At 65.6% G+C, this 111794-nt stretch carries 105 protein-coding genes, 1 other RNA gene, 2 pseudogenes and 1 riboswitch (1 of these 109 only partly in view); of the genes and pseudogenes, 52 read left to right on the forward strand and 56 right to left on the reverse strand.

All coding sequences use genetic code 11. The features are described 5' to 3' along the window. Positions 1–327 precede the first annotated feature (327 nt). The 7 genes from murD to rsmH form a co-directional block, all read right to left on the reverse strand. Positions 328–1728 carry a UDP-N-acetylmuramoyl-L-alanine--D-glutamate ligase gene (gene murD, locus ACVMB0_RS34770; RefSeq protein WP_461349079.1) on the reverse strand — a complete coding sequence of 467 codons (1401 nt, stop codon included), beginning with the start codon at positions 1726–1728 and terminating at the stop codon, positions 328–330. Positions 1729–1736: 8 nt separating this feature from the next. After that, positions 1737–2843, reverse strand: a complete 1107-nt coding sequence (gene mraY, locus ACVMB0_RS34775) for a phospho-N-acetylmuramoyl-pentapeptide-transferase (protein ID WP_456753355.1) — start codon at positions 2841–2843, stop codon at positions 1737–1739. A 10-nt stretch (positions 2844–2853) separates the two neighbouring features. After that, positions 2854–4287 (reverse strand): UDP-N-acetylmuramoylalanyl-D-glutamyl-2,6-diaminopimelate--D-alanyl-D-alanine ligase, encoded by a 1434-nt coding sequence (locus tag ACVMB0_RS34780; RefSeq protein WP_461349080.1) that lies wholly within the window; start codon positions 4285–4287, stop codon positions 2854–2856. Next, positions 4284–5753 carry a UDP-N-acetylmuramoyl-L-alanyl-D-glutamate--2,6-diaminopimelate ligase gene (locus ACVMB0_RS34785; protein WP_461349081.1) on the reverse strand — a complete coding sequence of 490 codons (1470 nt, stop codon included), beginning with the start codon at positions 5751–5753 and terminating at the stop codon, positions 4284–4286. The genes ACVMB0_RS34780 and ACVMB0_RS34785 overlap by 4 nt, the downstream gene beginning before the upstream one ends. A 123-nt stretch (positions 5754–5876) precedes the next feature. Next, complete coding sequence (locus ACVMB0_RS34790) at positions 5877–7634, reverse strand: peptidoglycan D,D-transpeptidase FtsI family protein (RefSeq protein ID WP_456756475.1); 1758 nt, start codon at positions 7632–7634, stop codon at positions 5877–5879. 11 nt (positions 7635–7645) lie between these two features. Further along, positions 7646–8083 carry a cell division protein FtsL gene (gene ftsL, locus ACVMB0_RS34795; protein WP_461349082.1) on the reverse strand — a complete coding sequence of 146 codons (438 nt, stop codon included), beginning with the start codon at positions 8081–8083 and terminating at the stop codon, positions 7646–7648. A 2-nt stretch (positions 8084–8085) separates the two neighbouring features. Beyond that, positions 8086–9081 carry a 16S rRNA (cytosine(1402)-N(4))-methyltransferase RsmH gene (gene rsmH / locus ACVMB0_RS34800; protein ID WP_461349083.1) on the reverse strand — a complete coding sequence of 332 codons (996 nt, stop codon included), beginning with the start codon at positions 9079–9081 and terminating at the stop codon, positions 8086–8088. A gap of 444 nt (positions 9082–9525) precedes the next feature. On the opposite strand from rsmH, the gene ACVMB0_RS34805 reads away from it, so the two are divergent. Together ACVMB0_RS34805 and ACVMB0_RS34810 are read left to right on the forward strand one after the other, a co-directional pair. Then, on the forward strand, positions 9526–10377 hold the full coding sequence (locus ACVMB0_RS34805; RefSeq protein ID WP_461349084.1) for an N-acetylmuramoyl-L-alanine amidase: 852 nt from the start codon (positions 9526–9528) through the stop codon (positions 10375–10377). 245 nt (positions 10378–10622) lie between these two features. Beyond that, positions 10623–10841 (forward strand): hypothetical protein, encoded by a 219-nt coding sequence (locus ACVMB0_RS34810; RefSeq protein ID WP_456753349.1) that lies wholly within the window; start codon positions 10623–10625, stop codon positions 10839–10841. An 82-nt stretch (positions 10842–10923) separates the two neighbouring features. Here ACVMB0_RS34810 and ACVMB0_RS34815 read toward each other — a convergent pair whose 3' ends face one another. Both ACVMB0_RS34815 and ACVMB0_RS34820 read right to left on the reverse strand, forming a co-directional pair. After that, positions 10924–12159, reverse strand: coding sequence for an RNA polymerase sigma factor (locus tag ACVMB0_RS34815; RefSeq protein WP_461349085.1), 1236 nt, complete (start codon positions 12157–12159; stop codon positions 10924–10926). A 114-nt stretch (positions 12160–12273) separates the two neighbouring features. Next, positions 12274–12628 (reverse strand): annotated as a pseudogene (locus ACVMB0_RS34820) (YciI family protein). Between the two features lie 147 nt (positions 12629–12775). Between ACVMB0_RS34820 and rnpB the strand changes: the two are divergent. Further along, an RNA gene (rnpB, locus tag ACVMB0_RS34825) (RNase P RNA component class A) lies at positions 12776–13190 on the forward strand. 101 nt (positions 13191–13291) lie between these two features. Further along, on the forward strand, positions 13292–13471 hold the full coding sequence (locus tag ACVMB0_RS34830) for a hypothetical protein (protein WP_456753346.1): 180 nt from the start codon (positions 13292–13294) through the stop codon (positions 13469–13471). A gap of 22 nt (positions 13472–13493) precedes the next feature. On the opposite strand, the gene ACVMB0_RS34835 is transcribed toward ACVMB0_RS34830, so the two are convergent. Further along, entirely contained in the window at positions 13494–14210 is a 717-nt protein-coding gene (locus ACVMB0_RS34835; RefSeq protein ID WP_461349086.1) for an alpha/beta fold hydrolase, read from the reverse strand. A 207-nt stretch (positions 14211–14417) separates the two neighbouring features. On the opposite strand from ACVMB0_RS34835, the gene ACVMB0_RS34840 reads away from it, so the two are divergent. After that, positions 14418–15167 carry a sulfite exporter TauE/SafE family protein gene (locus ACVMB0_RS34840; RefSeq protein WP_456753344.1) on the forward strand — a complete coding sequence of 250 codons (750 nt, stop codon included), beginning with the start codon at positions 14418–14420 and terminating at the stop codon, positions 15165–15167. 30 nt (positions 15168–15197) lie between these two features. On the opposite strand, the gene ACVMB0_RS34845 is transcribed toward ACVMB0_RS34840, so the two are convergent. The 4 genes from ACVMB0_RS34845 to ACVMB0_RS34860 all read right to left on the reverse strand — a co-directional run bounded on the left by ACVMB0_RS34845 (position 15198) and on the right by ACVMB0_RS34860 (position 21750). Then, positions 15198–16583 carry an MATE family efflux transporter gene (locus ACVMB0_RS34845; RefSeq protein ID WP_461349087.1) on the reverse strand — a complete coding sequence of 462 codons (1386 nt, stop codon included), beginning with the start codon at positions 16581–16583 and terminating at the stop codon, positions 15198–15200. 84 nt (positions 16584–16667) lie between these two features. Beyond that, positions 16668–18467, reverse strand: a complete 1800-nt coding sequence (locus ACVMB0_RS34850; protein WP_461349088.1) for an ABC transporter ATP-binding protein — start codon at positions 18465–18467, stop codon at positions 16668–16670. Between the two features lie 361 nt (positions 18468–18828). Then, the gene (locus tag ACVMB0_RS34855; RefSeq protein ID WP_461349089.1) at positions 18829–20418 is read right to left on the reverse strand and encodes a DHA2 family efflux MFS transporter permease subunit; all 1590 of its coding nucleotides are present in this window, start codon (positions 20416–20418) and stop codon (positions 18829–18831) included. 48 nt (positions 20419–20466) lie between these two features. Further along, positions 20467–21750 carry an HlyD family secretion protein gene (locus ACVMB0_RS34860; protein ID WP_461349090.1) on the reverse strand — a complete coding sequence of 428 codons (1284 nt, stop codon included), beginning with the start codon at positions 21748–21750 and terminating at the stop codon, positions 20467–20469. A gap of 190 nt (positions 21751–21940) precedes the next feature. Between ACVMB0_RS34860 and ACVMB0_RS34865 the strand changes: the two genes are divergently transcribed. Both ACVMB0_RS34865 and ACVMB0_RS34870 read left to right on the forward strand, forming a co-directional pair. Next, positions 21941–22582, forward strand: coding sequence for a TetR/AcrR family transcriptional regulator (locus ACVMB0_RS34865; RefSeq protein WP_461349091.1), 642 nt, complete (start codon positions 21941–21943; stop codon positions 22580–22582). Positions 22583–22902: 320 nt separating this feature from the next. Then, complete coding sequence (locus ACVMB0_RS34870) at positions 22903–23745, forward strand: GNAT family N-acetyltransferase (protein WP_461349092.1); 843 nt, start codon at positions 22903–22905, stop codon at positions 23743–23745. A 44-nt stretch (positions 23746–23789) separates the two neighbouring features. On the opposite strand, the gene ACVMB0_RS34875 is transcribed toward ACVMB0_RS34870, so the two are convergent. From ACVMB0_RS34875 to ACVMB0_RS34895, 5 genes are all read right to left on the reverse strand, one after another. After that, on the reverse strand, positions 23790–26462 hold the full coding sequence (locus tag ACVMB0_RS34875; RefSeq protein WP_461349093.1) for a flavin-containing monooxygenase: 2673 nt from the start codon (positions 26460–26462) through the stop codon (positions 23790–23792). A gap of 326 nt (positions 26463–26788) precedes the next feature. Then, positions 26789–27493, reverse strand: a complete 705-nt coding sequence (locus ACVMB0_RS34880; protein WP_461349094.1) for an SDR family oxidoreductase — start codon at positions 27491–27493, stop codon at positions 26789–26791. Between the two features lie 67 nt (positions 27494–27560). Beyond that, on the reverse strand, positions 27561–27944 hold the full coding sequence (locus tag ACVMB0_RS34885) for a response regulator (protein WP_456753335.1): 384 nt from the start codon (positions 27942–27944) through the stop codon (positions 27561–27563). A gap of 114 nt (positions 27945–28058) precedes the next feature. Then, a complete protein-coding gene (locus tag ACVMB0_RS34890) occupies positions 28059–29267 on the reverse strand; it encodes an extensin-like domain-containing protein (protein WP_461349095.1) in 1209 nt (402 codons plus the stop codon). Between the two features lie 921 nt (positions 29268–30188). Continuing rightward, positions 30189–30323: a hypothetical protein gene (locus ACVMB0_RS34895; RefSeq protein ID WP_456753333.1), complete on the reverse strand. Its 135-nt coding sequence runs from the start codon at positions 30321–30323 to the stop codon at positions 30189–30191. 142 nt (positions 30324–30465) lie between these two features. Between ACVMB0_RS34895 and ACVMB0_RS34900 the strand changes: the two genes are divergently transcribed. The 5 genes from ACVMB0_RS34900 to ACVMB0_RS34920 all read left to right on the forward strand — a co-directional run bounded on the left by ACVMB0_RS34900 (position 30466) and on the right by ACVMB0_RS34920 (position 35506). After that, positions 30466–31209 carry a DUF2147 domain-containing protein gene (locus ACVMB0_RS34900; protein ID WP_461349096.1) on the forward strand — a complete coding sequence of 248 codons (744 nt, stop codon included), beginning with the start codon at positions 30466–30468 and terminating at the stop codon, positions 31207–31209. A gap of 323 nt (positions 31210–31532) precedes the next feature. Then, positions 31533–32603, forward strand: a complete 1071-nt coding sequence (locus tag ACVMB0_RS34905; RefSeq protein ID WP_461349097.1) for an AraC family transcriptional regulator — start codon at positions 31533–31535, stop codon at positions 32601–32603. Positions 32604–32716: 113 nt separating this feature from the next. After that, positions 32717–33361: an inner membrane-spanning protein YciB gene (locus tag ACVMB0_RS34910; protein ID WP_461349098.1), complete on the forward strand. Its 645-nt coding sequence runs from the start codon at positions 32717–32719 to the stop codon at positions 33359–33361. A gap of 121 nt (positions 33362–33482) precedes the next feature. Next, positions 33483–33809, forward strand: a complete 327-nt coding sequence (locus ACVMB0_RS34915; RefSeq protein ID WP_461349099.1) for a hypothetical protein — start codon at positions 33483–33485, stop codon at positions 33807–33809. 206 nt (positions 33810–34015) lie between these two features. Further along, positions 34016–35506, forward strand: coding sequence for a FecR family protein (locus tag ACVMB0_RS34920; RefSeq protein WP_461349100.1), 1491 nt, complete (start codon positions 34016–34018; stop codon positions 35504–35506). Between the two features lie 75 nt (positions 35507–35581). Here the strand turns inward: ACVMB0_RS34920 and ACVMB0_RS34925 are convergent, their stop codons facing one another. The 3 genes from ACVMB0_RS34925 to ACVMB0_RS34935 form a co-directional block, all read right to left on the reverse strand. Further along, positions 35582–36409 carry a class I SAM-dependent methyltransferase gene (locus ACVMB0_RS34925; protein ID WP_461349101.1) on the reverse strand — a complete coding sequence of 276 codons (828 nt, stop codon included), beginning with the start codon at positions 36407–36409 and terminating at the stop codon, positions 35582–35584. Between the two features lie 105 nt (positions 36410–36514). Beyond that, positions 36515–36925, reverse strand: coding sequence for a hypothetical protein (locus tag ACVMB0_RS34930; protein ID WP_461349102.1), 411 nt, complete (start codon positions 36923–36925; stop codon positions 36515–36517). A gap of 81 nt (positions 36926–37006) precedes the next feature. After that, complete coding sequence (locus ACVMB0_RS34935) at positions 37007–37312, reverse strand: nickel-binding protein (protein WP_456753325.1); 306 nt, start codon at positions 37310–37312, stop codon at positions 37007–37009. Between the two features lie 155 nt (positions 37313–37467). Between ACVMB0_RS34935 and ACVMB0_RS34940 the strand changes: the two genes are divergently transcribed. After that, entirely contained in the window at positions 37468–39282 is a 1815-nt protein-coding gene (locus ACVMB0_RS34940; RefSeq protein ID WP_461349103.1) for a winged helix-turn-helix domain-containing protein, read from the forward strand. Here the strand turns inward: ACVMB0_RS34940 and ACVMB0_RS34945 are convergent, their stop codons facing one another. Beyond that, a complete protein-coding gene (locus tag ACVMB0_RS34945; protein ID WP_461349104.1) occupies positions 39283–40122 on the reverse strand; it encodes an NUDIX hydrolase in 840 nt (279 codons plus the stop codon). It lies immediately after the preceding gene. A gap of 123 nt (positions 40123–40245) precedes the next feature. Further along, complete coding sequence (gene asd, locus ACVMB0_RS34950) at positions 40246–41115, reverse strand: archaetidylserine decarboxylase (protein WP_461349105.1); 870 nt, start codon at positions 41113–41115, stop codon at positions 40246–40248. Positions 41116–41149: 34 nt separating this feature from the next. On the opposite strand from asd, the gene ACVMB0_RS34955 reads away from it, so the two are divergent. Then, positions 41150–42814, forward strand: coding sequence for an aminotransferase class III-fold pyridoxal phosphate-dependent enzyme (locus tag ACVMB0_RS34955; RefSeq protein WP_461349106.1), 1665 nt, complete (start codon positions 41150–41152; stop codon positions 42812–42814). A 382-nt stretch (positions 42815–43196) separates the two neighbouring features. On the opposite strand, the gene ACVMB0_RS34960 is transcribed toward ACVMB0_RS34955, so the two are convergent. From ACVMB0_RS34960 to ACVMB0_RS34970, 3 genes are all read right to left on the reverse strand, one after another. Beyond that, entirely contained in the window at positions 43197–43814 is a 618-nt protein-coding gene (locus ACVMB0_RS34960; RefSeq protein ID WP_057014961.1) for a hypothetical protein, read from the reverse strand. 234 nt (positions 43815–44048) lie between these two features. Further along, complete coding sequence (locus tag ACVMB0_RS34965; RefSeq protein WP_461349107.1) at positions 44049–44738, reverse strand: class I SAM-dependent methyltransferase; 690 nt, start codon at positions 44736–44738, stop codon at positions 44049–44051. Positions 44739–44771: 33 nt separating this feature from the next. Then, positions 44772–45827 carry a glycosyltransferase family 4 protein gene (locus tag ACVMB0_RS34970; RefSeq protein ID WP_461349108.1) on the reverse strand — a complete coding sequence of 352 codons (1056 nt, stop codon included), beginning with the start codon at positions 45825–45827 and terminating at the stop codon, positions 44772–44774. Positions 45828–45965: 138 nt separating this feature from the next. Here ACVMB0_RS34970 and ACVMB0_RS34975 point away from each other — a divergent pair, with 138 nt between their 5' ends. The 6 genes from ACVMB0_RS34975 (at position 45966) to ACVMB0_RS35000 (ending at position 54101) form a co-directional block, all read left to right on the forward strand. Next, complete coding sequence (locus ACVMB0_RS34975; protein ID WP_461349109.1) at positions 45966–47348, forward strand: TAXI family TRAP transporter solute-binding subunit; 1383 nt, start codon at positions 45966–45968, stop codon at positions 47346–47348. A 114-nt stretch (positions 47349–47462) separates the two neighbouring features. Next, positions 47463–48245, forward strand: coding sequence for a sulfite exporter TauE/SafE family protein (locus tag ACVMB0_RS34980; protein WP_456756474.1), 783 nt, complete (start codon positions 47463–47465; stop codon positions 48243–48245). Between the two features lie 186 nt (positions 48246–48431). After that, complete coding sequence (locus ACVMB0_RS34985; protein ID WP_456753317.1) at positions 48432–49121, forward strand: L,D-transpeptidase; 690 nt, start codon at positions 48432–48434, stop codon at positions 49119–49121. 210 nt (positions 49122–49331) lie between these two features. After that, positions 49332–50900 carry a DUF4403 family protein gene (locus ACVMB0_RS34990; RefSeq protein ID WP_461349110.1) on the forward strand — a complete coding sequence of 523 codons (1569 nt, stop codon included), beginning with the start codon at positions 49332–49334 and terminating at the stop codon, positions 50898–50900. A 162-nt stretch (positions 50901–51062) separates the two neighbouring features. After that, positions 51063–52277 carry an ABC transporter substrate-binding protein gene (locus ACVMB0_RS34995; protein ID WP_461349111.1) on the forward strand — a complete coding sequence of 405 codons (1215 nt, stop codon included), beginning with the start codon at positions 51063–51065 and terminating at the stop codon, positions 52275–52277. A 426-nt stretch (positions 52278–52703) separates the two neighbouring features. After that, positions 52704–54101, forward strand: coding sequence for a glycerophosphodiester phosphodiesterase family protein (locus tag ACVMB0_RS35000; RefSeq protein WP_461349112.1), 1398 nt, complete (start codon positions 52704–52706; stop codon positions 54099–54101). A gap of 67 nt (positions 54102–54168) precedes the next feature. Here ACVMB0_RS35000 and ACVMB0_RS35005 read toward each other — a convergent pair whose 3' ends face one another. Next, the gene (locus ACVMB0_RS35005; RefSeq protein ID WP_456753313.1) at positions 54169–54687 is read right to left on the reverse strand and encodes a PRC-barrel domain-containing protein; all 519 of its coding nucleotides are present in this window, start codon (positions 54685–54687) and stop codon (positions 54169–54171) included. A gap of 352 nt (positions 54688–55039) precedes the next feature. Next, positions 55040–55417 carry a PRC-barrel domain-containing protein gene (locus ACVMB0_RS35010; protein WP_021079972.1) on the reverse strand — a complete coding sequence of 126 codons (378 nt, stop codon included), beginning with the start codon at positions 55415–55417 and terminating at the stop codon, positions 55040–55042. A gap of 346 nt (positions 55418–55763) precedes the next feature. Between ACVMB0_RS35010 and ACVMB0_RS35015 the strand changes: the two genes are divergently transcribed. Together ACVMB0_RS35015 and ACVMB0_RS35020 are read left to right on the forward strand one after the other, a co-directional pair. Then, positions 55764–56501, forward strand: coding sequence for a response regulator (locus ACVMB0_RS35015; RefSeq protein WP_409902747.1), 738 nt, complete (start codon positions 55764–55766; stop codon positions 56499–56501). Between the two features lie 2 nt (positions 56502–56503). Continuing rightward, entirely contained in the window at positions 56504–57862 is a 1359-nt protein-coding gene (locus tag ACVMB0_RS35020) for an ATP-binding protein (protein ID WP_456753312.1), read from the forward strand. 20 nt (positions 57863–57882) lie between these two features. Here the strand turns inward: ACVMB0_RS35020 and ACVMB0_RS35025 are convergent, their stop codons facing one another. After that, positions 57883–58092, reverse strand: a complete 210-nt coding sequence (locus tag ACVMB0_RS35025; protein ID WP_456756473.1) for a hypothetical protein — start codon at positions 58090–58092, stop codon at positions 57883–57885. Positions 58093–58458: 366 nt separating this feature from the next. Between ACVMB0_RS35025 and ACVMB0_RS35030 the strand changes: the two genes are divergently transcribed. From ACVMB0_RS35030 to thiC, 6 genes are all read left to right on the forward strand, one after another. Beyond that, on the forward strand, positions 58459–59013 hold the full coding sequence (locus ACVMB0_RS35030; RefSeq protein WP_456753311.1) for a transglycosylase SLT domain-containing protein: 555 nt from the start codon (positions 58459–58461) through the stop codon (positions 59011–59013). A gap of 158 nt (positions 59014–59171) precedes the next feature. Next, positions 59172–59314: riboswitch (TPP riboswitch) on the forward strand. Further along, positions 59302–60315, forward strand: coding sequence for an FAD-dependent oxidoreductase (locus ACVMB0_RS35035; protein WP_456753310.1), 1014 nt, complete (start codon positions 59302–59304; stop codon positions 60313–60315). (Overlaps the previous riboswitch by 13 nt.) A 7-nt stretch (positions 60316–60322) precedes the next feature. Beyond that, positions 60323–60520 (forward strand): sulfur carrier protein ThiS, encoded by a 198-nt coding sequence (thiS, locus tag ACVMB0_RS35040; protein WP_456753309.1) that lies wholly within the window; start codon positions 60323–60325, stop codon positions 60518–60520. A 156-nt stretch (positions 60521–60676) separates the two neighbouring features. Next, positions 60677–61459, forward strand: coding sequence for a thiazole synthase (locus ACVMB0_RS35045; protein WP_461349113.1), 783 nt, complete (start codon positions 60677–60679; stop codon positions 61457–61459). Then, positions 61446–62054 carry a thiamine phosphate synthase gene (thiE, locus tag ACVMB0_RS35050; RefSeq protein WP_456753307.1) on the forward strand — a complete coding sequence of 203 codons (609 nt, stop codon included), beginning with the start codon at positions 61446–61448 and terminating at the stop codon, positions 62052–62054. The genes ACVMB0_RS35045 and thiE overlap by 14 nt, the downstream gene beginning before the upstream one ends. A 180-nt stretch (positions 62055–62234) precedes the next feature. After that, on the forward strand, positions 62235–64163 hold the full coding sequence (gene thiC, locus ACVMB0_RS35055) for a phosphomethylpyrimidine synthase ThiC (protein WP_461349114.1): 1929 nt from the start codon (positions 62235–62237) through the stop codon (positions 64161–64163). Between the two features lie 841 nt (positions 64164–65004). On the opposite strand, the gene ACVMB0_RS35060 is transcribed toward thiC, so the two are convergent. After that, entirely contained in the window at positions 65005–66672 is a 1668-nt protein-coding gene (locus ACVMB0_RS35060; protein WP_461349115.1) for a flavin-containing monooxygenase, read from the reverse strand. A gap of 154 nt (positions 66673–66826) precedes the next feature. Between ACVMB0_RS35060 and ACVMB0_RS35065 the strand changes: the two genes are divergently transcribed. From ACVMB0_RS35065 to ACVMB0_RS35075, 3 genes are all read left to right on the forward strand, one after another. Next, entirely contained in the window at positions 66827–67222 is a 396-nt protein-coding gene (locus tag ACVMB0_RS35065) for a hypothetical protein (RefSeq protein ID WP_461349116.1), read from the forward strand. A 129-nt stretch (positions 67223–67351) separates the two neighbouring features. Beyond that, positions 67352–67828, forward strand: coding sequence for an NUDIX domain-containing protein (locus tag ACVMB0_RS35070; RefSeq protein ID WP_461349117.1), 477 nt, complete (start codon positions 67352–67354; stop codon positions 67826–67828). Between the two features lie 25 nt (positions 67829–67853). Continuing rightward, positions 67854–68363: a mismatch-specific DNA-glycosylase gene (locus ACVMB0_RS35075; protein ID WP_456753302.1), complete on the forward strand. Its 510-nt coding sequence runs from the start codon at positions 67854–67856 to the stop codon at positions 68361–68363. A gap of 174 nt (positions 68364–68537) precedes the next feature. On the opposite strand, the gene ACVMB0_RS35080 is transcribed toward ACVMB0_RS35075, so the two are convergent. Next, on the reverse strand, positions 68538–68972 hold the full coding sequence (locus ACVMB0_RS35080) for a hypothetical protein (protein WP_456753301.1): 435 nt from the start codon (positions 68970–68972) through the stop codon (positions 68538–68540). Positions 68973–69169: 197 nt separating this feature from the next. Between ACVMB0_RS35080 and ACVMB0_RS35085 the strand changes: the two genes are divergently transcribed. The 3 genes from ACVMB0_RS35085 to ACVMB0_RS35095 are packed head-to-tail and all read left to right on the forward strand — an operon-like array spanning position 69170 to position 70453. Then, a complete protein-coding gene (locus tag ACVMB0_RS35085; RefSeq protein WP_461349118.1) occupies positions 69170–69595 on the forward strand; it encodes a YeeE/YedE family protein in 426 nt (141 codons plus the stop codon). A gap of 2 nt (positions 69596–69597) precedes the next feature. After that, entirely contained in the window at positions 69598–70062 is a 465-nt protein-coding gene (locus tag ACVMB0_RS35090) for a DUF6691 family protein (protein ID WP_461349119.1), read from the forward strand. A 4-nt stretch (positions 70063–70066) separates the two neighbouring features. After that, positions 70067–70453 (forward strand): RidA family protein, encoded by a 387-nt coding sequence (locus tag ACVMB0_RS35095; protein ID WP_461349120.1) that lies wholly within the window; start codon positions 70067–70069, stop codon positions 70451–70453. Positions 70454–70599: 146 nt separating this feature from the next. Here the strand turns inward: ACVMB0_RS35095 and ACVMB0_RS35100 are convergent, their stop codons facing one another. Next, a complete protein-coding gene (locus ACVMB0_RS35100; RefSeq protein ID WP_461349121.1) occupies positions 70600–71361 on the reverse strand; it encodes an SOS response-associated peptidase in 762 nt (253 codons plus the stop codon). A gap of 62 nt (positions 71362–71423) precedes the next feature. Between ACVMB0_RS35100 and ACVMB0_RS35105 the strand changes: the two genes are divergently transcribed. The 5 genes from ACVMB0_RS35105 (at position 71424) to ACVMB0_RS35125 (ending at position 73934) form a co-directional block, all read left to right on the forward strand. After that, the gene (locus ACVMB0_RS35105; RefSeq protein WP_461349122.1) at positions 71424–71924 is read left to right on the forward strand and encodes a hypothetical protein; all 501 of its coding nucleotides are present in this window, start codon (positions 71424–71426) and stop codon (positions 71922–71924) included. Positions 71925–71980: 56 nt separating this feature from the next. Then, a complete protein-coding gene (locus ACVMB0_RS35110; protein ID WP_461349123.1) occupies positions 71981–72400 on the forward strand; it encodes an NUDIX hydrolase in 420 nt (139 codons plus the stop codon). Positions 72401–72485: 85 nt separating this feature from the next. Next, the gene (locus tag ACVMB0_RS35115) at positions 72486–72863 is read left to right on the forward strand and encodes a TIGR02301 family protein (RefSeq protein ID WP_461349124.1); all 378 of its coding nucleotides are present in this window, start codon (positions 72486–72488) and stop codon (positions 72861–72863) included. Next, positions 72853–73509, forward strand: a complete 657-nt coding sequence (locus ACVMB0_RS35120) for an HAD family hydrolase (RefSeq protein WP_461349125.1) — start codon at positions 72853–72855, stop codon at positions 73507–73509. Before ACVMB0_RS35115 ends, ACVMB0_RS35120 begins: the two co-directional genes overlap by 11 nt. A gap of 155 nt (positions 73510–73664) precedes the next feature. Next, complete coding sequence (locus tag ACVMB0_RS35125; protein WP_456753292.1) at positions 73665–73934, forward strand: hypothetical protein; 270 nt, start codon at positions 73665–73667, stop codon at positions 73932–73934. 6 nt (positions 73935–73940) lie between these two features. Here the strand turns inward: ACVMB0_RS35125 and ACVMB0_RS35130 are convergent, their stop codons facing one another. Next, positions 73941–75275: a dihydroorotase gene (locus tag ACVMB0_RS35130; RefSeq protein WP_461349126.1), complete on the reverse strand. Its 1335-nt coding sequence runs from the start codon at positions 75273–75275 to the stop codon at positions 73941–73943. Positions 75276–75404: 129 nt separating this feature from the next. Here ACVMB0_RS35130 and ygfZ point away from each other — a divergent pair, with 129 nt between their 5' ends. The 5 genes and pseudogenes from ygfZ to ACVMB0_RS35155 all read left to right on the forward strand — a co-directional run bounded on the left by ygfZ (position 75405) and on the right by ACVMB0_RS35155 (position 81018). Next, positions 75405–76286: a CAF17-like 4Fe-4S cluster assembly/insertion protein YgfZ gene (gene ygfZ, locus ACVMB0_RS35135; protein WP_461349127.1), complete on the forward strand. Its 882-nt coding sequence runs from the start codon at positions 75405–75407 to the stop codon at positions 76284–76286. After that, positions 76283–76909, forward strand: a complete 627-nt coding sequence (locus ACVMB0_RS35140) for a DNA-3-methyladenine glycosylase I (RefSeq protein WP_461349128.1) — start codon at positions 76283–76285, stop codon at positions 76907–76909. Before ygfZ ends, ACVMB0_RS35140 begins: the two co-directional genes overlap by 4 nt. After that, positions 76906–77517 (forward strand): YfbR-like 5'-deoxynucleotidase, encoded by a 612-nt coding sequence (locus tag ACVMB0_RS35145; protein ID WP_461349129.1) that lies wholly within the window; start codon positions 76906–76908, stop codon positions 77515–77517. Before ACVMB0_RS35140 ends, ACVMB0_RS35145 begins: the two co-directional genes overlap by 4 nt. A 166-nt stretch (positions 77518–77683) precedes the next feature. Further along, complete coding sequence (locus ACVMB0_RS35150; protein ID WP_456797787.1) at positions 77684–78190, forward strand: tyrosine phosphatase family protein; 507 nt, start codon at positions 77684–77686, stop codon at positions 78188–78190. A gap of 105 nt (positions 78191–78295) precedes the next feature. After that, positions 78296–81018, forward strand: a pseudogene (locus ACVMB0_RS35155) (DUF2339 domain-containing protein). A 12-nt stretch (positions 81019–81030) separates the two neighbouring features. Here ACVMB0_RS35155 and ACVMB0_RS35160 read toward each other — a convergent pair. The 7 genes from ACVMB0_RS35160 to ACVMB0_RS35190 form a co-directional block, all read right to left on the reverse strand. Next, the gene (locus ACVMB0_RS35160; RefSeq protein ID WP_050403167.1) at positions 81031–81264 is read right to left on the reverse strand and encodes a DUF6894 family protein; all 234 of its coding nucleotides are present in this window, start codon (positions 81262–81264) and stop codon (positions 81031–81033) included. A gap of 136 nt (positions 81265–81400) precedes the next feature. Then, positions 81401–81979 (reverse strand): hypothetical protein, encoded by a 579-nt coding sequence (locus tag ACVMB0_RS35165; protein ID WP_456753286.1) that lies wholly within the window; start codon positions 81977–81979, stop codon positions 81401–81403. A 186-nt stretch (positions 81980–82165) separates the two neighbouring features. Then, positions 82166–83152, reverse strand: a complete 987-nt coding sequence (gene acuI / locus ACVMB0_RS35170) for an acrylyl-CoA reductase (NADPH) (protein ID WP_461349130.1) — start codon at positions 83150–83152, stop codon at positions 82166–82168. 46 nt (positions 83153–83198) lie between these two features. After that, the gene (locus ACVMB0_RS35175; protein ID WP_461349131.1) at positions 83199–84443 is read right to left on the reverse strand and encodes an MFS transporter; all 1245 of its coding nucleotides are present in this window, start codon (positions 84441–84443) and stop codon (positions 83199–83201) included. Between the two features lie 191 nt (positions 84444–84634). Next, the gene (locus ACVMB0_RS35180; protein WP_461349132.1) at positions 84635–86128 is read right to left on the reverse strand and encodes a cell wall hydrolase; all 1494 of its coding nucleotides are present in this window, start codon (positions 86126–86128) and stop codon (positions 84635–84637) included. A gap of 413 nt (positions 86129–86541) precedes the next feature. After that, positions 86542–89457 carry a pyruvate, phosphate dikinase gene (gene ppdK / locus ACVMB0_RS35185; protein WP_461349133.1) on the reverse strand — a complete coding sequence of 972 codons (2916 nt, stop codon included), beginning with the start codon at positions 89455–89457 and terminating at the stop codon, positions 86542–86544. Positions 89458–89548: 91 nt separating this feature from the next. Next, positions 89549–89704: a DUF3096 domain-containing protein gene (locus ACVMB0_RS35190; RefSeq protein ID WP_076865695.1), complete on the reverse strand. Its 156-nt coding sequence runs from the start codon at positions 89702–89704 to the stop codon at positions 89549–89551. Positions 89705–89936: 232 nt separating this feature from the next. Here ACVMB0_RS35190 and ACVMB0_RS35195 point away from each other — a divergent pair, with 232 nt between their 5' ends. Then, entirely contained in the window at positions 89937–90296 is a 360-nt protein-coding gene (locus tag ACVMB0_RS35195) for a DUF1236 domain-containing protein (RefSeq protein WP_456753281.1), read from the forward strand. Positions 90297–90439: 143 nt separating this feature from the next. Here the strand turns inward: ACVMB0_RS35195 and ACVMB0_RS35200 are convergent, their stop codons facing one another. The 9 genes from ACVMB0_RS35200 to ACVMB0_RS35240 form a co-directional block, all read right to left on the reverse strand. Next, positions 90440–91540, reverse strand: coding sequence for a hypothetical protein (locus ACVMB0_RS35200; RefSeq protein ID WP_456753280.1), 1101 nt, complete (start codon positions 91538–91540; stop codon positions 90440–90442). A 136-nt stretch (positions 91541–91676) separates the two neighbouring features. Then, positions 91677–92045, reverse strand: a complete 369-nt coding sequence (locus tag ACVMB0_RS35205) for a GFA family protein (protein WP_456753279.1) — start codon at positions 92043–92045, stop codon at positions 91677–91679. Next, positions 92045–92641, reverse strand: coding sequence for a class I SAM-dependent methyltransferase (locus tag ACVMB0_RS35210; protein WP_456753278.1), 597 nt, complete (start codon positions 92639–92641; stop codon positions 92045–92047). Before ACVMB0_RS35210 ends, ACVMB0_RS35205 begins: the two co-directional genes overlap by 1 nt. Before the next feature lie 3 nt (positions 92642–92644). Next, entirely contained in the window at positions 92645–94741 is a 2097-nt protein-coding gene (gene glyS / locus ACVMB0_RS35215) for a glycine--tRNA ligase subunit beta (protein ID WP_461349134.1), read from the reverse strand. Beyond that, on the reverse strand, positions 94741–95676 hold the full coding sequence (locus ACVMB0_RS35220; RefSeq protein WP_461349135.1) for a glycine--tRNA ligase subunit alpha: 936 nt from the start codon (positions 95674–95676) through the stop codon (positions 94741–94743). Before ACVMB0_RS35220 ends, glyS begins: the two co-directional genes overlap by 1 nt. A gap of 202 nt (positions 95677–95878) precedes the next feature. After that, complete coding sequence (locus ACVMB0_RS35225) at positions 95879–96070, reverse strand: hypothetical protein (protein WP_456756472.1); 192 nt, start codon at positions 96068–96070, stop codon at positions 95879–95881. Positions 96071–96186: 116 nt separating this feature from the next. Continuing rightward, a complete protein-coding gene (locus tag ACVMB0_RS35230) occupies positions 96187–97122 on the reverse strand; it encodes a S49 family peptidase (RefSeq protein WP_461349136.1) in 936 nt (311 codons plus the stop codon). Positions 97123–97365: 243 nt separating this feature from the next. Beyond that, positions 97366–98133: a tRNA1(Val) (adenine(37)-N6)-methyltransferase gene (locus tag ACVMB0_RS35235; protein WP_456753274.1), complete on the reverse strand. Its 768-nt coding sequence runs from the start codon at positions 98131–98133 to the stop codon at positions 97366–97368. Beyond that, positions 98126–98353 carry a putative signal transducing protein gene (locus tag ACVMB0_RS35240; protein WP_456753273.1) on the reverse strand — a complete coding sequence of 76 codons (228 nt, stop codon included), beginning with the start codon at positions 98351–98353 and terminating at the stop codon, positions 98126–98128. The genes ACVMB0_RS35235 and ACVMB0_RS35240 overlap by 8 nt, the downstream gene beginning before the upstream one ends. Before the next feature lie 135 nt (positions 98354–98488). Here ACVMB0_RS35240 and ACVMB0_RS35245 point away from each other — a divergent pair, with 135 nt between their 5' ends. After that, on the forward strand, positions 98489–99499 hold the full coding sequence (locus tag ACVMB0_RS35245) for a polyprenyl synthetase family protein (protein ID WP_461349137.1): 1011 nt from the start codon (positions 98489–98491) through the stop codon (positions 99497–99499). A gap of 49 nt (positions 99500–99548) precedes the next feature. Here ACVMB0_RS35245 and ACVMB0_RS35250 read toward each other — a convergent pair whose 3' ends face one another. Next, entirely contained in the window at positions 99549–100913 is a 1365-nt protein-coding gene (locus ACVMB0_RS35250; RefSeq protein WP_456753271.1) for a class-II fumarase/aspartase family protein, read from the reverse strand. On the opposite strand from ACVMB0_RS35250, the gene ACVMB0_RS35255 reads away from it, so the two are divergent. Then, complete coding sequence (locus ACVMB0_RS35255; protein ID WP_456753270.1) at positions 100912–101085, forward strand: hypothetical protein; 174 nt, start codon at positions 100912–100914, stop codon at positions 101083–101085. The two genes, ACVMB0_RS35250 and ACVMB0_RS35255, sit on opposite strands and share 2 nt — an antisense overlap. Before the next feature lie 270 nt (positions 101086–101355). Here the strand turns inward: ACVMB0_RS35255 and ACVMB0_RS35260 are convergent, their stop codons facing one another. Beyond that, positions 101356–102195 (reverse strand): AraC family transcriptional regulator, encoded by an 840-nt coding sequence (locus ACVMB0_RS35260; RefSeq protein ID WP_456753269.1) that lies wholly within the window; start codon positions 102193–102195, stop codon positions 101356–101358. Positions 102196–102431: 236 nt separating this feature from the next. Here ACVMB0_RS35260 and ACVMB0_RS35265 point away from each other — a divergent pair, with 236 nt between their 5' ends. Together ACVMB0_RS35265 and ACVMB0_RS35270 are read left to right on the forward strand one after the other, a co-directional pair. Next, positions 102432–103673 (forward strand): ABC transporter substrate-binding protein, encoded by a 1242-nt coding sequence (locus ACVMB0_RS35265; RefSeq protein ID WP_456753268.1) that lies wholly within the window; start codon positions 102432–102434, stop codon positions 103671–103673. Positions 103674–103978: 305 nt separating this feature from the next. Further along, the gene (locus ACVMB0_RS35270; protein ID WP_456753267.1) at positions 103979–105082 is read left to right on the forward strand and encodes a mandelate racemase/muconate lactonizing enzyme family protein; all 1104 of its coding nucleotides are present in this window, start codon (positions 103979–103981) and stop codon (positions 105080–105082) included. Positions 105083–105228: 146 nt separating this feature from the next. Here ACVMB0_RS35270 and ACVMB0_RS35275 read toward each other — a convergent pair whose 3' ends face one another. Then, the gene (locus tag ACVMB0_RS35275) at positions 105229–105600 is read right to left on the reverse strand and encodes a hypothetical protein (RefSeq protein WP_456756471.1); all 372 of its coding nucleotides are present in this window, start codon (positions 105598–105600) and stop codon (positions 105229–105231) included. A gap of 197 nt (positions 105601–105797) precedes the next feature. On the opposite strand from ACVMB0_RS35275, the gene ACVMB0_RS35280 reads away from it, so the two are divergent. After that, positions 105798–106019, forward strand: a complete 222-nt coding sequence (locus tag ACVMB0_RS35280; protein ID WP_456753266.1) for a hypothetical protein — start codon at positions 105798–105800, stop codon at positions 106017–106019. Positions 106020–106306: 287 nt separating this feature from the next. On the opposite strand, the gene ACVMB0_RS35285 is transcribed toward ACVMB0_RS35280, so the two are convergent. Continuing rightward, on the reverse strand, positions 106307–106741 hold the full coding sequence (locus ACVMB0_RS35285) for a cupin domain-containing protein (protein ID WP_456753265.1): 435 nt from the start codon (positions 106739–106741) through the stop codon (positions 106307–106309). Positions 106742–107060: 319 nt separating this feature from the next. After that, positions 107061–107717, reverse strand: a complete 657-nt coding sequence (locus tag ACVMB0_RS35290; protein ID WP_461349138.1) for a glutathione S-transferase — start codon at positions 107715–107717, stop codon at positions 107061–107063. Between the two features lie 175 nt (positions 107718–107892). Between ACVMB0_RS35290 and ACVMB0_RS35295 the strand changes: the two genes are divergently transcribed. Both ACVMB0_RS35295 and ACVMB0_RS35300 read left to right on the forward strand, forming a co-directional pair. Then, positions 107893–109116: a polyhydroxyalkanoate depolymerase gene (locus ACVMB0_RS35295; RefSeq protein WP_461349139.1), complete on the forward strand. Its 1224-nt coding sequence runs from the start codon at positions 107893–107895 to the stop codon at positions 109114–109116. A 193-nt stretch (positions 109117–109309) separates the two neighbouring features. Continuing rightward, positions 109310–110104, forward strand: a complete 795-nt coding sequence (locus ACVMB0_RS35300; RefSeq protein ID WP_461349140.1) for a substrate-binding domain-containing protein — start codon at positions 109310–109312, stop codon at positions 110102–110104. 147 nt (positions 110105–110251) lie between these two features. Here ACVMB0_RS35300 and ACVMB0_RS35305 read toward each other — a convergent pair whose 3' ends face one another. Beyond that, positions 110252–111794: the 3' portion of a protein kinase domain-containing protein gene (locus ACVMB0_RS35305; RefSeq protein WP_461349141.1), read on the reverse strand. Its footprint extends 194 nt past the window's final position; the window shows 1543 of its 1737 coding nt (coding positions 195–1737); the start codon falls outside the window, past its right edge — the gene reads right to left on this strand; the stop codon is at positions 110252–110254.

The raw sequence follows: 111794 nt of genomic DNA on the forward strand, positions 1-111794 counted from the left end.
ATTCGTCGACTGCACAATCGGCGTCCACCGCATCTCGACCCGCGTTCGTGACGACCGCGAAGCGCCCCTCGTGTCGGGCGAGACGGGTGCGCTTATACACTGAGTTGCTCTTCGGATAAAGCGAAATATTTTCGTCGCGGGGGCTTGCGCCGTCGGGCAACTCAGATGTAAGGGCGCCCCTCTCTCCTTCGTCATTCCGGGGCTCGCGAAGCGAGAGCCCGGAATCCATTTCACCACACGTGATGCGGCCAGATGGATTCCGGGCTCGCGCTTCGCGCGCCCTCAGATGCGCAATTGCGCATCGGGGAATGACGAGGGAAATAGTGGCTACACCACCGGCTTCACGCCCGGCAGGGCCTGGACGATGTCGCGGAACGCCGTGCCGCGGATTTCGAAATTGCGGTACTGGTCGAACGACGCGCAGGCCGGCGACAGCAGCACGACGGCTTCCGCGAGTCCCGACGCCTCGGCATCGCGCGCGGCGCTGGCGATCGCGACGTCGAGCGTGCCGGACATATCATGCGGGACGCGATCGCCGAGCGTGCCGGAGAATTCCGCCGCCGCCTCACCGATCAGATAGGCCTTGCGGATGCGCGGGAAATATTCCGTCAGGCTGGTGATGCCGCCGGCCTTCGGCTTGCCGCCGGCGATCCAGTAGATGTCGGCGAACGACGACAGCGCATGCGCGGCGGCATCCGCATTGGTGCCCTTGGAGTCGTTGACGAACAGCACGTTGCCGCGGCGGCCGACCTGCTCCATGCGGTGCGCGAGGCCCGGAAAGCTGCGCAAGCCATTCTGCAACACGTCGGTGGCGATGCCCATCGCCAGCGCGCAGGCCGCGGCGCAGGCTGCGTTCTGCGCGTTGTGCAGGCCGCGCAGCGAGCCGATGCCGCCGAGGCGCGCGACCTCGCTGCGCGCCGCGCCAGACGCGCGCACAATGGTCTCGTGCTCGACGTAGAGGCCGTCCGGCAGCGGGTTCTTCACCGAGATGCGCACCACGCGCTTGCCGGCGCGATCGAGCCGGTCGGCGATGTTGCGGCACCAGATGTCATCGACGCCTGTGATCGCGGTGCCGCCTTGTTGGACGCCGGCGACCAGCCGCTCCTTCACCGCCGCATAATGCTCCAGCGTGCCGTGGCGATCGATGTGATCCTCGCTGATGTTGATCAGGATGCCGACCGAGGGATCGAGCGACGGCGCAAGGTCGATCTGGTAGGACGACATCTCGATGACATGGACGCGGCCCATCCGCGGCGGCTCCAGCGACAGGATCGCGGTGCCGATATTGCCGCCCATCTGGGTGTCGTACCCCGCGACCTTCATGAGATGCGCGATCAGCGCCGTGGTGGTCGACTTGCCGTTGGTGCCGGTGATGGCGACGAACGGCGCGTTCGGCGCATGACGGCGCCGCTCGCGGCAGAACAGTTCGACGTCGCCGATCACCTCGACACCGGCCTCGCGCGCCTTCAGCACGCTCCAGTGCGGCGCCGGATGGGTCAGCGGCGCGCCGGGGGTCAGGATCAGCGCGGCGAAATTCGCCCACGACAGGTTACGCAGATCCGCGGTGGTGAAGCCGGCCTGCGCCGCCCTGGCGACGTTGTCGGCATTGTCGTCGGCCGCGATCACCTCCGCGCCCCCAGCCTTCAGCGCGTGGCAGCTCGCAAGCCCGGAGCCGCCGAGCCCGAACACCGCGACCGTCTTGCCGGAGAAGGAGGTGACCGGGATCATGGTGGCGCTCAGCGCAGCTTGAGGGTGGATAGGCCGGCGAGCGCGAGCATCACCGAGATGATCCAGAACCGGATCACGATCTGCGGCTCGGTCCAGCCCTTCTGCTCGAAATGATGGTGCAGCGGCGCCATCCGGAACACGCGCTTGCCGGTCAGCTTGAACGAGGTGACCTGGACGATGACGGAAACCGCCTCCAGCACGAACAGGCCGCCGATCACGGCGAGCACGATCTCGTGCTTCACCGCAACCGCGGTTGCGCCCAGCATGCCGCCGAGCGCGAGCGAGCCGGTGTCGCCCATGAAGATCGAAGCCGGCGGCGCGTTGAACCAGAGGAAGCCGAGGCCTGCGCCGAGCACCGCGCCGCACAGCACCGCCAGTTCGCCGGTGCCGGCGACGTAGTTGATCTGCAGATAGTCCGAGAACACCGCGTTGCCGGTGAGATAGGAGATCATGCCGAAGCTCGCGGCGGCGATCATGACCGGCACGATCGCAAGCCCGTCGAGGCCGTCGGTGAGATTCACCGCATTGCCGGCGCCGACCATCACGAAGGCGCCGAAGATCACGAAGAACCAGCCGAAATTGATCACCAGGTCCTTGAAGAACGGAATCACGAGCGAGGTCGAGGAGACGTCGCGGCCGAGTCGAACCAGCGCGTAGCAGGCGGCCAGCCCGATCACCGCCTCGATCAAGAGCCGCAGCTTGCCGGCGAAGCCGGAGTGCGACTGCTTTGTCACCTTCAAATAATCGTCATAGAAGCCGACGAAACCGAAGCCGAGCGTCACCGCCAGCACGATCCAGACATAGGGATTGAGCGGATTGGCCCAGAGCAGCGTCGACACCACGAGCCCGGACAGGATCATCAGCCCGCCCATGGTGGGCGTGCCCTTCTTGGAGATCAGATGCGACTGCGGACCGTCGGTGCGGATCGGCTGACCCTTACCCTGCCGCAGCCGCAAATGATCGATGATCCAGGGCCCGAACAGGAACACGAACAGTGCGCCGGTCACCATCGCACCGCCGGTGCGGAAGGTGATGTAGCGGAACACGTTCAGTGCGCTGCGGAATGCCCCAAACCCCGGAACGGTGTTGGACAGTTCGATCAACCAGTAGAACATTCAAGGAGTCCTATACCGCTTCTTCGTGCGCGGCCTTGTCGGGGAAGCGTTTTTCCAGCGCGCTGACAATGAGCTTCATCTTCGATCCGAGCGAGCCCTTCACCATGATCACGTCACCGGCACGGACCGCGGCGACCGCCTGCGCTTCGAGCGCCGCCGAGCTCTCGGCATAGCCTCCCCGCTTGCCGGTGGAAAGGGCATCCCACAGATTCCGCATCAGCGGACCACAACAATATACGAGATCGATGCGGTTGGCGGTCACGGCCTCATTAAGGCCGCGGTGCAATTCGGGCCCGGTCGGCCCGAGCTCGAGCATGTCGCCGAGCACGGCGATGCGGCGGCCGTGCGGCCCGGTCTTGGCCTGGCCGAGCACGTTGAGGGCTGCGCCCATCGAGGCCGGGTTGGCGTTGTAGCTCTCGTCGATCAGCGTCGCTTCGCCATGGCCGACCTCGAGCGTGCGGCGGAGACCGCGGCCGGTCGGCGCCTCGAGTTGCGACAGCGACAGCGCCGCGCGCGCGACATCGGCGCCGAGCAGCGCGGCCCCGGCGAGCACCGCGAGCGAGTTCATCGCCATGTGGCGGCCGGGCATCCCGATCTTGTAGGTGATGTCGTGGTCGAGAATATCGGCATGCACCGCCGAGCAGGTCGCGTGCAGCGAGAGGTCGAGCAGCCGCGCCTCGGCGCGCTTGTCGGTGCCGAACGAGACGATCCGCGCGATGCCGGCGTTCTCGGCCTGCTGCTGCAACCGCGCGAACTGGCCGTTGTCGCGGTTGAGCACGACGGCGCCATTGGGCTCGACGCCGGAGAAGATCTCCGCCTTGGCGTCGGCGATCGCCTCGATGCCGGCGAAGAACTCCAGATGCACCGGCTCGACCGTGGTGATCACGGCGACATGCGGCCGCACCAGCTTGACCAGCGGCGTGATCTCGCCGGCATGGTTCATGCCGATCTCGAACACCGCAAAGCGCGCACTCGCCGGACAGCGCGCCAGCGACAGCGGCACGCCCCAATGATTGTTGAAGGAGGCGACCGAGGCATGGGTCTCGCCCTGCGCCGACAGCACGCGGCGCAGCGCCTCCTTGGTCGAGGTCTTGCCGACCGAACCGGTCACCGCGATGATCTGCGCGTTGAGCCGCGCGCGCGAGGCATGGGCGAGCTCGACGAGACCGGCGAGCACGTCGTCGACCACCAAGAGCGGCGCATCAGCGGGAAATTTTTCGCGCTGCGCGGCCTCGACCACGGCGAGCCCGGCGCCGGCCTTCAGCGCCGCCTCGACGAAGGCATGGCCGTCATGGACGTCGCCCTTGATCGCGAAATACGCATCGCCCTTTGCAATGGTGCGGCTGTCGATCGAGAGGCCGGTGACGCCCTCCGGCAGCGCGCCCTGCGTCGCCGCACGCATCGCCGCCGCCATCGCATCCGAGGTCCACAACATCGTGCTCATGTTCTCTCCGCTGCGAGCGCGGCGGCAACCGCCTCATGATCGCTGAACGGCAGCGTCGTGTTGCCGACGATCTGCCCGACCTCGTGGCCCTTGCCGGCGACCACCAGCGCATCGCCCGGCTCGAGGCCGGCAATGCCGGCGCGGATCGCCGCAGCGCGATCGCCGATCTCGCGCGCGCCCTTTGCGGCCGCCATGATCGCGGCGCGGATCGCCTCGGGCTTCTCGCTGCGCGGGTTGTCGTCGGTGACGATGATGTGATCGGCGTTCTCGGCGGCGATCGCGCCCATGATCGGACGCTTGCCGGCGTCGCGGTCGCCACCGGCGCCGAAGATCACGACCAGCTTGCGGCGAGCGTAAGGCCGCAGCGCCTGCAGCGCCTTGGCGAGTGCATCGGGCTTGTGGGCGTAATCGACGAAGATCGGCGCGCCATTGTGCTCGCCGACGAATTCGAGCCGGCCCTTTGCGCCCTCGAGATGTTCGAGGCTGCCGAACACGTCTTCCGCCGCGCTGCCGGTGCCGATCGCAAGACCGGCGGCGACCAGCGCGTTCTCGATCTGGAATTCGCCGACCAGCGGCAGCCGGATCGCGTAGGTGCGGCCGCGATGCGCGATCGCGAGCTTCTGCGCAAAACCCTCGATCGCGGCCTCGGTGAGCTTGATGCCATCCGTGGCATCGGCGTTGCGGCCGACCGCGATGATGCGCAAGCCGCGCCCGCGCGCCGCGCCGATCACCTCCGGCGAGCAATCATGATCGGCCGAGATCACAGCCGCGCCGCCATCGACGACGAGGTCGCGGAACAGCCGGAGTTTTGCGTTCAGGTAGTGCGCGACATCGGGATGATAATCCATGTGGTCGCGCGACAGATTGGTGAAGCCGCCGGCGGCGATCCGCACGCCGTCGAGGCGATACTGGTCGAGGCCGTGCGAGGAGGCCTCGAACGCCAGATGCGTGACGCCGTCGCCGGCGATCTCGTCGAGCTGGCGATGCAGCGCGATCGGATCCGGCGTGGTCAGCGAGCCGTAGACGGTGCGCTTGTCGGAGACGAGACCGATGGTGCCGATGCTCGCGGAGGAATGACCGAGCCGCTGCCAGATCTGGCGCGTGAACGCGGCGACCGAGGTCTTGCCGCTGGTGCCGGTCACCGCCGCGATCGTCGCGGGCTGGCGCGGATAGAATGTCGCGGCGGCGAGCGCCAGCGCGCGGCGCGGATTGGGCGTCGTCACAAACGGCACGCGGAGCGCCGCCTGCGGCGGATGCTCGCCGGCAATAACGACCGCGCCGGCGGCGATCGCCGCATCGACGAAGCGCGCGCCGTCGGTCTTGCTGCCGGCCAGCGCGAAGAACAGGTCGCCCGGCTTCACCGCGCGGCTATCGACCGCAAGCCCGCCGACGACAACGGCATCGGCACTTCGATCGCCCTTTGGATCGATCCTGGCATCGGCGCTGAAGAGGTCGCGAAGTCTCATGATCTTCCAGTCTGGCCGGCGCCGTTCTGGCGCCGCTATCTGAGCATGATCGATCCGGAACACCGCTTCGCAATTTGCGCTAACGCAGCCGTTCCGGTCCGGATCATGCTGTCACACTACGCCTTACTGGGTTGCTCTCGATGCCGCAAGAATAAGGCGGTCGGACGGCGGCAGGTCGAATCGCGGTTCGACGCCCAAAAGCGGCGCAATTCGGGCGATCACGTTGCCGCCGGTCGGCACCGCATTCCAGCCCGAGGTAATGAAACCATAGGTCTCCTTCAGGGGCTGCGGCTCGTCGAGCATGATCAGGAGCTGGTATTTCGGATTGTCGGCGGGCAGGATCGCGGTGAAGGCGTTGAGCACGCGCTTCTTGGCGTAGCGGCCGTTGATGACCTTCTCGGCGGTGCCGGTCTTGCCGCCGATATAGTAGCCCTTGACGTCGGCCTTCTTGGCGGTGCCGACCTCGGCATTGAGCCGCATCAGATAGCGCATCTTGTCCGAGGTCTCCGGCTTGATGACGCGCTTGGCCAGCGCCATCGCCTCCTGCTCGGTGCGCTTCAGGAAGGTCGGCGGGATCAGATAGCCGCCATTGACCAGCGCGTCGATGCCCATCACCGCCTGCAGCGGCGCCACCGCGATGCCGTGGCCGAACGAGATGGTGACGGTGTTCAATTCGCCCCACTTCTTCGGCACGATCGGCGAGGCGCTCTCCGGCAGTTCGGTGCGCAGCCGCTCGAGCTGTCCCATCTTGCGCAGGAACGCCTTGTGCGCGTCGACGCCCATCGCGAGCGCAATGCGGCCGGCGCCGATGTTGGAGGAATAGTAGAACACCTCCTTCATGTTGATCATGCGGCCCATGTTGTGATCGTCATGGATCGCGAACTTGCCGTAGTGCAGCGGGCCGCGCGCATCCCACATCGAGTTGAGGTCGAACCGGCCGCTATCCAGCGCCATCGCCAGCGTGAACGCCTTGAAGGTCGAGCCCATCTCGTAGACGCCCGTGGTCAGGCGGTTGATGCGGTCGGGATCGTGCGCTTCCTTCGGATTGTTCGGATCGAAATCCGGCAGCGACACCATCGCCACGATCTCGCCGGTGCGCACGTTGGAGACGAGGCCGGAGGCCGCCTTGGCCTTGAACTTCTCCTTGGCCTTGATCAGTTCGTCGCGCAGCGCGTGCTCGACGCGCAGATCGACGGACAGCTCCACCGGCTTCTGCAGCCGGTCGGTGGCGAAGCCGGCGCGATGCAGATCGGCCAGACCGTTGTTGTCCAGCCACTTCTCCATGCCGGCGATGCCCTGGTTGTCGATGTTGACCAGGCCGATCAGGTGGGCGACCTCGTTGCCGGTCGGATAGACGCGCTTGTTCTCGCGCAGGAAGCCGACGCCGGGAAGGCCGAGGCGATGGATGTCGAGCTGCTGCTTCGGCGTGATCTCGCGCTTCAGCCAGACGAAACCCTTGCGCGACGACAGGCGGTCGCGCACCTCGCCGGTGTCGAGATCGGGCAGCGCCCCGGTCAGAAGCTCGATCGCCTCGTCCTTGTCGATCAGACGGCGCGGCTCGGCGAACAGGCTCGGCGCCTTGACGTCGGTCGCGAGAATGGCGCCGTTGCGGTCGGTGATGTCGGGCCGCGCCGTTGCGATCGCGTCCTGCGAGGCGGCGCGCCGCGCGCTATGGCTGTCGGCGCCGACGGCGAACAGCACGAGACGTCCGGCCAGCACGCAATAGACCGCCGCAAAGGCGATGATCGCAAGGCCGACGCGCGCGCGCGCTTTCGCGGCACGGTCGACATTGCTGCCGTACAGCAGCGTGCGGATCAGCCGCTGGCTCCAGGGCTCGGCGGATTTCGCGGCCGATTTGCTGGCGGGGGCCGGATCGGTCATGGCTGGTCCCGTCATTGCTGGTCTCCCCCGCCCTGCTCGGTGTCCTCGGTGGGGGCGGGCTGGTCGGTCGCCGGCTTGTCGATCGATCCGGTGGTGCTATCGGGCGCGGCGGCGGCCTCGATGGTGTCGATCATGGCGCCGATCGGATCGCGCGAACCGGGCCGCGTGAAGCTCGGCGGCCGTTCCGGCAGGTTCTTCAGGGAATCATACTGGTTGGCGTTGATCGGCTTCAGCGGCAGATGGCGCTCGGCAAGCCCCTGCAGCCTGAGCGGCGCATCGAGCTTGGCCCATTCGGCGCGCAAGGTGGCGATCGCATTGCGCTGCTCGCGGATCTCCGCATTGAGCTGCAGCACGCGTTCGACGCGCGCAGTCGATTCCATCTTGATGCGGTAGACATACGACGCCGCGAAGATCAGCATGCCGATGACGAGGAGATGGAGAAGGCGCATCGTCAGCCTCCCCGCTTCAGGTCGGCGAGACGCGGCCAGGACGGCAGTTCGTCGTCCGCATGCGGCGGCGCCGCGGTGCGCTCGGCCGCGCGCAGTTTTGCGGAACGCGCGCGGGGATTCGCCGCGATCTCCGCATCCGATGGCACAACCGGGCGCTTGGTGAGGATCTGAAAGCTCGGCGCGGCCTGCGCGATCTCGGGCAGATGCCGCGAGCCGGCCGCGGCCTTGCCGCGCTCGGCGAGGAAGTTCTTGACGATGCGGTCTTCCAGCGAATGGAACGAGACCACCGCGAGCCGGCCGCCCGGCTTCAGCACGCGCTCGGCGGCCGCGAGCGCCAGATAGAGCTCATCGAGCTCCTCATTGACGAAGATGCGCAGCGCCTGAAAGGTCCGCGTCGCCGGATGGATCTCGTTCGGCTTGGCGCGCACGACCTTCGCGACGATGTCGGCGAGCGCGCCGGTCGTCGTGATCGGCGCCTCCTTGCGCGCGGCGACGATGGCGCGCGCAACGCTGCGCGAATGGCGCTCCTCGCCGAAGATATAGATGATGTCGGCGAGCTGCTTCTCGGAGGCGGTGGCGACGACGTCGGCCGCGGTCACCCCGCTCTGGGCCATCCGCATGTCCAGCGGGCCGCCGAGACGAAACGAAAAGCCGCGCTCGGCCTGGTCGAGCTGCATCGAGGAGACGCCGACATCCATCACGGCGCCGTCGACCTTGTCGACGCCCTGCGACGCGCAGACCTCGGCGAGGTCTGAGAAGCGGTCCTCGACCAGCGTCAGGCGGCCGCCGGCGCCGTCGACCAGATCGAAGCCGCCGGTGATCGCGGTGCGGTCGCGGTCGATGCCGATGACGCGCGTGTCGGCGACGTCGAGGATCATGCGGCTGTAGCCGCCGGCGCCGAAGGTCGCGTCGACATAGATGCCGCCGGCGCGCGGCGCGAGATAAGCGACCGCCTCGCGGCCCAGCACCGAAATGTGACGCGGCGCACGCTCGCTCATGCGCGGTCCCCGGGCAGGGCCGCGTAACTGGCATGCAAGCTGGCTGCGCGCCGACTCATTGCGTCTCGAATCCTCGCGCCTGGAGCCGCCAACTCCCGTCCTCGGCCGCAAGTCCTGATATCCGACCGGAATTGGGAGGGTTTCCATGGGATTTCGCGCAACAGCGAGGCTCAGCGTCCGTGGGCCGTCCCCCGAAACCGGTTCGGCACTTCACCTCTCAGTAACGGCACTTAACGTTAAGAAAACGTTGATGAAGGGTTAGCGGAATCGCGCGACTTTGACCCGCATTCGAGTGATAGCCTCCGCCTTCACTTCGGGCATCATCGCAGCCCGTGGAACCGGCGGGGGCGATTGCGCGACCCGCACGGTAAAGGAATAGTAAACGCCTATTTGTTTATCCATATGTCAAAATGCGTTCTCCTGGTTCGGGTTTGAGTGATTCGTATGGCTTCTGGTTCGTCTTCATCCGGCAACGCTGATTCGAAGCGTCAGCGCGTCCTTCCCGTTCCGAAGGGCGTGGCCGACGTGAAGACGTTCACGCCGGATTCCTCCGTTGCGTCCGATGTGATCCCGTCGGTGAATTTCGGCGATCGCGCGAACGGCCGGCAGCCCGACATGATCGTGCTGCACTACACCGGGATGCCCGACGTCGAGGGCGCGATCGCGCAGCTCTGCACCGCCGGCACCGAAGTCTCGGCGCACTACATCGTGCTCGAGGACGGCCGCATCGTGCAATGCGTGCCGGAGAGCAAGCGCGCCTGGCACGCCGGCGTCTCGGCCTGGGCCGGCGAAGACGACATCAACTCCTGCTCGATCGGCGTCGAGATCGTCAATCGCGGTCACGATTGGGGCTATCCGGATTTTCCGCTGCGCCAGATCGCGGCCGTGATCGCGCTGTGCCGCGGCATCATGCTTCGCCGCAAGGTGGTCCCGCATCGCGTGCTCGGCCATTCCGACGTCGCACCGGGCCGCAAGAAGGATCCCGGCGAGAAATTCCCCTGGCACTCGCTGGCCAATTCCGGCGTCGGGCATTGGGTGCAACCGGCGCCGATCGTGCGCGGCGACGCGCTGCAGCTCGGCGCGATCAGCGATGCCGTCTCCAACATGCAGGCCGCGTTCCGCCGCTACGGCTACAACATCCCGACCAACGGCAAGTTCGACGGCCCGACCATGGAGGTCGTCACCGCGTTCCAGCGTCACTTCCGCCCCGAGCGCGTCGACGGGATCGCCGACCGTTCCACCATGGCAACGTTGTACGCGCTGCTCGAGAGCCTGCCGCCGGATGCGGCGAGGTAGGCTCTCTTCCGTCATTGCGAGCCAACGGGTCGCGCGAACGCGCGCCCGATGACAGGCTCCGCGAAGCAATCCATCCCGCCACTTGCGCGGACAGATGGATTGCTTCGTCGCTTCGCTCCTCGCAATGACGATGAGATCAGGTTGCCCCTGTTCCCCTTTTTCCCGCCGATCGCGCATGCACTGATGGAACCTTTCGCGACGCGCTGTCTTCTTATTTTTGGGGCGGTCCGAGTGGAGATTCGTCCATGTTCAAAGCACTGATCGCGGGAGCTGTCGCCGTTGGCCTGATCGCCGCTCCGGCAGCCGCTATGACGACACAAGGCAAGTCCACGTCGACCATGCACAAGACCCACAAGATCCATCATGCGCAGAAGAAGATGGCACCCGGCACCACGACCGGCATGTCGAGTGGAACGACGACCGGGCAAGCGTCCGGCGGCGCCAAGGCAAAGACCGGGTACTGAGCACGTTCAAGGCCGCGCAGCACGCTGACGATCTCTGATCCGAGCTGCGTGCCCTCACGACCTCGCGCGGGCTGAGGTGATCTCACCCCAGCTCCGCGATCCTGCGGGCATAGAGCCGCCGCAACGGCTCGAGCTGGGTCGCGGCGGTGGCCGCGAGATACGCCTGCCGCGCGTCGTCCTTGCGGCCAAGGCGGCGCAGCAGATCGGCGCGCACCGCGGGCAGCTGGTCGTATCCCTTCAACGTGCCGCGCGCGGCCAGCGCGTCGATCAGATCGAGCGCGCGCGCCGGGCCGTCGACCATCGACACCGCGGCCGCGTGGTTCAGCTCGATCACCGGCGACGGGCTGATGCGCAGCAGCACCTCGTAGAGCCCGGCGATCTGCGGCCAGTCGGTATCCTTGTAGCTCGGCGCCCGCGCATGTAGCGCGGCGATCGCGGCCTGCACCGCGTAGGATTGCGGCCGGCCCGGCATGCGCAGCGCCTCCTCGACCAGCTGCACGCCTTCGGCGATCTGTCTGACATCCCACAGCGAACGGTCCTGCTCCTCGAGCAGCACGATGTCGCCATCAGCGGTCTGGCGGCCGGCGCGGCGCGCATCATGCAGCAGCATCAGCGCCAGCAGGCCCTTGATCTCGCCGCGCGCCGGGATCAGCGCATCGAGCAGCCGCGCCAGCCGGATCGCCTCGCGCGCGAGATCCGGCCGCATCAGATCGTCGCCCGCGGTCGCGGCATAGCCTTCGGTGAAGACGAGGTAGATCACCGCGAGCACGCCCGACAGCCGCGGCTCCAGCGCTTCGCACTCCGGCACCTGATAGGGAATGCCGGCGAGCCTGATCTTCTGCTTGGCGCGCAGCAGCCGCTGCGCCATGGCGTCCTCGCTGACCAGGAATGCGCGCGCGACCTCGACGGTCGTCAGGCCGCACACCGTGCGCAAGGTCAGCGCGACCTGCACCTCGGGCGCAAAGGACGGATGACAGCAGGTGAAGATCAGCCTCAGCATGTCGTCGTCGAGCGTCGCATCCGCCGGCTCGGGCGAGGCCTCCGCATCCAGCAGCAGTTGATGCGTCAGCTCCTGCTGCTTGCCGCGGAAGCTGACGGCGCGGCGGACCCGGTCGATCGCCTTGTTGCGGCCGACATTGACCAGCCAGGCCCGCGGATTGGACGGGAATTCGCCGATCGGCCAGCGCTGCAGCGCCACCGCGAAGGCATCCTGCAGCGCATCTTCGGCCAGATCGAAATCGCCGACGAGACGGATCAGCGTCGCGAGCGCCCGGCCCGCCTCGTCGCGAAACACCTTTTCGATCTGGCTCGGGGTCATGCCGAAGCTTTCGGAGAAACCGTCGTTCCGGGGCGCGCGCCGTCGCGCGAGCGAGCCCGGAACCTCGAGATTCCGGGTTCGTCCTTCGGACGCCCCGGAATGACAGCAATAAGGTTACTTGTCGTAGATCATGACCGGCCGGACTTCGATCGAGCCGGTCTTGGCGCCGGGAATCCGGGCTGCCAGGGCCGAGCGCGGTGTCGAGATCCTTGGCCTCGACCAGATAATAGCCGCCGAGCTGCTCGCGGGTTTCGGCGAACGGGCCGTCGGTTGTCAGCGTCTTGCCGTCGCGGACCCGCACGGTGGTCGCGGTCGACACCGGCTGCAGCCCGTCGCCGGCCTTGAAGTGGCCGCTCTGGATGATCGACTGGGTGTAGGCCCCGTACTCCGCCGTCACCGCCTTGCGCTCCTCGGCGCTCATACGGCCATATTCCGCGTCGCTCCGGTAGATCAGCAGCAAATATTGCATCTCATCTCTCCTCTTGATCGGCTGGATCGCCGACACCCAGTCGAACGGGCGACAGGCCAAACGACATCTTCAGGATAATTTATTTCGGCCGTTTTGGCCGGTGTTATCCGCTTGACGGATCGGGCGGAAACGCCCATGCCGTTGGTGTCAGTCGGCCGGACGGCCGCTCCCGCAAGCGCCGAAAGGCCGCGGGGGAGGAAAGTCCGGGCTCCATCGACATGCGGTGCCGGATAACATCCGGCGGGGGTGACCCCAGGGAAAGTGCCACAGAGAACGAACCGCTCCCTCTCCGGAGGAAGTAAGGGTGAAAAGGTGCGGTAAGAGCGCACCGCGTTTCCGGCAACGGAAACGGCATGGCAAACCACACCGGGAGCAAAACCGAATAGGGACGGCAACGCGGTTAGTTCGCGCACGCGCGATAACACCGCAGGGCGATGTCAGGCCCGCTGTCCGGGTAGGTTGCCCGAGGCAAGGTGCAAGCCTTGTCCCAGAGGAATGGCCGTCGCGTACCATTCGCGAGAATGGTGCCCTACAGAACCCGGCTTACAGGCCGGCTGATACTTTGGAGTCTGAGGGGCTCGGCGCAACACGCCGGGCCCCTCGCCATATCGGACACCACGATCGCGTCCCGTTTGCTAGAATGCCCCTCGCGGAGGATCGCAGATGGACCTTCAGAAGATCATGGCGAAGGCACGAGATATCGCCAAGAGCAGCGGCACGATCACGACCGAGCAACTCAACGGAATGTGCCCCAACAACATGGAGCCCGAAGATATCGCGGCGCTCTTTGCGGCTCTGCGGACTGAGGGGATTCGCCTCAAGGACGACGACGGAGAAAAGTGAGTGCGCCGGCGCGGCTCGGACGCTACGCTGCAATTTCCTGCATCAACGCCATCAGCGCCTCCGGCGCGGTGACGTTCGGCGAGTGGCTGGCGTCGATCTCGAGATAGCGCCAGCCGGCTTCGTTCTTGGTGCGCTTGGCGAACTGCCCGAACGTATCCGCCGGCGTGATGCGGGTGGCGTAGATGTAGCTGCGCGGCAGGGTAGTCTCGCCGTGCTTCAGTTTCAGTTTCTGTTCGAAGCATTTGATCGGCATGTCGACGCGCCGTGCGGTCAACCATTCGACGTCGGCGGGAGATGTATCGGGCGGGATCGGCATCGGCGGGATACGCCAGCCGTCGTTGTTGCGTGCGGCCTCGCGCATGTTCGGGATCGCCACCTCGTTGAGATCGAACAGCGACTGGCCGTCGCGCGGCACGAAGGCGTCGATATAGATCATCTGCGCGATGCGCTCGCGAACGCGATCGGCGACGCCGGTTGCGACCATGCCGCCATAGGAATGGCCGACCAGCACGATGTCGCGCAGATCTTCATATGAGATGACGTTGAGCATGTCCTGGATATGCGCGTCGAGGTCGAGCCCCTGATGCGCGAGATGCGTGCGCTCGCCGAGCCCGGTGTAGCTCGGCGTGATCAGCCGGTGCCCGGCGGCTTGCATCAAGGGATGCATCTTCTTCCACGCCCAGCCCGCCGACCAGGCGCCGTGACAGACCAGAAAGGTTTTGGGCGAATGCGCAGTCATGGTGATGCTTCCATTTCGATTATCGTTGATGAGCCGCGATTTTGAAGTGTACCCACGGCTGCCGTCGTGTAAACGTCGCGGCAAAACACGTCCGTCATTCCGGGATGGTCCGAAGGACCAGACCTCAGATGCGCAAGGGCGCATCGGGGAATCTCGAGATTCCGGGTTCGATGCTGCGCATCGCCCCGGAATGACGATGAAGGGAGAATGCAACTGACCCCGGCAAGCTACGCGGTCCTGTTCTTCGGCGCGCTTGCCGGCGGCTTCGTCTCCGGCCTTGCCGGCTTCGGCACCGCGCTGATGGCGCTCGGCATCTGGCTCTATGTGCTGCCGCCGACGCTCGCAGTGCCGCTGGTGCTGGTCTGCTCGGTCATCGCGCAGGTCTCGACGCTGCCGTCGATCTGGAAGAGCATCGATTTCCGCCTGGTCTGGCCGTTCGTGATCTGCGGCCTCGCCGGCGTGCCGATCGGCATTTGGCTGATCGCCCGCGCCGACCCCGAGGTCTTCAAGCTGACGATCGGCGTCTTCCTGCTGGTGTTTCCGACCCTGCTGTTCCTGCAACGCAAGCCGATGTCGATTTCGTTCGGCGGCAAATGGGCCGACGGCGCGATCGGATTTGCCGGCGGCATCCTCGGCGGCCTCGCCGGACTGTCCGGTCCGCTGCCGATCCTGTGGGCGAGCGTGCGCGGCTGGGGCAAGCAGCAGCGCCGCGGCGTGTTTCAGATCTTCAACTTCACCATCCTGGCGGCCGCATTGCTGGTCCAGATCGCAAGCGGCCTGGTGACGACAGAGCTGATCTGGCTGACTGCGTGCGCCTTTCCGGGAACGTTGCTCGGCGCCTGGCTCGGCTCACGGCTCTATCACGCGCTCAGCGACCGCAATTTCTCCGATGTCGTGCTGGTGCTGCTGTTCCTGTCCGGCGTCGCGCTGGTGTGGAACGGACTGGTGCCGAAATGATGAACCGCCGTCGCCAATTGGCTGAGCCGGTCATCCGACCAGCTCAAGACCAGCGCGTTCCGGCGCGACGTCGCGCGCCGGCGGCGCGAGACGCTTGCTGAGTTCGCGACGCAGCAGCCACACGCTCAGACCGGCCTGCAACGACGTCGATACGATCGACAGGTACCACACATACTCGATCCGGAAGCCGGGCCGCGTCAAGAGCCAGATCACCGGCACCGCATAGGTGACGAGCCGCACAACCGAGCTCAGCAGCACCGGCCTGGTGTTGCCGAGGCCCTGGAACATGCTGTTGCAGGTGAAGACCAACCCCTGCGCGACGAGGTTCATGGAGACGAAGTGCAGGAACTGGGCGGCGACCGCCATGGTCTCGCGATCGTTCGAGAAGCCGTCGAGCAACAACCCGGGTTTCCAATGCGCGAGAACGGTGAAGACGATCATCACGATGGTGCCGATCGACACCGCCTTGATGAAGGTCTCCCGCACACGCGCGCCGTTGCCGGCGCCGAAATTCTGGCCGGCGATCGGCCCGGCGGCGAGCGCGACCGCCAATGCCGGCATCTGGATCAGGCCGAGCACGCGCGTCCCGATGCCGAACCCGGCCTGGGCTGCCGGCCCGAAATCGCGCAGCACGTAATAGATCACGCCCATCCAGGCAAAGATCAGCGCGAACTCGCCGCCGGCCGGCAGGCCGACATTGAGGATCCGCGTCCATTGCCGCAATTGCGGACGCCATTGCGCGGGATCGAACCCGACATAACGCTCCAGCTTGCGGAAATACACGAACAGCATCAGCACGCCGATCAGAACGGCGATCGAGCTCGCCAGGCCTGCCCCGGCAACCCCGAACGCGTGGCCGGTGCCCCAGCCGGCGATCAGCACCGGTGCCAGTGCGATGTTGATGATGACCGCGACCGCCTGCACCAGCATGCTGGGCCGCACGATGCCGGTCGCCCGCAGCGCGGACGCCATCACCTGAATGAGGAATTGCAGCGCCAGGGCCGGCATGAACCACAACAAATAGGTGGTGCCCGCGTCAATGGTGGCCTGGTCGGCCGCGACCGAGCGCATGTAAGGGCGGGACAGCACGACGCCTGCAACAAGCGTCAACAGGGCGCACAGCACCGACAGTACCATCGACTGGTTGAACACGAGGTTGGCGTCGGCGCGATCCGTGCGTCCCACCGCGTGCGCGATCAGCGCGACGGTGCCGACGCCCAGCACCTGCATCAGCGCGTTGACCAGGAAACCGGCGTTGCCGGCCGCAGCCACGCCGGCGACGGCGGCCTCACCGAGACCGGCGACAAAATACAGGTCGACCAGCTGGCAGATCATGATCGTGATCATGCCGACCACGATCGGGGGAGCCATGGTCAATATGTGACTCACGATGGAGCCGCGCGTAAGATCCTTCATCTCAATTCCATTCTCGAAATCGATTGTCGTATCCATTCCGGCGCGTGGCCGGCGGGACATCGCCCGCCGGCCGCGCGCTCTCGCTTACTCCGCCGCCGCTTGACCGAACTCGGTCGCCTGACGCTCGAACAGGCCGCGGTAGATGCCGCCCGGGCGAGCGGCCAGCACCTCATGCGTGCCCTGCTCGACGATCTCGCCGCGATCGAACACCAGGATGCGATCCATGCTGCGCACGGTCGACAGCCGGTGCGCGATCACGATCGAGGTGCGGCCCTTCATCAGCCGTTCCATCGCCTGCTGGATCAGCGCCTCGGATTCCGAATCGAGGCTCGAGGTCGCCTCGTCCAGGATCAGGATCGGCGCATCGGCCAGGAAGGCGCGCGCCAGCGCCACGCGCTGCCGCTCGCCGCCCGACAGCTTGACGCCGCGCTCGCCCACCAGCGTGCCGTACCCCTTCGGCAGCCGCATGATGAAGTCATGCGCATTGGCAAGCCGCGCCGCCTGCTCGATCGCCTCCCCGCTGGCGCCGGGCCGGCCATAGGCGATGTTCTCCGCCAGCGTGCGGTGAAACAGGATCGGCTCCTGCTGCACGATCGCGATCTGGCTGCGCAGCGATTGCTGCGTCGCCTGGGCGATGTCCTGACCGTCGATCAGGATTTTGCCACCGGTGACGTCGTAGAGCCGCTGCACCAGCTTGACGAACGTCGTCTTGCCGGAGCCGGAGCGCCCGACCAGACCGACGCGCTCGCCAGCATCGATGTCGACCGACAACCCGTCATAGAGCGGCCGGCGATGGCCGCCATAGTGGAAGGTGACGTCGTCGAACACGATGCGGCCACCCTGAATGTCGATCGGTTTGGCGTCGACCGCGTCGACAATGCCGAGCGGCTCGCCATGGATCTGCACCAGTTCCTCCATGTCGTTCACCGAACGCTGCAGGTTGTTGATGTGCATGCCGACATCCCGCAAGTACGCGTGGATGATGTAGTAGCTGGTCAGCACATAGGTGACGTCGCCCGGCGTGGCGCGGTCGGCCGCCCACAGCAGGATCGCGCCGCCGATCACCGAGGCACGGAAGCACAGCAGCACCACGAGCTGCGCCGTCGAGGTGTGGTTGTAGCGCAGCCAGGTCCGCCGCACCCGCCGGCGCCAGCGGCTGATGACGCCGTCGAGCCTGACGTCCTCGCGCGTCTCGGCGCCGAACGACTTCACCACCGCGTTGCAGGTCAAGGCATCGGCCAGCGTGCCGCCGACCTTGGTGTCCCACGCATTGGAGACGCGCGCGGCCGGCGCGACATAGCGCACCTGGAACACCATGGTCATCGCGACATAGATCACCGAGCCGACCGCGATCACCGCGCCGAGCTGCGGCCAGTGCACGCCGAGCAGGATCATCGAGCCGAGCAGCACCACGACCGACGGCAACAGCGCCATCAGGATGGTATCGTTCAGCAAATCGAGCGCCCACATGCCGCGCGTGATCTTGCGCACGGTGGAGCCGGCGAACGAATTGGCGTGCCAGTCGGTCGAGAAGCGCTGCACGCTCATGAAGGCCTGCTGCCCGACATCGGACATCGTCTTCAGCGTGAACGGCACGATGGTCTGGATGCCGACGAGCCGCAGCAGCAGCGACAGCGCACCGAGCCCGACGATGGCGCCGAACGCCAGCATCGCCGCATGGCGCGCGGCGGCATCCGCCGAACCCGCGGTCAGGGCATCGACCAGATGGCCGGAGAACACTGGCATGAACAGATCGGCCGCGGTCGCGCCGAGGAATCCGGCGGTCACGGCGGTGGCGCGCAGCGGCTGCTCCAGCCAATGGCGGAACACGAATGGCAAGACGATCCGGATCGCGGCCGGCCGCTTGGTCTCGAGAGAGCTCATGACACATTCCGGCCACGCGAACATCGCGCCGGCCGGCTCCATCTGGGGCGACGTGCGGGCGGACTCCGGCCGCGGGTGTCGCGTGAAATTGTCGATAACGTATTGGGAAGTTTGGGTGATCGGGGATCAGGCCCGATCAGCGCTGGGACCTAGTGCGCGAGCGCGTCCAGCAGCATCGAACGCGGGCGCACGGTCTGCGAAACAAACGACATCATGTGCATCTCCCCGGTTCGTGAAACGATGCGCCGCTTATAAATGCATCACGCGCGATTGGCAAGATGACATAAGCGTGAGTGCGTCAATGTGTCGATCAGGCAACGCTGCTCACGCCACCGGGCGCACAGCGCGCAAGGCGAAGCCCTCAATGCGCGTCGCCGCCGGCTGCGGTCATCGAGGGCGGCTTGTTGACGAACAGCACCAGGAGGCTGAGCGCGACGTAGAACAGCGACAGCATGAAGAAGGCATCGCCGTAGCTCATCACCTGGGCCTGGCGGTGCACGAGCTGCGAGAGCTGCTTCATCGCCATCAGGGTGGAGTCGCCCATGCCCTGCAGGCGCTGGGCGAAGTTGTTGAGGGTCTCGACCGCCGTCGCGTTGCCCCAGGTCACGCGGTCCTGCAATCGCGAGATGTGCAGGTCGGTGCGATCGTTGAGTACCTCGTTGATCACGGCGAGCCCGACCGCGCCGCCGAGGTTGCGCATCAGGTTGAACAGGCCGGAGGCGTTCTTGACGCGATCCTGCGGCAGCGTGGCGAGCGCGATATTGTTGGTCGGCACCATCGCGCACATCATGCCGATGCCGCGCAGTACCTGCGGCAGCAGCAGTTCGTAGAAATCGTACTCGCGGGTGATCCAGGTCATCTGCCAGGAGCCGAGCGCGAAGGTGACGAGACCGAAGGCGATGATGTAGCGCAGATCGACCTTCTGCATCAGCCGGCCCACCACCGGCGCCATGAAGAACATCGTGATGCCGGAGATGAACATGGTCTCGCCGATCATCAGCGCGCTGTAGCCGCGGATCTCGGCGAGATAGCGCGGATAGACGTAGGTCAGGCCGTAGAGACCGATGCCGATGCAGAACTGCAGCACGCAACCGACCGCGAAATTGCGGTTGGAAAAGGCGTAGAGATCGACGATCGGCTCCTCTGCGGTCAAGACCCGCCAGAAGAAGGCGATCGCCGACACGAAACAGATCGCGGCGCAGACCGCCACCGAGGTGTCCTGCAGCCATTCATATTGCGGGCCTTCTTCGAGCACATATTCGAGCGAGCCGAGGAAGCCGCCCATGAAGATCAGGCCCCACCAGTCGAAGCGCTCGAGCAGCGCGAAGTTCGGCTGGTCGAAATCGACCAGGATCAGCACGCCGGTCGTGATGATGACACCGGGCACGATGTTGATGAAGAACAGCCAGTGCCACGACATCAGATCGGTGATGTAGCCGCCGACCGTGGGCCCGACGGTCGGTGCCAGCGTCGCCACCAGGCCGATGATCGGCGCCACGATGTAGAACTTGGAGCGCGGGAAGATGGTGTAGGCCGAGGCGAACACGGTCGGGATCATGCCGGCGCCGAGAAAGCCCTGCAGCGCGCGCCACAGGATCATCTGCTCGATCGAGGAGGCGAAGCCGCACAGCAGGCTGGACGCCGTGAAGCCGAACGCCGAGATCGCAAACAGCAGCCTGGTGCCGAGCGCACGCGACAGGAATCCCGACAAGGGAATCGCGATCACCTCGGCGATCAGATAGGCGGTCTGCACCCACGACACTTCGGTCGACGACGCCGACAGGCCGGCCTGAATCTCGGTGAGCGAGGCCGAGACGATCTGGATGTCCAAGATCGACATGAACATGCCGAACACCATGATGATGAACGCAACCACCCGCCTGGGCTGGAGCCGCTCGGACTCGGAGGCGCCGGTCATCATCGAGGGCGAAGCAGTGGTCGTATCAGCCATGGGCTCATCAGGCTCCGAGCTTCGGACTGCGTCCGAGGCCGCAAGGCATCACTGCGGATGGATCATCATCGGCGAGTCGAGATCGGTGTCGGCGTCGGCATCGGCCGCACCCTCGCGGGTATCGACCGTGGTGTAGACCGACATGCCGGCGCGCAGCAGGCCTTGCCTGGCGACGCTGGCGGGCACGCGGATGCGGACCGGCAGGCGCTGCACGATCTTGGTGAAGTTGCCGGTGGCATTGTCGGGCGGCAGCAGCGTGAACACCGAGCCCGCCGCCGGCGAGATGCTGTCGACGATGCCGGTGAACTTGCGGAAGCCGTAGGCGTCGACCTTGATCGTCACCCGCTGGCCGGTGCGGATCCGCTTGAGCTGCGTCTCCTTGTAGTTGGCGTCGATGAAGACGCCGTCGAGCGGCACCACATTGCCGAGCCGCTGGCCGACATTGATGTAGTCGCCGGTGTTGACCAGGCGGTTGGAGAAGGTGCCGTCGACCGGTGCGCGCACCTTGGTGAAATCGAGATCGCGCTCGGCCTTGGCGAGCTGGGTCTGCAACTCGGCGAGCTGGGCGCGGGCCTCGGCTTGCTGCGCCTTGGTCACCTCGACATTGTCTTTGGCGGCATCGTAGGCCGCCTGCGCGGACCGCACGCTGGCGGCGCCCTGGTCGCGGCCGGCTTCGGACACTTCAAAGGTGGCGCGCGAGGCAAAACCCTTGGTGCTCAGCGCCTGCTGGCGATCGTAATCGAGATCGGCGCGCTTCAGGCCGGCCTGAGCAGAGACCAGCTGGGCCTGCGCCTGTTCGACGGCGCTGACGGCGGCGCCGACCTGGCGGCCGATGCGCTCGATGGTCGCCTGCTGGGTCGCGATCCGGGTCCGCGCGGCATCGACCGCAATCTGATAGTCGCCGTCATCGATCCGGAAGATCACGTCGCCGGCCCGCACCAGCGCGTTGTCGCCGGGCAGGATCGCCGCGATGTGGCCCGCGACGCGCGCGCCGAGCATGGTGTTGTTGGCGCGGACATAGGCGTCGTCGGTCGAGATGTAGAAGCGCCCGACCATCAGGTAGTAGGCGGCATAGCTTGCGGCGGCGAGCGCGAGCAGGCCGACCACGCCCATCATCACGAATCTGCGCTTGCCGGATTTCGGCGCCGCGGCGGCGGGCGCAGCCTTCGGCTGTTCTGGCGCAGCAGCGGGCGGCGCCTCGGCGGGACGCTTGACCTCGTCACCGCGGCCCTGCTCGCCGAGATCGGCGGATGCGTCGCGCGCCTTCGCGTCCTCGGCCATCTCCGGCTCGGAACGAACAATGCGTGCAGCCTGATCCCGTGCTGCGGCCATAGCCGAGGCTCCCCACCAAAAAACGCGATGCCCGCGATGGCGGAATAAGGGCCGTGCGGCGCATCGTCACCCCTAGGGATACCATTGACCGAACGGTTCGGTCAATCTACATTCCCATCGGATAGATTATAAGGCTTCGATTCTTCCCTTTCCCGTCCTGGGTTGAGTTCTTTCCCGAGAAGCTAAATCAATGGTTGCAGCGCCCCGCCCTTCCCTCCAGCCCATCGGCGAGGAGGAATCCTCCAAACGCCGCCAGATCCTGGACGGCGCCCGTAAGGTGTTCCTGGAGCTCGGCTTTGACGGCGCCAGCATGGGCGAGATCGCCCGCGCCGCATCCGTCTCCAAGGGCACGCTCTACGTGTATTTCCCCGACAAGGCCGGGCTGTTCGCGGCGATCGTCGAGGAGGAGAAGCTCGAACAGGGCAAGGTCGCCTTCAACTTCGATCCGGCCCGCGACGTCGACACCACCCTCCCCGAATTCGGCCGCGCCTATGTCGCGCTGCTGTGCCGCCCCGGCGGCGGCTCGGCGATCCGCACCGTGATGGCGATCGCCGAGCGGATGCCCGAGCTCGGCAGCCGGTTCTACACCCATGTGATCGCCCACACCGTCGACCGCTTCGCCGCCTATCTCGAGGCGCGCGCCGCGCTCGGCGAACTCGTGATGGACGACACGCAACTCGCCGCCTGGCAATTCATGCAGATGTGTCAGGCGACGTTGTTCCAGGCTTTCATCTTCCAGGCCAATCCGTCGCCCTCGCCGGAGCGGATCGCGACCGTGGTCGACAGCGCGACGCGGGTGTTCTTCGCGGCGTACCGGCCGAAGGCCGGGTGAGATCGACGCTTTTTTCGCGGACCAGCGTACTCTTCGTCCCGTCATGCTGAGGTGCTCGCGTAGCGAGCCTCGAAGCATGCGCGGCCCGGCTGGTGGCCGTCGCGCTTCGAGACGGCCGCTGTGCGGCCTCCTCAGCATGACGGACTGAGAATTTAAAGCGAGCAGCCTCCCCCACGCGCCGTCGTCCAGGATGATGCTGAATACATTCACACTCTCAGCATGACGGTGACGGACGTCGGCTCCTTAGACCGCCACGGGGGATTGTTCTCCGGCCGTCGATGTGCACGATCAATAACTCCGGCACGACGAGACCATCGACCATGAGCGACCTCACTATCCGGCATATGCGCCCCGACGAGATCGCGCTCGCCGTCGACTGGGCCGCGGCGGAGGGATGGAATCCCGGTCTCGCCGATGCGCCCTGCTTCGCTGCCGAAGACCCGCAGGGCTTCTTGATCGGCGAGCTCGACGGCAAGCCGGCGGCGGTGATCTCCTGCGTCAACTACGGCGCGCGGTTTTCCTTTCTTGGCTTTTACATCGTGCGGCCGGATCTGCGCGGCCGCGGCCATGGCCTGAAGATCTGGAACGCGGCCGTCGCGCATGCGCGCCCGCGCGTGATCGGGCTCGACGGCGTGGTGGCGCAGCAGGCGAACTACCGGAAGTCGGGCTTCACGCTCGCCTACGCCAATGTGCGCTACGGCGGCAGCGTCGCCGCACCGCCCGCGCCGAGCGCGAACATCGTCGCGCTGACCGATCTGCCCATGGCGCTGATCGAGGCCGACGACGCCACGGTGTTTCCGGCACCGCGCCCGGCCTTCCTGCGCGCCTGGATCAATACGCCGGGACATATTGGACGCGCGCTGATGCGCGACGGCGCTCTCGCCGGCTGGGGCGTGATCCGCCCGTGCCGCAGCGGCTGCAAGATCGGTCCGCTGGTCGCCGACGACCGCGCCGGCGCCGAGGCCATTGTCTCTGCATTGCTGGCGAGCACCGGCGGCAGCGAGGTCTTCCTCGATGTCCCCGCGGTCAATCGCGACGCCGTTGCGCTGGCGCAAGGTCTCGGGCTGTCACCGGTGTTCGAGACCGCACGGATGTACACCGGCGCGATCCCACCGTTACGGATCGGTCGCGTGTTCGGCGTCACCACGTTCGAGCTCGGCTAGCGCCGCCGTTCTGATCGAACCGCAGCGCCGCCAACCCGCCATCTCTAATTCGCCGCGGCGTTGACCTGCGGCGCGGCGAAATTGTCCTGCTCCAGCTCCTCGGGCAGTCCGGCGAAGCGGCGCAGCGCCTTCGCCATCTTCACCCGGCCGGCGACGCCGGTGATGATGACGTCGACCATCACGAACGACGAGTGGAAGTGGCCGTTGCCCTTGAGCTGCTCGACCTTGACGCCGGCTTTGGCGAGCGCGTCGCCATAGGCATCCCCCTCGTCGCGCAGCGGATCGAACTCCGCGGTGGCGATGAATGCCGGCGGCAGGCCTTCGAGCTTGCCGCGCAGCGGCGCGACACGCGGATCGGTGCGGTCGGCCGGCGAGCAGTACAGGTCCCAGAACCAGAACATCAGGCCGCGGGTCAGGAAATAGCCGGCCGCGTTGTCGATGTAGGACTGCCGGTCGAAGGAGGAGTCGGTGACCGGGCAGATCAGCAGCTGGCCCGCGATCTCCGGCCCGCCGCGATCGCGCGCCAGCTGGCAGGTGACGGCCGCGATGTTGCCGCCGGCACTCCAGCCCGCGACCAGCACGGGCCCTGCCCTGCCGCCGAGTTCGGCGGTGTGGGCCGCGATCCAGCGCGTCGCCGCATAGCCGTCCTCCGCCGCGGCCGGGAAGCGATGCTCCGGCGCGTGGCGATAGCCGACGCTGACGATGATCATGCCGGTGCGCCGGCACAGATCGCGGCAGAACGGATCGTCCGACAGCTCGTCGCCGAGCACCCAGCCGCCGCCGTGGAAATACACCACGATCGGATGCGGCCCCGGCGTCGCCGGCCGGTACAGTTTGTAGGGCAGCGGACCGTCCGCGCCTTGCAGCATGCCGGTGCCGACCTCGCCGACCGGCCGGCCGAACGGACGGCCCTTGTTGAACTCGGCGAGGAAGTCGCGCGCGCCCTGCGCGCCCATCGTCTCGATCGGCGGCAGGTTCATCTCCGCCAGCATGCCGAGCACCAGCCGCACATCCGGCTGCAGCCGCACCACCTCGCCATCATTGCATTGCTCGGCAACGCCGGGACCCGTGAGCCTGAAGCCGAGCATGCCGCGCCCGACCACCTCGTTGCAGATGCTGCGATACGGACCGACGCCGCCGGTGTAAGGCATCACGCCCTGCGGCTTGCCGGGCACGTTGGCGCCCGTGTACCAGGTGTTGGCGAGCCGGTGCAGCGTCAGCATCGCGCAGTCGGCCATGTGGCGTTCCCAGCCGGCCTGCGCGGTTTCGGTCGCCTCCATCGCGGTGAAGCCGGCGTCGCGCAGCGCCGCGATCCGCTCGACCACCCAGTCGACATGCTGCTCGATCGAAACCGCCATGTTCGACAGCACCGACGGGCTGCCGGGTCCGGTGATCATGAACAGATTGGGGAAGCCCGCGACGGTGACGCCGAGATAGGTCTGCGGTCCATGCGCCCAGACATCCGACAGCGACTTGCCGCCGCGGCCGGAGATCGGATGCACCGCCATGATCGCGCCGGTCATCGCATCGAAACCGGTGGCGAACACGATGACGTCGACATCGAAGCTGCGCTTGTCGGTCGAGATGCCGCCGGCGGTGATCGCCTTGATCGGCTCCTGCCGCAGATTGACCAGCGTGACGTTCGGACGGTTGTAGGTCGCGTAATAGTTGGTATCGAGGCAGGGACGCTTGGCGCCGAAGGGGTGATCGTGCGGCGCCAGCGCCGCGGCGATCTCCGGATCCTTGACCACGGCGCCGATCTTCTCGCGGATCAGATCGGCGACCAGTTTGTTGCCGTCGACATCGACCGCCTGGTCGGCCCAGAGCTGGGTCAGGATGTGGACGAGATCGCCCGCCGCCCATGCCCTCTCGAACCGCTCGCGGCGCTCGGCATCGCTCAATTGCCAGCTCACCACGGTCTGCTGCGGATAGGGCACGCCGGCCATCGACCAGCGCGCCTGCTCGCGATAGGCGGCGCGGTCGGTTTCGAAATAGGTCTTGCGATCCTCCGGCGCAGGGCCGTTGCCGGCAGGCAGGGCGAAGTTCGGCGTGCGCTGGAACACGGTGAGCTGCGCGGCCTGCTCGGCGATCAACGGGATCGACTGGATGCCCGACGATCCGGTGCCGATCACGGCGACGCGCTTGCCCTTGAGATCGACACCCTGGTGCGGCCAGCGGCCGGTGAAATAGATCTCGCCCTTGAAGTCCTTGACGCCGTCGATCTCCGGCGGCTTCGGCGACGACAGGCAGCCGGTCGCCATGATGTAGTAGCGGCACGAGACGTTGGCGCCGTTATTGGTCGAGATCAGCCAGCGTGACGTCGCATCATCCCAGGTCGCCTGCGTGACCTTGGTGCCGAAGCGGATATCGCGGCGCAGATCGTAGCGATCGGCGACGAAGCCGAGATAGCGCAGGATCTCCGGCTGGGTCGCGTATTTCTCCGACCAGGTCCAGGCCTGATCGAGCTCGGGATCGAAGGTGTAGCTGTAGTCGATGGTCTGGATGTCGCAGCGCGCCCCCGGATACCGGTTCCAGTACCAGGTGCCGCCGACGTCGCCGCCCTCTTCGAGGGCTACCGCCGAGAAGCCGGCCTTGCGCAACCGGTGCAGCAGATAGAGACCGGCGAAACCGGCACCGACCACCGCGACGTCGACCTGCTGCGTGGTTCCGCTCTGCGTTGAGTCCGAAGCGCGTGCTGCAACTGCTGCGTCTGGCATGCAATCCTCCCGGTTGTTTTGATTTGGCGGAAGGCTAGCCCTGACCTTTCGGTTTGTCATCACGACAAACGCAATCTGAGGTCGCCGCAATTGTGACGTGCGCGCCCTGGAGCAGGATGCGCAGCGTGTGGACGCAAGTGGTGCGGTTCATGTTGCGGCAACGCATGTCAAAGTCGCGCGCTCGACTTCAGACCCGTCACCCTGAAGAGGCCGCGCAGCGGCCGTCTCGAAGGGTGGGCGGCCCCGACTGCAGCATCGGGGGCCGTGCATCCTTCGAGACGCGCGCAAGAGCGCGCTCCTCAGGATGACGGATTCGCAGTCGTGTTTTATATCGACCGCATCAGACCGCCATCGACGCGGATGTTCTGGCCGGTGATGTAGCCGGCGCCGTCGGACACGAGAAAGCTGATGGTCGCGGCGATCTCCTCGGCCTTGCCGTAACGCTTCATCGGCACGCTGTCGCGGCGCGCGTCGGTGGCCGGCAGGCTGTCGATCCAGCCCGGCAGCACATTGTTCATGCGGACATTGTCGGCGGCGTAGCTGTCGGTGAACAGTTTTGTGAACGCGGCGAGCCCGGCGCGGAACACCGCCGAGGTCGGAAACATCGCGCTCGGCTCGAACGCCCAGGCGGTCGAGATGTTGACGATCGCGCCCGATTTCTGCGCCTGCATGTGCGGTGCGACCAGCCGCGTCGGGCGGATCACGTTCATCAGGTAGACGTCGAGGCCGGTGTGCCACTGCTCGTCGGTCAATTCGAGCACGCCGGCACGCGGGCCGTGGCCGGCGCTGTTGATCAGCGCATCGATGCGGCCCCAGCGCGCCATCACCCCGTCGACGGCGCGCTTCAGATCCTCGTTCGAGCGGTTCGAGCCGGTGAAGCCGAGGCCGCCGAGCTCGGCCGCCAGGGCTTCGCCCTTGCCCGACGACGACAGGATCGCAACGTGAAAGCCATCGGCCGCGAGCTTGCGCGCCGCCGCCGCGCCCATGCCGCTGCCGCCTGCGGTGACGAGTGCGACCTTCGCTGCTGCCATGACTTGATATCCCTGTTGATGATCGATCAGACGGCTGGCCGGCGTGATTGCCTGAGCGGCGCGGACGTCAGGCCGGCGCGCCGTTCTTGAGCAGCTTCGCCACCGCCGCAACCAGCTCGTCGGGCGAGAAAGGCTTGTTCAGCAGCACGCTGTCGGGCACGCCCCTGGTCGGCCACTCGTCGCCGCCGCCGCCGGTGATGTAGAGCACCGGGAACGACGGATCGATTTCGCGGGCGCCGCGCGCGACGCGCCAGCCGTCGAGCCGGCCGAGCAGGCGGATGTCGGTGACCAGTGCGGAGTATTTGGTGCGGAACGCCTTGAGCAGCGTCAATGCTTCTTCGCCCGAACCCGCGATCGCCGGCTCGTAGCCGCCGTCCTTCAGGGCGTCCTCTACCATCATCTGAAGATCACGATCGTCTTCGATGACGAGAATGATCGGCGCGTCTTGCAAAGCTATCCCCCGGAAATCAGCCGGGAGCGCCCCCGGCTTCGAAGCATATGCAACATAAAAGTGGCCACCGTTTGCACGGTGTCACCCAGTACAAATACGGGTATCAGACGCGTCCTATTCGTCGGCGAATTCGTCTTCTTCGTTGACCCCCGCTTTACCCCGCGGAGCCGGCTTTCTGCCGCCAAGCGATCCTGTGACATAAGGTTCGCGCGTTGCATAGGGGTTACGGCCGCCGGCGCGTGCCGCGACCTCTTCGCCGGAGACGGCGGCAGGCTGGCAGATCAGGCGGCGGCTGGCCCGGCGCATCAGATCCACATGGATGTGGTCGTAGTGATACACGTTGGAACCCGGCGCCAGCACCGTGGTGAATTGCTGGCAGGCGGCGGCCTGCACATCGCGCAGGAAGCCCTGCTCTTCCGGCAACCCCTTCCAGCCATCCTTCACCGAGATGCGGCGGCCATCGGCGAGCGTGAAGGCTGCGATATCGAGCGCATTGCCGAACGCGTGCTCGGAAATATGCGCGTGCGAATTGCCGTTCATGCCGCGGCAGGAATAGGCCGAGATCTGCTTGATCTCCACCACGCGCGCGCCGAACCAGCGCTGCGCCGCCGGCTGCACGGAATCGGCGAGCCAGCGCTCGAGCACCGAGACGATCGGGCACGCCAGCGTGGCCGCCGGCTTCACCGCGACCGGGCCGACCGTCCCCACCGGATTGCCGCTCGGCGGACCGAGCCGCGGCGGCGCGTCCTGAGGCTGCTGGGAATACGGCGCCGGTGAATAAGGCGCGGCCGCACCCTCACGCTGAGGATTGCGCGGCAGGCCCGGATAATAAGGTCGCTCGCCGCTCGCTTCGGGTGAGCCGTCCGGCGGCAGGTCGATCTCGCCCTGCTGCGGCGGAACGCCGGGCGCGGACAGCGAGACCGGTCCATTGGACTGGCTGCCATAGTTCGGCTGGCCGAGGGCCTGATCGGAATACGGCGCCTGTGCGGGCGTCTGGGGCTGACGATTGATCGGCCAGCGCGGCTGGTTGCCGACCGACGCCGGCGGACGCAGGCTGTCGTCGGCAAATCCGTAAGCAGAGCTGGCCTCGCCGAGGGCTGCGACCTTGAGCGGGAACTCGGCGCCGCAGACACCGGGGCCCGTGATCGGGTCGATGCGGACCAGGTCCGGTCCTTCCTTGACCGCGCCGGATTTCAGGCATGCGGCCTCGGCCTCGGCCCGCCATGGTTCGCGCTCGGCGGTCTGGAACAGACCGCGGCCGCAACCAGCAAGCGACACAAGGACCAGGGAGCCGACGAGATACAAACGAACTCCACGCGTCATGGCGCGGAGGTTCTGCGAATTTGATTAAAGACTCTTCAACGCGATTCGACTGATTGGTTTGAGGCGTTCTTAACCATGCGCTGGAACCTGGAAGGGCAGCGCGCTTCCGAGTTGCGCTTGACGTGTGACCGAGCGACTGCGCTCGCGACTGAGCGAGGTGATCCATCCTTGCTTCGCGCTCATCACGATTCTCGTCGTGATTGAGAATGCCCCAGGCGTTTCGACATCCCGCATCCGCCCCATCGAATCAACTCCAGATCGTATTGATGAACGGCGTAATCGTATTTGTGGTTGATCGGATGGAATGCGGGAGCAGCGACGCAACCCCATTCACGCCGCCAGCGAATATATTTGCGGGCGCTTCAACGTCTTGATTCGGCGCCTGTTTGAGCCGCGCACCGCAATGCGGCATCGCTCGGGAACCTGGGGCCGGACAGCAGCGCTGACTTTTTCACTCGGAAACCCCTTGCTAGCTTCGGCGTTAATGCGGGCAGCGTTGTGAACCGAGGGAGTTTCCCAATGGACTTCGCGAGTCCTCTGCTGAGCAAGCTGAGCATTGTGGCCGCGTACATCGCGTTAGCCTTCGTCGGCGCCATCATTCTCGGCGTGTTCTAGACCAAACGACAGGCAATGAGTTCAGCGCCCGGCGGAGGCACGCCGGGCGCTTTGCTTTTAAGGACAACCTCCGTTGTCCAAACCGTCACCCCCGCGCAAAGGCTTCGCCTTTGTCGCTGGAGGAGCGCGCATCGCGCGCGTCTCGAAGGGTCGACGGCCACGATTTTGCAGCTCGGCCGTCGATCCTTCGAGACGACGCTGCGCGCCTCCTCAGGATGACGGGTCAGGCAGAGCGCCGTGCCGATCTCAAAACTTCGAGGAGCTCGATCCGGCAATCACACGCGCCCGCGAATGCGAGACGCGCAGTCAATCGGCGCCGGTGCAGTAGAAGCGGCCGATCGCGCAGGCCTCGACCCGCATGCTGACCGCGCCTTTCAATTCGACCGTCCCGTAGCGGATGCGGCGGCTGTCTTCGCTATAGATGCGGCCGTTCCAGCGCATCCTGACGGCGCAGTGATCTCGATCACCGTGGCAGGCCAGCCGCCTGCGCCGCCAACGTGATGCAGGTCACTGAACAGGCTCCCGAGGCCGCGTAGCGTCCGGGTCCATCGCTGCACCCCACCCAATGCCAGGGAGATTTCAGATGAAGAAGCTCGTTGCGATCGCCGCGCTGCTGATGGCCACCACCGCGGCGCATGCCGGCGGCACCGGCATCACCTTCGAGATCGATGGCCAGCGCGTCCATGTCGAGGCGCCGCGCAATTGCAGCGCGCTGTCCTGCATCCGCGTCTCCGCGCCGGGCTATAGCGGCACGATCGGCGGCATCAGCAAGAATCTCGGCTCGAAATCCGACGATGATGGTGTCGCCTCAACGCCCGCACCGCCCCCGCCGGCACCGCCCGCCCCCGCCCCGGTTCAGGCCGCAGCGCCGCAGCCGGCCGCGCCGTTCGCTGCCGCCGTCCCGCCGCCCCCTGCGCCGCCGGCAAGTGTTGCAACCGCGGCCTCCGCACCGGTTGACGCCGCGCCGATTGCGCCTGCACCGGCTCCGGTCGCTGCGCAGGCTGCACTGCCTCCTCAAGCAGCTCCAGTTGCCGCAGCGGCGCCGACCGGACCGATCGGCGTCTGGGCCACCGAGGAGAACAAGGGCAATGTCCGCGTCGAAGCCTGCGGCGCCAATCTCTGCGGCTATTCGGAGAAGAGCAACGAGCGCATCCTGATCAACATGAAGGCGGACGGCAGCAAATGGAGCGGCCGCATCCACGATCCCGACTCCGGCCGCAACTACGACTCGACGATCGCGATGAAGGGCCCGAATGCGATGCGCGTGCAGGGCTGCGCCTTCGGCGGCATGTTCTGCGGCGGCCAGACCTGGAAGCGAGTCAGCTAGGATTTCGATCTCTGAGATCGACCCGCTTGGCATAACTCATCACAACTGTCGTCCCTGGAAAGCAGGAACCCATAATCACGAATGGGCATTGTTGCGCGATGCTGGAACGACGAGTCTTGTTCATCACATCCGCCGCAGGGTATGGGTCCCTGCTTTCGCAGGGACGACACCGAGTATGCTGCGTGGCGGTGCCCAGTTGATTGTCATCCGGTGGTCGCTTCATGCGGATCACCGGACGCGCTATAAGCGTCGCACGGTTGATTTGAACCTGCGGGCGGCTTGCGATGGCAATGATGGCTCTTGAACTCGGTCTCCGCGGCGCGGTGGTCGCGCTGTTCCTGGTGGCTTGCGCGGTGCTGTTGCTGCGCTACGCGGCAGTGCATCGCGCCGCGAACCTCGGCGCAACCATGGGCGTGGCCGGCGCGGCCTACGCGATCAGCACCGCACCGTTTTTTCCCGCATCGACATTCGGCTGGAGCTCGCCAATCGTCGCCTTCGCGATGGGCTCGCCGGTGATTTTCTGGCTGTGGGCGCGCACGATGTTCGACGAGCGCTTTACCCTGCGCCCCTGGCATGCGGCCGCGTGGACGATCCTCGCCGTTCTTGGCGTCCTGAGCCACAATTGCTGGACGATCTGGCCTGATCTCGCGCGGAGCTGCGGCCGGGGGCTGGCACTGGCGACGATCGTCTTCGCCGTGCTGGGGATCACGCAAATCAGCAAGGGATGGCGGATCGCCGCGACAACGGCACGCGGCCGGATGTTGATCGCACTGGTGATCGGCATCGGCCTCCAGATGACCCTTGCGGCCGTGGCCGGACTCGCCGCGATTCCGACCCGGTCCATCGGACTGAGCGGAGCACTCGGCCTTGCCGCATTCGCGCTGCTGTCGATCTGGACGATGCTGTTCGATCCGCCGGAGCACCAGCCGGCCGTCGCCGGACCGGATTCCGGCGGTCAAGCCAGCCGAGTGTCTGCATCTCTCGCGCCGGCCGACCTGCCGGCTCCGGACCGTGCCCTGCTCCACCGTCTCAAGCACCTGATGACGACCGAGCGGGCCTACCGACAGGAAGGGCTGACCATCGGCCTCCTGGCCGTCAGGCTTGGCATGCCGGAATACCGGTTGCGGACGCTGATCAATGACGGGCTCGGCCACCGCAACTTCAACGCCTTCGTCAACCGCTACCGGCTCGACGAGGCCAAGGCAGCGCTCGGCGACCCCGATCAGGCCGAGGTGCCGGTGCTGACGATCGCGCTCGATGCCGGGTTCCAGTCGCTGGCGCCGTTCAACCGCGCCTTCAAGGCGGACACCGGACTGACGCCGACCGAGTATCGGCGACAGGCGATGGCCACGCAAAAGGCTGCGAACGAGGTGGCAATCACCCGTTCGAGCTGAGAATTTGCTCCTCGATTTCGAAATTCGATGAGCCGGCGCCGATGCAATCTGCCTGATTGTGCCGATGCGGGCGCTGGTCGCGCCCTGAGATGGCAAGCGGAGCGCAACGACTGATGAAGAGTTTCCTCACTGCGGCCAGGCTGCTGGTCCTCGACCTGGCATCGACCCTTGTCTTTCTCGGTCTGTTCCTGCTCACACACAACACCGCGCTCGCGGTCGGCGTCGGCATCGCCTTCGGCGTCGCGCGGATCGGCATCCAGATCGTGCGCGGAAAGCGGATCGACACCATGGAATGGCTCAGCCTGTTCCTGGTGGTCACCGCCGGCGCTGCGACCCTGCTCACGAATGACCCGCGCTTCGTGCTGTTCAAGCCGAGCGTGATCTACGCGATCGTCGGCGTCGTGATGCTGAAGCCGGGCTGGCTCAACCGCTATCTGCCCGAGATCGCGCGGACGGTCGTGCCCGATGTCGCCATCAAGGTCGGCTATGCCTGGGCGGCGTTGATGTTCGTCTCCGCCGCCGTCAACGCCTTCGTCGCGCTGACCTGCGCGATCACGACATGGGCCGTCGTGATGCCGATCTTCGGCATCGTCAGCAAGGTCGTGCTGTTCGTCGGCGGCTTTGCCGCGATGCGCCTCACCGTGCGGCGCCGCATCCGCGCCATGCCCGAGGCCCAGCGTGCGGCCGTGCTCGCGCTGGAGGGCGGTCCGGCGCCGTTGGCCACAGCGCAGGGGTTACCGTCCGCGAGTGGTTCATGAAACAAAGCGGCGCGCGACGAAACCATTTTGCCATGGCGACGAAGAATTGGCGAAACCAAGCCCCCCTAGTGATGGCTTCGACAACGCGCTGCTTCGGCGCGATCACCGCAAGGGGGACATCATGGCTTTCATCGCTTCCGCATTTCGTCACGGCAAACTGCTGGCCGCCACCGCGTTCACGCTCGGTCTGTTGACCTCGGCATCCTATGCCTACACCGACGAGCAGCAGCAGATGTGCACCGGCGATGCGATGCGGCTGTGCAGCTCGGAAATCCCCGACGTCGATCGCGTCACCGCCTGCATGGTCCGCCAGCGCGCGCTGCTCAGCGACGGCTGCAAGGCGGTGTTCCACTACGTGCCGCCGGCAACGGCTCCGCAGCCCGCAAGCTATGCGCCCGCGGCCAAGCCGGCGAAACCGCTCAACATCACCCCTCACAAGCGCGGCTGACAAAACCCCGACGGCGACCAAGCACCGCGCTTCCGGCAACGGGGCGCGGTGCTTGCTTGTATCCGCCGGCCATGACAACAAGGCAGGACCGTTCATTCGGCATTCAGCCTGACGCGGCTCAATTGCCGGTCTCCAATGCCTCCCGGGAATCGATGGTGATGCGCCGCATCTTGCTCTTTGCGCTCCTGCTTGGAGCCGGCGTCACGATGGGTTGGCATGCAACGGCCAATGCCGCGCCGGACCTGACGCAGCTCGCGCAAGCGCAGACTGCGCCCTCGCCGGCCCCGGCGCCGAGCGCGACACCGGCGGCGCCTGCAACATCGACGGCTGCAACACCTGCGCCCGCGGCCCCGGCCGCGGCGCCCGAGCCGATCGGCAACGTCGCGACGCTGACCGGAACCGCCACGGTGACGCGCAACAACACCACGACGCCGCTGCAGATCCGCGACGACATCTTTGCCAATGACGACGTCGCGACAGCGGCGACCTCCTCGCTCGGCATCACCTTCAACGACGGCACCACGTTCAACCTGCGCGCCAACGCCAGGATCACGATCGACAATTATGTCTACGAGGATGGCGGCCAGCAGAACAGCGCGCTGTTCAACGTCGCCAAGGGAACGGCGGCCTTCGTCGCCGCCGCGGTCGCCAAGACCGGCAACATGAAGATCGCGACGCCGACCGCAACGCTTGGCATCCGCGGCACCACCGGCCTCGTCGAAGTGCCGGAAGGCGCCACCGCGACCAGCAACAATGTCGGCATCAAGCTCTATCCCGACGCCGACGGGCATGTCGGCCGCATCGAGGTCAATGATCGCAGCGGCGCCTCGCTCGGCGTGCTGACGCGCGGCGCGAGCGGCTTTGCGATTCGTCCAGGCAGCGGCGGCGCGCGCTTTGCGGCGGTGCCGCTCACGATCTCCCCGCAACAGGTCGCGCGCGACCAAGGCTTTGTGCGCGCGGTGCATTCGGCGCAGACGCTGGGCCGTCAGGTTGTCACCGAGCAGCGCGACTTCCGCCGCGCCAATCCGGATTTCCGCAGGACCAATCCGACGGCGCCCTATCCGAACCGCGGCCAGCCGGTGCAGCCGAACCCGCAACGCCAGAACGGCCTGCCGGGCCAGAACCGCAACGCCCCGCAGCAGCCGGGTCAGCAGCAGAACCGCCCGGGCCAGTTGCCGCAGCCCGGCCAGCAAAACCGTCCCGGCCAGCCGCAGCAACCGGGCACGCCCGGTCGGCAGGGGTCGCAACAGCCGGGCCCGCAACAGCAAGGCGGCGCACAGCACGCGCTGCCCGGCCAGCCCGGCGGCACCACGTTGCCGCACGCACCCGGCGTGCAGACGCCGGCCGGACAACAGCCCGCGGGACAGCAACAGCCTGCACGACAGGGCGGCGCGACGCAGCCCGGCGGACAGCAGCCGGCACGTCAAGGCGGTCTGCAGCCCGGACGCACGCCAGCGCCAGGCGGCGTGCGCCAGCCGGGACAACCAGCGGCTCAACCCGGCGTGCCGCGACAGGGCACGGCGCAGCCGGTGCCCCAGGCACCCGGCGAGGTGCGGCCCCGCATCCAGCAGGCCGCACCGGGCGCGCGTCCCGGCATGCAGCGGCCCGCCGTGCAGGCACGCCCCGGCTTGACGCAACGGCGCGCACCGCCGCCGCGCGCGGCCAAGCCGCCGCCCAGGGATAAGCGACATTACTGAGCGATCGGATCAGCGAGCCAATGTGGCGCCGGCGAGAACGCCGGCGCTATGCTCCGATCGAGGAACAACGGGAGGTCAACCCCGCCTGGTGATCACCGCCTCCAGATATTCGCTTGGAATGACCAGCGTCCCGTCCTTGGCGACATTGAACTGATCCATCAGGGCGAACATGTCGGTGGCGAGCAATTGCTGCTTGACCGCATCGATCGCGCCGAAGGCCTTCAGCACCGGACCGTAATAGGTGCGGAAGATCTCGAGGAAATGCTCCCGCGACCTGTAGCGGAAGTTGAAGTGCCTGCGCTTGGCATCGACCGCCGCCTGCGGGCCGAACAGCATGCCGAGATGCGCCTCGGTGCCCCACAGCGCGGGAGACTTCACGCCCGGCGCCGGCGGCACATATTTGCCGATGGTCCTGAACACCTGGCCGATGAACCCTTCCGGCGTCCAGTTCGCAAGGCCGATCTTGCCGCTGACGCGGCAGACCCGGCGCAGTTCATTGGCGGCCTGCTGCTGATCGGCGGCGAACATGACGCCGAAGGTCGACAACACGACGTCGAAGCTTGCATCGGCAAACGGCAGCTTCTCCGCATCCGCCTCCTGGAACGTGACGGGCAGACGCTCCGCGGCCGCCCGCTCGCAGCCGCGCTCGAGCAGCGCGCCGACATAGTCGGTCGAGACCACGTCGGCAAAGCGCCGCGCCGCGGCCAGCGTCGCGTTGCCGTTGCCGGCGGCGACGTCGAGCACCATCTGATTGCTGCGCAGGTCGACGGCCTCGCAGAGCGTCTCGCCGACGATCTGAAGCGTAGTGCCGACGATCGCGTAGTCCCCCGAACTCCAGGTGGCCTGCTGGCGCGCCTTGACCGCGGCGAGATCGACGACGGGCATTTCGGCTTGAACGTTCATTGTGCATCTCCTTTTGAAAATGTCGTGCGGCTCACGGCTTCACCGAAAATCCGCGACCTGCGTTGGAAAGCATCGTGTCATGCAATGACTTCAAGGTGCTGCGAGCTAGGTGCGATAGCCGAGAAGGACCGGGATGCTGGATGCGGCGACAACGGTCCAATCCGAGCGATGCCTGCAGCCACGCTTGCTCCGCTCAGACCAAACGGCCTGCTGCGCCAGGGTTGGACTGTTTTTCCGAACGACAGGCTGCTCTGCTCGCGTGAACACGGGTGAGGACAAACCCGCGATCATCAGCCCGAGCACTGCGCTTCGAATGATCGGCCGGGCACAGCCTTTGCCTGCGGCCTTCGACCGTCGGCCGCCGGGCTCGCGCGGCGTCAAGCGATCGGCTTGCCGTTCGCGATGTTCGAGCATGCGTGCGACCGATCGATTGACGAGCCGGCGGATGCGCAAGAGCAGGAAGGAAAAATGCTTTCGCACCGGACTAGAAATGGACTCCATGGATGAAATCGACATCATCGTTTCCTTGATCGAAGTGTGATGGTGCCCCGGAATCGTGCTTCGGCCGGGATGCACCATGCGACGCCCGCGCGGGCGTCATTCGGCTGCAATGGGCGGTTCGACCGGATCGCCACGCACCACGACGGTTGCCGCGACCTTGTAGAATTCCTCGCCCGGCATGCCGACGCAGCGCGCATGGTCCCGGATCGAGTCGCCGTCGCGCGCCTCGTAGATGCAGAATGTGCCGATGCGACCATCTGCCTCATGCACCACATAGCTGCGGATCCAGCGGACACGGTCCGGCATCTGCTCGTCGCCGATCCTGGCGGACGTAGCGCCGGCGCGCTCGAGCTCGCTCATGTCTGTCCAGGCGCTCGGACGGCGAATGACATAGAGTTCCATCGAAATCTCCCTCGGTTGGGACGGTTGAACAGCAGGCGGCGGTGATCGCGGCCATGCTCAGCTATAGGCGCCGTCAACGCCAACTGTCCTTACCGCGGGCTGATCATTGTCTGATCTTTGCCTGAACCTTTTCCGGAAACCCCGGACCTATACACATGGCATTCTCATTTGGACTGTTCGAGCTTGATGAAGCTGGACGCGTGCTGCTGTGCGCGCGTCAAGAGGTCGCTTTGCAGCCACGTGTGTTCGACCTGCTGGTCTATCTCGTTCGACACCGCGACCGCGTCATCTCCAAGGACGAACTCCTCGACGCCGTGTGGCCCGATGTAACGGTCACCGACAACTCGCTGCAGCGTGCGGTGAGTTCGTTGCGCGCCGCGCTGCGCAAAGGTGGCATGGACGGCGCGATCCGGAACCTGCCGGGCAAAGGCTATCGGTTCTTCGTCGAGTCCGAGATCAGGCCGCCGGAACGCATCGACCACGCGGGCGCCGATGCCGCCGTCGGTGCAATCGGTGCAATCGGCCTTGCCCGCCGCGCAGCCGCCGGACAGATGTGGCTGCAAGCCGCAACCCTGTTCGCGAGCGCAGATGAAAACGGCGGGCTGAACGCGGACGATTTGCACAATTGGGCGCTTGCCCTGCAATGCCTCGGCAAGACAACGGCCGCCATTCCGGTTCTGGTTCGCGCGGTCGCCGCGCGCAGCGAGGCCGGTGACGCTGCCGGTGCCGCGGCCGATGCGATCGCGCTCTCGGGCCTGCATTTCGAGAGCGGTCAGGCCGCGATCGGAAAGGGCTGGCTTGCGCGCGCCGAAGATTGGGCCTCGCGGATCGACGATCCTGCAACGACGGCCCTGCTGCTATGGATGAAGTCGAAACTGGCTGCGTTCGATGGCGAGCCGGAACAGGCGCTCGCATTGGCCGACGCGGCCTATTCGTCGGTCAAATACAAGGACGCGCTCAACATCGAGGCGCTGAGCCTGGCCTATCGCGGCTTCTATCGGCTCTGTCTCGGCGACACGCATGGCGGACTTGCCGATCAGGATCATGCTGCGGCCGTTGCCCTGTCCAGCACCAATCTGGACCCGATCACGGGCGGCAGCCTCTACTGCAACATACTCTGGGCAGCCCGGATGTTCGGAGATTGGGCACGGGCCGACCAGTGGACACGGAGCTACCAGAATTTCTGCTCGGGCAGCGGCATGGAACTGACGGGTTCATGCCAGCTGCACCGCTCCGAGGTGCTCGGCATCCGAGGCTCGCTCGACGAGGCGCTGGCGCGCATCCAGGACGCGCTCGCGCGGCTGACCAGCGATGCGCCGTGGTCGATGGGCGACGCCAATCGGGTGCTGGGCGATATCCTGGCTGCGATCGGTGACGATGACGCAGCACTTGAAGCCTATGACCGGGCCTACGCGCTGGGCTGGTGTCCGGAGCCGGGCCGCGCCATGCTGCTGCTCGCAAGAGGCGAAGCGGAAGCCGCCTATGCAAGCCTCGAACGGAGCTTGATCGGCAAGACCTGGTGGACATTGCAACGCCGGGGAATCCTGCTCGCGCATCTGGCGCTGGTTGCCGCACACACCAATCGGAGCGGTCGGGCGAAGGCATTGATCTGCGAGCTTTCGGGAAACCCCGATCGCTGGCCGATGCCCTCGATCCGCGCACTCACCAACGAAGCGCAGGCGATCCTCGCGCTGTCCCGGCAGGATCATGAAGCGGCGATGCGGCATCTGCATCTCGCCCGCCAATTGTGGTCGAGCATCGAGGGGCGAGTTCAGATCGTACGGCTGAGATTGCAGATTTCCAGGCTCCAGCTCGAGCGTGGCGACACCCGCGGCGCCATGGCCGAGGTTCATGCGGCGCGGCTTCTGGCTCGTGAATTGGGCTCGCCCCGGCGGGTTGCCGACTGCGTGGCCTTGCAGCGTGACATTGACGCCTGGCGGCCAACCGCACGACGTCAGATGTGCGGCTGATCACGCCGCGCGGCGCAGCCAGTCGCGCACGCGCTCGATCAGGTTCTTGCGCGGGGTCGGTTGGACGGCGGTGACAGCCGGCGCGATCGTGCGCGCGGATGGCGGCAGCGCTTCGGGTGCCGCCGGCTCCACGACAGGCTCGGCCTCGACTGCCTTGCCGGCCTCGGCAGCGGTGTGCGCGGGCGCCATGTCAGGCTGATCCGATGCGGCATCCGCCGCCGGCATCTCCACCAGATCGGGCGTATCCGCCATGACCGGCAGCTCTGCAGCCGCTTCGGCGTCCACGGGCGCTTCCGCGGCAACATCGGCGACGGCAGGCGTCTCGCCGGCCTCGGGCACGTCAACGATCGGCTCGTCGGCGGCAAGGCGTGCGCGGCGGCGCTCGGCAGCCGCAAGCCGCAGGCGCGCGCGCCGTTCGCGCTCGGCGTTTGCCGCGGCCTGCAAGGCGATCGGACCGACATTTTCCAGGAACACGCGCTCATAGCCGCGCGACAGGCGATCGAGCGCGTCGTCGAGCGGCAGCCAGTCCACCTCCCTGACGTCGCTCATCAACGCGCGCACCGGCTTGCCGCCGGCATCCATGCGCCAGTAGTGCACCACCTTGGAGCGCCCACCTGAATCATAGACCAGCGTGCCGAGGAATTCATGCACGTCGACGGCATGACCGGTTTCCTCCAGCACCTCGCGCTCGGCCGCGGCGCGCGCGGTCTCACCGTCGTCGAGCTTGCCCTTCGGCAACACCCATTCATTGCGCTTGCGCAGGCGCACGACGGCGAAGCGCGGCGGTGTCTCCCGCCGCAGCACAATGCCTCCCGCCGCCAGAACAGGCGTCCGCGCCATCTCGTGTCCATCAGGTTTGCGATTTAGGATCGTCGCACGACGATCCCGGACATTCTAAAGCATGATCTCGAAAAGTGGAAATCGGTTTTCATGCTCAAACATTGAGCCGATGCGCGCGTGCGATCAGACTGCGGGCTTGCGCAACAAAGGTTCGCCGCATTTGATCCGCGTTCCTTCCGCAACATTGTCGCAGAACTCGAAATGATCCGGCGCCAGCACGATGATGGTCGAGCCGTGCTCGAACCAGCCGAGCTCATCACCCTTCTTCACATGCACGTCACAGGGGAAATCCACCGGGCCGCGCGACTGCGCGTTCAGCGTGACGTCGAGGAAGTGCAGGCGGAGGCTGGCCACCAGGATGGCGGCCACCGGAACCAGCGTCAGTGCCTCGCCGGTCGGCAGCTTTCCGCGCAACACCGCGCGCTCGTTCTTGCAGAACAGCCGCTCGATCCGCTTCAGCGCGATCGGATTGACGTTCCAGACGTCGCCATGAATGAATGTCACCTTGTCGATCGCGAGGTCATAGGGCGCGTGGAAGCGGTGATACATGCTCGAGGTCAGCCGCAGCGTGACGAAGCGGCCGTTTTTGTGCTGCTCCACCAATGCGGGATCGCCGAGCAGGTCGAGCAGCGAATAGGGCGCGCCCTTGACCTGGAACAACTGCCCGTCCTCGATCCGGCCATGCGCGCCGATGATCGCGTCCGACGGGCTCGCGATGATGGCGGGATCGGCCGCCGCCGGGCGCAGGCCGGGCTTGAGCTCGCGGGTGAAGCAATCGTGCAGGCTCCTGAACTCGGTCTTCCTCGCCTCCGACAGATCGAGGTCGGAGAACAGCTTCCAGCAGGCGATCGAGGCGTCGCGCACCAGGGGGTTCTCGACCTTGGAGAACCAGCCCATGAAACGGGTCAGCGCCGCCCGCGGAATCCGGTTGGTGAGCAGGAAATTGAGGTCTTCCTGCTGGGTGAATGCCGAGATCAGGCCCTTGACTGTCATGAATCTGTTAGGTGCCGAGGCTAGCGCTTCTGTCATGGAAACATCCCTTCCGATTCTCTCGCTGTCCGCCGCCGCGCTTGCCGGCGCCGCCGCAGCTTTCCCCAAAATCCAGGCCCGCCTCGCGCTGTCGCGGGCCAAGCACCGCTCCCTGACCGGACATTCCAAAATGTCCAAGATGGTCGCGCGCATGGTGCCGCACTACGAATTCGACATCGACGCGTTCTTCTGCTCCGACGGAGCGCCGAAGGACATCGCGATGCAGCGACAGGACGGCTTCTTCCGCCTCGCCGGCCTCTACCAGGACCGCTACCCGAAGGGCCGCGCGCTTACCGCAGAGGTGACCGAGCGGATCTCCGACCTGCAATTCACCGAAACCTACCGGGTGCCGTTCCAGTACAGCCGCCTGGTGCGCGAGCATCTCGGCACCTCGGCCTTCGTGCAGGCTTCCAGCGGCGTCACCGTGACCGATGTCGACGGCAATGTGGCCTACGACCTGACCGGCTCCTACGGCGTCAACATCTTCGGCAACGACTTCTACAAGGAGTGCATCGCCGAGGGTGAGAAGCGCGCGCAGGCGCTGGGCCCTGTGCTCGGCCCCTACCATCCGATCATAGCCGACAATGTGAAGCGGCTGTGCGAGCTCTCCGGCCTCGACGAGGTCTCGTTCCACATGTCCGGCACCGAGGCCGTAATGCAGGCGGTGCGGCTCGCGCGTTACCACACCAAGCGGACCCATCTGGTCCGCTTCGCCGGCAGCTATCACGGCTGGTGGGGCGAGGTGCAGCCCGGCGTCGGCAATCCGGTGTCGCCGCACGAGACCTACACGCTCGCCGACATGTCGGAGAAAACCCTGCACGTGCTGCGCACCCGCAAGGATATCGCCTGCGTGCTGGTCAATCCGTTGCAGGCGCTGCATCCGAACTCCAACGCGCCCGGCGATTCCGCGCTGGTCGATTCCTCGCGCTCCTCGAAATACGACCGCGCCGCCTACACCGATTGGCTGAAAAAGCTGCGCGAGGTCTGCACCGAGCGCGGCATCGTGCTGATCTTCGACGAGGTATTCGTCGGCTTCCGCCTCGCCGCCGGCGGCGCCCAGGACTATTTCGGCGTCAAGGCCGACATGGCGACATACGGCAAGAGCCTGGCCGGCGGACTGCCGATCGGCGTGGTGTGCGGTCGCAAGGATTTGATGCGGCGCTTCCGCGACGACCGTCCGGCCGACATCTGCTTCGCCCGCGGCACCTTCAACTCGCATCCCTATGTGATGACGGCGATGGACGAGTTCCTGAGCCGGCTCGCCAGCCCGAACTTCCGCTCGATCTACAACGGCCTCGACGAGACCTGGAACGGCCGCGCCAAGGCGCTCAACGACCGTCTCACGGCCGCAGGCCTGCCGGTTCGCGTCGGCAACATCTCGTCGATCTGGACCGTCTATTACACCGAGCCGTCCCGCTACAACTGGATGCTGCAATACTATCTGCGCGCCGAGGGGCTGGCGTTGAGCTGGGTCGGCACCGGCCGCCTGATCTTCACCCTGAACTACACCGACGCCGATTTCGCCGAGGTTGCCGACCGTTTCGTCGCCGCGTCCGAAAAGATGAAGCGCGACGGCTGGTGGTGGCACAAGGAAGGCCTCACCAACAAGACCATCAAGCGGCAGATCCTGAAGGAGATGGTCGCCGTGAGGCTTGGGCGCTGAGCATACTGCGCCTTTCAGGCCGTTCCGCACTGTGCCGGCCAGAAAACGCAGAACAACCCCATGCAAAGTAGCCCCGTAGCCCGGATGGAGCGAAGCGAAATCCGGGATCAGTCGCGGAGACGGTGAGAGCTGCCCCGGATTGCGCTGCGCTCCATCCGGGCTACAAGCTGAGGCCACCCCGTCTGCTTTCGTTGACATTATTAGCACCGTCATTCCGGGATGGTCCGAAGGACCAGACCACAGATGCGCACTGCGCATCGGGGAATCTCGAGATTCCGGGTTCGATGCTGCGCATCGCCCCCGGAATGACGATGCTCTTAAGACGGAGATGCCCGGGACAAGCCCGGGCATGACGCAAGGTTGCAGACGCTGGGAGCAACGATCAGGCGTGCTTGACGTGCTTCTCGAGACCCGGATCGATCAGCTCGCCCTTCATCAGGAACAGCGGCGCCTTGTGATAGAGCTTCAGGTCGTTGAACGGGTCGGTGACGATCTTGGTCATCCAGACGAGGCCGGTCTCGACGTCGCGGATGAAGAACAGATGGATGGTGCGGAACAACAGGCCGCCGATGCCGACCACGAGCCAGATCTTGGCGACCTGACGGGTGAAGTCGCCCATCGTGACCCAGGGCTTGAACAGGCCGAACAGGGTCGGATCGAAGTACAGCACCATCGGCGACAGCGCCCAGATCGCCATCAGCACGACCTTGCGCTGCAGATTGTAACCGACCTTGATGTCTTCCTTGTGCTCGTGGGTCGCCTGGTTGACGTGGTCATAGCCTTTCGGCTCGAAGAAGAAGTGACCGGCCTGGCGCGAGGTCATCGAGACCAGCCAGCCGACCAGCGCCGACACGACCGGATCGAAGAACAGCATCACATAGGCGAACAGGAAGCTCAGCGCGCTGACGAAGTGCAGGCTCTGGTTGATCCGGCTGTGATGGTAGAAGCGATGGTCATCCCAACGCTGGGTACGCAGCTCTTGCAGGAAGTTCTTGATCATTGGTTCCCCCAACATCTTTCGGAACAGGATTTACAGGGATTCGATGTATCGCGTGTGACATCATCATAATGACATATGACAATGCGGAGCGACGCCTTGACGCAACCGGAGCAGGGTTTCGCCTCATCCCGGCGAAATTTGCGGGATAAGGCGGAGAGGATCGTAGCCTCCCGGTTTTGCGGCGCACTGTGCGACCTCATCCGGGAGGACCGGCGGGCCGGGCCCGCCTGCCGCTCAGGCGGCCTTGGCGACGTCCGCCTTGCGGAAGCGGACCAGCGAGAAATGGCCGAGCGGCGGGATCAGGCGGCGCTCCGCGAGCTCCATGCCGCGCGCGCCGGCCAGCCACTTGGTGTAGCGCGACCAGGCGAATTCGGCGGTCCGGAACCCGAGCGGGCGCACCACCGGCTGCAGCTTCTGCTCGATGAAGCGGCGGACGCCGGCATCGGCGCTGACGCGGGTCAGGATGATCAATTCGCCGCCCGGACGAACCACGCGGGCGAATTCGTCGAGCGCGGCTTCCGGGTTCGGCACCGCCGACAGCACGTACTGCGCCATCACCACGTCGAACGAATTGTCGGGGAATTCGAGCTTCTCGGCGTCCATCACCGCGAGGCCCTCGACATTCTTCAGGCCCTGCCCGGCAACCCGCTTCCGGGCCTTCTCGAGCATGGCTTCCGAGATGTCGGTGCCGAAGATGCGCACGTTCGGGCTATAGAGCGGCAGCGAGATGCCGGTGCCGACGCCGACCTCGAGCACGCGGCCGCCGATCTTGTTGGTGGCCTGGATCGCAGCCTGCCGGCCCTTGCTGAACACGCCGCCGAACACGAGGTCGTAGATCGGCGCCCAGCGGTCGTAGGCCTGCTCGACCGTCTCGCGGTCGAAGTCCATGGAACGGTCGGCGCCCAGCTTGATGATTTCAGCCATAGAGAGTCTCTCGTCTTTCGTTCGATTGAGCTGTTAATTCGGAACCGCACTGCGGCCGGCGACGCGGCGTGCGGGCCGCGGCGCGCGGCTCGGCTGCAACGTGGCCAGATTGCCGATGAACTGACGCGCACTGTTTTCCCAGGAACGCTCCAACGCGAAATTGCGGCAGTCGGCGCGCGACATGTTCAGCGCGCGCAGGCAGGCGGCGCGCAGATCGTTGTCGATCGCGCCGATCGGATGGTTGGCAATCACGTCTTTCGGGCCGGTGACCGGGAACGCCGCCACCGGCGTGCCGCAGGCCAGCGCCTCGAGCTGCACGACGCCGAAGGTGTCGGTCAGGCTGGGAAACACGAAGACGTCGGCAGCGGCGAGGTGCGAGGTCAGGTCCTGGCCCTTCTTCTCGCCGAGGAAAATCGCGTCGGGATGTTTCTGTTGCAGGGCCGCCCGTTGCGGCCCGTCGCCGACCACGACCTTGGAGCCCGGCAGGTCGAGCGACAGGAAGGCGTCGAGATTCTTCTCCACCGCGACGCGGCCCATCGTCATGAAGATCGGCCGCGGCAGGTCGAGCAGCGCCGGCTGGTCGGGATTGAAGATCCTGGTGTCGACGCCGCGGGTCCAGAAGCCGAGCCGGCGGAAGCCGCGTTCGGCAAGCTCTGAGCGCAGCGAGTCGGTCGCGACCATCGTCATCGAGCCGGCGGCATGGAAGTGCCGCAGCACCGCGTAGCCGACGCTGTCCGGAATGCCGGTGCGCACGGAAACATATTCCGGAAAGCGCGTTGTGTAGGATGTGGTGAAGGCAAGCTTGTTGCGCCGGCAATAGCCGCGCACCGACCAACCGATCGGTCCTTCGGTGGCGATATGGATCGCCTCGGGCACGGCCTCTTCGATCCGGCGCGCGATCTCGCGGCGGTTCGGCAGCGCCATTCGCAGGCCGGGATAGGTCGGCACGCCGACCGAGCGGAAGCCGTCGGGAGTGAGGAATTCGATCTCGGCGCCGAGCGTCTCGGCGCTGCGCGCAAGCGACGTCAGCGTCCGGACCACGCCGTTGACTTGCGGATGCCAGGCATCGGTCGCAACGAGTATGCGCATTGCAGGAGATCCAAATCGTTAATCTTGATTCTGCTCGCACGACGTTCTGACATGGATGTTTCAAACGTATGACGTCATCGAAATGTTAGGTTGTTTTTCCCGGTGGGCCGCCGGTTTTTCGTGTAAGATGACAATCAGATGTCAGAGCAGAGTGAAAATCCCGGTACGGTGCGCCGCAGGCTCAGACGGCGAAACTCGTCGCTCCTGATCCTCGCGACCGGGATGCTGGTGTTCGCGATCGCCGCCGGCACGCTGTACTACGCGCTGCGTCCCGTGACGCTGTCGATCGCGGTCGGCCCGACCGGCAGCGAGGACGTCAAGCTGGTCCAGGGCTTCGCCCAGGCGTTTGCGCATGCCGGCAGCTCGGTGCGGCTGAAGCCGGTGACCACGCAGGGCGCGGCCGAAAGCATCGCGCTGTTCACCGCGAACAAGGTCGACCTCGCGGTGGTGCGCGGCGATCTCGATCTGCCGGCGAGCGCCGAGTCGGTTGCGATCCTGCGCAAGAATGTCGTCGTGCTGTGGGCGCCCGCGGGGGCGAAGGGCAAGCGGCGGTCCGCGAAGATCAAGACCATCGACGATCTCGCCGGCCACAAGGTCGGCGTGGTCGGCAGCACCCAGGCCAACGTCACGCTGCTGCGCGTGATCCTGAGCGAGTCCGGTGTCAATCCCGACAAGGTCACGATCAGCCAGTTCGCCGTCAACAAGGTCGCCGACCTCGCACGCGATCCGTCGCTCGACGCCTACATGACCGTCGGCCCGCTCGACAGCAAGGTGACGGCGGAAGCGATCGCGGCGACGGCGGCCGCGCGCGGCGAACCGGTGTTCCTCCCGATCGACGTCTCGGAAGCGATCGCGCAGAAGCATCCGCGCTATGAGTCCGAGGAGATCGCCGGCAGCATCTTCTCGTCGTCGCCGGCACGGCCCGAGGACAAGGTCGAGACCGTCGGCGTCAATCACCTCATCATCGCGCAGCACGCGCTGGAGGAATCGACCGTCGGCGCGCTCGACCGGCAATTGTTCACGCAGCGGCTCCAGGTCGCGCGCGACCTGCCGGCGGCCGCCAAGATCGAGAAGCCGGACACCGACAAGGACGCAGCACTTCCGGCGCATCAGGGCGCCGCGGCCTATATCGACGGCACCGAGCGTACCTTCCTGGAGAAATACTCCGATTACATCTGGGGCGGCATCCTGCTGATCTCCGGCCTCGGTTCGGCCGGCGCCTGGCTGCGACACTACATGAAGCGCAACGAACGCGAGCACTACATCGTCCATCGCGACAATCTGCTGAAACTGATCTCGCGGGTGCGCGGCGCCGAGACAGTGGAGGAGCTCGCGGCGATGCAGGGCGACGCGGACGCGCTGCTGCGCGAGGCGCTCGATTGCTACGACGACGGCGCGATCGAGGAAGGCGACCTCTCGGTGATCGGGCTGACGCTCGAGCAATTCCACCACGCCGTCTCCGATCGCCGCGCGGTGATCAACAGCGAGAAGCCGGGGCTGCCGCGGATGCGCGCCGGCTAGGCGCGCGCGCGCCGATTGCACCGAGAGCAATGTGTACCGAGAGCAATGTTTGGATTGCGCGTGGATGCGCGCGTGGCCATGTATGAGTACGACCACAACGCCGCGCACGACAGCATGATCACGTCCATCACCGCCGACCTGCCCGCGCCCTTCGTGCTCGCGATCGCGCTGGCCGGCGTCTTCCTGATCGCCTTCATGAAGGGCGCATTCGGCGGCGGCTTTGCCATCGTCGGCATCCCGCTGCTGTCGCTGGCGATGGATCCGATCGCGGCGGGCGCGCTGCTGGCGCCGCTGTTCGTCGTCATGGACATCACCGCGCTGCGGTTCTGGCGGCCCAACACCTGGTCGCGCGTCGACCTCGCGATGCTGCTGCCGGCGCTCGTGATCGGCATCGGCCTCGGCTATTTCGTGCTGCGCGACCTCGACCGGCACGCGGTCGAGATCGTGATGGGCGCGGTGACGCTGGTGTTCGCCGCGCTGTGGTTCATCGGCGGCGGCGAGATCAAGCCGCGTCCGCGCTCGACGATCAAGGCGACGTTCGCCGGCCTCTCCTCCGGCGTCACCACGATGGTGGCGCATTCGGGCGGGCCGCCGCTTGCGATCTATCTATTGCCGCTCGGCATGTCGAAGGCGCTCTATGCCGGCACGACCAGCCTGTTCTTCACGGTCGGCAACTTGCTTAAGGCAGGTCCCTGGCTCGTGCTCGGCACTCCGTCACGCAGCCTGTGGCTGCTGATGGCGCTCTGCGTGCCGGCGGTGCCGGTCGGCGTCTGGGCCGGATGGCGGCTGCACGAACGCCTCGACCAGCGCGCGCTGTACCGGACCTGCTACGCCATTCTGGTGATCACCGCGGCCAAGCTGCTGTGGGACGGGCTGGCCGGATACGTCCACCCCTGAGTGGTCGCGCCGCGTGCCGGCAACCCGCTTTTAACCCTGCGACGAAACACGGACGAAACAAAACCCTAACGGCACGAAACCATTTTGGCGATTTCGTGCAAACGTCCTGAAACGCCTCCCTTGTACTGGTTTGACCCAACGACGCGCCGGAACTGGCGCGCAGGGCGCAAACAACAGGGGTCGACAATGTTCAATTCCGTCAAGCTGAACGCACGTCTCGCTGCCGCCGCCTTCGGTGCGCTGGCGATTGGATCAGTCGCTTTCGCGAACTCCGCCGCGGCTGCGCCGCTGCCGATGTTTCCGTTCATCCTGACGCCGCCGACCGAGGCCGTGCAGCCGCCGGTGCAGTCGATGCCGCAGGCGCAGGAAGAAGACCGCTCCGTCGAACTGCCCGCCAGGCTGCGTCGCCAGGTTGTCGCCTATCCGACGCGCGAGGCGCCCGGCACCATCATCATCGACACCCCGCACACCTATCTCTATCTCGTGCTCGGAGGCGGCCAGGCGATGCGCTACGGCATCGGCGTCGGCCGCGACGGCTTCACCTGGTCGGGCACCCAGACCATCACCAAGAAGGCGGAGTGGCCGGATTGGACCCCGCCGCCGGAAATGATCGCCCGCCAGCCCTATTTGCCGCGCCACATGGCCGGCGGCCCCGGCAACCCGCTCGGCGCCCGCGCCATGTATCTCGGCGGCACCGTGTACCGCATCCACGGCACCAACGCGCCGGAGACGATCGGCACCCACGTCTCCTCCGGCTGCCTGCGGCTCACCAATGAGGACGTCAGCGACCTCTATTCGCGGGTCAGCGTCGGCACCAAGGTGATCGTGCTGCCGATGACCGACCGCCGCGCCGACCTCGGTTCGGCCGTCCGCTAACAAGACCGACTTCCCCAAGCCCCCTCCAAGGGCTCAGGCAACGGCTCCGGCACCCCACCGGGGCCGTTGCCGCGTTCACAATCGTTAACGTCCAGGTGACCCGGACATTCGGGCTGCTTCCGCCCCTGAAGCAGCTTGATCCCGCCACACTGGCGCCCTCGTCGGCGGGCCTGTACAACCCGTCACAATTGATTTTCATCCGGGGGAATGATGCGTCTACCGATGCATCCGAGAACGATCGCACTCGGCATCACCGTCGTGCTGATCTCGTTCGCAATCAGTCTCAAGGCCATGGACTGGCTCGCGCCGAGCGCCACCCTGCAGAAGCCGCAGCTCGCCGAGCTGCCGCCGCTGCCGCAGGCGCCGCGGTCCTCGACGATCGTGGCGCAGGTCTCGGTCGCGCTGTCGGCGATCCGCGACGCCGCCGAGCGCGGCGCGCCGAAGACGTTCGGCGGCAAGGCCGACAATCCGGTGCAACAGATCCTGCAAAATGCCGACATCGGCTGGTCCGCGTCGCGCGGGCCGATCGCGGCCACCGGCGCGCAGGACGTGCTGACGCTGACGACCCCGATCAACGGCACGCTCAAGGTCACCGGCTCGCTGTCGGCGAAGGCGACCGGCGCCGTCAGTAACGCACTCGGCAGCCTGCTCGGCGGCAACGTCGCCAAGCAGATCGGCGCGGTGAACATCAAGAACATCGACGCCAATGCCGACATCAAGGGCAACGTCACCCTGACCGCACGGCCGAAGCTCGGCGCGTCCTGGCGGATCGAGCCGAACCTGCAGGCGCAGGTCAATCTCGGCGACACCAGCCTGTCGGCCGCCGGCGTCCGCATCAACGTGCCGGCCCAGGTCAAGCCGGTGATCGACAAGGCGGTGGCCGACCAGATCTCCGCGGTCGAGGCACGATTGCGCAACGACCCGGTGTTCCAGAACAACGCCCGCGCGCAATGGGCCAAGGCCTGCCGCTCGCTCCCGCTGCAAGGCACCGGCGGCACCGCATCGATGCCGCCGATGTGGCTCGAGCTGCGGCCGATCCGCGCGATCGCGGCGCAGCCCAAGGTCGATGCGTCCTCGATGATCCTGACGATGGGGATCGAGGCCGAGACGCGGATCACCGAAGCGCAGACCACGCCGAACTGCCCGTTCCCCGACAAGCTCTCGATCGTGCCGCCGATGTCGAGCCAGATCGCGATCGGCCTGCCGGTCGACATGTCCTTCACCACGCTGACGCAGCTGGTCGAGGCGCAGCTGAAGGGCAAGACCTTCCCCGAGGACGGTTCCGGCCCGGTCGACGTCACCGTCAAGAGCGCGAGCATCGCGGCCTCCGGCGACCGGCTTTTGATCTCGCTTCTGGTGCATGCCAAGGAGAAGAAGAGCTTCTTCGGGCTCGGCGCCGAGGCGACCGTGCACATCTGGGGCCGGCCCCGGCTCGACCAGGCGGCGCAGACGCTGCGGCTCGCCGACGTCGAGCTGGCGGTGGAATCCGAGGCGGCGTTCGGCCTGCTCGGCGCCGCCGCGCGCGCGGCGGTCCCGCACATGCAGCAGGCGCTGGCCGACCGGCTGGTCGTCGACCTGAAGCCGTTCGCGGCCAACGCCCAGCGCAAGATCGCCGCCGCCATCGCCGACCTGCAGAAGAACGAGGAAGGCATCCGCGTCGACGCCGACGTCAACAGCATTCGCCTGGCCGACATCGCGTTCGATTCGAAGACGCTGCGGGTGATCGTGGAGACCGACGGCACCATCAAGGCCGCCGTCACCGCATTGCCGGCACTGTAGCCTTGCCCTCTCCCCGCCAGCGGGGGGGCGAGGGCAACAGCTTTCCGCTCATCGAGTAGCGGCAGCCCATATGCCCAAAAAGTCGTCTTTGCGACAGGTTGCCGCACCGGATAGAAGGTGCCCCGTGGAAGCAAGCAACGAAAAGTCAGGGAGACAAACTCGATGAAATCGCTCTTGGCCGCAGCGGCGGCCGGCTTCGCGCTCGCGGTCTCCGGCACCGCAGCCAACGCCCAGATCTCCGACGACGTCGTCAAGCTCGGCGTGCTCACCGACATGTCGAGCCTCTATGCCGACGCCACCGGCAAGGGCTCGGTCGCCGCGGTCGAGATGGCGGTCGCCGATTACGGCGGCAAGGTCAAGGGCAAGCCGATCCAGGTCGCGGTGGCCGACCACCAGAACAAGCCCGACGTCGGCGTCAGCATCGCGCGCAACTGGTACGACAACGACAAGGTCGATGCGATCCTCGACGTGCCGACCTCATCGGTCGCGCTGCCGATCTCGGCGCTGACGCGCGAGAAGAACAAGATCCACATCAATTCCGGCGGCGGCTCCTCCGACATCACCGGCACCGCATGCTCGCCCAACACCGTGCACTGGACCTACGACACCTATGCGCTGTCGAACGTCGCAGGCAAGGCGATGGTCAAGCGCGGCGAGGACACCTGGTTCTTCGTCACCGCCGACTATGCCTTCGGCATGGCGCTGGAGCGCGATGCCGCCAACGTCGTCAAGGAGAGCGGCGGCAAGGTGCTCGGCGACGTGCGCCATCCGCTCAACTCGTCGGACTTCTCGTCCTTCCTGCTGCAGGCGCAGGCCTCCAAGGCCAAGGTCGTGGCGCTGGCCAATGCCGGCGGCGACACCACCACCGCGCTGAAGCAGGCCGCCGAGTTCGGCCTGGCGCAGGGCGGCCAGAAGCTGATCGCGCTGCTGATGGAAATCACCGACACCCACGCACTGGGCCTGAAGGCGACGCAGGGCCTGATCGTCACCGACGCCTTCTACTGGGACATGAACGACGAGACCCGCGCCTTCTCGAAGCGCTTCAACGAGAAGGTCGGCCACATGCCGACCATGATCCAGGCCGGCCTCTATTCGGCGACCATGCATTACCTGAAGGCGATCGAAGCGATCGGCACCGACGAGGCGCCGAAGGTGATGGAGCAGATGCGCAAGACGCCGATCAACGACTTCTTCGCCAAGAACGGCCATATCCGGATCGACGGCCGCATGGTGCACGACATGTACCTGTTCGAAACCAAGAAGCCCGAGGAATCCAAGGGCGAGTGGGACCTCTACAAGCTGATCGCCACCGTGCCCGGCGACGAAGCCTTCCGCCCGCTCGACAAGGGCGGCTGCCCGCTGGTGAAGTCGAACTGACGCGCGCGCCGCTGCGCTCCCTCTCCCCGTTCTTACCGGGAGAGGGTTGGGGTGAGGGGCTGTCTCCGCGTACACGTCGATAGCCGCGCTCGCGGAGGCTCCCCCTCACCCGGAATGCATCTAACGATGCATTCCGACCTCTCCCCGCACGCGGGGCGAGGCTAGGCTGTGCCCGCGGCTCGATCCGGTGCAAGGTCCTCTGTTGTCCCAGGTGCTGCACCGTCGACGCATTCGATTGCGCACGGCGACCTCAAAAAATCGAGCTGGGAGGATCGATCGATCCGCATCCTCTTTCTTTTGGATCGCACTTCCCCTCAGTCATCCGCTTGTCAGGAGATTGAGACAAGAAGACAACAGCGTCAGCCCTGGTCGGTTCGGGCGCTCGTGGCATCAACCCGATGCCGGGCTGGATATGGAGACTTGGCCGTGAAGCATTTTTGTTCGCGACGCAAGATGCATGTTGGAGCGATGCTGCTCGGCGCGACCGCCCTGGCGATCCTGCTGCCGTCGATCGCGTCGGCGCAAACCGGCCCGGCACCTTCAGGCGCCAAACCGTTCCTGACCGTCGACGGCAAGCTGCCGCTGGTGATCGGGCATCGCGGCGTGCCGGGCCTGGTGCCCGAGGAGACCGAAGCCTCGTACGAGCTCGCCGCCGACCTCGGCACCGACTCGCTCGAAGAAGACCTGCATCTGACCAAGGACTGCGTGCTGGTGGCGCGCCACAATCCATGGCTCGGCGACAACACCAATGTCGCCGAAGTGGCGAAGACCAATGCGGACGTCGCCAAACGCAAACGCACGACGCCCGGCATCCCCGTCAAGGTGAAATGGGCGCAAACCCCGACCAGCGGCCCGGCTGAATATCCCACCGACCTCCTCGATCCGGCCGATCCGAAGTCGGTGGTGAAGGCGCTGATCGTCGACGGCGACGATCACACCAACGACTGGTCGATCACCGATTTCACCATGGCCGAGCTGAGAACCTGGATCGCCGGCACCACCTATGATGCAGCCAACGAGCGGCCGAAACTGTTCAACGGCAAGTTTCCGATCATCAGCTTCCAGGACATCATCGACATCGCCAAGGCCAAGAGCAAGGCGACCGGACGTTCGATCTCGGTCTATCCGGAAACCAAGAACCCGACCTGGAACAATGCCCAGGCGATCGCCAATGGCTGCGGCGCGCCCGGCAGCCGTCCGCTCGAGGACGCCCTGATCAAGATCATCAAGGAGAACGGCCTCAATTCAAAGGACGCGCCGATCATCGTGCAGAGCTTCGAGCCCGGCAGCCTGAAATACATGCGCAGCCACGGACTGGAAACACGGCAGGTCCAGCTGATCGACGGCAACGGCGTCGACTTCAGGACGGGTAAGGTGCTGCTCAACAATATCGCCAATTCCCGCCCCTACGACTGGACGGTTGCGGGCGACAGCCGCACCTTCGATACGATGCTGACGCCGGAAGGCCTCGCCGAGATCAAGACCTATGCCGACGGCATCGGTCCGTGGAAGGCCTATATCGTGCCGTACAAGATCTCGCCCTGGACGGACGAGAGCGCCGACGGCAAGCCGACCAAGGGTTCGACGGCGGACGCCAGGACGCAGGACGCAACCAGCGTGATCGCCGACGCGCACAGGCTCGGCCTGTTCGTGCATGTCTTCACGTTCCGCAACGAGAAGAAATATCTCGCCGCCGACTACCACGGCGATCCGGCCCTTGAATATCTGAAGTTCTTCCGTCTCGGCGTCGACGGGGTGTTCACGGATTTCACCCACACCGGCGTCGCCGCCCGCGCGGCTTACCTGCGCGAGCTCGGCCGGTGAAGCCTGCGCAACAAAAGCGCGCCCGGCATCACCGGGCGCGCTTGTCTTTCACGTCATGCGCTATGCGTCAGTCGGTCGAGTACTTGAACTCGGGCATCGCCTTCAGCTCATCCTTGGTCGCGCTGAACACCGCGTGATCCGGATACCAGGGATTCGGCTTCGAGGACGATGCCGCAGGGGCCGCGCCCGTTGTGGTCGTCGACTTGTTCGTGCTGCCGGTGTTCGCAGCACCGGTATAGGCGACCGGCTCGTTGACGAACTTCACCTTGTCGATCGGCACCGCGACCAGGTGCTCGCCGACACCCAGGAAACCGCCGACGCCGATCACGACCGCCTTAATGGCACCGCCCTTGTCCATCAGGAGATCATTGATCGAGCCGACGCTCTCGTTGCTGTCGTTGTAGACGCTAAGGCCGACGACCTTCGACGCGCGCCAGTCGCCCTTGTAGGTGTTCGGCGAGGTGGCCGCCGTCGATGCCGGCGGTGACATCTTGTTGTCGGTCTTGTCGGCGGGCGTTTGCGCGACCGCGACGGTCGCAAGCAAAGCCGAGCCGGCAACGCCGGCGATGATTGATTTGATCAACATGGTTGCGCTCTCCTCAGTTCGCACAATCGATGCTGGGAGAACCCGTGATGTCAGCGACCGTTCCTATTGCGCCTGCGCTCAAAAGCCGCTCCGGTATGACGGAACACGGACACGGTGCAGCATGCACCGGCAACTTTTCGAGAGACGGGACGTTGCAGTGCTTGACGAAAGCGATCGCCGCATCTCAACTAGGCTGCGGTTGAGCCTCACGACTGCGCCGGACGCGCAGTCCCTGATGTGACGATGTTTGGCTCACTAAGTCGTCCCGGCGAACCGCGCGGTATTCACGCGCGCCCGAGCGGGCATCAGCGATCGACATCCGTCGATCCCGCGCGCGCCGGTCGCCGTGCGATCAGAAGCCGCCCCAATAGGGCGGCACGCCATAGAAGCGATGCAGCTCGACTTCCTGCGAGCGATCGCCCCAGTCGAAATCCTTGTCGGCGCGAAACGACGGCGCCCGCTTCAACTCGTCATCCTCGATGTCGAGTTCATAGGCCTCAAACTTCGGGTTATAGTGCAACCGGCCCCACGGCAGCGGAATCAGGTTGGTTCCGATCCCGAGGAAACCGCCGAAGCTCAGCACCGCGTATGACACCTTGCCCGAGATCTTGTCGATCATCAGCCGCTCGATGTGGCCGATCATGTCGCCATTGGCGCGGCGCACCGCGGTCCCCTCAACCCGGTCGCTTGCAATCAGCTGATGCGGCCTTGTCCTGACCTCGACAGCCATTTCACCCTCCTCAACCTGAGCCCTTATCTGAGCCCTTGCCCGAAACTTGGCCCGGACCATGGCCCGGACCTTGGCCTGAAAGAGAAATAACGCGTCGCCGGGCAAACGGGTTCCGGCCCCGATATGACAGCGAGCCTTGCCTTTTTCCGGCTGCCCTGGCCGTCACGCCTCCCGGTCCGAGCCGGTTGGAGTTCGGCCCGGATATCAACGCGTTAGCTTGATGACAGAACGCTAACTTTTCTCCCCGCCGGGGACCTGTTTAACTCGATCGGCTGGGCAAGACTTAGAAACACACTGAAACAAAATTCCTGAGCCGCTTTCCCCGAATCACGGACAAAAGATCGGTATGACCCAGGCTGCGCCCAATATCCTAGTCGTCGAGGACGATCGCGAGACGCGGTCCCTCATCGCAAAATATCTCCGCACCAATTCCTGCCACGTCACGACCGCCTCCGACGGCCGCGAGATGGCCAAGGCGATGACCGATCACCGCGTCGATCTGCTGGTGCTCGATGTCATGCTGCCCGGCGAGGACGGCCTCAGCCTGTGCCGCAAGGTGCGCGCGGAGTCGCAGACGCCGATCATCATGCTGACCGCGCGCGGTGAGGACGTCGACCGCATCCTCGGCCTCGAGATGGGCGCCGACGATTATTTGGCAAAGCCGTTCAACCCGCGCGAGCTGTTGGCGCGGATCAACGCGGTGCTGCGCCGGCAGGCCGCCGCGCGCAACGCCAGCGCGATCGAGGGCGCGACCACGCTGACTTTCCTCGGCTGGCGCATCGACATCCGCTTGCGCGAGCTGCGCAACCCCGACGGCGCGCGCGTCGCCATGACCAGCGCCGAGTTCGACCTGCTGCGGACCTTCTGCGAACGGCCCGGCCGCGTGCTGTCGCGCGACAGCCTGCTCGACCTGACGCAGGGCCGCAGCGCCGGCTCGTTCGAGCGTTCGATCGACGTGCTGGTCAGCCGTATCCGGCGCAAGATCGAGCCCGATCCGCAGGAAGCCACCATGATCAAGACGGTGCGTTCCGGCGGCTATGTGTTCACTCCGAGGGTGGAGGCGGTTGCCGCCACGAGCAACTGACCATGAAGCTGCTGCGCGTGCTGAGTCTGCGGGGGATCGGCGCCCAGATGGCGGCGCTGGTCGTCGTCTCGATCGTCGCGCTGCATCTGATCATCACCGCCACCTTCCTGATCCATCGCCCGGATCGGCCCGATGCGTCGGATCGCTGGCACACCCAACTCGCCGCCGCCGCGCAACTGCTCGGGCATGCTCCGGCATCGGAGCGGCCGCGGCTCCAGGCCGACATCGCCCGCGCATTCCCGCAGCTTGCGGTCGGCGACCTGCCGGCCGACGCCGGCGCGCTCGCCGAGACGGACGCGCCGAGCCTGCACGCGCTGCGCCGGCTCGGGGCCGGCTATCGCGTCTTCTCGCTGCCGCGCGAGGCGGGTTCTGCGCCGCATGACAGCGAGATCCGCCGCGTCGCGATCCGCCTGCCCGACGGCGCGATGTTCGCCGCCAACCTGATGCCGGATCAGCACATGCGGCCGTTCTGGGGCGGTCCGTGGATGATGACGGTGCTGTTCGCCGTCATCAGCGTCACCCTGCTCGGCCTGTGGGCGGCATGGGCGCTGACCGCGCCGCTGTCGTCGTTCGTCAAGGCGGCCGAGACCTTCAGCCTGAACGGCGCCGAAGCTCCGCTGCCCGAGCGCGGGCCAGAGGAGATCCGCTCGCTCGCCAAGGCGCTGAACCGGATGCGCGAGCGGATCACCGCATTGATCGACGACCGCACCAAGATGCTGGCCGCGATCAGCCACGATCTGCGCACGCCGATCACGCGGATGCGACTGCGCGCCGAATTCATCGAGGACGAGACCAATCGCCACCGCATGCTGCGCGACCTCGACCAGATGCGCTCGATGCTGGAATCGGTGCTGTCGTTCCTGCGCAACGACCGCAAGCTCGAGGAGATGACGCTGGTCGACATCGCGAGCACGCTGCACCTCGTCACCGACCAGTTCGTCGACATGGGACACAAGGTCAATTACGAGGGCCCGCAGCACGCGATGGCGACCGCGCGGCCCGCCGATTTGCATCGCTGCATCACCAATCTGGTGGACAATGCTGCGCGCTTCGGCGGCGAGGTGACCGTTCGCCTCGACGTCAGGCCCGACCGCCTCGTCGTCGACATCGAGGACGACGGCCCCGGCATCTCGGATGCGCACAAGTCGACCGTGATGGAGCCTTTCGTGCGCGGCGACCAGGCGCGCAACATGGACGAAGCCGAAGGCTTCGGCCTCGGCCTGTCGATCGCCAACGCCATCGTGCTCGCGCATGGCGGCACGCTGTCGCTGCACGATCGCACGCCGCACGGGCTGGTGGTCCGGATCGAATTGCCGGCGCATCAGCAACCGTTGCAGCCGCCGCAGCGAACCGCAGCCTGATCAGGCGAGGCGAGCAGCGTTCAGGCGGCGAGCGGCGTGAGTTGCGTGTGGTCGTAGATCGCGACCGCCTCGAAGCGGTAATTGCAGGCGCGACAATTCCACAGATAAGACGTGCGGCCTTCGCTGTGCTCGACCCAATCGGGGCGGGCGATCGGCTTGCCGCATTGCGCGCAGGGATTTTCGCGAGGCATATAGCCAATGTCCTGACGGACTGAATCTTGACGATTCATGGCGCATCTCCCGAATGTTGTTTCTTGCGTGCTCTGGAATGGACAGACGTGCTGACTCAACACGCGCGCTGCCTTGCCGAGAAGTGTAAACCTTCGTCGAGTCGTTTGCACGACAAACTGCTGTGGATAGCGTGCGGCATAACGCGATCGGGAAAATCGGAAGAAAAACAATTCTCGGCTGAGTCGATCGAAGCAGACAATTTGAAGCATCCGCCGCGCACGCGCGCCGTCCGCCTCGCCCACATCCGGACAATCACCGACGCAGATCGTCCGCTGATGCGAAGGTTTTGCCACATTCCTGCCCGTTCGCCGTACCAATGAGACCGCAGAACCGACGCGCGTTTGACCCACCCGAGCGTATCAGAGATGAAGACCGTTCAGACCTTCAGCCGCCTTGCCGTCAGCAGCCTTGCTGTCAGCAGCCTTGCCGCCGTTGCGTGGCTTGCGTCCTGCGCCGGCGCGAGTGCGCAATCGCGCGCGCAATACGAGGCGATGGTGGCGGCCGAGGCGCAGGCCAATCTGGTGCCGGAAGAGCTGGTCCATCGCGTCATCGTCCGCGAGAGCAAGTACCAGCCGCATTTGATCGGGCGCGGCGGCGCCATCGGCATGATGCAGATCAAGCTCGCGACCGCCCGCGGGGTCGGCTACACCGGTACCGCCGAAGGTCTGCGCGACGCCGCGACCAACCTCCGATACGGCGTCAGATACCTCGCCGGCGCCTATCGTGCCGCCAACGGCGATTTCGATCGAGCCGTGCGTTATTTCGCGGGCGGGTATTACTATGTCGCAAAGCGGCAGCGCGGCGGTCACCTCAAAGAGGCGATGCATGGCGCCGCCGGTGCACCGCCGAAGGAGCTCGCGAAGCAGGATCAGGTGACGGCCGATACCGCCGAGCCGAGGCCGGAACAGGCCGAAAAGTAAGCCTGTCGCGGCGCTGACGCGCTTGGCGCGGCTGCGGGCCCTCCCCGCGGCGAGATCACGCGTTCCTACGGCTGTAACCTCGTGTGAGGAGCTGCGGCACCACGGCGCGCCCGCTCGTGGCATACAAGTTGACACAGAGGCCCATCCGCCTACATTAGAGCCGTTCCGAGGGGTGCTCCGAAGGAGGAGCTGAGATACCGCAAGCTTGGGCGTCGCCGTCAGGCGATCAGTTCGGGACCGCGGTGACCCTTTGAACCTGATCCGGGTCATGCCGGCGAAGGGACAGGGATGTACCAGACGTCAAGACCGCGGGGGGATTCCCCCGTCTCCATCATCGGCGCAGGGATAGCCGGCGCCTGGCATGCGTTGTTGCTCGCAGCGGCCGGACGTGCCGTCACCCTGCATGAGCGCAGTGACGCTGGGATGACGGACTCCACAAGCCATTGGGCCGGCGGCATGCTGGCGCCGTGGTGCGAAGCGGAGGCCTCCGAGCCGGTGATCTCGCGGCTTGGCATCCGCTCGCTCGATTTGTGGCGCGACCATTTTCCGCAAACCGCGTTCAACGGCTCGCTGGTGGTGGCGCATCCGCGCGACCGCACCGATTTCGAGCGCTTCGCCCGCCTCACCACCGGCTACCGCAGGCTGGACGCGCAGGCCGTGAGTGCGCTCGAGCCGTCGCTCGAGGGCCGCTTCCGCGAGGGACTGTTCTATCCCGAGGAAGGCCATGTCGAGCCGCGCCGCGTGCTGCCGCAGCTCCATGCGGCGATCGCCAAGGCCGGCGGCACCATCAGGTTCGGCAGCGCCGTGGAAGCCGATGATCTCGACGGCCTCGTGATCGACTGCCGCGGGCTTGCCGCGCGCGACCGCGAGCCGAGCCTGCGCGGCGTCAAGGGCGAGATGATCATCATCGAGACGTCCGAGGTCGAGCTGTTGCGCCCGGTGCGGCTGATCCATCCGCGCTGGCCGCTCTACGTGATCCCGCGCGGCGACGGCCGCTTCATGCTGGGCGCGACCTCGATCGAGGCCGAGGATAACGGCGTCAGCGTGCGCTCGGCGCTGGAATTGCTCGGCGCCGCCTATGTGGTGCACCCGGCGTTCGGCGAGGCGCGCATCGTCGAATTCGGCGCCGGGCTCAGGCCCGCCTTCCCGGACAATCTGCCGAAAATCAGGATCGAGCAGGAACGCATCACGGTGAACGGACTCTACCGCCATGGCTTCCTGCTGGCGCCCGCGCTGGCCGAGCTGACGCTCGCCTATCTCGCGCGCGGCGAAATCGACAATGAGGTGATGCAATGCGTGTGATCGTCCAATGCGTGTAATTGTCAACGGCGAGCAGCGGGAGATCAACGCAGCCAGCGTCGACGCGCTCTTGGCCGAGCTCGACTACGAGGGCAGCCATTTCGCGATCGCGCTGAATTACGACGTGGTGCCGAAGAGCCGCTGGGCCGAGACGCGGCTTCAAGCCGGCGACGAGATCGAGATCATCACGCCGCGGCAGGGAGGGTGATGTGACGCGCAATCGCGCCCTTTACTCCGCCGTCATCGCCCGGCTTGACCGGGCGATCCAGTACGCCGCGGCTCCTCGGTTGACGGCAGGGCCTCTGGAATACTGGATCCCCGCATGCGCGGGGATGACGACCACATTTGAGGAGACGCCTCGAACATGGTGAACTTCTACGGCAAATCCTTCCCCTCCCGCTTGCTGATCGGCACGGCGCTGTATCCCTCGCCCGCGATCATGCAGAACGCGATCCGCGCGTCCGGCGCCAGCATCGTCACGGTGTCGCTGCGGCGCGAGGCCGCGGGCGGCAAGACCGGCGATGCGTTCTGGGCGCTGATCCGCGAGCTCGGCGTCACCGTGCTGCCGAACACCGCGGGCTGCCGCAGCGTGCGCGAAGCGGTAACGACTGCAAAGCTGGCGCGCGAATTGTTCGGCACGCCCTGGATCAAGCTCGAGGTGATCGCCGACAACGACACACTGCAGCCCGACGTGGTCGGCCTTGTCGAGGCCGCTACCATCCTGGTCAAGGACGGCTTTGAGGTGTTTCCCTACTGCACCGAAGATTTCTCGGTCGCCTCGCGCCTGGTCGAGGCCGGCTGCAAGGTGGTGATGCCGTGGGCCGCGCCGATCGGAAGTGCAAAAGGCATCACCAACCGCGATGCACTCAAACTGCTGCGCGATCGCCTGCCCGACATCACCCTGGTGGTCGACGCCGGGCTCGGCGCACCTTCGCACGCCGCCGAAGCGCTCGAGCTCGGCTATGACGCCGTGCTGCTCAACACCGCGATCGCAAAAGCCGACGATCCCGTGGCGATGGCCAACGCCTTCCGCCTCGGCGTCGAGGCCGGCCGCACCGCCTACGAAGCCGGGCTGATGCAAGCGCGCGACTTCGCCTCCCCCTCCACCCCTGTCGTTGGGACCCCGTTCTGGCATGCCGTATCCTGATCCATTCTATCCCGTCGTCGACAGCGTCCAATGGGTCGAGCGACTGACAAAACTCGGCGTCGGCACCATCCAGCTGCGCGCGAAAGAGCTCGACGATTCCGGGGCGTTGCAGATCGTCACCGACGCGCTCGTGGTGACCAGGGGCACGGGCACAAAACTCGTCGTCAACGACTACTGGCGCGCGGCGATCGTTGCCGGCGCCGAGCACCTGCATCTCGGCCAGGAAGACCTCGCGGCAGCCGACCTCGCCGAGATCCGCAAAGCCAAGCTCACGCTCGGTATCTCGACCCATGACGATGCCGAGCTCGCCACCGCGCTCGCCGCCAAGCCGGACTATGTCGCGCTCGGCCCGATCTTCTTCACGACGCTGAAATCGATGCGCTTCGCGCCGCAGGGCATTGCGAAGATCACCGAGTGGAAGAAACGGATCGGCGCCATTCCCCTTGTCGCGATCGGCGGCATCAAGTTCGAGCAATCAGCCGAGATCTTCGCCGCCGGCGCCTCGTCGATCGCCGTCGTCAGTGACGTCACCCAGAACGCGGACCCCGACGCGCGGGTGCGGCAATGGCTCGGCCTTAGCGCGGAGGCCGCGTGATGCACACTCTCGTTCCACACCCCCTGCCGTCATCGCCCGGCTTGACCGGGCGATCCAGCACGCCGCGGCTTCACCGTATCCCACCGCGGCCTCTGGAATACTGGATCCCCGCTTTCGCGGGGATGACAGCGGTTCTCAACTCGCGCGCAGCGCTGCCAACGAACTAACGGAGGATCCCTCATGAACATCCGCTCCAACCCCGACACCACCCGTCCCGCCGTCACCACAGGCGCGCTGCCCGCGTCGCGCAAGATCTTCGCGACGCCCGCAAGCGCGCCCGATCTCCGCGTGCCGCTGCGCGAGATCATCCTGTCGGAAGGCGCCGGCGAGCCGAACCTGCCGGTCTACGACACCTCGGGCCCCTACACCGATCCCGACGTCACGATCGACGTCAATGCCGGCCTGCCGCGCAATCGGCTCGCCTGGGTCAGGGAACGCGGCGGCGTCGAGGAATATCAGGGCCGCACCATCAAGCCGGAGGACAACGGCAATGTCGGCGCGGCCCACGCCGCCAAGGCGTTCACCGCGCACCACACGCCGCTGCGCGGCCTCGATGGCCACAAGATCACCCAGCTCGAATTCGCCCGCGCCGGCATCATCACCAAGGAGATGATCTACGTCGCCGAGCGCGAGAATCTCGGCCGCAAGCTTCAGCTCGAGCGCGCCGAGGCAGCATTGGCCGACGGCGAGAGCTTCGGCGCTGCGGTGCCGGCCTTCATCACCCCGGAATTCGTCCGCGACGAGATCGCGCGCGGCCGCGCCATCATCCCCTCCAACATCAACCATGCCGAGCTCGAGCCGATGATCATCGGCCGCAACTTCCTGACCAAGATCAACGCCAATATCGGCAACTCGGCGGTGACCTCGTCGGTCGAGGAAGAGGTCGACAAGATGGTGTGGGCGATCCGCTGGGGCGCCGACACCGTGATGGACCTCTCGACCGGGCGCAACATCCACACCACCCGCGAATGGATTTTGCGCAACTCGCCGGTGCCGATCGGCACCGTTCCGATCTATCAGGCGCTGGAGAAGTGCGACGGCGATCCCGTCAAGCTGACCTGGGAGCTCTACAAGGACACCCTGATCGAGCAGTGCGAACAGGGCGTCGACTATTTCACGATCCATGCCGGCGTCAGGCTGCCCTACATCCACCTCACCGCCAACCGTGTCACCGGCATCGTGTCGCGCGGCGGCTCGATCATGGCGAAGTGGTGCCTCGCGCATCACAAGGAGAGCTTCCTCTACACCCATTTCGACGAGATCTGCGACCTGATGCGCAAGTATGACGTCTCGTTCTCGCTCGGCGACGGCCTGCGCCCGGGCTCGATCGCCGACGCCAACGACCGCGCGCAATTCGCCGAGCTCGAGACGCTCGGCGAATTGACAAAAATCGCGTGGGACAAGGGCTGCCAGGTCATGATCGAGGGCCCCGGCCATGTGCCGATGCACAAGATCAAGATCAACATGGACAAGCAGCTCAAGGAGTGCGGCGAGGCGCCGTTCTACACCCTCGGGCCGCTGACGACCGACATCGCGCCGGGCTATGACCATATCACCTCGGGCATTGGTGCTGCGATGATCGGCTGGTTCGGCTGCGCGATGCTCTGCTACGTCACGCCGAAGGAGCATCTCGGGCTGCCCGACCGCAACGACGTCAAGGTCGGCGTCATCACCTACAAGATCGCGGCCCACGCGGCTGACCTCGCCAAGGGTCACCCCGCCGCCCAGCTCCGCGACGATGCGCTGTCCCGCGCCCGGTTCGACTTCCGCTGGCAGGACCAGTTCAACCTCGGCCTCGATCCCGAGACCGCGAAGAACTTCCACGACGAAACCCTGCCGAAGGAAGCCCACAAGGTCGCGCATTTCTGTTCGATGTGCGGCCCGAAATTCTGCTCGATGAAGATCACCCAGGACGTCCGCGACTACGCCGCGACGCTCAACGACCCGACTGGCGTCGGGACGTCGATGTCAGGCACCATCGAGGACGGTTTACCCGCCGAAGCCTTGGCGAAGGCGGGCATGGCGACGATGAGCGCCAAGTTCAAGGAGATGGGCGAGAACCTGTATCTCGACGCGGACAAGGTGAAGGAGAGCAATCGGGTGTTGTGAGGCTTCGACCTCACCGCTCGTCATGCCCGGGCCTGACCCGGGCATCCATCTGCGAATGAGAAGCCGGGCGAAAGCCCGGCTTTTTTGTCAATCGAGCCTGGATGCGAAGCGACATCCTGGATTCCTATTCGCCCCACGTACCACTGCAGCATGCAGGCCAAATGCTACCGCGCCTCATCTTGGAACGGTCGCAGACTACAATTCATGCGGTAAAGCTTCCAAGATCTAATCGTAAGAAACGAAAAGGCGAGAAACATCACGAATACAATCGCACCAACGACCTGATTTTCGTAAAGATAGCAAAGGAGCGCTATGCCGAGCGCAGCGAAGCAAGAGCCCACTTGGGATTGCACATAGTCTGCCTGCGTCGGCAAAGGCGTCGTTGGCCTAAGAATGTACTCCGAAAAGGCAAACTTCGAATTCAACCCATCCTGAAATTGCGAAGGCAACACGTCAATGAGCGCGACGTAAGCTGTCTGGAATTTGTAAGCTGACCAGAGGACCGCAATAGTCGTCGCAATTGCCAGAATCGGGACAACAATCATCTTGCTCCGCCTTGCTAACGCTCGTTAGCCGATTTTGGTGTCTCAGCTTCTGGCTGCGACGTCAGTCAGCGACCCGGTCAAGTTAAGCTTGGTGCTGGGCATTGCGACAGAGCTTACTGCGACCGAGTTGCATAAACCACTATGGTAGGCGGGCACGATGGGAGGGCTCTCTCCCCCCTTGCGGGGGAGAGTTGGAGAGAGGGGTACCACGGACGCCGGCGTATGCCCTTCTCCCTAGCCCGCCCCCGCAAGGGGAGGGAACCCATCTGCCGATGCTTCCCTTACGAACAATGACACTACGCAGACGCGCTAAGCGCTGTCTGCGCGCCGTGCCTCGCCCCCGTGCCAAACGAAATCTCCTGATACCCCTTCTCCGCCACGCCGTTGATGATCCCCAGAAACTTCGGCGTCCCTCCATTGTAGACGAAATACCGCACCGTCCCCTCTTCATGCCCGGCGACGTTGGAGTTGTAGCCGGTGAACCAGCCCTTCGCTTTACGCATCAGCATGATCTCGTACATCTTGACGACATGCGCGGTCCAACGCTGCTGCGCTTCGAGCGTGGCGTCGGCGCGGGTCAGGTCGCGGTCCCACATGTATTGCAGCAGGTTGGTGCACCAGTTGACGCCGTTCTCGATGCCGCGTGGGAAGTTCGTCGAAGCCGACGCGCTTTGCGGGCCGGTCGGCATCAACAGGTTCGGGAAGCCGTGCACGAGCATGCCGAGGAAGGTCGACGGCGCCTGCTTCCATTTGTCGGCGAGGCGCGCGCCGCCGATGCCTCGGATATCGATCAGGTCGTAGGCGCCGGTGATGGCGTCGAAGCCGGTGGCGTAGACGATGATGTCGGAGGCGTAGTCGCGCGCCGTGGTGCGCAGGCCTGTCTCAGTGACGCGGACCAGCGGCGTCTCGCTGAGGTCGACGAGATGGACGTTGTCGCGGTTGTAGGCCTCGAAATAGCGGGTCTCCAGCGGCAGGCGCTGCACGCCGAAGCCGTGATCCCGCGGGATCAGCTTCTCCGCGACCTTCGGATCGTTTACGCGCTGGCGGATGCGGCCTGCAATGTACTGAGACAATTCCGCATTGGCGGCTTCATCCATGAAAATCTCGCGGAAGTTCGCCAGCCAGATGCCGAAGCCGGGCTCGTCGTAGAGCTTGTCCCACAATGCCAGCCGCTCCTCGCGGCTCACCTCGTAGAAGCCGCGCTTGTCCGGGCCGTGGACGAAACTGCCCGGCGTCAGCGCACAGGCGGCGAAGATCTCGTCGTAGCGGGCGCGGATGTCGGCCATCTCTTCTTCCGAGATCGCGGAGTTGTTGAGCGGCGCGCTCCAGTTCGGCCGGCGCTGGAACACGGTAAGTTGGCCGACCTTGTCGGCGATCTCGCCGATCAGTTGAATGCCGGTGGCGCCGGTGCCGATCACGGCGACCTTCTTGCGGGCGAGATCGACCGGCTCGTGCGGCCAATAGTAAGTGTGGAACGAAAGTCCCTTGAAGTCCGCGATCCCGGGCAAGCGCGGCATGGTCGGCGCCGACAGCAGCCCGATCGCGAGCACCACGAAGCGGCAGGTCAGCTCGCGGCCGTCACTGATCCTCAATCGCCAGAGATCGCGGCCCTCGTCGAACTGCATGGTCTCGACCTTGCAGTTGAACTGCATGTGCTTGCGCAGATCGAACTTGTCGGCGACGTAGTTGAGGTAGCGCAGATTTTCGGGTTGGCCGGAGAAGCGCTCCTTCCAGTGCCACTCGTCGAGCAGCTCGCGCGAGAACGAGAAGCCGTAGGTGTAGCTCTCGGAGTCGAAACGGCAGCCGGGATAGCGGTTCCAGTACCAGGTGCCGCCGAGATCGGGCGCGGCTTCCAGCACGGTGGCGTCGATGCCGAGATCGGCGAGCCGCTTGATCTGGTAGATGCCGGCGACGCCGGCGCCGACCACGATCACCTCGTAATGGGTTTTCGCCTCTCCCGTCATGGCTTGCTCCAATAGTCTTCTTGATCTGTTTGAAGGGATTACAGACCGTTTTGCCGGATCAGGCAACCGCGGCGCGGCCCGCGCGACTTGCGTTGAGACGCTGCAAGCGCCACATCGATTCCTGCAAACGACACGCGCAATCCGGACGAGCAGCATGGACGACAATCTCACCGGCGTCTGGGACGGTAGCTATTTGCAGCCGAGCGGCATGGTCACGTTCCTGGCGACGCTGATCGACGCCGGCGGCGCGCTCGGCGGCAGCGTGACCGAGCCTTGCGTCGCGCCGGGCTGCCCGATCAGCACCCACAATGCTTCGCTGTCCGGTCACCGCTCCGGCAGCGCTGTCACGTTCGTCAAGCGCTACGAGCCGGCTGGTTACGGCTATGACACCGTCCACTATGAAGGCGCGGTGAATGCCGACGCGACCGAGATCGACGGTCGCTGGAGCATCCGCGGCACGGCGTTCTCGGGACGGTTCCTGATGGTGCGTGCGACCGGGCCGGCGCAGGCGGTGGCGACAGAAGACGAGATCAAGGAGCCGGTGCGCTAAAGCGCGATGAGATTTGGTTGAATCGTTATCGCGCTTTAGCTTCTCTGTTTGAGCATGATCTTTTCGGAAAACCGCTTCGCACTTTTCCGGATCATGCTTTGGCATCGCGGCAAGCTTGCAGGATCGATCATGCCCCAGCGCAGCGCCGGTCTCCTGATGTTTCGCCGCAGGCACGGCCTCGAGGTGCTGCTGGTGCATCCCGGCGGCCCGTTCTGGGCGAGGAAGGATGACGGCGCATGGTCCATCCCCAAGGGCCTCCATGAGGAAGGCGAAGATCCGCTGATCGCAGCGCAACGCGAATTCGAGGAGGAAACGGGACAGCGGCCGGTCGGCAGCTTCATCGCGCTTGGCAGCTTCAGGCAGCCCAGCGGCAAGCATGTCAGCGCCTGGGCCTTCGAAGGCGACTTTGACCTCGCGGCGTTCAGGAGCAACACCTTCAAAATGGAGTGGCCGCCACGGTCGGGCCGGCTGGCGGAGTTTCCCGAGGCGGATCGCGCCGGCTGGTTTGCGTTGAACGAGGCGTTCAGAAAAATCACCAGGGGGCAGCTTGCGCTGTTGCATAGCCTGGTCGAGAAGCTGGGTTTGCCGAAGGACGAGTTCGACTAAGCAAGGCCACTGGTACCGCGCTGCGATGCCCGACAGCAATCTTCACCGCCTCCCCGACCAGCTCCGCGCCGATCTGCGCCTGGTGTTCGTCGGCACCGCGGCGAGCACGCGCTCGGCCGCAGTCGGACATTACTACGCGCATCCCGGCAACCGGTTCTGGCGCGCGCTGCATGAGGCCGGAATCACGCCGCGGCGTTATCGGCCGGACGAGTTTGCGGCTTTGCTCGCACTCGGCATCGGCTTCACCGATCTCTGCAAGACCGGCGCCGGGATGGATCATGAGATCGCGCGGGACGCGTTCGATGTGATCGGCTTCAGGACGAAGATCGAGACATATCGGCCGAAGACCATCGCCTTCACCAGCAGAAAGGCGGCGAGCCTGTTTTATGGCAAACCGACCAGCGCGCTTGCGCTCGGGAGGCAGCCGGCGATGAATGGATTTCCCGATGTGTTCGTGCTCCCGTCGCCATCGGGCGCGGCGTCCGGCCATTGGAGCTTGCAGCCGTGGCGAGAGCTCGCCGAATGGATCGCGTAGATATCCGGATGGAACGGCGCAGACTTCTCCGTCATTCCCCGGTGCGCAATTGCGCACCTGAGGGCGCGCCGCTTGGCGCGAGCCCGGAATCCATTGGGCTGCACAGTTAGTGGATGAATGGATTCCGGGCTCTCGCTCCGCGAGCCCCGGAATGACGAAGCGGCGGGCGGCGTCCTACTCCTTCAACGTGATCGCCAACCCGCTAAGATCGACATTGGCCATCAGGCCGACCTGCTTGCCGCTCAGTTCGAGTACCGCGCCGTTCTGGTTGGTCAGGAGGATGCCGCGCATCCCGGCGCCGAGCGCGACGCCCACGCCGGCCGCGGCATAGACGCCGGCGATGTCCTGGGCGCGGCGGATGTTGCGCACCCGGCCCTGCAATGTGGTCTGCGAGCCGCCGAATACGAGGCCGTAGTCCAGCCCGCCGGCCGTGAGCCCGTAAGTCTGGCCGTGGAAGGTCAGGACGCCCTTGCCGGCGGAGCCGCCGAACACCCAACCGCCCTTGAAGATGACGAGCGTCACCGCGCCCTCGTCGGCCAGCGCGGCGGACGATCCGGTGAGCAGCGCCAGCGCGAACAGCACGGCGCGGGCAGCGGATGACAATCTCATGGGGAGTTCTCCAGATCGAATCGCGGCAATCCGACCGGGCGGCGGCACGTCGAAATGCCTGCAAAACACGCGGGATTGCGCTTGTTCATGTTCGCGCGGAGTCTATCATCGCCGATATAGTCGCGCGACCATTGGCGCATATGCGGCCACCGCTTTGCGCCATCGCTGAGGAGTTTGCGCAACAGGGACCCGCACCGATGCATAATTTCACCCCGATTTCCGGCCTTGCCGGCGGCGCGCTGATCGGGCTTGCCGCGGCGCTCCTGATGCTGCTGACCGGACGAATCGCGGGGGTCACCGGCATCGCCGGCGGCCTGCTCCAGCCCGATACCACCGATCGGGGCTGGCGCATCGCGTTCATCGCAGGGCTGATCGCGGCACCGCTGGTCGCGGCCCTGTTCGGCGCGCCGCTGCCGCGGCCGGCGATGAACGGGAGCCTCGCAGTGATCGCGATCGCGGGCCTCCTGGTCGGATTCGGCACCCGCATGGGCAATGGCTGCACCTCGGGCCACGGCGTCTGCGGCTTCGCGCGGCTGTCCGGCCGCTCGATCGCGGCGACGTTCATCTTCATGACGGCGGCGATCGCAACCGTTGCGATCACAAGACATGGGATAGGAGGCTAGCCATGCCGGTTCTCGCAAGCTTCGCGTGCGGCCTGATCTTCGGCGCGGGCCTTCTGATCTCCGGCATGACCGATCCGCAGAAGGTGCTCGGCTTCCTCGACCTGTTCGGCGCCTGGGATGCGACGCTCGTCTTCGTGATGGCGGGCGCGGTTGCGGTGGCCGCCACAGGCTTTGCGATCGCGCGGCAGCGCACCGCGCCCGCGTTCTCGCCGCGCTTCGTCTGGCCCGATCGCAACGACATCGATGCGCCGCTGGTCGGCGGTGCCGTGCTGTTCGGCATCGGCTGGGGCCTCGCCGGCATCTGCCCTGGGCCGGCACTGGTCAATCTCGCCGGGCTGTCGCTGCCGATCGTGGTGTTCGTCGTCGCGATGCTGGCCGGCATGATCGGTCAGAACCTCTGGCGACGGCGCATGGCCGCGCCGCACGTCATCGCAACTTCTCCTCTTCCATCTCGCGCAGACGGGTGATCCCATGACAGCGATCAAGCACTTCCCTCCTCCGCCCGGCGTCCAGGCGCCGCCGCTCTCGTTCGGCGCCCGCGTCGGCGATTTGCTGTTCATATCCGGCATTCCCGGCTTCGACGCCAACCGCGAGCTGCCCGACGGTTTCGAGGCGCAGTTCGCCAATGTCGTCACCAATTTCAAGCGCGTGCTGACCGAGGCGGGCGCGACGACGCGCGATCTCGTCAAGGTCAACGTGCTGCTGACCCGCGCCAGCGACGTCGCCGCGATGAACGCACTCTATGCCGGCGCATTCGGCCCCGCGCCGTATCCCGCGCGCACCACCTGCGTGGTGGTGGCGCTACCCAATCCGAAGATGCTGATCGAGATCGAGGGCGTGGCGCACGTGAAGGGGTAGTCAGCCCATCCGTCATTCCGGGGCTCGCGAAGCGAGAGCCCGGAATCCATTTCGCAACAGGTTTTGCGGCCCAATGGATTCCGGGCTCGTGCTGCGCACGCCCCGGAATGACGACCGAGAGTATCGGCCGCGTGCGTCCCCAGCCGCTAAAACAACGACCCCTGCCCGTCGTCCTCCCGCACCGTCGTCTTGCGCGGCGCGGCCTTCTTCGCTGCCGGTGCGTCCTCCGCCGCGATCTCTTCCGCGGTCATCGGCAGCAGCAATTGCGCGTCGTCGTTGGCAACCGCGTTGACCCGCATCGTGACCTGGTGCCAGGCGAATTCGCCGACGTCAGGTCCCTTCAGCATCGGCATCACGTCGTCGACATCGTTGGGCAGGCAGTCGAGCCAGCGCGCGAACTGCTCGGGGCGGATCGTGACCGGGACGCGGTGATGCAGCTGCGCGAGGTCGGCGCTCGCCGGCGCGGTGACGATCGCGACCGTGTCCTGCTCCTCTCCGTTCGGCCCCATCCAGGTCTCGGCAAGGGCTGCGAAGGCCGTCGGATGGCCGTCGCGGCGATGGATGAAGAACGGCCGCTTGCGGCCGCCGGCATCGTGCCACTCGTAATAGCCGTCGGCCGGGATCAGCGCGCGGCGCCGCTTGATCGCATTCTTGAAGGCGGGCTTCTCCCGCACGGTCTCGGAGCGGGCGTTGATCAACAGCGAGAAGGTTCTGGGGTCCTTGACCCAGGACGGGATCAGGCCCCAGCGCATCAATTGAAAATGCCGGCCGCCATTCTGCAGCAGCACCACCGGGATCGGCTGGGTCGGCGCAATATTATACCGTGGCGGAAAATTCGGCTGCTCGATATAGCCGAACATCTCCCGCAAGGCCGCCGGCGGCGAGGTTATGACAAAGCGTCCGCACATATTCCGTCCAGATTGGTATCCGTTTATTCTGCCTTAACTTGGAGCGTTAAAGACTGCGATCAATGACCTCAACGGCCGCCATAGCGGGCTCTTCCCCGCGACCGACGTACCCCGACGAGGCGCGGGCGGCGCAATTGCGCGCTGCCAACATCAATCCCCGCACCGGGCTTGCGACCGACTATCTCAATCACTTCAACGAAGCCATCATGCTTCTGGAGATGGTGCCGGACCTGCCGGAATGCGCCGACGATTTCCTGGAATGGCAGCCGCTGTCCTATGCCGAGCATTTCACCGCGTCCAATTTCAAGGCGCGTGACCTCGCGATCGAGGCCTATGAGATGGCGAACGCCAGTATCCGGGCGGAATTCGACCAGCTCACCGACAGCATGACCAGGATCCTGACCGAGGTCGGTGCCGCGATGCGGCAGTTGCAGCAGGACAAGAGCCGGGTCGCGCTCGCCGAGCAGGCCATCGTCTGGGTCAAGCCGCTGGTGATGCAGACCGCCGGCGTCATCAACGGCGCCGCAGAGGCCGATGTCGATCGGATCATGGCGGGCGCCTGAGATATCGGGCTATATGCCTCCACGTTTCCGGATCATGCTCAAAACCGGTTGTTGCCTTGACCTCTCCCGAACCTCCGATCCGCCCGCAGCTCGCCGTATCCGGAGTGATCTTCCGTGACGGCAAGGTGCTGCTGGTGCGCCGCGCCCGCTCGCCCGGCAAGGGCTTCTATTCGCTGCCCGGCGGCCGGGTCGAGTTCGGCGAGACGCTGCACACCGCGCTGCACCGGGAGATCGATGAGGAGACCGGTCTTAGGGTCGATATCCTGGGGCTTGCCGGCTGGCGCGAGGTGCTGCCGACCGGCCCCGGCACCGGGCATTATCTGATCATGACCTTCGCAGCGCGCTGGGCCTCCCGCGAGCCCGTACTGAACGACGAGCATGACGATTTCAAATGGCTGGCCCCGGAGCAGATCGGCGACCTCAAGGTGACCGGCGGCCTCCACGAGGTCATTGCGACCGCCCGGCGGCTGGTTTGATGGCCTTTTCGGGCGCTTTGGAGCGCCCTGCCGCCTTGCCTCGGGCGCATTGAGGGGGCATACCACGGCCATTCCGGAACCCCTGATGATCAGAGCCTTTCTCGCCGTTGTGATCCTGATGTCGGCATGCCTTGCGACGCCCGCCCGGGCGCAGGACGCGGCTGCGCCGTTCGACGGCGACCTGCAGCGGCTGGCCGAGATCCTCGGCGCCCTGCACTATCTGCGCGGCATCTGCAACGCCAACGAGGGCGCCAAATGGCGCAACGAGATGCAGGCGCTGATCGACGCGGAGACCCCGTCCGGCGACCGCCGCGCCCGCATGATCGCCGGCTTCAACCGCGGCTATAACGGCTTCCAGCAGACCTACCGGACCTGCACGCCCGCCGCCACGGTAGCGATCCGCCGTTACATCGAGGAAGGCTCGAAGATCTCGCGCGACCTGACGGCCCGCTATGCCAACTGACCGCGCGATCTTCTTCGACCTCGACGGCACCCTGACCGACCCGAAGCCCGGCATCACCGGCTCGATCCAGTATGCGCTGGAAAAGCTCGGCCGCCCGGTTCCGTCGCAGGATGAATTGACCTGGTGCATCGGGCCGCCGCTCCGTGCGAGCTTTGTGATGCTGCTCGGCGGCGAAGAGCTCGCCGACCGCGCGGTCGAGCTCTACCGCGAGCGGTTCGGCGATGTCGGGCTGTTCGAGAACGCGGTCTATCCTGACATCGCCGAGGTGCTGGCGGAGTTGCGCGGACGGCCCGGCCGCTTGTTCATCGCAACCTCGAAGCCGCACGTGTTCGCGACCCGGATCGTCGCCCATTTCGGGCTCAACCTCTATTTCGACCACGTGTTCGGTTCGGAGTTCGATGGAACCCGGGTCAACAAGGTCGACCTGCTCGCCTACGCGCTGGTCGAGACCGGGGCCGATCCGGCCAAGGCCGTGATGATCGGCGACCGCAGCCACGACATGATCGGGGCGAATCGCAACGGCATCCGCGCCGTCGGCGTCACCTATGGCTACGGCACGGCCGAGGAGCTGACCGCGGCCGGCGCCAGCCATCTCTGCGCCTCGCCACGGGCGCTGCTGGACCATATCCACAGCTCATTTGGCTGAGGGCGGTGGGGAGGGCCGGAATTCCCCTTTAAATGCCGCAACGCCCGTTAACCTTTTCGAAAGAAGTGGCCTTGGCGGTACCCGCATGCGTGATACACCTCACGGGTCGCAGTGGTTCGCTCCTCGGACCGCGCGCATTCATTTTGCAGAGTTTCATGCGCCATCCAGCGTCCTTCCCCCATCATCAAGACGACCCGCGTCCCGACCACGAGCAGAAGCAGGCAGCACTGGGCTATTTGAACGAGGCCTGGGCGGAAGCGCGTCACGATGGCGTCGATGGCGACTGCCTCGCGCAGGCGAGCCTGTTTGCGGCGCTGGCCGAACTCGTCACGACCTATGGCGAGGACGCGGTGGCAAAATTCGCCGAAGGCCTCCCCGCACGAGTGCGCAACGGCGAATTCTCGCTGGCATTGGCCCGGCAGTAAAACCCGCTACGGTTTGAGCGTCTCCAGGAACCGGACCGGCTCGCCGGTGGACGGCGTGGTCACCTCGCCCTGCCACATCACCCGCTTGCCGCGCACGAAGGTGCCGACCGGCCAGCCCTGCACCCGCACGCCGTCATAGGGCGTCCAGGCCGCGCGCGAGGCGATCCATTTGTTGGTGATGGTCTCGCTGCGCTTGAGATCGACGATGGTGAGGTCGGCATCGTAGCCCGCCGCGATGCGGCCCTTGCAGGAAATGTTGTAGAGGCGCGCCGGACCCGCGCTGGTGAGGTCGACGAACCGGGCCAGCGACAGCCGCCCGGCGTTGACGTGATCGAGCATCAGCGGCACCAGCGTCTGCACGCCGGTCATGCCCGACGGGGAGGCCGGATAGGTCTTCTGCTTCTCCTCCAGCGTATGCGGCGCGTGATCCGAGCCGAGCACGTCGATGATGCCCTGCTCGATGCCGTACCAGATGCCGGCGCGATGGTCGGCCGAGCGCACCGGCGGGTTCATCTGGGCCAGCGTGCCGAGCCGCTCATAGCACTCGGGCGCGGCCATGGTGAGATGATGCGGCGTCGCCTCGCAGGAGGCGACATCCTTGTGGTCGCGCAGATACAGGATCTCTTCCTTGGTCGAGATATGCAGCACATGAATGCGCTTGCCGGTCTCGCGCGCAAGATTGACCAGCCGCTCGGTCGCCATCAGCGCTGCGGTCTCGTCGCGCCACACCGGATGCGAGCGCGGATCGCCCTCGATCCGCAGCGGCTTGCGCTCGTTGAGGCGGTATTCGTCCTCGGCGTGGAACGCGGCGCGACGCTTGATCACCTGGAAGATTCGCCGCAGGCTCTCGTCATCCTCGACCAGAAGCGCGCCGGTGGAGGAGCCGATGAACACCTTGACGCCGGCGCAGCCCGGCGCGCGCTCGAACTCCGGCAGGTCCTGCACGTTCTCGCGGGTGCCGCCGATGAAGAACGCGAAATCGCAATGCATGCGATGATGCGCGCGCTTGATCTTGTCGGTGAACGCCGCCTCGGTGACGGTCAGGGGATTGGTGTTCGGCATCTCGAACACCGCGGTGACCCCACCCATCACGGCGCTGCGCGAGCCGGTCTCGAGGTCTTCCTTCTGCGTCAACCCGGGCTCGCGGAAATGCACCTGGGTGTCCATCACGCCGGGCAGGATGTGCAGGCCTTTGCAGTCGATCACCTCGCCGGCCGAGGCCTGGCCGAGCGAGCCGATCGCGGCGATGCGGCCACCCGCGATACCGACATCGCGGATGCCCTCGCCGTCCTGATTGACCACGGTGCCGGATTTTAGAATGGTGTCAAAATGCTGATTCATCGGTCCTCGGCGCCCGCTTTCGGATGTCGCGCGGGCCTTGTTCGGCGCACTCTAGCGCCTTAGCTTGGCAGGGGATATCCGCAGCCTGCGCGTTTCCCAAGGAACTTGGAAAAAGAGCCAATTTTGCGAATGAAAGCAGCGTTTCTTCCAGATCGGGGCGTGATCAAGGTCTCTGGCGAGGACGCCCGCAACTTCCTCAACGGCCTCATTACGACCGACGTCGAACAGTTGCGGCCGGGTCAGGCCCGGTTCGGCGCGCTGCTGACGCCGCAGGGCAAGATCATCGTCGATTTCCTGATCACCGAGATACCCGCAGGCCATGGCGGAGGCTTCCTGATCGACGCGCCGCGTGCGCTCGCCAAGGGGCTCGCCGACAAGCTCGGCTTCTACAAGCTGCGCGCCAAGGTCGTGGTCGAGAACCTCTCCGACAGCCTCGGCGTGCTGGCCGCCTGGGATGGCGAGCCGGCGGCGACCCCCGATCTTGCCTTCGCCGATCCGCGCAACCCAGCGCTCGGCTGGCGCATCCTGATCCCGGAAGAGTTGAAGCAGAAACTCGCCGATCTGATCGGCGCCGAGCTCGTCGATTCAAGCCTCTATGAGGCGCATCGGATCGCGAGCGGCGTGCCGCGCGGCGGGCTCGACTTCATGTATGGCGACGCCTTCCCGCACGAAACCAACATGGATCACCTGCACGGCGTCGATTTCGACAAGGGCTGCTATGTCGGCCAGGAGGTGGTGTCGCGCATGCAGCACCGCGGCACGGCGCGCACCCGCACGGTGAAGATCATTCTCGATGGCCCCTCGCCCGAAGCCGGCGCAACGATCCTGGCCGGCGACAAGCAGGTCGGCACCATCGGCTCGACCGCGGGCGATAAAGGCCTCGCGCTGGTGCGCATCGATCGCGTCGCCGATGCGCTCGACGCCGGCCTGGCGCTGACCGCGGGCGGCCTGTCGCTCCACCTCGCCGACCCCAGCGTTGTCCGCATCACACCCAAGCAGACCGTCGCATGAGCCGTACCGCGCAACTGCATCCCGACGGCAAGACGCGATGTCCGTGGCCGGGCGACGATGCGTTCTACGTCGCCTATCACGACAATGAATGGGGCGTGCCGGAATATGACGACCGCGCGCTCTATGAAAAGCTGATCCTCGACGGTTTCCAGGCCGGCCTGTCCTGGATCACGATCCTGCGCAAGCGCGACAATTTCCGCAAAGCCTTCGACGATTTCCAGCCCGAGAAGATCGCGCGCTACACCGACAAGAAGGTGCATGCCCTGATGAACGACGCCGGCATCGTGCGCAACCGCGCCAAGATCGAAGGCACGATCGCGAGCGCCAAGTCGTATCTCGAGATCATGGAGAAGGGCCCCGGCTTCTCGAAATTCCTGTGGGATTTCGTCGACGGCAAGCCGAGGGTCAACCAGTTCAAGACCACCGCGAGCGTGCCGGCCTCGACGCCGATCTCGATCAAGGTCTCCAAGGAGCTCGGCGCGCGCGGCTTCAAATTCGTCGGCCCGACCATCGCCTACGCCTTCATGCAGGCGACCGGCATGGTCAACGATCATCTCGTCACCTGCTTCTGCCACGAGGCTTGCAGCGGCAAGCTCCGCAGCCCGCGGCTCAAGAAGACATGACGGCACGCAGATCGACGGAGGCCAGCCGCGCCTGGCAACGGATGTTGTCCGGACGCCGGCTCGACCTGCTCGATCCGTCGCCGCTCGATATCGAGATCGTCGACATCGCGCATGGACTGGCGCGGGTCGCACGCTGGAACGGCCAAACCTCGGGCGCGCACATCTTCTCGGTGGCGCAGCACACGCTGCTGGTCGAGGCCGTGATGCGCCAGCAGATGCCGCGCGTCGACATCCGCCATCGGCTCGCCGCGCTGCTGCATGACGCACCGGAATATGTCATCGGCGACATGATCTCGCCGTTCAAGGCGGTGCTTGCGGGCGAATACAAGGCGGTGGAGAAGCGGCTGCTGTCGGCGATCCACATCCGCTTCGGCCTGCCTGCGGTGCTGGCGGACGAGATCACCCAGCAGATCAAGGCCGCCGATCGCGGCGCCGCCTATCTCGAGGCAACGCATCTGGCGGGATTTTCGCAAGCCGAAGCCAAGCGGCTGTTCGGCCGCGATCCGGAGTTGCCCGAAGCGACCGAGCGCGATTATCTGACGCCGTGGACCGCAGCGCGGGCCGAAAAGCAGTTCCTCGAACGCTTCAACGTATTGCACGCGTCTTAGCCGCAGGGTGGGCAAAGGCGCTTTGGCGCCGTGCCCACCGCCAAATGCACAGCTGGTGAAGGTGGGCACGCGGAGCCTGTCGTCGGGCGCGCGTTTGCGTGGACCGGTGGCTTTGCCCACCCTAGGCCAAGCGCTATAAAGGCCATAGCTCGATCCAAGGACCATCATGCTTCACGTCTGCTCGCTTGCCGCGCTCTCCGACACGGTTCGTGCCACCGGCGCCAGCCATGTGCTGACCGTGATGGCCAATGTCGATCAGGTACAGCGGCCGCCCTCCGTGCTTCCGGCAAATCACCTGAAGGTGTCGATGGACGACATCGTCGAACAGATGGACGGCTTCGTCGCGCCGAACGAGACGCATATCGAACGGGTGCTGAGCTTCGTGCGCGGCTGGGATCGCCGTGCGCCGCTGGTTGTGCATTGCTACGCCGGCATCAGCCGCTCGACCGCGAGCGCATTCGCCACCGTCTGCGCGCTCAATCCGCACCGCGACGAAATGTCGATCGCCCGGCTGATCCGCGAGGCCTCGCCGATCGCGGCGCCCAATCGCCTGATCGTCGGCCTCGCCGACAAGGCGTTGGGCCGCGAGGGCCGGATGCTGCGCGCGCTCGATGCGATGGGCCCGGGCAGCATGAGCGTGGAAGGCCGGCCCTTCCACATTGACCTCGACTAGCACGAACCTGCCGCGCCCTTGAACTTCCGGTCCTCCCAAGTGCACTACTAGGTTGCGACGGGCCGCTGGCTGGCCAAAAGTCCGGCGCATCCTGCCGGAGGCCCGATGTTCGATTCGCCGTTTGATTTCCTGACCCTCGTCATTGCCATCGTGGCGATCATCTTCGCCCGCAAGGCGCTGGGCCAGATCACGGTGATGCAGCGCCGGCTGGATGCGCTCGAGGCCGCGGGCGGTGCTGCCGCGCGGACCGCGATGCCGCCGCCGCTGGCGCCGCTCGAGGCGTTCGAACAGACGCTTCCCGCAGCGCCTCCGGTCGCACCACCGCCGCTTCCCGAGGCGACTGCGAAAGAACCGGATGCACAACCCGGGCCGACCGTGGGTGCGCCCAGCGCAGCTCCACCGCCGCTGCCAGAACCGCCACCCCCGCTTCCGCCTGCGCCCGGTTTCGAGGAGACGCTCGGCACCCGCTGGGTGGTGTGGATCGGCGGCCTGACGCTCGCGCTCGGCGGCTTCTTCATGGTGCGGTATTCGATCGAGGCCGGGCTGCTCGGCCCCGGCGTGCGCACGCTGCTCGGCGGATTGTTCGCGCTGGCGCTGCTCGGCGCCGGTGAATGGACCCGACGCCAGGAAAGCATCTCCAGCATCGCAACGCTGCCGATCGCCAACATTCCGGCGATCCTCACCGCGGCCGGCACCGCCGTGGCCTTCGCCACCGTCTACGCCGCCTATGCATTGTATGACTTCCTCGCGCCGGCCACCGCCTTCATCCTGCTCGGCATGGTCGCGCTCGGCACGCTGGCGGCGGCGCTGCTGCATGGGCCGGCGCTGGCCGGGCTCGGCATCGTCGGCGCCTTCGTCACGCCGATCCTGGTCTCCTCCGACAAGCCCGACTTCTGGTCGCTCTACATCTATCTTGCCATCGTCACCGCGGCATCGTTCGGCCTCGCCCGCATCCGGCTGTGGCGCTGGCTTGCGGTGACGACGATCGCCTTTGCGCTGCTGTGGACCTTGCCGTGCCTGCAATGCGGGCCGGAGATGATCGGACCGCATGTTTTCCACGTCATCGCGGGCTTCGTGCTGGCCGCGCTGCTGGTGGTCTGCGGCTTCATGTTCGGCCCCGATGGCGACGGCGAGGAGATCGAGCCGACCTCGTCCGGCTCGCTCGCGGCCTATCTGTTCGGCGCTGTTCTGATCGTGCTCAACAGCGCGCACGCCGACACCGCCATGATCGGCTTTGCGCTGCTGACGGCCGGCAGCCTGTTCGTCGCCTGGCGCGCGCCGGCCGCTGCCGGTGCGATCGCCGCCGCGTCGGCCTTCGTCTTCATCGTGTTCGGCGAATGGGCCGTCCGCCGCAATGTCGACATGCTGGTGCTGCCGGGCGGCGCGATCCCGGGCATCGGCCCATCTGCGACCGACGGCTCGGTCTCGCTGCACCTCGTCACCGCGGCGCTGTTCGCAGCTGCCTTTGGCATCGCGGGCTTCCTCGCACAGTTCCGTTTTGCCACTACCAGAATCACCGTGACCTGGGCCGCGGCGGCGGTGTTCACGCCGATCGCGCTCTTGGTCGCGCTCTATGCGCGGATCGCCCATCTCGACCGTTCGATCCCGTTCGCGGTCCTCGCCGTGCTGCTGGCTGCGGCCTACGCCGCCGCGACCGAGGCGCTGACCCGGCGCGGCGAGCGGCCAGAACAGTCGCCCTCGATCGCATTGTCGGCGACCGGCGCCCTCGCGGCGCTGGCGCTGGCGCTGACCTTTGCGCTCGACAAGGGCTGGCTCACCATCGCACTCGCGCTGGTGTCGATGGGCACGGCCTGGCTGTCGGTGCAACGCCCGATCCCGTTCCTGCGCTGGCTTGCTGCAATCCTGGCCGGCATCGTCGTGCTGCGCATCGGCTATGAGCCGCGGATCGCGGGCGACGCCGTCGGCACCACGCCGATCTTCAACTGGCTGTTGTGGGGCTATGGCGTGCCGGCGCTGTCGTTCTGGGTGGGAGGCCATTTCCTACGCCGCAACGGCGACGACGTCCCGCTGCGCATGGTCGAGTCCGCCGCGATCCTGTTCACGGTGCTGCTCGCCTTCATGGAGATCCGCCACGCGGTCAATCGCGGCGATGTCTATTACGCGAGCGCCGGGTTGGCCGAGGTCGCACTGCAAGTCGGCGTGACGCTCGCGATGGCGATCGGACTGGAGCGGCTGCGGCTGCGCAGCCGCAGCATTGTGCACAATGTCGCCGCGCGGTCCTGCTCACCGCCTTCGCCGGGCTCGCCAGCCTGTTCGGCTTGCTCGGGCTGGAGAACCCGATGCTGTGGTGGCAGGACGTCGGCGGCAGCTTCATCAATCTGCTGCTGCTCGGCTATGCGCTGCCGGCCGTGCTGGCGTTGCTGTTGTCCTACGCGGTGGCGGGACATCGTCCCGCGGCCTATGCCAACACGATCGCTGCCGGCGCGCTGGTGCTTGCGCTCGCCTACGTCACGTTCGAAATCCGCAGGCTCTATCACGGACCGGTGCTGACGCGCGGCGAGACCACGGGCGCGGAGCAATACACCTATTCGATCGCCTGGCTGATGTTCGGCGTCGCGCTGCTCGGCATCGGCATCGTCGTCAACTCGCAGCGCGCGCGGCTCGCATCCGCTGCGGTGATCGGGCTGACGATCCTGAAAGCCTTCCTGGTCGACATGTCGACACTCACCGGTGTCTACCGGGCGCTGTCGTTCATGTGCCTCGGCGTCGTACTGGTGGCGATGGGCTGGCTGTATCAGCGGATCCTGTTCCGCAGGCGCGCGGCGCCGCCTGCGCCGCAGACCGGAGGGTCGAGCTCGCTATCCTGAACAGTAAGCGCCTCAGTCGACTGACTCGGCGACCAGGCGAATCCTGAACACCGGCTTGCGGCTCTCGTCGAGCAGCTCCATGTGCCATTCGCTGTCTTGCTTCATGTTGCGCGAAATGCTGCCAAGGAAATTGCCGCAGACCTTGGTCATCTCGGCCCAGGCCACGTCACGGCTTTCGAACTCCGTCGCGTGGTCGGACGCACCAGCGTAATCGCCATCACTGATACGGAAAAAATATTGCGCCATATGACTGCTCAAATCGGTGTCCCCACCATCCCGCGTCTCGATGGACGCTAGGTATTGAGTAGCGATCAACGCGTGGAGGCCGCCATCCGTATGACTACGGCTCGGCAGCTATTCCCGCTAGCGCGCAGATGAGAAATTAGTCGGTGGAGCGGCGCAATTCCGGCGCGCTCTCGGCCTTGGCCGGCTCGGCCTTGATCGGCTCAAGCTTCGCGCTGCCGACCTGCGGCGTCTCAACGCGCGACACTTCGGTCTGCGAGGCATCCGCGGATCGGGTGCGCGGATGCAGCGAGCGCGGACGCGCCGCCGCGCGCGCCATCAGCATCTGCTGGCCGCCCTGATGGTGGAAATCGCAATAGGCGAAGCCCATGCCGGAGACCGAGCCGCGGAAGGTGCGGTCATCCTGCTTGTCGAGATTGAAGCACGGTTCGAACGGGATGCCCTTGAGCGACGCGCAAACGCTCTGACCGCGGATTTGCAGCGTATTGCCGGGCAGGCGCACGTGGCGGATCGGACCGGAGCCGGAGAACTGGATCGAGCCTGCCGCGCCGAGATCATCGAGGATACGGCCGGCGCCGCGGGTGCCGTCGAAACAGGTGAAGGCGAACACCTTGCCCGCGACGAACTTGCGGGCCTCATCTGCGTTCATCATGCCCGCGAATGCCGGCACGACCATCGCTCCGGCCGTGACGGCCCCCAACACCAAACGCGCAAGCATGAGCTACTCCACTAACGAGCGCGGGCACCCGCTCCTTGTGAGCATGATCCCCGCACCCGACGCTTCTCGACGTCTGCGCGAGGAATCCCGGCCCCCCGGGATCATGCTGCAAGCCTCTTTACCCGCTGCTTACCATACCAACCGTGGCAACATTGGAGCAGCTTGGTTGGTAAAGTCTGAACGTCCTCAGACTATTTTTACCACGATGCGGCCGCGGACCTCGCCGCCGAGGATTTTCGCGCCGTAGGGCACGACTTCGTCCAAGGCGATTTCGTGAGTGATATCAGCCAGTTTTGCCTTGTCCAGATCGCTGGCGAGGCGACGCCAGGCGGTCCGGCGAAGTTCGATCGGGCACATCACGGAATCGATGCCGAGAAGGCACACGCCGCGCAAAATGAAGGGCGCGACCGACGACGGCAGGTCCATACCGGCCGCCAGGCCGCAGGCCGCGATGGCGCCACCGTATTTCGTCATCGACAGCAGGTTGGCGAGCGTGGTCGAGCCAACGCTGTCGACGCCACCGGCCCAGCGCTCCTTGGCGAGCGCCTTCGGGGCACCCGACAGTTCGGCGCGGTCGATCACTTCAGTGGCGCCGAGCCCCTTGAGGTAGTCCGCCTCCGACATCCGCCCGGTCGACGCGATTACGTGATAGCCGAGCTTCGACAGCACGGCGATTGCGACCGAGCCGACGCCGCCGGCGGCACCGGTGACCACCACCGGGCCGCTCCTCGGGGTCAGGCCGTGCTTCTCCAGCGCCAGCACCGAGAGCATCGCGGTATAGCCCGCGGTGCCGACCGCCATCGCGTCCCGCGCCGAGATGCCGTCGGGCAGCCGCACCAGCCAGTCGCCCTTGACCCGGGCTTTCTCGGCATAGGCGCCGAGATGGGTCTCGCCCATGCCCCAGCCATTGCAGACGACCTTGTCACCCGCCTTCCAGTCCGGATGGCTGGACTGCTCGACCGTGCCGGCGAAATCGATGCCGGCGATCATCGGAAACCGGCGCACCACCGGCGCCTTGCCGGTCAGCGCCAGGCCGTCCTTGTAGTTCAGCGTCGACCATTCGACGCGGACGGTGACGTCGCCGTCCATCAATTCCGCGTCGTCGAATTGGGTGAGCGTGGCGGTGGTACCCTTGTCCGCCTTGTCGATCCTGATTGCCTTGAACGTTGCCACGATGCGCACTCCCCGTAATCTTGGTTTCGTAGGAGTGTTTAACCCATCAGGCAGGCTGCGCAACCGGGCGGGCGACCGGCGCCTCGACGATCGGCAGGTTGATCAGCGCCGAGAGCACGCCGAACAGCACCGACAGCCACCAGATCGGCGTGTAGGAACCGAACTGCTCGAACACCACGCCGCCGAGCCAGACCCCGAGGAAACCTCCGACCTGATGGCTGACGAAGGCGAAGCCATAGAGGGTGGAGAACCAGCGGGTGCCGAACATCAGCGCGACCAGCGCCGAGGTCGGCGGCACGCTCGACAGCCACAGCAGCCCCGACACCGCGCCGAAGGCAATCGCCGAGAACGGCGTGACCGGGAACGTGATGAAGGCAACCGTCGCCAGCGCGCGCGAGAAATAGATCACCGACAGCAGATAGCGCTTCGGAAAGTAGTTCTGCAGCCAGCCGACGCTGAGCGAGCCGATGATGTTGAACAAGCCGATCGCCGCGACCACCCAGCCGCCTGTCGTCGCCGCAATGCCGCGGTCGGCCAGATAGGCCGGCAGGTGAATGGTGATAAAGGCAAGCTGGAAGCCGCAGGTGAAGAAGCCGAGCACCAGGAGCACGTAGGAGCGATGGCCGAACGCCTCCGCGAGCGCGGTCTTGAACGATTGCTGATCGGCCGGCGCGGCCTCTTTCGTCTCCGCCGGCGGCGTCGCCAGCGCGAGCGAGAGCGGCAGGATCAGCAGCATCAGCGCGCTGAACACGACGAGCGCGGTCTGCCAGCCGAAATTGTCGATCATCGCGACGCCGAACGGCGCGAACAGGAACTGGCCGAACGAGCCCGCCGCGGTGCCGGCGCCAAGCGCGAAGCCGCGCTTCTCGGGGGGCAGCAGCTTGCTGAACGCCGCCAGCACGAGATTGAACGACGAGCCCGACAGGCCGAAACCGATCAGCACGCCGGCGCTGATGTCGAGCGACAACGAGGTGGTGGAGTAACGCATCAGCAGGAGACCGGCGGCGTACAGCAAGGCGCCGACGATCATCACGCGCAGCAGGCCGAAGCGGTCGGCAATGGCGCCCGCGATCGGCTGGCCGAGCCCCCACAGCAGGTTCTGCAGCGCGATGGCGAGGCCGAACACGTCGCGGCCCCAGGCGAATTCGCGGCCCATCGGCTGCACGAAGAAGCCGAGGCTGGAGCGCGGGCCGAAACTCAGCAGGGCGATCGCACAGCCGCAGACGATGATCACGAGCGGCGTGCGCCAGCTGCCGGACGTCGGTCGGATATCCCCGGTGGTCACGGCCATGTTGTCTTCCCCCGCGGCTGGCGGGGGAACCGCCCCCGCGAAACGTTACGGGGAGTTAATGCAACTGCATGAAAACCCCAAGAGGGGCAGGACAAAAACAGGAGAAAAATATTCGCTCGCAGGGCTGCATTGCAGAATCCGAGAGGATGACGGGCGTCATTCCGGGGCACATCGCCCCCGGAGTTGGCGCCCTATCGCTTGGCGCTGGCCTGCTCGGCCGAGCTCTGGGCAGCCTCGGCGAGTTGCGCCGAGATCTTGGCGGTCTCGGCTGCGCTGCCCCAGCTCGGGGCGTCGCTGCCGTCGCCCCAGGCGCGCGGGCGATAGAAGGTGTGAACGCCGAACTTGTACATCTTTTTCATCTCGCTGACCCAGGACGGCCGCACCCAATAGGCGTGGTAGTGGGTCGAGCGATCGACTTCCGGCAGCCACAATTTGCCGTCGAGCATCGCCTTCGCGATCTTCCTGGCGCGGTCCCACATGTCGGGCTCGCGGACGACGTCGGGGATGTTGTCGCAGGCGAAGGTGAACTGGCAGGCGTAGTGCCGGTTCTTGTTCTGGTAGACCACGCCGCACACCGTCTCCGGGTATTTGCCGGAGAAAGCGCGGTTCAGCACCACCTGGGCAACCGCGATCTGGCCGCGCACCGCCTCGCCGCGCGCTTCGAAATAGACCGCCTCGGCGAGACACTTCTCCGACTTGGCGCGCGACTTGTCGTCGAAAAGGCCGAGCCGTTCCGCCGGCGTCTTGCTGTGCTGGTCGTCGGCGTTGACCTCGCCCTTCGGCGCGATGCTCTCGCCCATTTCGCCGGCCCTCACTGGACCGTCGGCATCGACCGGCAGCGAGGCTATCACCTTCATGTCGGGGTCGGGCTGCACTGCGGGCGCGACGACGACCGGCGCCTCGCCGGGCTGCCAGCGTTCGAGATTTTCGGGCGTGCCGAGCGACGAGCCGAAGAACAGGCTCGCGGTCTTGAAGGCGAACGGATCGCGCTCGTGCGCTGCATCGGCGGGCGCCGGTGCGGGCGTTGCCGGCGCAGGCTTCAGATCGTCGAGCGGGTTGGCCTCGAGCGACATCGACACGTCGTATTGCTGCGGCGACGGCTTGGCATATTGCGGCAGCGGCGGCGCACGCAGCGCCTCCTGCAATTCCGGATCGAGCGGCGCGTTGTCGGCAGATCCGCTGCCACCGATTGCGGTTGCGGTCTTCATGCCCTTGACCGACGCATTCGAGGTCGCGGGATCCTCGTTCGCCGGCGCGGTGTTCGCGGGCTGCGCGGGATCAAGCTGGTCGGGGCGCCTGACGACGAGACGATCGCCCTTCAGGGTGCGGTCGACCTTGGGAAAATCCGATGCCGCGTAGCGCGGCGGCGGTGATGCGATCGGATTGCGCGTCACCGCGCCGGTGATGTCGCTGCTCGAACTGTCGAGACGCGCGAGCAGGATCTGCGGATCCTGCGGCGCCGAGGTTCCGATCGGACGGCCGAAGCTGTAGGTCGCGACCTGGATCGAGCCGACGGCGGAGGCGAAGACGCGCTTCTGCCAGCGCTCGGCGACGCCGGGCTGCCGGGCCAAGAGCGAGGCAATATCCTGATATCCGATCTCGGTCGGCATCAGTGCGAAGATGCCAAGACCGAGACCGAAGAGCGCGAGACGTGCGCCCCTCGGCTGGTTACGCGACACAAACATCGTACGCTCACGCAACGCTTACTGAGTGCAATCGAACGCGGTCCATCCGCGCAATTCGACCTTTCCCGTTGCTAACTTGTTTAGGTTGCCGCGGAGTTAATCGGCGTTGCCCGGGCGCTACACTCAAGCGATCGCAGCGTCTTCGCGCGCCGCATCGCGCGCCTTGGTAAATGCGCGGCGCATGAAAGTCGTAAATGTCAGGTCAACGGAGATGGTGAAGAGATCCTTACCTAGCCAGGTCCATCGTCATTGCGAGGAGCGAAGCGACGAAGCAATCCATGCTTCGACGCATGTGGCGAGGTGGATTGCTTCGCTTCGCTCGCAATGACGATGTCTTCCGGCAGCGCTCAAACGAAAAATGCCCGGGACGAGCCCGGGCATCACGTCGCTTCTGACTATGCCGGCCTCAACGCTTACGCCTGGCTCGAGATCTCCTTGCCGAGCGCGGCCTGCGCTGCGGCGAGACGCGCGATCGGCACGCGGTAGGGCGAGCACGAGACGTAGTCGAGCCCGACCTCGTGGCAGAACGCGACGGAGGCGGGATCGCCGCCATGCTCGCCGCAGATGCCGACCTTGAGGCTCGGCCGCGTCTTGCGGCCGCGCGTCACGCCGATCTTGACGAGCTCGCCGACGCCGTCGCGATCGACCGAGATGAACGGATCGATCTCCAGGATGCCCTTGGCGACATAGGTGCCGAGGAAGCTCGCGGCGTCGTCGCGGCTGATGCCGTAGGTGGTCTGCGTCAGGTCGTTGGTGCCGAACGAGAAGAACTCGGCGGTCTCCGCCACCTCGCCGGCCATCAGGCAGGCGCGCGGCAGCTCGATCATGGTGCCGACCTGATAGGTCAGCTTGGCGCCGGTTTCCTTGATCACCGCGTTGGCGGTCGCATCGATCCGCGCCTTGACCAGATCGAACTCGGCCTTGGTCGCGATCAGCGGCACCATCACCTCGAGCCCGACCGGCTTGCCGGTGCGCTTGCCGGCTTCGACGGCGGCCTCGAAGATCGCGCGCGCCTGCATCTCGGCGATCTCCGGATAGGCGATCGCGAGACGGCAGCCGCGGAAGCCGAGCATCGGGTTGAACTCGGACAGTTCGCGGGCACGGTCGGCGAGCCGGCGCGGATCGGTGTTCATGGCGCGCGCCACTTCCTCGATCTCGGCCTGGGTGTGCGGCAGGAATTCATGGAGGGGAGGATCCAAAAGCCGGATCGTGACGGGCAGGCCCTTCATGATCTCGAACAGCTCGACGAAGTCGGCGCGCTGCATCGGCAAGAGCTTCGACAGCGCGGCACGGCGCGACTGCTCGTCCTCGGAGAGGATCATCTCGCGCACGGTGCGGATGCGGGTCTCCTCGAAGAACATGTGCTCGGTGCGGCAGAGGCCGATGCCCTCGGCGCCGAACTTCACCGCGGTGCGCGCGTCGTCGGGCGTATCGCCGTTGACGCGGACGCCGAGCTTGCGGACCTCGTCGGCCCAGCCCATCAGCGTGCCGAACTCGCCGGACAGTTCCGGCTCGATCATCGGCATGCGGCCGGCCAGCACCTGCCCGACCGAGCCGTCGATGGTGATGACGTCGCCGGTCTTGAAGGTGCGCGAACCGACGCTCATGGTGCCGCGGCCGTAGTCGACGCGGATGGTGCCGCAGCCGGAGACGCAGGGCTTGCCCATGCCGCGCGCGACCACCGCGGCGTGCGAGGTCATGCCGCCGCGGGTGGTGAGGATGCCTTCCGCGGCGTGCATGCCGTGGATGTCTTCCGGGCTGGTCTCGATGCGGACCAGGATCACCTTGCGTCCGTCGGCCTGCAGCTTGGCCGCTTCGTCCGAGGAGAACACGATCTCGCCCGAGGCCGCACCGGGCGATGCCGGCAGGCCGGTCGCGATCACGTCGCGCTTGGCGGCGGGATCGATGGTCGGGTGCAGCAGCTGGTCGAGCGAGGCCGGATCGATCCGCGTCACCGCGTCGTTGCGCGAGATCAGGCCCTCATTGGCGAGCTCGACGGCGATCCGCAGCGCCGCCTTGGCGGTGCGCTTGCCGCCGCGGGTCTGCAGCATCCACAGCTTGCCCTGCTCGACCGTGAACTCCATGTCCTGCATGTCGCGGTAGTGCTTCTCGAGCAGCGTGTAGATCCGCGTCAGCTCCTTGAAGGCAGCCGGCATCGCGGCTTCCATCGACAGCTTGTCGGAGCCGCTCTCCTGGCGCGCCTCCTCGGTGATGTCCTGCGGCGTGCGGATGCCGGCAACGACGTCCTCGCCCTGCGCGTTGATCAGGAACTCGCCATACAGTTTGCTCTCGCCGGTCGAGGGGTTGCGGGTGAACGCAACGCCGGTCGCCGAGGTCTCGCCCATGTTGCCGAACACCATCGCCTGCACGTTGACGGCGGTGCCCCAGGATTCCGGGATGTCGTGCAGCTTGCGATAGGTCACCGCGCGCGCGTTCATCCAGGATGAGAACACCGCGCCGATCGCACCCCACAGCTGGTCGTGCGGATCCTGCGGGAACTCGTGCCCGGTCTCCTTGGCGACGGCTTCCTTGTACTTGCCGACCAGTTCGACCCAGTCGTCGCCGGTCAGGTCGGTGTCGAGCGAGTAGCCCTGGCCGTCCTTGAAGGTGTCGAGGATGTCCTCGAAATGATGATGCTCGAAGCCGAGCACCACGTCCGAATACATCGTGATGAAGCGGCGATAGCTGTCATAGGCGAAGCGGCGGTCGCCGGAGAGTTCGGCGAGCGCTTCGACCGTGCGGTCGTTGAGGCCGAGATTGAGCACGGTGTCCATCATGCCCGGCATCGAGGCGCGCGCGCCCGAGCGCACCGACACCAGCAGCGGGTTCTTGGCGTCGCCGAAGGTCTTGCCGGTCAGCTTGCCGACATAGTCGAGCGCCTTCTCAACCTGCGCCTTCAATTCCTTCGGATACGTCTTGTCGTGCTCGTAGAAATAGGTGCAGACCGAGGTCGGAATCGTGAAGCCGGGAGGCACCGGAAGGCCGAGATTGGCCATTTCCGCGAGGTTGGCGCCCTTGCCGCCGAGCAGATCGCGCAGCGTCGCCTGGCCCTCGGCCTTGCCGTCGCCGAACGTATAGACCCACTTGCCGGCCTTGATCGCAACCGGGGCCGCCTTCTTCGGAGCGGCTGCCGCCTTCGCCGGCGCCTTGCTGGCGGGTTTTGCAGCCGGTTTGGCGGCGGCTTTCGGCGCCGCCTTCGGGACGCTCTTCGTCAGCGCCTTGCGCGCCGGAGCAGCCTTGCGGGCGGCGGCGGAGGGCTTTGATTTCGCTGCTGTTTTGCCAGCAGCTTTTGCAGCAGGTTTCTTGGACTTCGCGACGGCTTTGGCCATGTCAGACAACAATCCGGAAGGAGGGGTCGAAGATGCGCGCCTTACACCATTTTGGGGGGTTCCGCGCAAGCCGCGAAACCCCGCTTTCCCGCTACAGGTGGAGCCAGCGCAGCAGGCCCATTCCGACGAGCCCGACGAAGATCAGATAGATCGCGACGATGTAGTTGAGGAGCCGAGGCATGATCAGGATCAGGACGCCTGCAACCAGAGCCACGATGGCAGGCAGATGCCCAGCGGTGATGGTCATTGAAGTTTTCTCCGGCGGTTTTTGGAGGAGCGAATCGAGCGGCAGTTTATCCGCTGAGGGGGTTCCCACATCAAGACGCCTGCACGGCCCGGGAGTTCCCGCACCTCACGAAAATTGCTCCAAATTGCCGCGTATATGACAGCAGTTTTTCCGGAACATCACCGTCGCCGATGCATTGGCCCGCTGTGCGCATCGGCGAAGGCCGGCGCGCGCCATAAGAATGGAGCGAGCCATGCGAAACAGAATTCTTGCCGTTGCAGCGGTTGCTGCTGCGATCACGGTGCCGGCTGTTGCCGCACAGGCCCAGACCGTTGGCGTCGTCCGCGGTGGCCCGCCGGTTGCAGTCGAGGATGACGAGGGCATTGCGGTCGAGCAGCGTCCGGCATTCCGCGAATACATCGTGCGCGAGCGCGTGCCGAACTACACCATTCCGGATCGCGTCGTGGTCGGCACCATCCTGCCGGATGCCGGCGTGACCACGTATGACGTGCCGCAGCGGTTCGGCGCGACGCCCTTCCGCTACACCGTCGTGAACGGTGAGACCGTGCTGGTCGAGCCGCGTTCGCGACGGATCGTTCAGGTGGTCGACTAGGGCAAATCCAGTACGATCGCCTGAACGAACAGTCCGGGCGCCGCGCAAGCGGATCTGCGCGCAGATCGACCGGACCAGAAAGCCCCGCCTGGCCTCCCCTCCAGGCGGGGCTCTTCTGTTTTGTCGGCACGAATTGTGCTGGCCTATGACTTCAGAATCGAGAGCAGCGTCGAGGTCGACTTGTAGCTCTTGATCGCGGCGTCCTGGAAATCCTGCGTCCAGTTGGTGGCCTGGCGCTCCTCCGCGCTCATCGAGGAATATTGCTTGAGGATGCCGAGTGAGAACTGGCGCGGATCGCCGGCGGTCTGGCTCTGCTTCAGCGCATCGAGCACCGCAAGCCGCGTCCGCGTGTTGAGCTCCTGCTTGGCCGCGAAAATTTCCTCGCCTGAGAACTTCTTGTCCTGGTTCAGCGAGATTGCCGACAGCGAGCGGTTGTCGAGCGAAGACAGATCGGCGAGCTGTCCCGTCTTGCGCCTGGAATCGTACACCAGTTCCTTGCCGCTCTTCGCCGCCTCGCTCTTCTGCCGATCGAGGAAGGCGCGCACGTCGCTTGCCACGCTGGAGAAGTCGCGCGTGCTCCCCGTCGCGGGAGTCGTGGCTCCCGCCAACGCAGCCGCGATCGGATCGCCGGTCATTCCCGTCGGCGCCGTGTTTGGATCCTGCTGCGTCGCCTGAACACCTTTCAGCACCGCGGCGCGTTGGCTGGCCCAGGTCGCGGTGGCCTTTTCCTCGTCGCTGGCGCCGTCGAGATAGTCGAGCGCCGCCTTGTAGCTGACGCTATAGTCGCCGGTCAGCCGCGTGGTCGCGAGCGACGGCGCCAAGGCCTTGTCGAAGCGCTGCTTCAGCTCGGCTGCGGCAACCGCCTGCTCGTCCGGCGTGAACTTGCCGCCATTGTTGGTCGAGATCGCGAACAGCGCGCGACGATCCAGTGTCGAGAGATCGATCGTGGTCTTGCCATCGACGATCGGCGCCTTGACGCCGGCCACCGTGTAGAGTCGGTCGAGCGTCGTGCGCGCATCGTTCGTCACCGTCGCGAAGTCGGGCAGCGACGTCTTGGCGAGCTGCGCACGGGCGGCGTCAGACAGCGTGAGGTTGGTTGCGGCGTTCGACGCCGGAGACGCCGACAGATCGCCGGCGGTGCCGTCGCCCGACAAGGTCGCCGCCAGCGAGGGCGTCGCGGCCGCCCGCGCATAGGCCGAACCATATTGGGCGTAGGGATTGGGCGTGGTGCCGATCGAGGTCATCGGGGCGATCCCTGCATTGGCGCGAGGGCGATTTCTTAAGAAATCGTTGATCCGGCAGGACCTTCGCAGGGCATGGTTAACAAATTGCAAATTGTGTCCAAGTATTTCCAACGTCGCGCATCGCTGCGGCGGAGGCCTATCTGTCGACGACCCAGGCGTGGCGGCGCTGCGTGAAGACCGACTGCGACGGCGCGGGAAAATCCGGGTCCGCGAAGGCGCCGACCGCAACGCCGATCAGGTCCGGCGCACGGCCGGGCTCCCAATAGACCGACGATCCGCAATTCGGGCAGAAATGAAACACTGGAGACCCGCTGCCGCCGATGCGGCTGTATTCCCGCGCCTCGCCCTGCGGCGCGACGTCCGCGCGAGGAAAGAACGCGGCGACACCATAGGTGCTGCCGGTTCGCTTCTGACACTCCAGACAATGGCACAGCGATACCCTGGTCGGCTCGCCATGACAGATGACGCGAAGCCGCCCGCAAGCGCATGTCGCGAGCCGCGCCATCATCGCCTCCCCTTGCTGGCGACCAGCCGGTGAATGACCTTGCCGGACGAGGCGCTGACGACCTCCGCATCGAGCAGCAATTCGGCGCTCGTCAGCTCCGTCCGCACCAGCGCGGTATCGAACGCCGCGTACAGCCGGCCATGCGCATCGCGCGCATCGTCGCCGCTGGTGACGCGCCAGCTCAGATAAAACACGCCGCCGGGCTTCACGAGTTCGAACATGCGCCGGACCGACGGCGCGATCAGCGCGGGATCGAGATGCATGATCACGGTCTCGCACAGCACATTGTCGAAGCTGTTGGAGGCTATGCCGGATAGCGCGGGCAGTTCGGCGCTAGTAAAGCGCAGCGCCTGATAGCGGGCGCGAGCCTCCGCGAGCAGCCCCTCGGAGGCATCAAAACCTTCGGCCGGGAAGCCATTGGCGTTGAGCCAGGCGACCTCGCGGCCGCTGCCGCAGCCGATATCGGCGGTCGCGCCGCCCTTGATGAAGAAACGCGCGACGATCTCTTGCAGATCGCGAGGGGCCGGCTGCTCGTGCCAGTCCTGCGCAAACACCGCCGCTTCCTTGTCGTAAGCGGCGAGCGTTGCGTGGTCCATCGGTCAGCCTTCGATCCTGGAGAAATCCGCCACCGCACGGGTTGCGGCGCGAATCTCGTTGAGCAGCTTCAGGCGGTTTTCACGCACTTTCGTGTCCTCGTCGTTGACCTTGACCTTGTCGAAGAACGCATCGACCGCGGGACGCAACTTCGCCATAGCGCTCATCGCGGCGGCAAAGTCTTCCTTCGCGACAGCGGCGGAGGCCTCGGCCTTCACCTGATCGATCGCCGCAGCCAGAGCCTTCTCTTCGTCGAGCTTGTAGAGCGCGGCGTCAGGCGCGCCGTCAAACGCACGCTTGTCCTTCTTCTCCTCGATGCTGAGGATATTGCTGGCGCGTTTTGTGCCCGCGAGCAGGTTCTTGCCGTCGTCGCTGTCGAGGAATTTGCCGAGCGCCTCGACGCGGCGAACGACGAGCAAGAGATCGTCCTGGCCGCCGAGCGAGAACACGGCGTCGACGAGATCGTGACGCGCGCCCTGATCGCGAAGCTGAACCTTCAGGCGATCGGCGAAGAAGGCGAGCAGATCGTTCGGCAACGTTTCGGCATCGGCCTTGGCCGACAGTCCGAGCAACGCGGATTTGGCCGCCTTCAGGATCGGCAGGCGCAACGTGTTCTCGACGATCAGCCTGATCGCGCCCAGTGCCGCTCGGCGCAGCGCGAACGGGTCCTTCGATCCCGTCGGCTTCTCATTGATCAACCAGAATCCCGCGAGCGTATCGAGCTTGTCAGCCAGCGCCACCGCGACACTGACCGGATCGGTCGGCACGCGATCGGTCGGCCCCTGCGGCTTCCAATGTTCCTCGCTGGCCGCGGCGACGGATGCATCCTCGCCCTGCGCCAGCGCGTAGTATTTCCCCATAAGGCCCTGCAACTCCGGGAATTCGCCGACCACTTCGGTCAGCAAATCCGCCTTGGCGAGGCGCGCGGCGCGTTTGGTCTTCTCGACATCGGCGCCGACCAAAGGCGCGATCTCGGCAGCGAGCTTCTCGATGCGCTTGATGCGCGCAGCCTGGGTGCCAAGCTTCTCGTGGAACACGATCTGCTCGAACTTCGGCAGCCGGTCCTCCAGCTTGGTCTTGAGATCCGTCTCGTAGAAGAACTTTGCGTCCGACAGCCGCGGACGGATCACGCGCTCATTGCCGGCGACAATGGTCTTGCCGCCGTCGGGCGCCTCGATGTTGGCGGTCAGCACGAACTTGTTGGTCAATTTCCCCGTCTTGGGATCCCGGACGACGAAGCACTTCTGGTTGTTGCGGATGGTGGCGCGGATCACTTCATCCGGGATCGACAAGAATTCCTTCTCGAACGATCCCATCATCACGACAGGCCATTCGACGAGACCGGAGACCTCGTCGACCAGCACCTGGTCCTCGACCAGCTCGAGGCCCTGCGCGAACGCCAGCTCCTTGGCGTCCGCGACGATGATGTCCTTGCGTGCCTGCGGATCGAGGATGACTTTCGCGGCCTTCAGCTTGGCCTCGTAATCCTCGAAGCGGCGCACCGAAATCGCGCCCGGCGCCATGAAGCGATGGCCATAGGTGGTCTGCCCGGCTTCGATGCCGTCGATCGAGAATTTCACGACATCGGGCTCCTCGGTCTCAAGACCGAAGGTCGCGATGATCGAGTGCAGCGGCCGGACCCAGGACAGCGAGCCTGATTTCGCCGAGCGTTCGCCCCAGCGCATCGACTTCGGCCAAGGGAAGGTGCGGATGATCACCGGCAGGATTTCGGCGATGACGTCGATCGCCGCGCGGCCCGGCTTCTCGATCAGAGCGATGTAGAAGTCGCCCTTGGCATCCTTCTGGATCTTGGCTTCATCCAGCGAAGTGAGACCCGTCGCCTTCAGAAAGCCCTGCACGGCCGCATCGGGGGCGCCGATCTTCGGGCCGCGACGTTCGGTCTTCAGGTCGGGCTGGCGGGCGGGAATGCCGTGCACAGTCAGCGCAAGGCGGCGCGGGGTCGCGAAGGCTTTTGCACCCTCATAGACGAGGCCCTCGGCGACGAGCTTGTCGGTCACCATGCGGCGCAGATCGTCCGCCGCCTTCGCCTGCATGCGCGCGGGGATTTCTTCGGAGAACAGTTCGAGGAGAAGATCGGGCATCAGACCGCCCTGCCCGTTTCAGTGTGGATCCAAGCCTCGCCGCAGGCCTTCGCCAGATCGCGCACGCGCCCGATATAGCTCTGCCGCTCCGTCACCGAGATGACGCCGCGAGCGTCGAGCAGGTTGAAGACATGGCTCGCCTTGATGCACTGGTCGTAGGCCGGCAAGGCCATCAGATGTTCTTTCATGTTGCTGCCGTCGCGCCAACCGGCGGCGAGATATTTGCGGCAGGCGTCTTCCGCCATCCTGAATTGCTCGAACAGCATCGCGGTGTCGGCAACTTCGAAATTGTGCCGCGAATATTCCTGCTCGGCCTGCAGGAAGACGTCGCCATAGGTCACCTTCTCGGCGCCCTCGCGCCCGTTGAAGTTGAGGTCGTAGACGCGGTCGACGCCCTGCACATACATCGCGAGCCGCTCGAGCCCGTAGGTGAGCTCGCCCGCGACCGGCGCGCATTCGACGCCGGCGACCTGCTGGAAGTAGGTGAACTGCGAGACCTCCATGCCGTCGCACCAGCATTCCCACCCCAGGCCCCAGGCGCCGAGCGTCGGGCTTTCCCAATCGTCCTCGACGAAGCGGATGTCGTGGATGGCCGAATCGATCCCGATCGCGGCCAGCGACTTCAGGTACAGTTCCTGAAGGTTCGGCGGCGACGGCTTCATGATTACCTGGAACTGGTAGTAGTGCTGGAGCCGGTTGGGGTTTTCGCCGTAGCGGCCGTCCTTGGGCCGCCGCGAGGGCTGCACATAGGCCGCGTTCCACGGCTTCGGGCCCAGCGCGCGCAGCGTGGTCGCGGGATGAAAGGTGCCGGCGCCCATTTCCATGTCGTAGGGCTGCAGGATGACGCAACCCTGCTCGGCCCAGAACCGCTGGAGAGCCAGGATGAAGCCCTGGAACGAACGTTCCGGGCGCATATGGTCAGGCAGGGCATCCATCGTTGGAATCGATCTCGCGAGGGGGTGTGAAAACGCGCGGGACCGTATCGGCGGCGGCCAATGGAATCAAGGCGATGGGGGTGACGTTCGTCATTCCGGGGCGCCTCGAAGAGGCGAACCCGGAATCTCGAGATTCTCGGTGCGCAATTGCGCACCTGAGGGTTCGATGCTGACGCATCAACCCGGAATGACGGCAGATTATCTAGCCCGGGCGATAGGCCCCGGTCACGGGGTCACGGCGCAGGGTCTTGATTTCGCTGGCACGGGTGGCCTCGGACACGCGGGACAATCGCGCCTCTTCCAGTTCCTGGTTGATCCGGACGGCCGTTTTGTATGCCCAGCGGACCACGGCCAGGCCACCCAGGACGCCTGCGAATGCAATCAGCGGCGGCATCGGTCGATCCTTGTCGTTCACGTCGGTCAGGCCCCCAATGGCAGGCATTCTCGCCCAACCGAGGCTGCGCCGCAATCGCGGTTTTGGGGCTAAATGGCGCGCTCACATCCCCGTGTTCAGAGCCCGAATCTGGCCCAAATCGCCCGTGTTTCCAGCGCCGAGATCAGATCGTCCGGCAAGCCGGCCAAGCCATCCAAAGCGGCCAGCGAACCCGCCCCCGGCGCCCGGCGGCCGAGCAGGCCGGACAGCAAGCCGCTGGCGGGCGCGATCACCGGGGTCAGTACCTTCTCGCCATAGCGGGCCCGCAAGACCGAGCGGAGATCGCCGATGCTGTCCGCAAGCCCGAGACCGATCGCGGTCTCGCCCGCCCAGTATTCGCCGGTGAACAACACGTCGTCGGCGGCCTTCAGGCGGCTGCCGCGGCTCTGCTTCACCAGGTTGATGAAGGTCGCATGGATCTCGCGCTGGATCGTCTTCAGCCGGGCGACGTCGTCGGGGTTTTCGGGAAGGAACGGATCGAGCATCGCCTTGTGGCTGCCGGCCGTGTACAGCCGCCGCTCGACGCCGATTTTCTTGATCGCCTCCTGGAAACCGAAGCTGCCGCCGACCACGCCGATTGAGCCGAGGATCGAGGACGGGTCGCAATAAATCTCATCGCCCGCGCAGGCGATCATGTAGCCGCCGGAGGCTGCAACATCCTCGGCGAACACCAGCACCGGCAGCTTCTTCTCGGCCGCCAGTTGCCGGATGCGCAGATAGATCTGGCGCGACTGCACCGGCGAGCCGCCCGGCGAATTGATCACCAGCGCCACCGCCTTGGCATTACGCGTGCCAAAGGCGCGCTCCAGCATCTTGGCAACGCCCGAGAGCGTCATGCCGGGCCGCAGCGGCGTCACCGCGCCGATCACACCCGACAGCCGCACGACGGGCACCACCGCCGTGCCGCGCCGGAAACGTGCCGGCAACATTCCCTGCACGCGTTCGAGCAGTCCCGAGCGTCCTCCGGAATGTGCTCCAGAATGGCCTTGGCGATCACTTATTTGTTCACTCATGCCGTTACCTCGAATTAACCACTTTTTATCACGCCACTGTCATTGGATTCCGTGGAACGCGTTTTGCATTTTGTCATTGGGGAAGCAACGCGCGGGCGGAGAGGAAATCATGAAGATCTATCTGCTGATTATGCTGATCGGTACGTTGCTGATGGCGATTCGCTTCACCTCGACGCCGGAACGCCAGTCGGAAACGGCTTCGCAGTGATTTAGTGCCAGTCACGCGGGCAGCTCGCCTGTCCGCTAGCGCCGCGCCAGCGGCAATTCTCCCTTTCCAGCCAAGATCTCCTGCACCCATTTATTGGGCACCCCTGACTCTTCATTGAGCAGCAGCGCGGCATGCAGTCGCGTCGGCGCCCGGCCGCCTTTGGTCGCCCGCACCAGGATTCGGATCGCAGGCCGCGCCGCCTCGCCGTGTACGGGCAGGATCTCGAGACTGCCGAAGCCGCGCTCCAGCGCAGCCAGCACTTCGGCGATCCCGTCGGCACGCCAGATCAGCGCAAGCTGCCCGTTCGACTTGAGGATCCGCCGCGCCGCGTGGACCCAGCTGGCCAGCGTGGTCGCGGTCGCGACATGGGCGCGCTGGCGTACACCGTCGGGCGAGGCGCGGTGCCTGTCGGCATCATTGAACGGCGGGTTCATCAGCACAACGTCGGCACTGTCGGGCGCAAGGCCCGCCGCATCGAAGGCTGCGGCACCGGCCTCGACATCGAGCACGATCACGTCGGCCTTGATCGCGTTGGCGGCGGCGTTATTCCGCGCCAGCTCGGCCAATCCAGGATCGATCTCGACCAGGACCAGATCGATCCCCCTCACCCGCCGCGCCACCGCGAGCCCGGCCGCACCGACCCCGGCGCCGAGATCGACGACGCGCTCACCCGAGCGCGCCGGTGTCGCCGCGGCCAGCAGGATCGCGTCATGGCCGGCGCGGTGGCCGCTGCGGGGCTGGCGCAGCCGCAATTGCCCACCGAGAAAACCGTCCTCCGTGACATCTGCGGTCGAATTACTCATCGGCCCGCAATTCATGACCAAGGCCGGCGTCGGTCAGGAGCTGGCGGGCCTCGTGGTTGTCGTCCTCATGCACCAGGATCCGCCGCGGCAGCACGCCGAGCGAGCCCTCGATGATGCTCATGTTCTGGTCCAGAACCAAATGATGGATGTTAGCGCTGTCGAGCAGCGCTCCGATGGCGGAGACCAGCACCACGTCATTGGTCCGTACCAATTCCCGCAAAATACGCTCTCCTGTCGCCCCGGCAGTGCAGCGAATGCCTCACATGTCAACAACTTCGTGGCCTTGCCGCAAACCTTCGCAGTTTCTATTGTTATCACTGAGCATAATGCGTATTCGGCAAAATTGGAGACCAGCGTGGCGGTTATTGTACCCTTCGAAAGCCCGTCCAATGCTTCGATCGACGGGCTGGTGGGACTTGTCGCCGCCGACATGGAGCGCGTCAACGCGACGATCATTTCGCGGACCGGCTCCGAAGTCACCATGATCCCCGAGGTCGCCAACCATCTGATCTCCTCCGGGGGAAAACGGCTGCGCCCGATGCTGACGCTGGCGATGGCCCAGCTCGCCGACTACAGCGGCGACGGCCATATCAAGCTCGCCGCCGCGGTCGAGTTCATGCACACCGCGACCCTGCTGCACGACGACGTGGTCGACGAGAGCGAGCTGCGCCGCGGCAAATTGTCCGCGCGGATGCTGTGGGGCAACGAGGCCAGCGTGCTGGTCGGCGACTTCCTGCTCGGCCAGGCCTTCCGGATGATGGTCGAGGTCGGCTCGCTGCGCGCGCTCGACATCCTCTCCGCGGCCGCCGCCACCATCGCCGAGGGCGAGGTGATGCAGCTCGCCGCCGCCAAGAACACCGCGACCACCGAGGACGAATATCTCGCCGTGATCCGCGGCAAGACCGCGGAGCTGTTCGCCGCCGCCTGCGAGGTCGGTCCCGTGATCGCCAACCGGCCGAAGGCCGAGCAGACCGCCTGCCGCTCGGTCGGCATGAATCTCGGCATCGCCTTCCAGCTCGTCGACGACGTGCTCGACTATGGCGGCAAATCCGCCAAGCTCGGCAAGAATGTCGGCGACGATTTCCGCGAAGGCAAGATCACGCTGCCGGTGGTGCTCGCCTTCCGCAGGGGCAACGACACGGAGCGCCAGTTCTGGATCCGCGCGCTCGAGCGCGGCGAGATCGGATCGGCCGATCTCGACCACGCGATCGGACTGATGACCAAGCACCGCGCGCTGGAAGACACCATCAGCCGCGCCCAGCATTACGGCGCAATGGCCGTCGACGCGCTGGCGCTGTTCCCGTCGTCACCGATGAAGACGGCGCTGGAACAGGTGGTCGCGTTCTGCCTGGCAAGATCGCACTAAACTCGCCACACCAACTGTGTCGTCCCTGCGCCCGCGAGGCGGGCACGGATCAGCGCGCCACGCTCGCCAGCACGCGGTCGACCATCTCGGGCGCAAGGCCGAGATAGTTTCGCGGCGAGGTCAGGTGCTCGATCGTCGCGCGGTCGATGCGCGAGGAAATCCGCGGATCGGCCGCGAGCGCGTCCGCAAGCGAGATGTGCTGCTCGTTGGCGCGACGGCAGGCGTCGTAGACGACGTCGTGCGCGTCCTGGCGCCCGAGCTGCGGCGCGAGACCCATCATCACCGCTTCCGCCACGATCAGGCCGCGGCTGATGTCGAGATTGGTCGCCATCCGCGCCTCGTCGACGATCAGGCCGCCGAGCGCGAACTTGGCCTGATGCAGGGCGCCGGCGGTCAGCACGAAGCTCTCCGGGATCGCCATCCATTCGGCGTGCCAGGGTCCGGTCGCCCGCTCGAAATCCTGGATCGTCGCGTCGAGCATCAGGCCGGCGTGCTGGCGCACGCCCTTGGCGGCCGCCAGCATCAGCTCCGACGAGATCGGATTGCGTTTCTGCGGCATGGTGGAGGACGCGCCGCGGCCCTTCACGAACGGCTCATAGAGTTCGGCGAATTCGGTCGAGGCCATGATCATGATGTCGAGCGCGATCTTGCCGAGCGAGCCGGTCACCAGCGCAAAGAAGTTCACGACTTCGGCGAGCCCGTCGCGCGCCACATGCCAGGTAGACACCGGCACGCCGAGGCCGAGCTCTTCGCAGAGCGCCTGCTGAACCTCGAGACCTTTGTCGCCCAGCGACGCCAGCGTGCCGGCGGCACCGGCGAACTGGCCGACCAGCACGCGTGGCTTCAATTGCGCGAGCCGTTCGGCGTGGCGATCGAACATCGCAAGCCAGATCGCGCATTTGTAGCCGAAGGTGACCGGCAGCGCTTGTTGCAGATGGGTGCGGCCGGCCATCGGCGTATCGCGATGCCGCTTCGAGAGATCCGCGAGGATCTTGCGCAGCTCCGAGATGTCCTGCTCGATGATCTCAAGGCCGGCGCGGACCTGCAGGATCACGGCGCTGTCCATGATGTCCTGCGTGGTCGCGCCCCAATGCACATAGCGGCCGGCTTCGCCGCATTGCTTTGCCATCTGATGCACCAGTGGCAGGATCGGGTAGCCGACGATGTCGGTTTCCTGGCGCAGCAGATCGAAATCGAGCGCCGCGACGTCGGTCCGCCTTGCGATCTCATCGGCTGCATCCGAAGGAATGACGCCGCAGCGCGCCTCCGCCCTGGCGAGCGCGATCTCGACCTCGGCGTAGCGGGAGATCAGCGAATAGTCCGAGAAGATCTCGCGCATGACCGGCGTGCCGAAGGCGTCACGAAACAGAATCGAGTCGAGAACCGTCGTGGCGGTCGGAACGGTGGCGCGCATGGAAACCTCCCAAGATGACGGCCGGCATTTTTTATGTCCGGACATAATCCTTTTATTTCATGTCAGGCGCTATCTGGATCAGACGGGCAACATCGTCGAAATATCCGCGACCGTGCACCCGGCCGACCGCTTCACCTTTTCGATGCGGCTGCGCCGCGACCGCTCTGCGTGAGCGCGGCGGCCCCTCCTCCACAGGCACCCAGCCGTAGGATGGATAGAGCGAAGCGAAACCCATCAACCCGTATCCGCGGCACGATGATGGGTATCGCTGCGCTCCACCCATCCGATTCGCCTCTCCCCCGTCATTCCGGGGCGCCGCAAAGCGGCGAACCCGGAATCCATTGCTCCACTTGCTCCGCGGCCTAATGGATTCCGGTCTCTCGCTTCGCGAGCCCCGGAATGACGAGCAAGGGGGACGCGCATCAAACGAGGTAGGAAACGCCTACTCCTCCACCGGCACCCAGATCTCCAGCCCGCCATTGCCGGTGTTCTTGTCGAATTTCTCGTCGTAGCGCTCGAAGTTCGGCGCGTCTGCGACCTTCATGCCGGATTGCGGCAGCCACCTGTTCCAGATCGTGTTGACGGTGCGGCGGATGGTCGAGATGTGGTCCGCATGGGTGAACACCACATATTTCTGCGCCGGAATCCGGACGCACGCGAACTCGCGCGGCAGGTCGGAGAAATCGGCGACCTCGACACCGGCGATGTAGTCGAAATTGCCGGCGTCATCGCCATTGCAGCAGACCCCGTAGACGACCCGGCCGACCTGACGCGGAATATGCGCGCATTGCTGGTGGAAACCATGCCACTGGTTCGGAATGCCGGCCGTGCTGTCATTGGCGTGGTTGTAGCGCTCGCCGACACCGGCAACGAGAAACGCCTTACCGGTCGCGATGCGTGGCGGATCGATGTGGTCGAGAGCGGTCGAGATCATGGTGATCGGCTCCTGCAGCTTGAGCTTGGTCAGGCACGTGGTCGCGCGCACGGCTTCGGGCGTGACGCCGAAATGGTCGCGGAACGCGCGGGTGAACGCTTCGTGGGAGCCGTAATCCGCATCCAGCGCCAGCGTGAGGATATCGGGCGCACCGGCCGCGAGCTCGCGCGCGGCCTCGCTGAGACGGCGCGCCCGCACGTAGCGCATCACCGAGAACCCGGTCGCCTCCGCGAACGCCCGCACCAGATGGAAGCGCGAGACGCCGGCAACGGCCGCGATGTCGTCGAGCGTCAGCGACCTGCGGAGGTGACTTTCGATGTACCAGAGCGCCTTCTGGGCTGGATTCATGGACGACAGCTTTCCTGCAAAGCGCGGGCATCATGCATGGTTGCGGCCTGCGGCGCTTGACAATCCTTGCTGCACAGCCGCGAAACCCTGGTTCCGCTCAGCGAAATTTTAGCCCAAAGCCGTCGCTGGCAACAATGATGCAATCGTGCATACTCGCAGTTGCATCGATCCGACGGCTCATCAAGCAGCCCAAAATCAAGACTGCACGAGCCGCGGCCAGCATGTCAGGGAGGACAATGATGCACCACCAACGCTTGAGCTATGCCAACCGCGTCAAGTCGGCGGCGCTTGCGGGGCTGTTGACGATCGCCGTCGCAACCGCCGCCAGCGCGCAGAAGAAATACGATCCGGGCGCTACCGACACCGAGATCAAGGTCGGCAACATCATGCCCTATTCCGGCCCGGCGTCCGCCTACGCCACGATCGGCAAGACGGAAGCGGCCTATTTCAACAAGCTCAACAGCGAAGGCGGCATCAACGGCCGCAAGGTCAATTTCATCTCCTATGACGACGCCTACTCGCCGCCGAAGATGGTCGAGCAGGCCCGCAAGCTGGTCGAGAGCGACGAGGTGCTGTTGATCTTCAATCCGCTGGGCACGCCGGGCAACACGGCGATCCAGAAATACATGAATGCCAAGAAGGTGCCGCAGCTGTTCGTCTCCACCGGCGCCGCCAAGTGGAACGATGCGAAGAATTTTCCGTGGACCATGGGCTGGCAGCCGAGCTACCAGGTCGAGGCGCGCATCTATGCCAAATACATCCTGGACAAATATCCCGGCAAGACCATCGGCGTGCTCTACCAGAACGACGATTTCGGCAAGGACTATCTGATCGGCCTGCATGAGGGGCTCGGCGACGCGGCGAAGAAACTGATCGTCGTCGAATCCTCCTACGAGACCTCGTCGCCGACGGTGGATTCGCAGATCGTGCAGATCAAGGGCGCCAACCCCGACATCTTCGTCAACATCGCGACGCCGAAATTCGCGGCGCAGGCGATCAAGAAGGCCGCCGAGCTGGACTGGCATCCGGTGCAGTTCCTGACCAACGTCTCGGTCTCGATCGGCGGCGTGATGAAGCCGGCCGGCTACGAGGCGAGTCAGGGCATCCTGTCCACGCAGTATCTCAAGGATCCCAAGGACCCCGAGTGGAAGAACGATCCCGCCATGGTCGAGTGGCGCAGCTTCATGACCAAATGGTATCCCGAAGGCGATCAGGACGACGCCTCGACCGTGTTCGGCTACGGTGTCGCCAAGGGGCTCGAGCAGGTGCTGCGGCAATGCGGCGACAATCTCACCCGCGAGAACCTGATGAAGCAGGCAGCCAGCCTCAATTTCGAGATCGGCATCTATCTGCCCGGCACCAAGATCAAGACCGGGCCGGACGACTATGCGCCGATCGAGCAGTTGCAGATGATGCGCTTCAAGGGCGAGAGCTGGGAGCGGTTCGGCCCCGTGATGAGCGGCGAGAAGAGCTCTTAGAGCATGATCCGGAAAAGTGGAAACCGGTTTTCCGAAAAGATCATGCTCAAACAAAGAGTTGAGATCATGATGCGATTCCGTGGAAGCGCATCATGATCTGAAGGCCCACCGCCACAACTTTGGGCTTCATGATGCCCGGCACCGCGCCGGGCATCCACGTCTTCGACACGATTCACGCGCAAGATTTTCGCAAGGAAGATTTGCGATGGCCGGAACCCGGCCGATCAGCCCGGCGCCGCACTGAGGCCGGAGTGTCCGGCCATCGCGACCCAAAGGCACATCCTGCGATCGGAAGGACAACAACAATGAAAATCACCGACGTCCGCGCCCACCATATCCGTATTCCCTATGACGCAGGCCCCGCAAGCTTCCGCCAGGGCGCGTCCGCGATCTCCGCGCTCGACATGGTGCTGGTCGAGGTGTCGACCGATGCCGGCCTGACCGGCTGGGGCGATGCCTTCGCCTATGTCTGTCCGAAGACCAGCTGCACGGCGGTCGCCGAGATGATCGCGCCGCAGGCCCGCGGCCTCGAGGTGCCCGATGCCGCCCAGATTCCTGCCGCGATGGAGCAGATCCAGCGCAATCTGCATCTGTTCGGCCGCTACGGCATCACGATGTTTGCGATCTCTGCGCTCGACATCGCGCTGTGGGATCTCGCCGGCAAGGTGAAGGGCGTGCCGCTGCATCAATTGATCGGCGGCGCCAAGCGCAGCACGATCCCGGCCTATGCGAGCCTGATGCGGATCGGCAATCCGACCCATATCGCCGCCGAATGCAAGAAGGCGATCAAGCTCGGTTACTCCGCGATCAAGCTGCACGAGAGCACCGTGCCCGCGGTGTCAGCCGCGCGCGAGGCGATCGGCCCCGGCGTGCCGCTGATGGTCGACATGAACTGCCCGCTGGATGGGCCGGCGGCGATCCAGTTCGCGCGCGACTGCAAACAGGCCGCGCCGCTGTTTCTGGAGGAGCCGGTCTGGCCGCCGGAAGATTTTGCCACGCTCGCCGAGGTGCGCAGAGAAGGCCGGCTCGATATCGCGGCCGGCGAGAACGCCTGCACCGTGCATCAATTCCGCCAGATGATGACCGCGGGCGCGGTCAGTCATGCGCAGCCGTCGGTGATCAAGGTCGGCGGCGTCACCGAATTCCTGCGCGTCGCCGTGCTCGCCGACGAGTTCGGCGTCCAGGTGATTCCGCACTCGCCCTATTTCGGGCCGGGCTTCCTCGCCACGCTGCATCTGATGGCGATCCGTGACTCGGGCCTGATCGAGGTGTTCTTCATGAAGCGCCCCGCCTGCCTGTGGGGCGACCGCATCGCTGTCGACGCCAGCGGCCATGTCGCCGTGCCGCAGGGCTCCGGGCTCGGCTATGAGCCGGATCGCCACGTGATGGAGACATATCGGGTGGCGTGACGAGTGCACGGCTCTTTCCGCCGTCATTGCGAGGAGCGAAGCGACGAAGCAATCCACGGCTCGGCAAGCTGAGCGATGGATTGCTTCGCGGAGCCTGTCATCCGGCGGCGCTTCGCGCCGAGCGGGTGGCTCGCAATGACGGTGTACTATTTCGTCCCGTCCTTTGCCGCAGGCGCGGCCTCCTTTGCCGGCGGCGCGTCGGCTTTCTTCTTCAGATCCTCGGCCAGCTTGGCCTGCGCCGCCTGCAAATCGGTGGCGAGCTTTTGTAAGCTTGCCACCATGCTCTGCAAGCTCGCGATCTGCCGGTTGGCCGCGTCGAGCTTCTGTTGGTGATCCGTGGTGAGCTTGCCGATCGTCTTTTGCAGGAAATCGACATTGCTCTGCAGGCAGCTGGTGCGCCGCTCCATGGTTTTCTCGACGGTGCAGATCTCGATGCCGGGTATGTCCTGCGCGTGCGCGGTTCCGACCAGCGCGAGTGCGAGCGGCACGAGCAAGGCAAAGACAAATCGCGCGATCATCGGCATCCCCCCATCACATGCGTCATTCACAGTTTTGTGCTCGCGACGCAGAAAGCCGGGCAGACATACCACACTGAAACCGCATTCGAGCGGTGTGCTGCACTCATTACGGGGACTACTCGTGGGGACGGGGGCCTTCGGAACTTTGTTTGGTTCGACCCCTTTTGGCTCGACCTTGGGCAGTGGAGACAGATCGCATGGCAACGCGCGAAAAACGGTTGGCGCAATTCGACGGCAATGGCGAACCTTCGCCGGAACAACGCGTGGAAGTGCTTTGTGAGGATCACAGCGGGACGTATCAGCTACCGTTCGCCTGCCGCTTCGTCGACGGCCAATGGCGCAATGACACGACAGGTGGCGCGCTGGAGGCCAACGTCATCGCCTGGCGGAAGCCGCGCGAGAAGCAACCGCTGGCCTGATCCCGTGAGGCGCCGTTGTTGCGCATGGTCCTTCGGGACCATGCATGCTGTTTCAAAACGCGACGCGCACGCGCTGCGCTTTAAGATTTGGAACGCGGATGGAACGAACCGCGTCCGAATCACTGATCGAGAGCCGTACTCCGTTGTTCACGGCTAGATGTGGTCATCAGCCCGACGCGGCGCACCACATACAGAAGCATGACGATCGGCCGCAGCCAGCGGCCGACAACAAGGGTTAATTCCTCCGCAGACGACATCGCGATCCCTTTCTCCGTCCTCCTTGACGATCATTTCCACGGCGTGGTCGGCGGCACGGTCTCGGTCGCCGGCGGCACATCCACGGTCTTGAAGTCGGCGGGGCTGACGATCTCGAGGTATTCCATGTCCTTCGAGTAATCGAACAGATAGTGGGTGATGCCGGGACGCTGATGGATGACGTCGCCGGCCTCGACCAGCGTCTCCTTGTCCTCGTACATGAAGCGGGCCCAGCCCTTGGTCATGATGACGATCTGAAAATCGCACAGATGCTTGTGCCAGCCGGTGCCCTCTTCCGGCGGCATGTCGGGATTGGCCTTGACCAGGTGGCAGATCACCTGCCCGCCGGTGGCATCGGCGATCCCGAGATCGCGATACAGGAAGAAGTCGCGCAGACCTCCGCCCTTGAACTCGGTGTCACCGGGTTTGACGTGGGAGAATTTGCTGACGACGGCGTGCTGGTTCATTTCAAGCCTCCACGGTTCTCGTGTTCGCGAGATCGCGGCGCGGCTCAGCGTCCAAATTTTCGGCAGCGTCGCATCGTCGCGGTCACAGCTCGGTTGTTGCTATGCGAAATCCTTGCCAGCCCGGTCGGGCCGCGGCGATCGGTCCCGCGATGTGCCGATGTCGCGGCCGAAGCATCTGGGGCAAGGCCCGAATTTGCGCTCGGCCGCTGCCGGGCACGCCCGCCGCGCGGCGCCGATGCCTGGCGCCGATGGCATGTCGATTGAGCAAGGCTTGCCTGGAGCTTGAGCCGCCGGCGCAGGCAGGCCGGAGGCGCACTGCCTAATATTCGACCTCGAGCTCCTCGACGTCGGCCGGCTCGGCCTTCGCCGCCTCGACCCATTCCTGCATCTCGGGCATCGCCATGATGGTCCTGGCATAGGCCGCGAGGACGGGATCGAGCTTGACGTCATAGGTCATGAAGCGGGTCACCACCGGCGCATACATCGCATCCGCCATGGTGCGGCGCTCGCCGAACAGGAACGGCCCGCCGGACTTGCCGAGGCAATCCCGCCAGATCGCGCAGACACGCTCGATGTCGGCCTGCGCCCGCGACCAGATCTTGAAGCCGGGGAAGTGGCCCTTGAGATTGACGGGGAGCGAGGACCGCAGCGTGGTGAAGCCGGAATGGATTTCGCCCGAGATCGAGCGGCAATGCGCGCGCTGGATCCGGTCCTCCGGCAGCAGCCCGGCATGCGGCATGATCTCGTTGAGGTACTCGCCGATCGCCAGCGTGTCCCAGACGGTTGCGCCCTCATGGCGCAGGCAGGGCACCAGGATCGACGACGACAGCAGCAGCAGTTCGGCCCGCGCCGAGGGGTCATCGGGCGCGGTCACCACCTCGTCGAACTCCAGCCCGGCGAATTTGGCCAGCAACCAGCCGCGCAGCGACCAGGACGAGTAATTCTTGCTGCTGATGGTGAGCGTCGCCTTCGCCATTTCAATGTCCTCACGCCTGAACGCATGCTTGGCTCCCGGACCCTGCGAGCGGTCCAACCGCCGCGCCCCCGGGAGCCGTTCGTTTTTGCAGCAAGCGACGTGCCAATTTGCCGGGCAGTCGGCCCACCTCTGGCCTCGATATTGCTTGGCAGACCAGGCCACCGGGTGGATGCGTATGATGTCAATGCTGTACCAGGCCTACCAGAACCATATGGACCTCACGGCGCCGTGGCGGACCGGCGCCGCGGCGGCATTGCGCTACCTCAATCTGGTGCCGCGGGGCACCTCGCAGCGGACGTTCGGCCGACTCGCCGCCGCGCTCGAGCTGATCTCCCGCTCGACCCTGACCTATGCCCGCCCCGACTACGCCATCGGCAGCGTGATCTCCGGCAACAGGGAGTACCAGGTGACCGAGGAGGTCGCCTATGCGACGCCGTTCGGCTCGCTGCTGCACTTCAAGAAGGTGGACGGACCGGAGCAGCCGCGGCTGCTGCTGGTGGCGCCGATGTCCGGCCATTTTGCCACCCTGCTGCGCGGCACCGTGAAGACGCTGCTGCAGGACCACGACGTCTACATCACCGACTGGCACAATCCGCGCGACATCCCGCGCAGCGATGGCCGCTTCGGGCTCGAGGATTATACCGACCATCTGATCGACTTCCTCGGCCAGCTCGGCCCGCGTGCGCATATGGTGGCGATCTGCCAGCCTTCAGTGTCGGCGCTGGCGGCGGCCGCGATCATGTCGGAAGACAACCATCCGGCGCGGCCGGCATCGCTGACCCTGATGGCCGGGCCGATCGACACACGGATCCAGCCGACCAAGGTCAACGAGTTCGCCAAGAGCAAGCCGATCAAATGGTTCGAGGACAATCTGATCAATTACGTCCCCGTACAGTGCAAGGGCGCGTTGCGTCAGGTCTATCCCGGCTTCGTGCAGTTGACGGCGTTCGTGTCGATGAACCTGGAGCGCCACATCAAGCAGCACATCGATCTCGCCGACCATCTCGCCAAGGGCGAGACCGACAAGGCCGAGGTGATCAAGACCTTCTACGACGAGTATTTCGCCGTGATGGACCTGCCGGCGGAGTTCTACATCGAGACGGTGCGCGACGTGTTCCAGGAGCACCTGCTGCCGCAGGGCATGCTGATGCATCGCGGCCGCCCGGTGAACCCGGCGGCGATCCGGCGCATGGGCCTGATGACGGTGGAAGGCGAGAAGGACGACATCTGCTCGATCGGCCAGACGCTCGCCGCGCAGGACCTTTGCACCGGCGTGCGCACCTATCGCAAGGTGCACCACATGCAGGCCGGCGTCGGCCATTACGGCGTGTTCTCCGGCAAGCGCTGGAACAACGAAATTTATCCGCTGCTGCGCGATTTCGTGCATGTGAATTCGTGAGGGCTAGGCGACACCCTTTCCCCGTCATTGCGAGCGGAGCGAAGCAATCCATCGGTCCCGCAGCGGAAGCGTGGATTGCTTCGTCGCTACGCTCCTCGCAATGACGAGTGGCGGCTAGCCACGTCTCCGCCCGCGCTATAGTCTCCCCGCCACGACGACCCCGCTTGCCAAGAATCGTCCAGGGAGAAACTCCATGCGCGCCTCGACCGCCTTCCGTGCTCTCACGCTCGCTTTTGTCGGCGCCCTCGCCCTCACGTCAGCCGCATCCGGCGCCGAAGTCCATGTCATGATCTCGGGTGGATTGACGGCGGCCTACAAGGCGCTGGTGCCGGAGTTCGAGCGCAAGACCGGGCACAAGGTGGCGACCGCCTTCGGGCCGTCGATGGGCACCACGGCGAACGCGATTCCGGTGCGGCTGGAGCGCGGCGAGCCCGCCGACGTGCTGATCATGGTCGGCTATGCGCTCGGTGACCTGATCAAGCAGGGCAAGGTGGTGGCCGACAGCCGCGTCGACCTCGTGAAGTCGCCGATCGGCATCGCGGTGAAGTCAGGCGCGCCGAAGCCGGATATCGGTTCGGCCGACAGCGTCAAGCAGGCGCTGCTTTCGGCGAAATCGGTCGCCTATTCCGACAGCGCCAGCGGCGTCTATGTCTCGACCGAAATGTTCTCAAAGCTCGGCATCGCCGATCAGATGAAGGACAAGGCGCGGATGATCCCGGCGACCCCGGTCGGCGAGATCGTCGCCAAGGGCGAGGCCGAGATCGGCTTGCAGCAGATTTCCGAGCTGAAACCGGTTGCGGGCATCGACATCGTCGGCCCCTTGCCGGAGCCGTTGCAGAAGATCACGGTGTTCTCCGCCGGGATCGCGACGGTTTCAAAAGAGCCTGAGGCCGGCAAGGCGCTGATCAGCTTCCTCGCCTCACCAGACGCGCGCGACGCGCTGGTCAAGAGCGGGCTGGATCCGATCGCAGGCGGTGCGACGCATTAGGTGCGCGCACGTTCTCTCGCCGTCATCCTGAGGTGCGAGCAAAGCGAGCCTCGAAGGATGCACGGCCACTAGCCGGGCCGTCGATCCTTCGAGACGCCGCTTCGCGGCTCCTCAGGATGACGGGGATAGATTGGCGCGGTTGTCGCCCTACCGCCACTGGTGCGCACCATACGCCAACAGCAGCACCACGACGAGCGCCAGCAGCAGCGTGGTCGACTTCCAGAACAGCACCGGGTTGCGCTCGATCAGCGGCGTCGATGACGTCGTCAGGTATTTGGCGTTGGGATTGCGCAGGTCGAACAAGAACTCGGAGAAGCTCTCGTAGCGCTTGAGCGGGTTGACGTGCACGGCGCGCTCCAGCGCGCCGTCAACCCAGATGGGGACATCGCGGCCGCGATGCGCGGCCGGACGGTAGACCAGCCGGTTGAAATCGGATCGCGTCCGCGCACGGGCGATCCGTGCGCCATAGGGCAGGCGGCCGGTCAGCATCTGATAGGTGACGACGCCGAGCGAAAACAGGTCGGAGCGCGCGCTGCCGCCCTCGCCGAGGAAATACTCCGGCGCGGTGTATTGCTGGGTGCCCAGAATGTCCTCGACACCCGCCGGCACAGCCTCGGCAACGCCGGCAATCCGGGTCGAGCCGAAATCGATGATCTTCACCGTGCCGGTGCTGTCGATCATGATGTTGTCGGGCCTGACGTCCTGGTGCAGCATCTCCTTGCGATGGAAGGCGCGCAATCCCTTCGCGATCTGCTCGGTGGTGTCGCGCACCGTCTCCAGCGCCGGCGCCGGATTGTCCGTCATCCACTGCGTCAGGGTCTGGCCGTCGATATATTCCATCGCGACGTAGAGGAAGTTGCGCTTGCGCTGCGGCAGAAACGGCTTCAGCACATGCGGGCTGTCGATCCGCCGGGCGACCCACTCCTCCATCACGAAGCGCTTGAGATAGGCCGCATCGTCGCGCAGGTCGATCGAGGGGATCTTGATCGTCACCGTGGTGCCGCTGTCCTCGTCAACAGCGAGATAGATGTGGCTGCGGTGCGAGGCATGCAGCTCGCGCACGATGCGATAGCCGTCGAACAGCATCCGTGCATCGAGCAGCGGCGGCAGCGGCAGCTCGGTCGGCTGGCCGAACACCTCGCTGGCATCGCCGTCGGGCAACTCGTCGATCCGGACGATCTGGGCGGTGAGATTATCAGGACTGCCGTTGTCGTAGGCCTGCGCGACGATCGACTTCGCGGCCACATCGAGATCGGCGGCGCCATCCCTGATCGTCTTCGCCAGCTGGCGCGCCGGGACATGCTCGTAGATGCCGTCGGTCACCAGCAGGAAGATGTCGCCGCGCGCGAGCGGAAGGTTCTGGTAGTCGATCTCGAGCTGCGGGTTCACGCCGAGCGCGCGGCCGAGATAGCTCTGCTGCGAGGAGATCACGACACGGTGGTCGTTGGTCAATTGCTCCAGGCTGTTGCCGGCGACACGGTAGATTCTGCTGTCGCCGACATGGAACAGATGCGCCGTGGTCGAGCGGATCACGAGCGCGCTCAGCGTGCAGACGTAGCCCTTGTCCTTGTCGTAGGGGTTCTGGCTGCGCCTGGTCTGCGCGTGCAGCCAGGAGTTGGTCGCCTCCAGCACCCGCTGCGCCGAGGTCTTCACCGACCAGGACTCCGAGGTGCAGTAGTAGTCGGTCAGG

Source organism: Bradyrhizobium sp. USDA 4451 (assembly GCF_054822585.1).

What these genes read in the sequence shown, in the direction of transcription:
- murD (WP_461349079.1), bottom strand. Translation starts at nt 1,728, where the DNA reads ATGATCCCGGTCACCTCCTTCTCCGGCAAGACGGTCGCGGTGTTCGGG.
- mraY (WP_456753355.1), bottom strand. Translation starts at nt 2,843, where the DNA reads ATGTTCTACTGGTTGATCGAACTGTCCAACACCGTTCCGGGGTTTGGG.
- ACVMB0_RS34780 (WP_461349080.1), bottom strand. Translation starts at nt 4,287, where the DNA reads ATGAGCACGATGTTGTGGACCTCGGATGCGATGGCGGCGGCGATGCGT.
- ACVMB0_RS34785 (WP_461349081.1), bottom strand. Translation starts at nt 5,753, where the DNA reads ATGAGACTTCGCGACCTCTTCAGCGCCGATGCCAGGATCGATCCAAAG.
- ACVMB0_RS34790 (WP_456756475.1), bottom strand. Translation starts at nt 7,634, where the DNA reads ATGACCGATCCGGCCCCCGCCAGCAAATCGGCCGCGAAATCCGCCGAG.
- ftsL (WP_461349082.1), bottom strand. Translation starts at nt 8,083, where the DNA reads ATGCGCCTTCTCCATCTCCTCGTCATCGGCATGCTGATCTTCGCGGCG.
- rsmH (WP_461349083.1), bottom strand. Translation starts at nt 9,081, where the DNA reads ATGAGCGAGCGTGCGCCGCGTCACATTTCGGTGCTGGGCCGCGAGGCG.
- ACVMB0_RS34805 (WP_461349084.1), top strand. Translation starts at nt 9,526, where the DNA reads ATGGCTTCTGGTTCGTCTTCATCCGGCAACGCTGATTCGAAGCGTCAG.
- ACVMB0_RS34810 (WP_456753349.1), top strand. Translation starts at nt 10,623, where the DNA reads ATGTTCAAAGCACTGATCGCGGGAGCTGTCGCCGTTGGCCTGATCGCC.
- ACVMB0_RS34815 (WP_461349085.1), bottom strand. Translation starts at nt 12,159, where the DNA reads ATGACCCCGAGCCAGATCGAAAAGGTGTTTCGCGACGAGGCGGGCCGG.
- ACVMB0_RS34830 (WP_456753346.1), top strand. Translation starts at nt 13,292, where the DNA reads ATGGACCTTCAGAAGATCATGGCGAAGGCACGAGATATCGCCAAGAGC.
- ACVMB0_RS34835 (WP_461349086.1), bottom strand. Translation starts at nt 14,210, where the DNA reads ATGACTGCGCATTCGCCCAAAACCTTTCTGGTCTGTCACGGCGCCTGG.
- ACVMB0_RS34840 (WP_456753344.1), top strand. Translation starts at nt 14,418, where the DNA reads ATGCAACTGACCCCGGCAAGCTACGCGGTCCTGTTCTTCGGCGCGCTT.
- ACVMB0_RS34845 (WP_461349087.1), bottom strand. Translation starts at nt 16,583, where the DNA reads ATGAAGGATCTTACGCGCGGCTCCATCGTGAGTCACATATTGACCATG.
- ACVMB0_RS34850 (WP_461349088.1), bottom strand. Translation starts at nt 18,467, where the DNA reads ATGAGCTCTCTCGAGACCAAGCGGCCGGCCGCGATCCGGATCGTCTTG.
- ACVMB0_RS34855 (WP_461349089.1), bottom strand. Translation starts at nt 20,418, where the DNA reads ATGGCTGATACGACCACTGCTTCGCCCTCGATGATGACCGGCGCCTCC.
- ACVMB0_RS34860 (WP_461349090.1), bottom strand. Translation starts at nt 21,750, where the DNA reads ATGGCCGCAGCACGGGATCAGGCTGCACGCATTGTTCGTTCCGAGCCG.
- ACVMB0_RS34865 (WP_461349091.1), top strand. Translation starts at nt 21,941, where the DNA reads ATGGTTGCAGCGCCCCGCCCTTCCCTCCAGCCCATCGGCGAGGAGGAA.
- ACVMB0_RS34870 (WP_461349092.1), top strand. Translation starts at nt 22,903, where the DNA reads ATGAGCGACCTCACTATCCGGCATATGCGCCCCGACGAGATCGCGCTC.
- ACVMB0_RS34875 (WP_461349093.1), bottom strand. Translation starts at nt 26,462, where the DNA reads ATGCCAGACGCAGCAGTTGCAGCACGCGCTTCGGACTCAACGCAGAGC.
- ACVMB0_RS34880 (WP_461349094.1), bottom strand. Translation starts at nt 27,493, where the DNA reads ATGGCAGCAGCGAAGGTCGCACTCGTCACCGCAGGCGGCAGCGGCATG.
- ACVMB0_RS34890 (WP_461349095.1), bottom strand. Translation starts at nt 29,267, where the DNA reads ATGACGCGTGGAGTTCGTTTGTATCTCGTCGGCTCCCTGGTCCTTGTG.
- ACVMB0_RS34895 (WP_456753333.1), bottom strand. Translation starts at nt 30,323, where the DNA reads ATGCGCTGGAACGGCCGCATCTATAGCGAAGACAGCCGCCGCATCCGC.
- ACVMB0_RS34900 (WP_461349096.1), top strand. Translation starts at nt 30,466, where the DNA reads ATGAAGAAGCTCGTTGCGATCGCCGCGCTGCTGATGGCCACCACCGCG.
- ACVMB0_RS34910 (WP_461349098.1), top strand. Translation starts at nt 32,717, where the DNA reads ATGAAGAGTTTCCTCACTGCGGCCAGGCTGCTGGTCCTCGACCTGGCA.
- ACVMB0_RS34915 (WP_461349099.1), top strand. Translation starts at nt 33,483, where the DNA reads ATGGCTTTCATCGCTTCCGCATTTCGTCACGGCAAACTGCTGGCCGCC.
- ACVMB0_RS34920 (WP_461349100.1), top strand. Translation starts at nt 34,016, where the DNA reads ATGGGTTGGCATGCAACGGCCAATGCCGCGCCGGACCTGACGCAGCTC.
- ACVMB0_RS34925 (WP_461349101.1), bottom strand. Translation starts at nt 36,409, where the DNA reads ATGAACGTTCAAGCCGAAATGCCCGTCGTCGATCTCGCCGCGGTCAAG.
- ACVMB0_RS34930 (WP_461349102.1), bottom strand. Translation starts at nt 36,925, where the DNA reads ATGTCGATTTCATCCATGGAGTCCATTTCTAGTCCGGTGCGAAAGCAT.
- ACVMB0_RS34935 (WP_456753325.1), bottom strand. Translation starts at nt 37,312, where the DNA reads ATGGAACTCTATGTCATTCGCCGTCCGAGCGCCTGGACAGACATGAGC.
- ACVMB0_RS34940 (WP_461349103.1), top strand. Translation starts at nt 37,468, where the DNA reads ATGGCATTCTCATTTGGACTGTTCGAGCTTGATGAAGCTGGACGCGTG.
- ACVMB0_RS34945 (WP_461349104.1), bottom strand. Translation starts at nt 40,122, where the DNA reads ATGGCGCGGACGCCTGTTCTGGCGGCGGGAGGCATTGTGCTGCGGCGG.
- asd (WP_461349105.1), bottom strand. Translation starts at nt 41,115, where the DNA reads ATGACAGTCAAGGGCCTGATCTCGGCATTCACCCAGCAGGAAGACCTC.
- ACVMB0_RS34955 (WP_461349106.1), top strand. Translation starts at nt 41,150, where the DNA reads ATGGAAACATCCCTTCCGATTCTCTCGCTGTCCGCCGCCGCGCTTGCC.
- ACVMB0_RS34960 (WP_057014961.1), bottom strand. Translation starts at nt 43,814, where the DNA reads ATGATCAAGAACTTCCTGCAAGAGCTGCGTACCCAGCGTTGGGATGAC.
- ACVMB0_RS34965 (WP_461349107.1), bottom strand. Translation starts at nt 44,738, where the DNA reads ATGGCTGAAATCATCAAGCTGGGCGCCGACCGTTCCATGGACTTCGAC.
- ACVMB0_RS34970 (WP_461349108.1), bottom strand. Translation starts at nt 45,827, where the DNA reads ATGCGCATACTCGTTGCGACCGATGCCTGGCATCCGCAAGTCAACGGC.
- ACVMB0_RS34975 (WP_461349109.1), top strand. Translation starts at nt 45,966, where the DNA reads ATGTCAGAGCAGAGTGAAAATCCCGGTACGGTGCGCCGCAGGCTCAGA.
- ACVMB0_RS34980 (WP_456756474.1), top strand. Translation starts at nt 47,463, where the DNA reads ATGATCACGTCCATCACCGCCGACCTGCCCGCGCCCTTCGTGCTCGCG.
- ACVMB0_RS34985 (WP_456753317.1), top strand. Translation starts at nt 48,432, where the DNA reads ATGTTCAATTCCGTCAAGCTGAACGCACGTCTCGCTGCCGCCGCCTTC.
- ACVMB0_RS34990 (WP_461349110.1), top strand. Translation starts at nt 49,332, where the DNA reads ATGCGTCTACCGATGCATCCGAGAACGATCGCACTCGGCATCACCGTC.
- ACVMB0_RS34995 (WP_461349111.1), top strand. Translation starts at nt 51,063, where the DNA reads ATGAAATCGCTCTTGGCCGCAGCGGCGGCCGGCTTCGCGCTCGCGGTC.
- ACVMB0_RS35005 (WP_456753313.1), bottom strand. Translation starts at nt 54,687, where the DNA reads ATGTTGATCAAATCAATCATCGCCGGCGTTGCCGGCTCGGCTTTGCTT.
- ACVMB0_RS35010 (WP_021079972.1), bottom strand. Translation starts at nt 55,417, where the DNA reads ATGGCTGTCGAGGTCAGGACAAGGCCGCATCAGCTGATTGCAAGCGAC.
- ACVMB0_RS35015 (WP_409902747.1), top strand. Translation starts at nt 55,764, where the DNA reads ATGACCCAGGCTGCGCCCAATATCCTAGTCGTCGAGGACGATCGCGAG.
- ACVMB0_RS35020 (WP_456753312.1), top strand. Translation starts at nt 56,504, where the DNA reads ATGAAGCTGCTGCGCGTGCTGAGTCTGCGGGGGATCGGCGCCCAGATG.
- ACVMB0_RS35025 (WP_456756473.1), bottom strand. Translation starts at nt 58,092, where the DNA reads ATGAATCGTCAAGATTCAGTCCGTCAGGACATTGGCTATATGCCTCGC.
- ACVMB0_RS35030 (WP_456753311.1), top strand. Translation starts at nt 58,459, where the DNA reads ATGAAGACCGTTCAGACCTTCAGCCGCCTTGCCGTCAGCAGCCTTGCT.
- ACVMB0_RS35035 (WP_456753310.1), top strand. Translation starts at nt 59,302, where the DNA reads ATGTACCAGACGTCAAGACCGCGGGGGGATTCCCCCGTCTCCATCATC.
- thiS (WP_456753309.1), top strand. Translation starts at nt 60,323, where the DNA reads ATGCGTGTAATTGTCAACGGCGAGCAGCGGGAGATCAACGCAGCCAGC.
- ACVMB0_RS35045 (WP_461349113.1), top strand. Translation starts at nt 60,677, where the DNA reads ATGGTGAACTTCTACGGCAAATCCTTCCCCTCCCGCTTGCTGATCGGC.
- thiE (WP_456753307.1), top strand. Translation starts at nt 61,446, where the DNA reads ATGCCGTATCCTGATCCATTCTATCCCGTCGTCGACAGCGTCCAATGG.
- thiC (WP_461349114.1), top strand. Translation starts at nt 62,235, where the DNA reads ATGAACATCCGCTCCAACCCCGACACCACCCGTCCCGCCGTCACCACA.
- ACVMB0_RS35060 (WP_461349115.1), bottom strand. Translation starts at nt 66,672, where the DNA reads ATGACGGGAGAGGCGAAAACCCATTACGAGGTGATCGTGGTCGGCGCC.
- ACVMB0_RS35065 (WP_461349116.1), top strand. Translation starts at nt 66,827, where the DNA reads ATGGACGACAATCTCACCGGCGTCTGGGACGGTAGCTATTTGCAGCCG.
- ACVMB0_RS35070 (WP_461349117.1), top strand. Translation starts at nt 67,352, where the DNA reads ATGCCCCAGCGCAGCGCCGGTCTCCTGATGTTTCGCCGCAGGCACGGC.
- ACVMB0_RS35075 (WP_456753302.1), top strand. Translation starts at nt 67,854, where the DNA reads ATGCCCGACAGCAATCTTCACCGCCTCCCCGACCAGCTCCGCGCCGAT.
- ACVMB0_RS35080 (WP_456753301.1), bottom strand. Translation starts at nt 68,972, where the DNA reads ATGAGATTGTCATCCGCTGCCCGCGCCGTGCTGTTCGCGCTGGCGCTG.
- ACVMB0_RS35085 (WP_461349118.1), top strand. Translation starts at nt 69,170, where the DNA reads ATGCATAATTTCACCCCGATTTCCGGCCTTGCCGGCGGCGCGCTGATC.
- ACVMB0_RS35090 (WP_461349119.1), top strand. Translation starts at nt 69,598, where the DNA reads ATGCCGGTTCTCGCAAGCTTCGCGTGCGGCCTGATCTTCGGCGCGGGC.
- ACVMB0_RS35095 (WP_461349120.1), top strand. Translation starts at nt 70,067, where the DNA reads ATGACAGCGATCAAGCACTTCCCTCCTCCGCCCGGCGTCCAGGCGCCG.
- ACVMB0_RS35100 (WP_461349121.1), bottom strand. Translation starts at nt 71,361, where the DNA reads ATGTGCGGACGCTTTGTCATAACCTCGCCGCCGGCGGCCTTGCGGGAG.
- ACVMB0_RS35105 (WP_461349122.1), top strand. Translation starts at nt 71,424, where the DNA reads ATGACCTCAACGGCCGCCATAGCGGGCTCTTCCCCGCGACCGACGTAC.
- ACVMB0_RS35115 (WP_461349124.1), top strand. Translation starts at nt 72,486, where the DNA reads ATGATCAGAGCCTTTCTCGCCGTTGTGATCCTGATGTCGGCATGCCTT.
- ACVMB0_RS35120 (WP_461349125.1), top strand. Translation starts at nt 72,853, where the DNA reads ATGCCAACTGACCGCGCGATCTTCTTCGACCTCGACGGCACCCTGACC.
- ACVMB0_RS35125 (WP_456753292.1), top strand. Translation starts at nt 73,665, where the DNA reads ATGCGCCATCCAGCGTCCTTCCCCCATCATCAAGACGACCCGCGTCCC.
- ACVMB0_RS35130 (WP_461349126.1), bottom strand. Translation starts at nt 75,275, where the DNA reads ATGAATCAGCATTTTGACACCATTCTAAAATCCGGCACCGTGGTCAAT.
- ygfZ (WP_461349127.1), top strand. Translation starts at nt 75,405, where the DNA reads ATGAAAGCAGCGTTTCTTCCAGATCGGGGCGTGATCAAGGTCTCTGGC.
- ACVMB0_RS35140 (WP_461349128.1), top strand. Translation starts at nt 76,283, where the DNA reads ATGAGCCGTACCGCGCAACTGCATCCCGACGGCAAGACGCGATGTCCG.
- ACVMB0_RS35145 (WP_461349129.1), top strand. Translation starts at nt 76,906, where the DNA reads ATGACGGCACGCAGATCGACGGAGGCCAGCCGCGCCTGGCAACGGATG.
- ACVMB0_RS35150 (WP_456797787.1), top strand. Translation starts at nt 77,684, where the DNA reads ATGCTTCACGTCTGCTCGCTTGCCGCGCTCTCCGACACGGTTCGTGCC.
- ACVMB0_RS35160 (WP_050403167.1), bottom strand. Translation starts at nt 81,264, where the DNA reads ATGGCGCAATATTTTTTCCGTATCAGTGATGGCGATTACGCTGGTGCG.
- ACVMB0_RS35165 (WP_456753286.1), bottom strand. Translation starts at nt 81,979, where the DNA reads ATGCTTGCGCGTTTGGTGTTGGGGGCCGTCACGGCCGGAGCGATGGTC.
- ACVMB0_RS35175 (WP_461349131.1), bottom strand. Translation starts at nt 84,443, where the DNA reads ATGGCCGTGACCACCGGGGATATCCGACCGACGTCCGGCAGCTGGCGC.
- ACVMB0_RS35180 (WP_461349132.1), bottom strand. Translation starts at nt 86,128, where the DNA reads ATGTTTGTGTCGCGTAACCAGCCGAGGGGCGCACGTCTCGCGCTCTTC.
- ppdK (WP_461349133.1), bottom strand. Translation starts at nt 89,457, where the DNA reads ATGGCCAAAGCCGTCGCGAAGTCCAAGAAACCTGCTGCAAAAGCTGCT.
- ACVMB0_RS35190 (WP_076865695.1), bottom strand. Translation starts at nt 89,704, where the DNA reads ATGACCATCACCGCTGGGCATCTGCCTGCCATCGTGGCTCTGGTTGCA.
- ACVMB0_RS35195 (WP_456753281.1), top strand. Translation starts at nt 89,937, where the DNA reads ATGCGAAACAGAATTCTTGCCGTTGCAGCGGTTGCTGCTGCGATCACG.
- ACVMB0_RS35200 (WP_456753280.1), bottom strand. Translation starts at nt 91,540, where the DNA reads ATGACCTCGATCGGCACCACGCCCAATCCCTACGCCCAATATGGTTCG.
- ACVMB0_RS35205 (WP_456753279.1), bottom strand. Translation starts at nt 92,045, where the DNA reads ATGGCGCGGCTCGCGACATGCGCTTGCGGGCGGCTTCGCGTCATCTGT.
- ACVMB0_RS35210 (WP_456753278.1), bottom strand. Translation starts at nt 92,641, where the DNA reads ATGGACCACGCAACGCTCGCCGCTTACGACAAGGAAGCGGCGGTGTTT.
- glyS (WP_461349134.1), bottom strand. Translation starts at nt 94,741, where the DNA reads ATGCCCGATCTTCTCCTCGAACTGTTCTCCGAAGAAATCCCCGCGCGC.
- ACVMB0_RS35220 (WP_461349135.1), bottom strand. Translation starts at nt 95,676, where the DNA reads ATGGATGCCCTGCCTGACCATATGCGCCCGGAACGTTCGTTCCAGGGC.
- ACVMB0_RS35225 (WP_456756472.1), bottom strand. Translation starts at nt 96,070, where the DNA reads ATGCCGCCGCTGATTGCATTCGCAGGCGTCCTGGGTGGCCTGGCCGTG.
- ACVMB0_RS35230 (WP_461349136.1), bottom strand. Translation starts at nt 97,122, where the DNA reads ATGAGTGAACAAATAAGTGATCGCCAAGGCCATTCTGGAGCACATTCC.
- ACVMB0_RS35235 (WP_456753274.1), bottom strand. Translation starts at nt 98,133, where the DNA reads ATGAGTAATTCGACCGCAGATGTCACGGAGGACGGTTTTCTCGGTGGG.
- ACVMB0_RS35255 (WP_456753270.1), top strand. Translation starts at nt 100,912, where the DNA reads ATGGAAACCTCCCAAGATGACGGCCGGCATTTTTTATGTCCGGACATA.
- ACVMB0_RS35250 (WP_456753271.1), bottom strand. Translation starts at nt 100,913, where the DNA reads ATGCGCGCCACCGTTCCGACCGCCACGACGGTTCTCGACTCGATTCTG.
- ACVMB0_RS35260 (WP_456753269.1), bottom strand. Translation starts at nt 102,195, where the DNA reads ATGAATCCAGCCCAGAAGGCGCTCTGGTACATCGAAAGTCACCTCCGC.
- ACVMB0_RS35265 (WP_456753268.1), top strand. Translation starts at nt 102,432, where the DNA reads ATGATGCACCACCAACGCTTGAGCTATGCCAACCGCGTCAAGTCGGCG.
- ACVMB0_RS35270 (WP_456753267.1), top strand. Translation starts at nt 103,979, where the DNA reads ATGAAAATCACCGACGTCCGCGCCCACCATATCCGTATTCCCTATGAC.
- ACVMB0_RS35275 (WP_456756471.1), bottom strand. Translation starts at nt 105,600, where the DNA reads ATGATCGCGCGATTTGTCTTTGCCTTGCTCGTGCCGCTCGCACTCGCG.
- ACVMB0_RS35280 (WP_456753266.1), top strand. Translation starts at nt 105,798, where the DNA reads ATGGCAACGCGCGAAAAACGGTTGGCGCAATTCGACGGCAATGGCGAA.
- ACVMB0_RS35285 (WP_456753265.1), bottom strand. Translation starts at nt 106,741, where the DNA reads ATGAACCAGCACGCCGTCGTCAGCAAATTCTCCCACGTCAAACCCGGT.
- ACVMB0_RS35290 (WP_461349138.1), bottom strand. Translation starts at nt 107,717, where the DNA reads ATGGCGAAGGCGACGCTCACCATCAGCAGCAAGAATTACTCGTCCTGG.
- ACVMB0_RS35295 (WP_461349139.1), top strand. Translation starts at nt 107,893, where the DNA reads ATGATGTCAATGCTGTACCAGGCCTACCAGAACCATATGGACCTCACG.
- ACVMB0_RS35300 (WP_461349140.1), top strand. Translation starts at nt 109,310, where the DNA reads ATGCGCGCCTCGACCGCCTTCCGTGCTCTCACGCTCGCTTTTGTCGGC.